Here is a 93,634-nt window from a genome sequence, read left to right as displayed (position 1 = left end):
CTTTTTGAGATTTGCGAAGGGTCGCCCCTTAGCATCCCATTGTCACCGCCATTGTAGCACGTGTGTAGCCCAGCCCGTAAGGGCCATGAGGACTTGACGTCATCCCCACCTTCCTCGCGGCTTATCACCGGCAGTCTCCTTAGAGTGCTCAACTAAATGGTAGCAACTAAGGACGGGGGTTGCGCTCGTTGCGGGACTTAACCCAACATCTCACGACACGAGCTGACGACAGCCATGCAGCACCTGTCTCCGGTCCAGCCGAACTGAAGAACTCCGTCTCTGGAGTCCGCGACCGGGATGTCAAGGGCTGGTAAGGTTCTGCGCGTTGCGTCGAATTAAACCACATGCTCCACCGCTTGTGCGGGCCCCCGTCAATTCCTTTGAGTTTTAATCTTGCGACCGTACTCCCCAGGCGGAATGCTTAAAGCGTTAGCTGCGCCACTAGTGAGTAAACCCACTAACGGCTGGCATTCATCGTTTACGGCGTGGACTACCAGGGTATCTAATCCTGTTTGCTCCCCACGCTTTCGTGCCTCAGCGTCAGTATCGGGCCAGTGAGCCGCCTTCGCCACTGGTGTTCTTGCGAATATCTACGAATTTCACCTCTACACTCGCAGTTCCACTCACCTCTCCCGAACTCAAGATCTTCAGTATCAAAGGCAGTTCTGGAGTTGAGCTCCAGGATTTCACCCCTGACTTAAAGACCCGCCTACGCACCCTTTACGCCCAGTGATTCCGAGCAACGCTAGCCCCCTTCGTATTACCGCGGCTGCTGGCACGAAGTTAGCCGGGGCTTATTCTTGCGGTACCGTCATTATCTTCCCGCACAAAAGAGCTTTACAACCCTAGGGCCTTCATCACTCACGCGGCATGGCTGGATCAGGCTTGCGCCCATTGTCCAATATTCCCCACTGCTGCCTCCCGTAGGAGTTTGGGCCGTGTCTCAGTCCCAATGTGGCTGATCATCCTCTCAGACCAGCTACTGATCGTCGCCTTGGTGAGCCATTACCTCACCAACTAGCTAATCAGACGCGGGCCGATCTTTCGGCGATAAATCTTTCCCCGTAAGGGCTTATCCGGTATTAGCTGAAGTTTCCCTCAGTTGTTCCGAACCAAAAGGTACGTTCCCACGCGTTACTCACCCGTCTGCCGCTGACATATTGCTATGCCCGCTCGACTTGCATGTGTTAAGCCTGCCGCCAGCGTTCGCTCTGAGCCAGGATCAAACTCTCAAGTTGGACTTGAAACCTTGAACCGGCTGATCACAACGTTTGACGAGGTCCCACCATTCTTCGTCGACCGAAGTCAACGAGCCGCCTGCGATTCACATCGTTGGCAGCGATGGTGTAACCTTTAAAACGTGTACCGCCGAAGTCTTTCGTCCACTCTCAGAAGTCAAAAGCCGAAGCTTTCAAGTATTCCGAGAGACGCAAGGACTCCGCCGTCCACGTTTCTCTTTCTTCATCTTCACTTGTCAAACAGCCCGGGATCCGATGACCCCACACCCTTAGAGGGTGGTTCTACCCTTCACCGGCCGACGGTGAACTTCAACCGATTTATGTCGGCTGTTGTGTCACTCATCGAAGTGAGGAGCATCAGTGGCGCGTTCGCTCGCCTTGGTCAGTGACCCGGCGGCGCCGCGCTCAGTGGTTGGTTTATAGTCCGCACCCCTCGGGATTGTCAACGGCCATTGTCAACAAATCGTCGCACGCCCAAATCGCTTGTGCAATGCGAAGAAATTCTCGTGCTTTCCGTGGCTTAGGTCGGAGGTAAAAATTCGCCACCCAACCCTCGCGGCAAAAAACTTTAAAAAAAGTTCGTCGCCGGGGAGCCCGTGATGCCCTCCAAAACGGGTTCCGACCGCCCCGGGGCCGGGCGGCGCGCATCGACCTGCTTTCAGGGAAGCTTTTCCACCTCAAATGCCGCACTTGAGCCACAATCCTGCGACGTTCTGGCTATAACGAATGCATTGAACCGCTCGTAACCTGTGGGGGCTGGGGCGGTTTTTCTGGGGGACCAGGCGATTTTCTCCAAGAATCCGTCGCCTCTTCCCTTCGCGGCCGAGCAACATCGAGAGATCTGCACACCATTGACGTTCGAGATCGCGGCTAGCTAATGGCCATCGGCTTCTCGAATTCGATGCGTGTGGCTCGCCACACTGCCGCGATTCCTCTTCGGGGGATCAAGGTGGGGACGAGGACGAGCTGAGGTCGATCGCAGTTGCTGGAATTTGGGGGGATATCGGGTTGAGCCAACGGGCGTCACGCGGAAGCGGAATTGGGCGCGAGACCGGGATGATCGATCTCGGTCACGAGCCGCCGCTTTCAGTCGACGGCACCGAGGCCGCGGTGATCGACCGCCGCCGTGTCTCCGTTCAATGGTTTAGCGGCACCATTCTGACTGGACTATGTGGCGCGGCCCTGATCGGCGGCGCCGTTTTTGCGTCGCTCGATGGCGAGATGACCTTCGCCAAGGTGCCGGAGCGCGTTGAAGGCGCGCTCCGCGGCGCGTTCACCGGCAACGATCGCGTCGTCAGCCTGCACAAGGGTGACCGCCTGCCGCCGCCCAGCGAATCCTCCGCCTCCCGCAGCCTGGTGCGCGTGTCGACCGTGACCCGCGTCGGCAATCGCGACGTGATGCGGGTGCGGCCCTTCATCCGAATTTCCGGCAATCTCTCGATGACCACGAGCGACCTGTCGGCAAAAATCCCCGCGTTCAACGCGCAGCGTCTCTTGACCGATGTCGGCTCCGACACGCCGGCGGCGGCCGAGGATCCGAATGCCGCGGCCGAGCCCGACGCCGAGGTCTCGTTCGTCACCAAGGATCTCGGCTCCGTGCTGCCGAAGGCCAAGCTCGCCGCCGTCGTCGCGCTCGACGACGTGCTGATGCGGGTCCGCGACGCAGCCAACTGGCGCGGCTCCGGCGGCTCGGTGCGCTACGCTTCACTCGCCAATGCCGCGGCTGACGCGAGCGGCGCCGGCCCCGACATGAGGATGGCCTACGCCACCGAGGGCAACACCTCCGATCCCTATGCCGGCTTCGAGACGCGCGTAGTGCCTGAGAACGTCACCCTGCTGCCGAAGACCAAAGAGCAGGTCACCGGCGGCAATCCGGTCGGCGAACGGGTTCATGTCGTCAGGAAGGGCGACAGCATCACCTCGATCCTGCGCGATCAGGGCGCGACACCCGACGAGGCGAAGGCGATCGCCGCAACGCTCGGCCCGCGCGGCCGCGAGGGCGGCCTGAAGGAGGGCCAGAAGGTACGAATCCTGATGGCGCCGGCGGCGCCCGGACCGAATGTCAGGCTGCAGCCCTTTCGCGTGATCGTCGCCAACGAATCCGTCATCGAAGCCGTCGCCGCGCTGTCCGATCTCGGCAAATACGTCGCCGTCGACGTGCAGAGCATGAACACTGTCACCGAGACCGCCGACAATTCCAGCGACGATGATGAGGATGATGGCAGCGGCGTGCGGCTCTACCAGAGCATTTACGAGACCGCGCTGCGCAACAAGGTGCCGCCGACCGTCATCGAAGACATGGTCAAGATCTACTCCTACGACGTCGATTTCCAGCGCAAGGTCCAGCCGGGCGACTCGTTCGACGTGTTCTTTGCCGGCGAGGACGAGGGCGTTACCAGCACCGAAAAGACCGAAGTGCTCTACGCCGCGCTGACCGTGGGCGGCGAAACCAAGAAATACTACCGATTCCAGAGCTCGGACGACGGCCTCGTCGACTACTATGACGAGACCGGCAAGAGCGCGAAGAAGTTCCTGGTGCGCAAGCCGGTCAACAACGCGATCATGCGATCGGGCTTCGGCGGCCGCCGCCACCCGATCCTCGGCTATGTGAAGATGCACACCGGCGTCGACTGGGCCACCGCCTACGGCACGCCGATCTTCGCGTCCGGCAACGGCGTGCTCGAGAAGGTCGGATACGAGGGCGGTTACGGCAAATATATCCGCATGAAGCATGCCAATGGCTACGAGACGGCCTACGGCCACATGTCGGCCTTCGCCAAGGGCATGGAGATCGGCAAGAAGGTGCGGCAGGGCCAGGTGATCGGCTTCGTCGGCTCGACCGGCCAGTCGACCGGCCCGCACGTCCACTACGAAATCTTGGTCAACGGCCGATTCGTCGACCCGATGCGCGTGAAGCTGCCGCGCGGCCGTTCGCTCGAAGGCCCGATGCTGGCGAACTTCGAGAAGGAGCGCGACCGGATCGAGGCCCAGATGTCCAGCCGCGGCAGCTCGCGAATCGTCTCGGACGCCACCAGTTCCACGTCGCAGACGCGCTCCACCACCAACCGCTGACGACGGAAACCTCGCTCAAGAAGCCGTTCCATCCGGAACCATCCGCGCCGGTCAGGCTTTGTCCGCTTGGGCAAACCTTGCAGAGGAGGCGCGCATGGCAAGCCTCACCCGCGACGATGTGCTGAAGGCCGTCGGCTCCGCCGACGACGTCACAATCGCGAGGATTATCGCGTCCGGGGCGACGATCACCGAGCTTGCCGAGGCGCAGGCTTGGCTCGCCAATGACGAGCCGCTGATCAATGCCGGCAAGCCGCTGGCCACCGGCCGCGCCCGCGAGCTGGTCGATATCCTGTCCGAACTCGAGCCCGGCGAGGACGACGAGCCGTCACCGCCCATCGCCCCGCCGGAATGACGGCTCCGGCAAGATTTACGGCGCGAGGCTGGCGCAGATCAGGAACACGATCCCGATCGCGGTCAGCCCGAACGCCACGGATGCGAGCGGGAGCAGCATGTCGATGGTGGCATGGGTGCTGTTGATCGTGCTGCCCCAGACCGCGAATTCGCCGGTCCGCCACTCCCGGAACGGAATCGACCGCTGATGCAGGTCGTGCCGATCGTCGTATTTCCGCCAGATCAGCGAAAGCACCCATGGCAACAGCACCGCGACGAACAGCAATACGCTGACGAACATCAGCGACAGCTCGACGTCGTCGTGGCGGTCGAACAATATCCATGCCGCCACCGCGAACCACGCGACGAGGCCGGCGGCTACGCCGTAGACGCGGGGATGAAGATCGTCATAGACGGGCCGGTTATGGGCAACGAGGTCTCTGCTCATGCAATTCGCCTTCTGCTGAGGGCGACCGGCGGTGTGGCTTTGCAGGATGATGCAAGGCGGCGCGCGAATCAGCGATGCAATTCGGGCCGAATACTTCCCTTTGCAGCTGCGCGGGACGTTTGCCACGCCAGCCGATCATTCAGGATGAAAACGAACGCCGTCCCGAGGCGGTTTCATTAATTCGGGCTCACAAAACCGGCCGCCGAACGGGAACTCCGTCGCATGCGGCCCGCCGATGTCATGGCGATGGATGCGGCCTGCAGGCCGCATCCGGTTTCGCTATCGAAACGCTCAGTTCAGCTTGCGCTTCGAGACCGGGGCCTCGAACTGCACGATCTCGGCGGTTTTGGGCACCTGACCGTTGAAGGTCAGCACGTTGCCCTTCTCCGAGATCACGACATGATCGCCGTCCTTGACCTCGCCGGCGAGGATCATCTCGGCCAGCGGATCCTGCACGCTGCGCTGGATCACCCGCTTCAGCGGACGGGCGCCGTAAGCCGGATCCCAGCCCTTCTCCGCGAGCCAGTCCCGCGCCTTGGCGTCCAGCGTGAGCTCGATCTTGCGATCCTCGAGCAGCTTGATCAGCCGCGCGAACTGGATCTCGACGATGCGGCCCATCTCGCTCTTCTGCAGGCGGTGGAACAGGATGATCTCGTCGATGCGGTTCAGGAATTCCGGCCTGAAATGCGCCCGCACGACGCCCATCACCTGATCGCGGACCGCCGCGGTGTCCTCGCCCTCCGGCTGATTCACCAGGAACTCCGAACCGAGATTCGAAGTCATGATGATCAGCGTGTTGCGGAAGTCGACGGTGCGGCCCTGACCATCGGTCAGGCGGCCGTCGTCGAGCACCTGCAACAGCACGTTGAAGACGTCGGGATGCGCCTTCTCGATCTCGTCGAACAGCACGACCTGGTAGGGCCGGCGCCGCACGGCTTCGGTCAGGGCACCGCCCTCATCGTAGCCGACATAGCCGGGAGGCGCGCCGATCAGCCGCGAGACCGAGTGCTTCTCCATGAACTCGGACATGTCGAGGCGGACCATCGCGGTCTCGTCGTTGAACAGGTCAGCGGCGAGCGCCTTGGTCAGCTCGGTCTTGCCGACGCCGGTGGGGCCTAAGAACATGAACGAGCCGGTCGGCCGGTTCGGATCCTGCAGGCCCGCGCGGGCACGGCGCACGGCGGTTGCCACCGCACGCACGGCTTCAGCCTGGCCGACGACGCGCCTGGCGAGACTGTCCTCCATTTTCAGGAGCTTGTCCTTTTCGCCCTCGAGCATCTTGTCGACCGGCACGCCGGTCCAGCGCGAGACGACCTGCGCGATGTGGTTGGCGGTGACCGCCTCCTCCATCATCTCGCCGCCGTTCGGCCTGCTGTTCGCTTGCGCCTCGATGTCGGCGAGCTTCTTTTCCAGCTCGGGAATCCGGCCATAGGCCAGTTCGCCCGCCTTCTGGAATTCGCCGCGACGCTGCGCATTGGCCAACTCGACGCGGAGCGCATCGAGCTCGCTCTTCAGCTTCTGGGCATTGGAGAGCTTGTTCTTCTCCGCGCTCCAGCGCGCTGTCAGCGCCGTCGACCGCTCCTCCAACCCGGCGAGCTCCTTCTCCAGGGTCTGCAAGCGGCTCTTGGAGCCGGCATCGTTCTCCTTCTTCAGCGCCTCTTGCTCGATCTTGAGCCGGATGATGTCGCGATCGAGCGAATCGAGCTCTTCCGGCTTGGAATCGACCTGCATCTTCAGCCGTGCTGCCGCCTCGTCCATCAGGTCGATGGCCTTGTCCGGCAGGAAGCGGTCGGTGATGTAGCGGTTCGACAGCGTGGTCGCGGCCACCAGCGCGGAATCGGTGATGCGCACGCCGTGATGCTGCTCGTACTTGTCCTTCAGGCCGCGCAGGATCGAGATGGTGTCCTCGACCGTCGGCTCGCTGACATAGATCGGCTGGAACCGGCGGGCCAGCGCCGCATCCTTCTCGACATGCTTGCGGTACTCGTCGAGCGTGGTCGCGCCGATACAGTGCAGCTCACCGCGCGCGAGCGCAGGCTTCAGGAGGTTGGACGCGTCCATTGCGCCGTCGGTCTTGCCGGCGCCGATCAGGGTGTGCATCTCGTCGATGAACAGGATGATGCCGCCCTCGGCCGACGAGACCTCCTGCAGCACGGATTTCAGCCGCTCCTCGAACTCGCCGCGATATTTCGCGCCGGCGATCAAGGCGCCCATGTCGAGCGACAGCAGCTTCTTGTCCTTCAGGCTCTCCGGCACGTCGCCATTGAGGATGCGCAGCGCCAGGCCCTCGACAATGGCGGTCTTGCCGACGCCGGGTTCACCGATCAGGACGGGATTGTTCTTGGTCCGCCGCGACAGAACTTGAATCGTGCGGCGGATCTCCTCGTCGCGGCCGATCACCGGGTCGAGCTTGCCGTCGCGCGCAGCCTGGGTCAGGTCGCGGGCATATTTCTTCAGCGCGTCGTAAGCGTTCTCGGCGGTCGCACTGTCAGCAGTGCGGCCCTTGCGCAGCGCTTCGATCGCCGCGTTCAGGTTCTGCGCCGTGACGCCGCCCTTGCTCAGAATGCTTGCCGCCTCGCTGCCCTTCTCGAGCGTGAGCCCGAGCAGCAGCCGCTCGACGGTGACAAAACTGTCGCCGGCCTTGTCGGCGGCCTTTTCCGCCGCATCGAAGGCACGCGCCAGCTCCGGCGACAGGTAGACCTGCCCGGCACCATTGCCCGAGACCTTCGGCAGCTTGTTCAGCGCCTCTTCGGTCGCTTTCAGGATTGCTCTGGAATTGCCGCCCGCACGGTCGATCAGACCGCCCGCGAGTCCCTCATTGTCGTCCAGCAGCACCTTCAACAGATGCAACGGCGAGAACTGCTGGTGACCGTCGCGCATTGCGAGCGACTGGGCAGACTGGATGAATCCGCGCGAGCGCTCGGTGTACTTCTCAATGTTCATTCGTTTTCCCTCGGCCTGCCATCGCCACCCATTCAGGCATGACAACGGCATCTTCATTGGGTTTTCCGCGGGCCGCGTTGACGTTCCTCAACCAGCCTCTGGTCGTCGCCATCATTTTTCAGGCTTGCCGCAGATGTGGGCACTTGGTTCCAAAACGGAAGAGCCACGGTCTGCGATTTCGCCCGATGAAGCTCAGCGCCGCACGATGGCGACAAGGTAGCGGCAGGGCTGAGCCGTTTCGTTACGGAAGACGATGTCCGACGGCGGACCGAGCTCGACGCGGTCGCCCGCAGCGAGCTCATGGCGCTCCGCCCCTTCCATCAAGGTGAGGCGGCCGCTGATCACCCAGACCACCTGGCGGACCAGGTGATAGGCGCTGGCGGGGAAGCCGGCTTCCTGCCTCGCAGGCAGCTCGATCTCCACCAGCTCCAGCGGATTGGCCGGATGCAGGAACACCTGCCGCCGCAGATAGGCCGCCTTCGGATCGCGCCACACCGGCTGATCCTTGGCCCGCTGCAGGCGGGAATTGTGTGAGGCAACCTCGAACAACGCGGCCATGGTCAGACCGTAGGCCGTGGCGATCCGCGACAGCGTCGCCGCCGTCGGGCTTGCCTCCGCCCGCTCGATCTTGCTCAGCATGGCCTTGGACACGCCGGCCCGCCCGGCGAGGTCCGCCAGCGACCAGCCGCGGCCCTCCCGTTCGGCGCGAACCCGCCGCCCGAGAGCCTCATCGGCCTTGTCCTCTATAATTGACATATTGTCTTATATAGTAGACGATGAGGTCCATTCAAGAGGCGCGTCAAGGAACCAGCGATGATTATCCGCCCCGCCACCGAGCAGGACATCCCTGCGATTACCGCGATCTTCAACGAGGCGGTCGCCAACTCGAACGCGATCTGGACGGAGAAGCAGGATTCCGAGGCCGAGAGGCTAGCCTGGATGACGGCGCGGCAGGCTCTGGGCTATCCCGTGCTAGTAGCCGTCGAGGGAGCGACGGTGCTCGGCTATGGCACATTCGGCGACTTCCGGGCCTTCCCGGGTTACCGCTACAGCGTCGAGCACAGCGTCTATATCCATGCCGATCATCGCGGCCGCGGCCTCGGCCGGATCATCGTCGACGAGCTGATCGCCGCGGCCACCGCGCTCGGCAAGCACGTCATGATCGCCGGCATCGACGGCGGCAATCCCGCCTCGCTCCGGCTGCACGCGCAGGCCGGCTTCATCGAGGTCGCCCGGATGCCGGAGGTCGGACGCAAGTTCGGCCGCTGGCTCGATCTCGTGTTCATGCAGCGCCTGCTGGACGCTCCTGGAGCGGCGCGCGCCGACTAGTACCTTCCCGCGGGTGACAGTTCTCCTCGCACGCCAAACAGGCTAGAGCGGGCGAATGGACAACACGCACGCTTCCTCTGCCCGGATCGCCGGCATCTATCGCTATCCCGTCAAGGGCCTCACGCCCGAGCCGCTGCCGCACGCAGAGCTCAAGGCCGGCGAGACGCTCCGCTCCGATCGCCGCTATGCGATCGAGAACGGCCCGAGCGGTTTCGATCCCTCGGTGCCGAAATGGCTGCCGAAGCCGCATTTCCTGATGCTGCAGCGGGACGAGTGGCTGGCGCCGCTGCGCGCCCATTTCGACGATGACAGCCACGTGCTGACGCTGCGTCGGGATGGCGCGATGGTGGCCCAGGGCGACCTCGAGACCGCGGAAGGCCGCGCGGCGATCGAACGCTATTTCGCTGACCGTCATACCGGCCAGATCAAGGGCCCGCCCAAGGTGCTGGTCAGCCCCGGGCACAGCTTCTCCGACGTGCCGCGCAAGGTGGTCTCGATCATCAATCTGGCCAGCCTGCGGGCGATCGAGCAGATGGTGCAGGCGCCGGTCCATCCGCTGCGCTTCCGCGCCAACCTCTATGTCGAAGGCTGGCCGGCCTGGCATGAAGCCAGCCTGCTCGACCAGACCATCGCGATCGGCAGCGCCCGGGCCAGGGTGGTGAAGCGCATCACCCGCTGCGCCGCGGTCAATGTCGATCCCGATACCGGCGCGCGCGACCTCTCGGTGCCGAACACGCTGATGCAGCGTTTCGGCAACAATGAGTGCGGCATCTATGCCGAGATCATCAGCGATGGCGGCGCCGCCGTCGGCGACACGATTGCCGCTGAGGGACCTGTAGCGTCGTAGGCCGGGCAAGGCGCGTGCGCGCCCTGCCCCGCTTTCGAGCGATCAGTTGGTCGGCATCACATAGGCGTAGATGCGGCCGCGCGAGACCCGCGTCTCGCGGACGCGGTGGCCGCTGTTGCCCGAGATCATGATCGGATTGCCCTTGGCATCGACGCCGGTGATGATGCCGACATGGCCGCCGCCGCGGCGGCTCATCACGGCGATGGCGCCGACCTGCGGTCCCGAAACGCGCGTGCCGTATTTGGCGAACGAGCTCGCCATGTCGGAGCCGGTGCCGCGATGGCCGGTGTGCTGCAGCACCATGTTCATGAAGCGGGCGCACCACAGGCTGGAGCGGCCGGTCGGATTGCCGCCGAGATAGCGGCGCGCCTCGGCCACGATGCCGGACGAGCCGAAGCCGCTTGCCGCAATCACGCCGCCCGTGTTGGGCACGGGGTCAGCGCTGCCGGGCAACGGCGCTGCGTTGGTTTCGATGATCCCGCCCGGCTGCGCGAGTGCGCGGCGCTCGGCGCGCGACAGCCGCGCTGCGGGCCGATAGTGATGACGGGCATAATGACGCGCGTGATGGCCGGCATGGGCCGAATGCGCGTGACGTGAATGATGCGGACGGGCGGATGCCGGTGCGGCGGAGATCACGGCGAGAGTGAGCGAACACAGAGCCAGCGCCAAAACACGAAGCGACCGGCGACACGCAAGCAACTGAACCATACTTCACTAGATCCTCTGTAACACCCCCCAATTCCCCGTCGCGTTCCCAAGGAAACACTCAAGGGAACACGGCGGTGGTTTTGAAAATCGGGATGGCGCGAGGAAGATTTCATGCGGCACTGCGGGAACAATTTCTGGGTCATTCCGCGATGATTCGATGACGAGAAAGGAACCGGAACTGCCGCATTGCGGCCTTGAAAATTAACTGCAAATCTGGGGGCGGCCAACGAGAGGAGAATTTCAATGCCCTACGCCACGACGAAAGATCATGTCCGCCTCCATTTCGAAGAGGCCGGCAGCGGAACCCCGATCATCTTCCTGCACGAGTTCGCCGCGGATCACACCAATTGGGAGCCGCAGATGCGCTATTTCGCGCGCGGCCACCGCTGCATCGCCTATTCGGCCCGCGGTTACACGCCGTCCGACGTGCCTGCGAGTGCCGACGTCTACACCTACCAGCACTTCTATACCGACGCGCTCGCCGTGCTCGACCATCTCGGCATCGCCAGGGCGCATTTCGTCGGACTCTCGATGGGCTCCTATTCGTCGCTGCAGGTCGCCCTCAACGCGCCGGAGCGCGCGCTGTCGATGACGCTGGCCGCGGTCGGCTCCGGCTCGAGCCTCGAGAATCTCGATGCCTTCCGCGCGCAGTGCCGCGCCAATGCCGCGCAATACGAGAGCATCGGCGCGGTTGAGGTCGCCAAGGTGACGCGCGAGGCGCCGAGCCGGATTCCGTTCCTGGTCAAGGATCCGCGCGGCCACGCCGACTTCTACGCCGCGCTCGCCCGCCACGACGCCAAGGGCTCCGCCAACACGATGCGCAGCTTCCAGGGCGGCAGGCCCTCGATCTACACCATGACCGATGCGATCAAGCGCGCCGCGACGCCGGCGCTGATCCTGTGCGGCGACGAGGACGACAATTGCATCGCGCCCAGCATGTTCCTGAAGCAGCATCTGCCGGCCGCCGGCCTATCGTTCTTCCCGAAGTCGGGCCACGTGCTCAACCTCGAGGAGCCGGCGCTGTTCAACGAGATGGTCGGGCGCTTCATCGCGCTGGTCGAGGCCGGCCGCTGGCCGGTGCGCGATCCGAGGTCGCTGGTGGCGGCGCCGGTGTAGTCCTGTCATTCCGGGGCGATGCGCAGCATCGAACCCGGAATCTCGAGATTCCGGGTTCACGCTTCGCGTGCCCCGGAATGACGCCATGACGTCACTTCCCCTGCCCACCCCTGCTGAGCAGGAACACACCCTGCTCGCCGAACATGTTCCACACCCACCACGGCAGGTTGAGCGGCACCGGACGGCCGTAGAGATCGAGCGCCACCGCGCGCTCCATCTTGACGTTGATCTCCTCGCAGAGCTGCACGAAATCCTTGATGGTGCAGAAGTGGATGTTCGAGGTGTCGTACCAGCTCGCCGGCAAATTCTCGGTGCGCGGCATGTGGCCCCCGATCAACAGCTGCAGCCGCATCTTCCAGAACCCGAAATTCGGGAACGAGACGATGGCGCGCTGGCCGATGCGCAGCAGATTTTCCAGCACCACCTTGGGCTGTCGCGTCGCCTGCAAGGTCTGCGACAGGATCACGTAGTCGAACGCATCATCCGGATAATTGACGAGGTCGGTGTCGGCATCGCCCTGCACCACCGCGAGCCCCTTGGCGACGCAGCCATTGACACCCTCGCGCGACAGCTCGATGCCGCGGCCGTCGATGCCGCGGCTCTCTAGGAGCTGCAGCAATTCGCCATCGCCGCAGCCGACATCGAGCACGCGCGAGCCCGGCCGCACCATGTCGGCGACCAGCAGATGATCGGTGCGATGGCCGCCGGTCCGCTCCGGCGCGATGCCCGGCAAGGGCAATGTCTGCTGCATGCTCATGGCTGGCCGCCGTCCTTCAGTCCGCGTGCCTTGCCTGCGGCCAGCAGGAATGCGCGGGAGATCTCGAGGAATTCGGGCACGTCGAGCAGGAAGGCATCGTGCCCCTTGTCGGTCTCGATCTCGGCGAACGACACCCGCGCGCTCGACGCATTCAGCGCATGCACCAGCGCGCGCGATTCCGAGGTCGGAAACAGCCAGTCGCTGGTGAACGACACCACGCAGAACCGCGTCTTGATGCCGGTGAACGCCTTCGCCAGCACGCCGTTGTGGTCGGCGGCGATGTCGAAATAGTCCATCGCGCGGGTCAGATAGAGATAGGAGTTGGCATCGAAGCGCTCGACAAAGGACGAGCCCTGGTAGCGCAGATAGCTCTCGACCTGGAAATCCGCATCGAACGAGAAGGTCGGCAGCTCGCGGTCCTGCATCCGCCGTCCGAACTTGCGATGCAGCGCGGCGTCCGAGAGATAGGTGATGTGCGCGGCCATCCGCGCCACCGCCAATCCGCGGTGCGGATGGGTGTCCTCGTCGACATAGCGGCCGCCGCGCCAGTCCGGATCGGCCATCACGGCCTGGCGGCCGAGCTCGTGGAACGCGATGTTCTGCGCCGAGTGGCGCGTCGAGCAGGCGATCGCGAGCGTCGAGAACACGCGCTCCGGATAGGCCGCGGTCCATTGCAGCACCTGCATGCCGCCCATCGAGCCGCCGACCACGCAGAACAGCGTCGTGATGCCGAGACGATCGATCAGCATCGCCTGCGCACGCACCATGTCGGGGATGGTGATGATCGGGAAATCGAGTCCCCACACCTTGCCGGTCGCGGGGTTCAACGACGCAGGGCCGGTCGAGCCCATGCAGCCGCCGATCACATTGGAGCAGATGATGAAGTACTTGTCGGGATCGATCGGCCGGCCGATGCCGACCATGGTCTCCCACCAGCCGGGCTTGCCGGTGACGGGATGGATGTTGTTGACATGCTGATCGCCGGTCAGCGCGTGGCAGACCAGGATCGCGTTGGAGCGGTCGGCATTGAGCTCGCCATAGGTCTGGTAGGCGATCTGGAATGGTGCGAGATCGACGCCGCAATCGAGCTTGAGCGGCTGGTCCATCCCGAACTTCGCCACCAGTGACGACGGATGGTCGGCCTCATGGGCGCGATCATCGCTCGGGGTTTGTGGGCTCGGTATCGGACGCACGTTGCTCATCTAGGCGACCCTGCCTCCGCGCGGGAGGGCTCGACGGACCTCAGGCCAATAAAAAACCCGGCCTGAACAAAGGTTCGGCCGGGAGCTGATAAGGTCCCCGGCCTGTTTAGCGAGTTGTTTAACGTGGCTGCAAGCCGGCCGGCTCAAATGACCACGGGACGCAGGGAACGTAGTCCCCATGCCCCCCGCCGTCAAGACAGCCCTGCCCACGGCCAATTGGTTAACCGAATGCGCAAGGCACGCCTGCGACGTTTCTCTTTGCTTTCGCTGCCCGTCTTTCCTAATCAGGGACCTGTCCGACGCGGCAACGGGCCGCCCCGACGACAAGGTTTGAGAGCATGTCCAACCCACCCCCGTCGCCGCCCTCGCTGCAGGATCTGCGCAAGGAGATCGATGCGATCGACGAGCAGGTACACCGCCTGTTGATGGCGCGCGGCGACATCATCGACCGCCTGATCCAGGTCAAGAAGACCCAGGAGGTCGGCTCGGCATTCCGCCCGGCACGCGAGGCCAGCATGATGCGCGAGCTGGTGCGGCGTCATCGCGGCATCCTGCCGCTCGACACCATCGAGAGCATCTGGCGCGTCATCATCTCGACCTTCACCTATGTGCAGGCGCCGTTCGCGGTGCATGCCGATGTTTCGGTCGGCGAGTCGGCCATGCGCGACTCGGCGCGGTTTCACTTCGGCTTCGTGGTGCCTTACGTGTCGCATTTCAGCGCACAGGCCGCGGTCGAGGCGGTGGCGAAGTCGAAGGGCGACCTCGCGCTGGTCTCCGCGATCGCAAGCCGTACGCCGTGGTGGAATGCGCTCGAGGCCAGTGGCGCGCCGAAGATCATCGCGCGGCTGCCGTTCCTCGAACGCGCCGACCATCCCGCCGCGCTGCCGGTGTTCGTGATCTCGCGGGTCGCCGACGACGCCATGGTCACCGAAGTGCAGACCTGGAGCGTGCGCGTCTCCGGCTGGAACGCCGATGTCGCCCGGGCGCTTGCGCCGCTCGCCGAGATCGTCGCGGTCCCCGACACCGCTTTCGACGGCGCGGCGCTCCTGGTCTCGGTCACCGGGCAAGACCTTAAGAACAAGGGTTTCGAGGCCATCAAGCTCGCCCTGATCAAGGCCGGCGCCTCGGTCCGCTCGTCGGCCCTCGTCGGCAGCCACGCAACGCGCTATACGGTGCCCTCTAACGGATCGGCCAGGACCTGAAGTAAGAGCCAGCCGCCCGTCCAGGCTTTTGTTTTGACGCGTTTTCTTCACGCGAACCGGTATCCACTTCGCTCGAAAACGCTCTGTTCGGAGTTGATGATGTCCCGCCCCGTGCCGAACCCCGGCATCCTCGATATTGCGCCCTACACGCCCGGCAAGAGCCCGGTGCCGGAACCGGGCCGCAAGGTGTTCAAGCTGTCCGCCAACGAGACGCCGTTCGGGCCGTCTCCGAAGGCGATCGCGGCCTACAAGGCGGCGGCTGACCATCTCGAGGACTATCCGGAGGGGACCTCGCGCGTGCTGCGCGAGGCGATCGGCCGCGCCTACGGGCTCGATCCCGACCGCATCATCTGCGGCGCCGGCTCCGACGAAATCCTCAACCTGCTGGCGCACACCTATCTCGCGCCCGGCGACGAGGCGATCTCGACCACCCACGGCTTCCTGGTTTACCCGATCGCCACCATGGCGAACGGCGCCAGGAACGTGATCGCGGCCGAGACCAATTTCACGGCCGACGTCGACGCCATACTCAAGGTGGTGACGCCGCGCACGAAACTGGTCTGGCTCGCCAACCCGAACAATCCGACCGGCACCTACATCCCGTTCGACGAGGTCAAGCGGCTGCGCGCCGCGCTGCCGTCGCATGTGCTGCTGGTGCTCGACGCCGCCTATGCCGACTACGTCTCGCGCAACGACTACGAGCTCGGCATCGAGCTGGTCGCGACCACGGACAACACGGTGGTGACGCACACCTTCTCGAAGATCCACGGCCTTGCGGCGCTGCGGATCGGCTGGATGTTCGGGCCGGCGCATATCGTCGATGCCTGCAACCGTATCCGCGGTCCGTTCAACGTCACGACGCCGGCGATGCTGGCGGCGGTGGCGGCGATCGAGGACACGGCGCATGTGCAGATGTCGCGAACCCACACCGAACAATGGCGCAACTGGCTGACCGAGGAGATCGGCAAGCTCGGGCTGAAGGTGACGCCGAGCGTCGCCAATTTCGTGCTGATCCATTTCCCGACCGACAAGGGCAAGACCGCGGCGGAAGCCGACGCCTATCTCACACGGCGCGGCCTCGTGCTGCGCGCACTCAACAATTACAAGCTGCCGCATGCGCTGCGCATGACCATTGGCACCGAGGAGGCCAACCGCCTCGTGGTCGAGGGGCTGCGCGACTTCCTGGCCGGAAAGTGACATCGTGACCACCGCCCCGCTCTTCCAACGCATCGCGCTGATCGGCTTCGGTCTGATCGGCGGCTCGATCGCGCGCGGCGCGCGCGCGCAGGGGCTGGTCGGCGAGATCGTGACCACCGCGCGCTCGGAGAAGACGCGTGCGCGCGTCGCCGAACTCGGCATCGTCGATCGCGTCGTCGAGACCAACATCGAGGCGGTGAAGGATGCCGACCTCGTCATCCTCTGCATCCCGGTCGGCGCCTGCGGCCCGGTCGCGGCCGAGATCGCCGAACATCTCAAGCCCGGCGCCATCATCTCCGACGTCGGCTCGGTGAAGGGCGCCGTCGTCAAGGACATGGCGCCGCATCTGCCTGACGGCGTCCACTTCGTCCCGGCGCATCCGGTGGCCGGCACCGAGCATTCGGGGCCGGATTCCGGCTTCGCCGAGCTGTTCATCAACCGCTGGTGCATCCTCACCCCGCCCGAAGGCACCGATCCCGCGGCGACCGACCGGCTGCGCGCGTTCTGGGCCGCGCTCGGCGCCAAAGTCGAGATCATGACGCCCGACCATCATGACCTCGTGCTCGCGATCACCAGCCATCTGCCGCATCTGATCGCCTACACCATCGTCGGCACCGCCGACGAGCTGGCGCAGGTGACGGAATCCGAGGTCATCAAATTCTCCGCCGGCGGCTTCCGCGACTTCACCCGCATCGCTGCCTCGGACCCGACGATGTGGCGCGACGTGTTCCTCGCCAACAAGGACGCCGTGCTCGAGATGCTCGGCACCTTCAACGAGGATCTGTCGAAGCTGACCCGCGCGATCCGGCGCGGCGACGGCGAAGCGCTGTTCGACCACTTCACCCGCACCCGGGCCATCCGCCGCGGCATCGTCGAGACCGGCCAGGACTCCGCCGCACCCGACTTCGGCCGGCCGCATGCGAATTTGAAGACGTAAGCGGGACGACTTCTCTCCATTCGTCGTCCCGGCGAAAGCCGGGACCCATACTCCGCGGCGGGTGTGGTTGACGGGACTCGTCGTCCCAGCATCGCGCAACAATGACCAGCTGTGGTTATGGGTCCCGGCTTTCGCCGGGACGACACCGAGTGTGTTGCGCTGCTTGTGGGTCACACGTCCGCATTCTCGCGACATGAATCGCTGATTGCCCGTCGGATTGTGTCGCCGCAGGGCCGACCCACCTACCGGCGGACGGAGCGAGCTGATAGCCTCCAGCAGGAAAGCCGGCGCGTCGCCGATGACAGGGAGCGATCAGATGATACTCAGTCCGGATCATGTGACGATCGCAGTGGCCGACGCCGGCCCGGCGATCGCGTTCTTCGCACTGCTCGGCTTCAAGAAGACTCACGTCGCGACCATCGACGGCGGCGTTCCCGCCCGGTACATGGGCATGCCGGCCATGAGAGCGCAGCACATCACCCTCGCACTCGAAGGAGCGGATTTCGAAATCCAGCTGCTTCAGTTCGACCCGCCCCCGGGGACCGATCCGGGGGTGCACCCGACCAATCTGCGAAAGCTGGGCTTCAATCACCTCGCCTTCCGCGTCGACGACATCGAGGCGGCCACCGCGCACCTGGTGGCCAACGGTGTCACCATGCTGAGCGAGGAGATGGACTACATCAGCCGGAAGCTCCGGCTGTTCGAGGGCCCGGAGGGCATCACCTTCGAGTTGGTGGAGCGGGACGCCTGAGACTACGCTGGCCAGGGCCGTTTGCATTGCCCCAAGCGGCGCGGAATGATGTCGGCTTTTGACCCGAGCGGACCCGATCTCCGGCTAGCCCGGGCCAATATCCCGCCCCATTATCACGAGACCTCGGGCGCGCTATCATCCGGCCATTCTTTGGACAAGACTGAAGGGAGTGCTGGAGGCTGATCGCCCCTGACGGATAGCCGAGTCGGCACTCTTGGGTGACATTGGACGGAAAGGGAAACGTCGATGAACTCCACACCCACTCCGAACCCAGTTGGATCGAACGATAGCCCGAGCGCGCGCGCCGACGAACGACTCGCGGAAGCCCAAAAGCAGATTGCGCGCGCCGATGAAGAACTCACGCGCTTGAGTGAACAGCTCGCGAGAATGGAGCGCGATGCCGCGTCCCACCCGTCGGCAAAGCCAAACCCGCCCTCGGTCGGACCTAACCCTGCTTCTTCCGGGCCGAGCCCTGCTTCTTCCGTACCTGGCTCGCAATCGCCGCCCGGAAGACCGGTATTCCGAGCGCTCACCGCCTTGTCGGTGGCAGCCTGTATCGTGGTCGCTGCCCTGGCTTTGCAGTCGTCATATGGCGGGGAAGCCAAGCTGCTTGTCGCCCGTTGGGCGCCGCAGCTCGTTTCAACTCCATCATTGCCGCCGGATGATCCGCAGCCTCCGGCCCAGCCCGCTCCACCTACCGTTCAGGTCGCCGCGGCAGACGCCGCTCCGCCCCAAGCGACGCCGTTGCCTCAGACCGCACCACCGCAGGACGCCGCGCCGACAGCCAACCCAGCCCTTCCCGATCAGGCGCAGCTGCTGCAAACGATCGCACGCGACCTCGCAAATGTTGAACGAAATATCGAACAACTAAAGGCGAACCAGCAACAGATGGCCCGCGAGAGCTCCAAGGCCATTGAGGAACTCAAGGCGAGCCAGGAAGAAATGAAACGGGCGCTCGCGAAGGTTTCCGAGCCGAAGGCGTCACCGCCTCCGGCACAGCCGGCTCCGGCCGCGCGCAAACCCGAGCGGACGTCTATCCCGCCATACGCAAGAGCGCGGCCTCGTATCCCGAGGGAGTGGTTCTACGACGAATGGTGACCGTCGATCTAGCCATCCTTCAGTTCCGGATCGCTTCAAGCCGGCGGCAGGCCGAGTGACCGCGCGGCCTCCATCCAGACCGGCAATTCGCGCTGATACAGCGCATTGCTGTCCTTGAAGCCGATCGCGGGCTCCAGCACGAAGGTCGCGAGCACCTCCTTCACCTTCGGATCGCTATTGGCGGCGACGCAAATCTCCGACAGCCGATCGACGATCGGCTGCGGCGTCGCCTTCGGCAGCGCCCAGCCCGAGAAGCCGCTCACGGTGAAGAACTTCGACGTCGCGCCCTGCTCGGGCAGCGTCGTGATCTCGGGAATCGCGTCGACCTTCTTCGAATGCACGGCGAACGCGACACCCCGGTTGCTCTGCAGGACGGTTTGCGCGGCGGTGTAGCTGCCCATCGCGACATCGAGCGTGCCTTCCGCGAGCCCGGTCCACATCGGTGCCTCGCCGCGATAGTGGATCGGCTCGATGGTGAGGCCATACTGCTTGTTGAGCTCGTTGATCGTCATGTGCGGCGCGGAGCCCGCGCTGTAGGTGCCGAAATTCACCTTGCCGCTACTGCGCGCATAGGCGACGAATTCCGCCAGTGTCTTGACGCCCAATTTCGGGCTCGCGACCAGCAGCAGCCCGGCGCCCGGGATCACGCTGACCAGCGTCAGATCCTTGTCCATGTCGTAGCCGGGGTTCTTCATCATCGCGCGGTTCATCACGTAAGTGGTCGAGATCGAGCACAGGATGGTGTGACCGTCAGGCGCGGCGCGCGCCACCTCGGCGGCGCCGATCGAGCCCGAGGCACCCGCCTTGTTCTCGATGACGACGGTTTGCCCGACTTGCCTTGCGATGAATTCGCCGAAGGCCCGCGCCAAAAGATCGGTCTGCCCGCCGGCGGGATAGCTGCAGATCATGCGGATTTGCCGCGAGGGCCAGGCGGCTTGCGCCGAGGCGCCGCGCGGCAGGAAGGGCATCGCGGCGGCCGCCGCTCCGGCAGCGATGACGTGACGGCGACTGAATTTCGCTGGCATTGAAGTCCCTCCCGATTTTTTGGTGAGGGTATCGCATCGGCCAGTCGCAGCTACGGGACAGATTGGCGCAGCGGGGCCGCAGGTCTGCGACGGCGCTCACCGCCGCAGCCGTTGATCCCGGATCGGCCCCGCCGATAGCGCGGCGGCCTTCTGCGCCGGCCGCTGACGGCCGACGAGGCCGGCGGTCGCCAGCATGACGCCGCCGCCGAACCACCACGAGCCGATCACGAACTCCCAGGCGCGCGGCGGAATCTCGTCGAACACGATGCCGTAGACCGACACCAGCGCAGCCAGCGCGGCGAGGAAGATGCCGCCCGCGCTCACGAGCTCGACGGCATCGATGCGACCCGTACCGCGCATCGCGGGCTTGGGAATATCGATTCCGAGATAGAAGCCGGCGGCGCCGATCACGATCGTCGTTGCGATGAAGACCAGCGTGCCGAAGACAGCGACATGGCCCTTGGCGAGCTGGGCGGCGACGAAGGTGCCGGCCATGGCACCGGCCATCGCGAGGCCAGTTCGCTGCAGCACATGCGCGGCGCGGCTGACCATCATCAATTCGCGCGCGATCACGGCCCTCTGCTTCGGTCTGGTCACGATCCTCATGTGCGGTGTTCCTTTGCCGGTGGTGCACTCCCTCTCCCCGTTCTTACGGGGTCGAGACAAGCGAAGCGTGCTCTTGGAGGGTTGGGGTGAGGGGCCGTCTCCGCATAGATGGTGATAGCAACGTTTGCGGAGGCTCCCCCTCACCCGGAGCGCATCTAACGATGCGCTCCGACCTCTCCCCGCGCGTGGGGCGAGGTAACCAGAGTTCGTAGCTCGGCTCGAAATGACATCGTCACGCCCTAGAACGGGTAGTAGCGGATCTGGGTCATGACGATGTGGTCGTCGGTCTTCGGCGCGCCGCCGACACCCTGGAAGGCGAAGCGCTGGGTGTAGGAATATTGCGCGCCGGCCTTGATGGTGCCGTAGGAGCCCTTGAAGATCGTGTCGTAGAAGCCCGCGGTGTACTGCCTCACCTCCGAAGTGTTGCCGTTACAGGTCGCGGCCAGCGAGTTTTCGATGTTGCAGCCGAGATTGTTGTAGAGCGGATTGCCGTAGCCGAACGGCACCGTGCCGACATTGGAGAAGGTCGCCTTGGTCTTTTCGAGCCCGGCATAGGCGTAGAGATCGAGCGACGGCGTCGTGTGCCAGACCGAACCGACCAGGAAAGCCGTGATCGGCAGCGGCTGGATCGAGCCGTCCTGGCGCACGGTTGCATCCGGGAATGGCGTTGCGGTGAAGCGGCCCAGCGCACCGTAGGAGGCGGAGGCCTGCACCTCGAGCAGCTTCGGCACGATCTCGGCCGAGAGGTGGCCGCCGAAGCTGACCGTGTTGACGTCGTGATTGGCGAAGTTGAAGCGATCATAGAAGTCGCGGTAGAGCGCCCACGCCTCGACATGCAGCTTGTAGGGCCCGAGCCGCGGATCCCACGCGCCCTTCACGGTGAAATCCGGAACGTGGTTGAGGCTGACATTGTTCAGGCTGTTGAAGAAGCTGCCGCCCGGACCGGTGAGATTGACCAGCAGATTCGGATTGAGCACGCCCTGCGGGCCAACCGCCGGCGTGCCGACCAGCGGGTTGTTGCCGCCGAAAAAGGATGTCTGCGGGTTCTCCGCCGAGACCGCGAGCTTGAACTCCGGCCCGATGTCCTGCCAGACCCGGACGCCCGGTTGACGCGCGCCGAGGAAGCCCGGCACCAGCTCGAAATCGATCACGCCCGGCGTATCGGCGCCTCGCGGATCGATGCCCGCCTTGCTTGGCGTGTTCAGCGACCATGATTGGCCGGCGAGGACATGCAGGCCGAGATCGCTGCGGTCGATCTCGATGCTGGCCTGCCGCAGCCGCGGATTGAACGAATTGGTCGCGACCGAATTGGCGGTCTGCGCCGCGCCCTCGAAATCGAGCTCGCCATAGCCGGCGACGTGGATGTTCTCCGTGGCGTTGGCTTCGGCGAGCACCGAGAAGCGGGTCTGGCGCGCGGTGAAGCGCGACTCGCCGGTGTTGTAGTTCTTGCTCTGCGGGAACGGGATGAAGTTGTAGACCGAGCCCGAATCGGAGGCGAGGTTGCGGCTGCGATAGATGCCGGTGAGATCGACCCAGCCGCCGAAGGTGAAGGTGACGCCCTTGTAGCAGAGCTTGCCCGATGCGCAGGGATCGAACGGCACCGGCGCCTTCGCCGTCATCTGCGCGTTCTGAATTGCGTTCTGTCTTGCGGCCAGCGCCTCCTCCTTGCGCGCCTGCGTCTCCATTTTCTGCTCGAGCTGCTTGAGCCGTGCCTTCAGCGCACGCAGCTCGGACGCATCGTCCTCCGCCAACGCCGAACCTGCCGACAGCAGCATGCTGCCGAGCAGAATTCCCCCGAGAATTCGCATCGCTTCTCCTCCACACGAGGTTGCTTCCTCAGGCGAGAGAGAGCGGTACTCGGGGAGTGATATTCGCACCGGGGCGCATTATTCCGGTCACGTTTTTCTCATCGCGGCGGCGGGAATAGATTGCCGAGACCGACGATAGCGCGCGCGAAACGTCTAGGGTGGAGGCGTAACAACACCGGCCGCGATTTCGAATTGTGTTCGGGCGATGGTTTTCAACCTGCCACGGACATTGGATCGACGGAGGACTGCAACATGATCGGTGAAGTCATTGTCGTTGGTGACTTGAAGTTACGGGAGAACGCCCCGCTCGACGAATACAACCGGCTCGGCGAACGCATGTACGACATTGTCAGCCGCCTTCCGGGCTTCCTGTCGGTCAAATCATTCAAGGCGGCGGATGGCGAGGAGCTCACCCTGTTTCGCTTTGCTTCGGAGGAGGCGCTCGAAGCTTGGCGCCATCATCCCGACCATGTCGAAACCATGAGGCGAGGACATGCCGAGTTCTACGCCAGCGGCTTCCTGCAGATCTGCAAGGTGATCCGCGAGATCGGCCCGTTTGAGCACGCCTGACAGTGCGTGGACGAGCTCGCGTCGGCGCAATCCGCCGCGGCTCAGAACAGCGGCGGAATCTGCGCGACTTTCAGCGGCCCCAAGAACACCGCGCCGTCGGCGAAGCGCAGCGGGAAGCTGCGCGCCTTCTTGCCTTCGAGGGTAGCCTCGGTGCCGAGCGAATTGACGCCGGCGGAAATGCCGGCATTGGCGTTCTGCTTGATCACCTTGCCGAGGCCGGGGATGGCGCGATCCAGCGCGCCAAAGAGATTGCTGAGGTCCTGGCTCTTCACGCCGGGCGCGACGCGATCAAGCGTTGCCTGCGGCACGCCCTCCTCCAGCATCTTGTCGATGCCGAGCGCGGGGATGACGCGCTCGAGGCCGGCGACCGTCATCTGCAATTCGCCCTCGATGCGCCCTTGCGCGTTGAGGCGCAGCGTGCCGGCCGCGACCGACAGCACATCGCCCTGCTCGATCCGCGACTGCTGGATCTCGACGCTGCCGCCGGCGGCCTGGATCTCGCGGAAGCGATCGGGCCAGGGTTTCGGCGAGAAATCCTTCAGGCCATTGAGCCGCGCATGGATGTCGGCGTTGAACGGCTGGGCGAGCAGCGGATGCACCTCCTGCAAGGTGCCGCCGGCAATCTGCAGCACGGCCTCGATCGCCGGACTGTCCGGCGCCGAGCCGTCGACCTGCCTGCCGTGCAGCTCGATGTGATTGACCCGCGCCAGCGGCGCCGGCGCCGCGCCGCCGGTGCGGTCGATGGCGAGATCGTCGAACACCAGCGAGGCGCGCTGCGGCGGCGCCGGCAGGCCGACCACGCTGCTGCGTGCCTTGCTCCAGCTCACCGACAGCGTCGGCTGCGCGCCGCGCTCGGCGATCGTGGCCGGGCCCTTGAATTCGGCGATCACGAGCTTGGGATCGTAGACCTGCGCCACGACCAGGATCTCGGCGAGCCGCGCCACGAACGCCATCTGCGGCGCGGCGGTCTGCGAGACCAGCATCACGCTCGGATCGGTGCAGCGGACCTCGAACCGGAACGGGTAGCCCGCCACCGAACGGTCCCCGCAATCATAGACCCGGCCGGCCTTCGCCTCCTGCGCGCGCCAGGCATCGGCCTGCACGCCGACCTGCGAGGCGGCGAAGAACCAGAAGGCGCTCCACGCGACCGCGGCGATCAGGACCGCGACGGGGATGGCATAAAGGCCGAAGCGCGAGCGGCGGCGGGAGGCGGAGGTCTGATCCGACATGCAGGTCCTTTGGCGGGCGAATTTGTCAAAATCTAAGCGGCCGCGAGCCTTGAACAAGCCCCGAGCAACCCCTGAGCGAGCCTTCAGCAAGCCTTGGAAACAACACGGAATCCGCTTCGCTTCGACTGCCCGTTCTGCTAGCCCATCAGCGCGATGTCAGCAAATCCTCCCCATTCCGAAACCGACGGCGACCTCTGGGTGTTCGGCTATGGCTCACTGATGTGGAAGCCGGGCTTCGAGTTCCTGGAACAGGTGCCGGCGCGGCTGATCGGCGAGCATCGCGCGCTCTGCGTTTATTCGTTCGACCACCGCGGCACGCCGGAGAAGCCGGGCCTGGTGCTCGGGCTCGACCGCGGCGGCGCCTGCCGCGGCATCGCGTTCCGCGTCGCCGCCCGCCTGCGCCACGACACCATCGCCTATTTGCGCGGACGCGAGCAGACCACCAACGTCTATCGCGAGGTGATGCGCTCGGTGTGGCTGGAGAATGCGGCGCGCGAGCGCGTCAGCGCGCTGGCCTATGTGGTCGATCGCGGCCATGTGCAATATGCCGGGCGGCTGTCGCTCGCCGAGCAGCAGCGGCTGGTGCTGCAGGGCCACGGCCGCTCCGGCAACAACCGCGACTATGTGCTCTCGACAGTGGCCTCGATCGAGAAGCAGGGCTTTCGCGACACGCAGCTGCACCAGCTCGCGACGATGCTGCATGATGCCCACGCGGCGCGTCACCCGCTGCAGGATGCCCGGGATGCGTAAGGCTGCGTCGCGAGGCTCTACTTAGTTCGCTTGGCCAGCCGTCGTTTAACGACCTCGCCGAGCGGACTATCCGGCGACTTGCGGAATGCCTTGAGCTTCTTCATTTGGCCTTTGCGCAGTGCTTGCGACTGCGCTTCGCCACCATCATCGATCAGCCTTTGTAAACGGGTTGTTGCCAGATCCGCGTTTTTCGGTGTGCGGCGCGGTGCATCCGGCAAATCGCGGCGGCGGTATGGCGGCGCCCTGTGACATTTAGGCTTTTGCATCGCGGCGCGGACGGATACAAGCTGATCCGCAAACAGCGCTCGCAAATTCGATGAACCTCTCCGCCCCCTTTGTCCGACGGCCGGTCGGCACCACGCTGCTGTCGCTTGGCCTCGTGGTGGCGGGCATCATTGCGTTCTTCAAGCTGCCGGTGTCGCCGCTGCCCGACGTCGACATCCCGACCATCATGGTGCAGGCGACGCTGCCCGGCGCCAGCCCGGCCGACGTCGCCTCCACGGTGGCAAGCCCGCTCGAGCGCCATCTCGGCCAGATCGCCAGCGTCACCGAAATGACGTCGGTGTCCTCGCTCGGCTCCGCGCGCATCACGCTGCAGTTCGACATCGACCGCGACATCAACGGCGCCGCGCGCGACGTGCAGGCGGCGATCAACGCGGCGCGCGCCGACCTGCCGACCAATCTGCGCGCCAATCCGACCTACCGCAAGTTCAACCCGGCCTCGGCGCCGATCCTGATCTACACCTTGACCTCGGACACGTTGACGCCGGCCGAGCTCTATGACGCCGCCTCCACCGTGCTGGCGCAGAAGCTGTCGCAGGTCGAGGGCGTCGGCGAAGTCTCGGTCGGCGGCGGCTCGCTGCCCGCGGTGCGCGTCGAGCTGATCCCGCCGGCGCTGTACAAATACGGCATCGGGCTCGAGGACGTCCGCGCCGCGCTCTCAAGCGCCAATGCGCACAGCCCGAAGGGCGGCATCGACGTCGGCAACCAGCGCTACCAGATCTACGCCAACGACCAGGCCCGCAAGGCGGCCGACTACAGGCCGCTGGTCGTCGCCTACCGCAACGGCGCGGCGGTGCGCCTGACCGATGTCGGCGACGTGATCGATTCCGTGGAGAATGTGCGCACGCTCGGCCTTTCCAACGGCAAGCCGGCAGTCGTGATGATCGTGTACCGGCAGCCGGGCGCCAACATCATCAAGATGGTCGACACCGTGAAGGGGCTGATGCCGCAGCTGAAGGCCTCGGTCTCGCCCGCGGTCGACATCACCCTCGCGATGGACCGCTCGAAGACGATCCGGGCCTCGCTGCACGACGTCGAGATCACGCTGTTGATCGCGGTGGCCCTGGTGATCCTGGTGGTGTTCGCCTTCCTGCGCAATGCGCGGGCCACGCTGGTGCCGGTGGTGGCGGTCGGCGTGTCGCTGATCGCGACCTTCGCCGTGATGTATCTACTCGGCTACACGCTCGACATCTTCTCGCTGATGGCGCTGACGGTGGCGACCGGCTTCGTGGTCGACGACGCCATCGTGGTGCTAGAGAACATCACCCGCCACATGGACGCCGGGCTGTCGCGGCTCGAGGCCACGCTGGTCGGCACCCGCGAGGTCGGCTTCACGGTGCTGTCGATGAGCGTGTCGCTGATCGCGGTGTTCGTGCCGATCCTGCTGATGGGCGGGCTGGTCGGCCGCCTGTTCCGCGAATTCGCCATGACCATCACGATCGCGATCGTGATCTCGCTGGTGGTCTCGCTGACCACGACGCCGATGATGTGCGCGGTGCTGCTGCGCAAGGAGGAGGGCCGTCCGCATGGCCGGGTCTACCGGATCAGCGAACGCATCTTCGAGCTGATGCTGAACGGCTACCGCGCAACGCTCGGCCTCGCGCTGCGCCATCCGCTCCTGGTGATGCTGATCCTCGGCTCGACGCTCTATTTGAACTTCCATCTCTACAAGGTGGTGCCCAAGGGCTTCGTGCCGCAGCAGGACACCGGATTGCTGGTCGGCTCGATCCAGGCCGACCAGAGCACCTCGTTCCAGCTGATGCAGCAGAAGCTGACCCAGTTCATCGACATCGTGAAGTCGGATCCGGCGGTCGACACCGCGGTCGGCTTCACCGGCGGCGGCGGCGTGGGTCCCGGCGGCACCAACACCGGCACCGTGTTCGCCTCGCTGAAGCCGATGGACGAGCGCCGGCTGCGCGCCGACAAGGTGATCGAGCGGCTGCGCGAGCCATTGGCAAGCGTCGCGGGCGCCACGCTGTTCCTGCAATCGATCGGCGACCTCGGCGCCGGCGGGCGCTCGGGCAACGCGGCTTACCAGTACACGCTGAAGGGCTCGACCTTCGAGGAGCTGAACGAGTGGACGCCAAAGCTCGTCGCGGCATTGCAGAAGGAGCCGACGCTCGCCGACGTCAACAGCGACCAGCAGAACAAGGCGCTGCAAGCCAATCTGATCATCGATCGCGACGCCGCCTCCCGGCTCGGCATCACGGTCAGCCAGCTCGACAACACGCTCTATGACGCGTTCGGGCAGCGCCAGGTCTCGACCATCTTCGTCGCGCGCAACCAGTATCATGTGATCATGGAGGTCGCGCCGCGCTTCTCGCAGGACCCGCAAACCCTGAAGGAGGTCTATATCTCGACCTCGGGCGGCTCGGCGAGCGGCACGCAGAGCACCAATGCGGTGGCTGGCACGGTGGCCTCGTCCTCGCAAAAAAGCTCGGTCAGCGCGGTCGCCGCCAATGTGGTGCGCAACCAGGCCACCAATTCGATCGGTGCCACCGGCAAGGGCGTCGCCTCGACCGGTACCGCGGTCTCCACCAGCGCGGAGACCATGATCCCGCTGTCGAGCGTCGCGCGCTTCGAGCACGGCGAGACGCCGCTCTCCGTCAATCATCAGGATCTCCTGGTCTCCAGCACCATCTCGTTCAACCTGCCGCCGGGCGTCTCGCTGAGCACGGCCACCACCACGATCGAGAACGCGATGCACGCGCTCGGCATGCCCGCGGGCATTTCCGGCGGGTTTGCGGGCTCCGCGAAAATCTTCCAGCAGGCGCTGGCGAACGAGCTGTTCCTGATCCTCGCCGCGCTGGCGACGATCTACATCTCGCTCGGCATGCTCTACGAGAGCTACATCCACCCGCTGACCATCCTCTCCACTTTGCCCTCGGCAGGCGTCGGCGCGGTGGCGGCCTTGATGCTGTCGCACACCGATTTCGACATCATCGGCATGATCGGGGTGATCCTCTTGGTCGGCATCGTGAAGAAGAACGCCATCATGATGATCGACTTCGCGCTCGATGCCGAGCGCCAGCGCGGGCTGTCGTCGCGCGATGCGATCTACGAAGCCTGCCTGATGCGGTTCCGCCCGATCATGATGACGACCCTCGCCGCCTTGTTCGGCGCGGTGCCGCTGATGATCGGTCTCGGCGAAGGCAGCGAGCTGCGTCAGCCGCTTGGCACCGCGATCTTCGGCGGGTTGATCCTGAGCCAGATCCTGACGCTCTACACGACGCCGGTGGTCTATCTCTATCTCGACCGCGCGAGGCTGTGGACCCAGCGCCGCCGCGCCGCGCGCCGCGCACGCCGGGCAGCGGCATCAAGCGCCGCCGGTCGTTGACAGACCGGTATCGATGTTGCCAACCTTGCGCGTGAGCGGACGCAAGGAACCGATCTGTGGCTCTCGCACCTGATATCGCCGCGTCGCGCTGGTTCAACACCAGCGAGTCGCTGACCCTGGCTGGGCTGCGCGGCCGGCCGGTCCTGCTGCACGCGTTCCAGATGCTGTGCCCCGGCTGCGTCGCGCACGGCACGCCGCAGACCCAGCGCGCGTTCGAGCTGTTCAAGCATTCCGACCTGCAGGTGATCGGGCTGCACACCGTATTCGAGCACCACGCGGCGATGACGGAGGTGTCGCTGGAAGCCTTCATCCACGAGTACCGGCTGACCTTCCCGATCGGCGTCGACGAGGCCGGCGAAGGCACGCCGATCCCGGTCACCATGCAGCGCTACGGCATGCAGGGAACGCCGACCAGCATCCTGATCGGCCGCGACGGCAACATCGTGCATCATGGCTTCGGACAGCAGAGCGACATGGCGCTCGGCGCGATCATCGCGGCCGAGCTTGCCGCGCCGCATGGCCGATAGCGGCTCGCCCCGGCTGCAACCCGGCTCACGCGACTGCGTTATGACGGCGTCGCGCAATGCGTGATAGCGTTCCGCCAACCAGAACCATCGCCTTGCGGGAGGATGTCATGAAAACCTATCAGCTTTACATCAACGGCCAGTATGTCGACCCCGCCAATGGCGAATGGTTCGACAGCATCGATCCCTATCGCGGCGAGGCCTGGGCAAAGATTCCGCGCGGCACCGCCGCCGACGCCGACAAGGCGGTGAAGGCCGCCAATGAGGCGATGTGGCGCGGCCCCTGGGCGAAGATGACGGCCTCCGCGCGCGGCAAGGTGATGCGCAAGCTCGGCGACCTCGTCGCGGCCAATGCCGAGCGCCTTGCCGAGATCGAGGTGCGCGACAACGGCAAGCTGATGGCCGAGATGCTCGGCCAGTTGCGCTACCATCCGGAGTGGTGGTGGTATTTCGGCGGGCTCGTCGACAAGCTCGAGGGCGGCCTGGTGCCGATCGACAAGGCGGAGACCTTTGCCTACACGACCCATGAGCCGGTCGGCGTGGTCGCGGCGCTGACCGCCTGGAATTCGCCGCTGCTGTTCGTCGCCTGGAAATGCGCCGCCGCGCTCGCCGCCGGTTGCGCCGTGGTCGTCAAGCCGTCGGAATTCACCTCGGCCAGCACGCTGGAATTCGCCGCGCTGACCAAGGAGGCCGGAATTCCCGACGGCATCTTCAACGTGGTGACCGGCTTCGGTCCCGAGGCCGGCTCCGCGCTGATCGCCCATCCGGGCGTCGCCAAGATCACCTTCACCGGATCGGACACGACCGGCGCAAAGGTCTACGAGACCGCGGCCAAGAGCCTGAAGCGCGTCTCGCTCGAGCTCGGCGGCAAGTCGCCCAACATCGTGTTCGAGGACGCCGACCTCACCGCCGCCGCGGCCGGCGCGATCTCCGGCATCTTCGCCGCCACGGGGCAGACCTGCATCGCCGGGTCGCGCCTTCTGGTGCAGAGCTCGATCAAGGAGAAGTTCGTCGCGCGGGTGCTGGAGCTGGCAAAGTCCGCCAAGATCGGCGATCCCATGCAGTCAGACACCAATGTCGGCCCGATCACGACGCCGGCGCAGTACAAGAAGGTGCTCGACTATATCGACATCGCGAAAGCCGAGGGCGCGCGCTGCCTGCTCGGCGGCAAGCCGGCCACCGGCGACGGCATCAAGGGCGGCCAGTTCGTCGAACCGACCATCTTCACCGACGTCGACAACACCATGCGGATCGCGCGCGAGGAGGTGTTCGGACCGGTGCTGTCGATCATCTCTTTCGACACCGAGGAGGACGCCATCCGGATCGCCAACGACACGATCTACGGCCTTGCCGCCGGTATCTGGACCAAGGATCTCGCGCGCGCCATCCGCGTGCCGAAGCAACTGCGCGCCGGCACCGTGTGGGTGAACACCTACCGGGCCATCAGCTACATGATGCCGTTTGGCGGCATGAAGCACTCCGGCGTCGGCCGCGAAAGCGGCATCGACGCGGTCCGCGAGTATCAGGAGACCAAGAGCGTCTGGATCTCGACCGCGACGGACGTGCCGGCGAACCCGTTCGTGATGCGGTGAGTTTTCCGCACTGACATCGCTTACTTCACCTCTCCCGACGGACAGAGGTACGACGGCACCCGCGCGCCAAGCGGCCGCACTTGACGTGCAGCGCGGAGCAGCGATCATGAGTGCCTGCGGCACACACCGAAGAGTGTGGCCGATATTTGGGGAGATTCGCCATGACGTTTCGTTACTCGCGCGCGGTGTTCTGCGCGCTCATGCTCGCCGCCGCCCAACCTGCCCTCGCCGACAAGAAATACGGCCCCGGCGTCACCGATACCGAGGTGAAGATCGGCCAGACCATGCCCTATAGCGGCCCGGCGTCCGCCTACGGCACCCAGGGGCGTCTCGAAGAGGCCTACTACGCGATGATCAACGCGAAGGGCGGCGTGAACGGCCGAAAGATCAAGCTGATTTCACTCGACGACGCCTATTCGCCGCCGAAGACCGTGGAGCAGACGCGACGCCTCGTCGAACAGGACGAGGTGCTGGCGATCATCGGCACCATCGGCACGCCGACCAATTCAGCGATCCAGAAGTATCTGAACCAGAAGAAGGTCCCGCAGATCTTCATTTCGACGGGCGCGGCAAAATGGGACGACCCGAAGAACTTCCCGTGGACCACCCAGCTTTATCCGCCCTACCAGATGGAGGGCATGATCTTCGCCAAATATCTGTTGAAGAACAAGCCCGACGCGAAGCTCGGCGTGTTCTCCCAGAACGATGATGCCGGAAAGGATTACGTCAAGGGGCTGAAGGATGGCCTCGGCGACAAGGCGAAGACGATGATCGTGAAGGAAGTGACCTACGAGGTTTCCGATCCGACGGTCGATTCGCAGATCGTCTCCCTGAAAGCCTCCGGCGCCGACACGCTGTTCACGATGGCGACGCCCAAGTTCGGCGCGCAGGCGATACGCAAGGTCTACGAGCTCGGATGGAAACCGCTGAACTACGTGGTCAGCGTCTCCTCATCGATCAAGGGCGTCATGGAGCCGGCCGGCATCGAAGCTTCAAAGGGATTGTTGACCGCGCTGGCGTTCAAGACCCCGACCGATCCCACCTGGGAGAACGCGGCCGACGTGAAGGAGTTCAAGGATTTCCTGGCGAAGTGGTATCCGCAAGGCGACATCGCCGACGGCAGCAACGTCACCGGCTACATCTCGGCCTATATGACGGTGAAGGTCATCGAGATGTGCGGCGATGATCTGACGCGCGAGAATTTGCTGAAGCAGGCAACCAACCTCAACAAGGTGGTCGCGCCGCTGCTGCTGCCCGGCATCGCTATCTCGACGCGGCCGGACCGCTATGCGCCGTTCACGCAGATGCAGATCGCAACGTTCGACGGCAAGAGTTGGGTGCCGCAAGGCGAGACCTTCAACACCGACGCGGCGGCCGGTCAGTGATGGCGACGCCTTTCGCGATACGGTAACTCTCCGCATCGTCATGAGCCGGGCAGCCGCCCGAAGGACGGCATCGCTTCGGCTTGCCTGTGCCCGGCCATCCACCGTCTTGCTTCAGGCCGAACCAAAAACGTGGATGCCCGGGACAAGCCGGGCATGACGATTTCTGAAGGGACCGACGAAACGCGGGCACGAAATTCCCGGCAGCAACCGCACCAGGGCTTGTGCTGCGCCTACCCTTTCGCCGCGTTCGGCACACCGCCGAACAATTTCGCCTGCTCGGCGCGGCCGGCCTCGACGATGCGGGTGGTGGCGGTTTCGATCTGGTCGCGCAGGCGGGCCATGAATTCGTCGCGCGGCAATCCCGGCGGCAGCGGATCGAGGATTTCGACCACCAGCGTCCCCGGATAGCGCATGAAGGTGCGGCGCGGCCAGAACAGCCCGGAATTGAGCGCGATCGGCAGGCACGGCACGCCGCTCTCGGCATAGATCTGCGCGACGCCGGCCTTGTAGTTCGGCGGCGCCCCTGGTGCGGTACGGGTGCCTTCCGGGAAGATCACAAGCTGCCGGCCGAGCTTCACCTCGGCCGCGGCGCGCTTCAGCGTCTTGATCAGCGAGCGCGGGCCGCCGCCGCGCTCGACCGAGATCATGCCGACCTTCTTGAGGTACCAGCCGAACACCGGGATCATCATCAACTCGCGCTTCAGGATGAACAGCGGATGCTCGAAGAAGCGCACCAGCGCAAACGTCTCCCAGAACGACTGGTGCTTCGAGGCGACGACCAGCGGCCCGCTCGGAATCTTCTCGATCCCGCGAAACTCGATCCTGATGTTGCAGATCACGCGCATCAGGAACAGGCTGGTGTTGGCCCACGCGACTTCGAGCGCCATCAACGCCCCCCGCGGCAACAGCAGCGCCGGCAGCGCGATGATGCAGAGCACCACCAGCACGAGATAGAACAGCACGTTGAAGATCAGCGAGCGCAGGAAGATCGAAGTCATGCTCAACGACTATCCTCTGTGAAATCATCAGTCATTCCGGGGCGCGAAGCGAACCCGGAATCTCGAGATTCCGGATATGGTGCTGGCGCACCATTCCGGAATGACGGTGCCTGATACATCAATTCGCCTGCGCCGTCGCCGGGCGGCGTGGCGCGGCAGCCGGCTCGGCGAGATCGGAGGTCAGGTCGAGGCCGAGATCGGCCAGCCGCACCCGCATCTCCGCGGCGACATATTTGGCGTATTCCGATAGCAAGAGACGGAACGTCGCGCCACTCGTCCACCACGGCTCGTCGCGCCATTTGTCGCCGACCACGGCGAACGGGATCAGCGTCACGTCGGGCATCGCATGTGACAGTTCCACGATCGCCCGCGGCATGTGGTAGTTCGAGGTCACCACGATCAGCGACTTGAAGCCGCGCTCGCGCGCCCAGCGCCGCGTCTCCGCCGCGTTGCTGCGGGTGTTGAGCGCCGAGCGGTCGAGATCGACGCAACAGCTCATCAGCCCCTTGCTGTCCGGCACCGAGCGGGAAATGTCGCTGGCGTCGTTGGTCGGATGTACGCCCGAGATCAGCAAACGCTTGCCGTAGCCGGCGGCCAACAGTTCCATGGCGTCGGACACCCGCGACGAGCCGCCGGTCAGCACCACGATGCCGTCGGCATTTTGCGGCGGATCGGTCTCGACGCCGCGCAATTGCGAGAGGAAGCCGACAAAGCCGACCGCAGCGGCGACGAAGGCAAGCGCCAGCGGCGCGACGATGACGGCGCGCAGCCAGCCGCGCGGGCGCGCGGCAAAGCCATTCGGCGACGTATCGTCGGACTGCAAACTCATGTGATGCGGTTATCCTTCCCCCCGGGTGATTTTAAAGCATGATCCGGAAAAGTGGAAACCGGTTTTCCCCGGGACCAGGGCCGCGTGCATGCGCGCGAATTCACACTTGGGCGACGAAATGCAATCACAAGGCGGCGCCATGATTTCGAGTTTCGCAGCGCCGTCAGTCGATGTCGTCGAGCGTGGCAAACAGGGTGCGCCGCGATGCCCACGCGGTGATCGCCGCGATCAGCACCGCCTGCATCGCCAGCACCAGATAGCCGGACGGGCGCAGCGAGAACGTGCCGAGCAGGGCCGCGAACTGGTCGCCCACCGGCGTGCCGGAGAACCAGTTGGCGATCGACTCGGAGAAGCCGAACGCCAGCATCGCCGCACCGCCACCGATCAGCCCGCCTTCGAGGCCGAGCCGAAGGAAATGGCGCAGGAAGCGGTTGGCGATGAAGCTGTCGCCGGCGCCGACGAAATGCAGCACCTCGACGATCGGGCGGTTGGCGGCCATCGCGCCGCGGGTCGCGAACGACACCGAGATGATGGTTGCGATGATCACGAGGATGAGGATGCCGACGCCGGCGAACGTCGTGGCGCCGGTCATCGAGCGCATGCGCTCGATCCAGGCGCGGTGATCGTCGACGCTTGCGGTCGGCGCCGCCTGGGTCACCCGCGCGCGTAAGCCGGCGAGATCGAGCGTGGTGCCAGGCTGCACCCGCGCCACGATGACGCGCGGCACCGGCAGTTCGTCGATCGAGAGCCCGCTGCCGAGCCACGGCTCCAGCAGCTTGGCGGATTCCTCCTTGCTGAACGGACGGACCTCGAGAATGCCGGGCTGCGCCCGCATCGCCTCCACCGCGGCCTGCGCGTCGCGATCGAGATCGCGGCCGGGCGAGGGGCGCACCTGGATGGTGATCTCGCTCGACACTTCCGACTGCCATTCGGCGGCCGAGGCGCTGACCAGCAACACGGTGCCCGTCGTCAGCGAGGCGAGGAAGGTCATGATCGCGACAACCGCGACCAGTGCACGACCCGAGATCGAGGCGCGCGGCACGATCGGCGACATGTTGCGCGCGGTGGCCGGGACCTGCGGGCGTTCGCGCCCGAGATCGACCAACGACACTTTCTCGTCGCCGCTCCTATTCATAGATGTGCAGCCGTCCCTGATGCAGCACCAGCCGCCGCGCCTCGTATTGATCCATCAGCGTGATGTCGTGGGTCGCGATGATGACCGCGGTGCCGGATTTGTTGAGCTCGATGAACAGCCGCAGCAGGCGGCGCCCGAGCGTCGGATCGACGCTGCCGGTCGGCTCGTCCGCCAACAGCAGTTGCGGCCGCGAGATCACCGCGCGCGCGATCGCGGCGCGCTGCTTCTCGCCGCCCGACAGGATCGGCGGCAGCGCATCCATGCGCTCGCCGAGGCCGACCCATTTCAAGAGATCGATCACCTCGCGACGATAGCTCGATTCCTCGCGGCCCATCACGCGGAACGGCAGCGCGACGTTCTCATAGGTGGTCATGTGATCGAGCAGGCGAAAATCCTGCAGCACGATGCCGATCCGCTTGCGCAGGTCGGCGACCTGATCCTTGCTCAGCAGCGAGACGTCCTTGCCGAACAGATTGACCAGCCCGCGGGTCGGCCGCAACGACAGGAACAACAGCCGCAGCAGCGAGGTCTTGCCCGCGCCCGACGGCCCGGTGAGGAACTGGAACGAGTGCGCCGGGATCATGAACGAGAGGTCGCGCAAAATCTCCGGGCCGAGCCCGTAGCGCAGACCGACATTTTCGAACCGAACCAATGCGCTAGCTCCGTTCGAGAGGGCCGATGGCCCAATACCCCACACCGACGGCGAAGACGGCCCGAACCCCGGCCGAGCGCCCGCGAACCGCACAGAAAGCTTGTGCTTCGGTTATGGTTTCCGATTCGTTAACGGTCGCTAAGTAGCATCCGGGCATCCACACGGTGGAGATTCGGCCTCCATGCATATTGTTTGCCCGCATTGTACAACATCCTACGCAATCAATCCGGCCACCCTTGGCGAGACCGGACGCACCGTCCGTTGTTCCCGCTGCCGGGAGGTCTGGCTGGCCCGGCCGGAGGACGCCATCGGGGCGACCGCGCCCACTCTGGCCTATCAGTCCGCCGGATCCGACCTCGCCGCCGAATGGGAGGCCATGGGCCGGGAGGAGGCTGACGCGACCCCGATGGTCGAGAGCCCCTCGATTTCGGCCGATTTGCCCGCCGAGGGCAGCGACGCCGCCACGGAATGGCCGGCGCTAGCCGAGGCGGATGCCGCGGCCCATGCCGACGCCGGGGACGCGGGAACCAGGGGCCGCTTCCGCCTGCCCCGGTTTCCCCGCCTGTTCCGCCTGCCCGCCCTGCCCCGAATTCCGTTCATGCCGGTGATCGGTGCCCTGCCGACCACCTGCGGCGCCATGGCCGCGCTGATCATCGCGCTGTTCGTCTGGCGCAACGACGTGGTGCGGCTGCTGCCGCAGACCGCGCTGTTCTACAAGATGGCCGGGCTCGACGTGAATTTGCGCGGGCTCGCCTTCAAGGATCTCAAGATCACCAACGAGACCGTGGACGGCAAGCCGGTGCTGGTGATCGAGGGCATGATCGTCGGCCAGACCAGGAAGCCGGTCGAATTGCCGCGGCTGCGCTTCTCGGTCCGCGACGCCCAGGGCGCCGAAATCTATGCCTGGAACGCCGTGCTGGAGCAGCCGGTGCTCAATCCCGGCGAGCGGGCCTTCTTCAAGTCGCGCCTCGCCTCGCCGCCGCCCGAAGGCCGCAATATCGACGTACGCTTCTTCAACAAGCGTGATCTCACCGGCGGCCGCGCGTGAGCCGCCGGCCAACTCCATCGGGAACCGACCAATCACCATGACGCGTGTTCTGATCGCCGACGACGAAGACTCGATGCGCTCGCTGGTGGCGCGCGCCATCGCCATGGACGGCCACGAAACCGTGACCGCGCAGGACGGCGCCGAGGCGCTGGAGGTGCTGACGCGCGACGAAGGCGCGTTCGACCTTCTGCTCACCGACATCCAGATGCCCGTGATGGATGGCATCGCGCTGGCGCTGACCGCGGCGCGCGACTTCCCTGCGCTGAAGATCCTGCTGATGACCGGCTTCGCCCATCAGCGCGAACGCGCCTCCGGCCTCGAGGCGATCGTGCATGACGTGGTGACGAAACCGTTCTCGGTGGCCGATATCCGCACCGCAGTCGCGGACGCGCTGGCGGCGCGGAAGGCCGGCTAGTGTGCTGAATGCGAAGTTCGTGCGATTTCGCGGCAGCCACTTTCACGAACTTCGCATTCATAAAGCACACTAGAATCATAAGTTTGCTAGTGTCCTTATCGAATCCGAAGTTCGCTCCGAAGGTGCGGCCAATGATGCGAACTTCGGATTCGGGACACTAGGGTTACGAGCTCAACTCGGAAAGCATGCCCGGGCGGTCAGCGTCACCGGGGATAGATTGAGAAATTGCGCAAATTGAAATGCATAACTCGCGCTGACCACGTTGCCGCAGGCTGACGTGGAATAGGTGAATGTCTGCGCCGGGAGCGTGAGGCCGAACGCCTGCTGCGCGGCGTAATTCGTGATGGCGCTCCCGCTTGGACAGAGCGTGCTGTTGACGGTCGCGCAACGCGCCGCCATTTCCGTGCCGTGCTGCAGCCCGAGCTGGGTCCAGAACAGCAGTCCGAATTCGATGATGCCAAATATGAACAGGAAGAACACGGGAGCGGTCAGGGCGAATTCCAGCGCGGAGGCCCCTCGATTGTCCCGCCATAGCGGTGTGAGTTTCACTGCAGCCTCGCAGTGGACTGGGCGCTATAGGTGTAGGTGGCCGCCACAATCTGATAATTGATCAGCGTGTAGTAGGTCCCTTGCGCCGAAACCATGGCATATGTTCCGGCCTGCGCGCCGCTGGGGCAGACCGCACCGCAACTGACGGTGCTGACCCCCGAACTGGTCGGGCACCCGCAAAACTGGTACGGCTTGGGCGAAGCATTGATGGCTGTGGAATTCGTGGCGGCTGTTACGGCGCTGGTGACGCCAGTCTCGTCAAAGCCGCGCACGATGGCGTATTGCGCTCCCGCCTGCGCGGCATTCTCGACCTGCATCTTGCGATAGAGCGCGAGTCCGATGTCGGTTACCGAGACGACCATCAGGGACAACAACGGGATCATGATGCCGAATTCGATGGCCGCGACGCCGCCCCTGTCGTGAACGGCGGTGCGCACAAGCCGCGTCAGAGAGAAAACCAATCGACCACGGCTGTTGGATGAGGATCTCTGGATTTGCATCGGGGCCAACCTCACTCGATGAGTTGCGCGGTTTGCGTGCCTATCGTCGCGGTGCCGAGCGCCGAACAATTGACCTGAAGGTTCGACGTGCCGCTGAACGTCAGCGTGTCCGCGATGATCTTGGTGCATGATGTGCTTGTGCCGTTACCACCGCCGAAGCTGAGGTCGGCCTTCGGCAGGTAGATGGCGCCGCCGAAGTTCTGGGTGGCACCACCCGTGAGATTAAAGGTAGTCCCGGCCGGCATGTTGCGGTCGCCATACATGACGATGCCCTTCGTGGAGCCGGAGGTCGGCGCCGTCAGATCGACGATCGCGTTGCTGCCGATCGAAGCCGTGCCCCACTTGCTTCCCGAGCCCGTAAAGACCAGGGTCACGCCGCTGCCCGTGATGGTGGCGTTGCCCGCGACGCTCAGGTTCGAGCCGTCCAGGTAATAGATGCCCGGATCGAGGTTCAGCGTTGCGCCGGCATTCACCGTAATGCTGCCCGAGTAGCAGCCGGGGCTGAGAGAATTCGTCTTTCCGTTGGAATTGACCGTAATCTTGGCGTTCGTACAGCTCGGCTTCGACGGCGGAGAGACGTTCGCATACGGGTCAGCCGTTGGCTTCATATGCGTCTTGACGCCGTTGGTGGCGGTGATGTTGCTGGTGCCGGAAACGTCGCCGACGACGCCGACCTGATTGGCGGCGACCGTCGCGCTGCCGGCCACGTTGAGCGATGGGCTTGCACCCGAGTTGCTGTAAAGGTTGCACTTGATCAGGTTGAGCTGGTTGCCGCCGCTCACGTTGACCGCGGGACTGGCGCTGGCGTTGAGCGCAAGCACGCAGCCCGTCCCGGAATTCGGCAGCGCGACCGCGCGCGCGGTGACCGGCACCGGGGCCGAGCCGAACAAGGCTGACAGCAACCGCTGTTGCGGTTGGCTCACGATGACTTCGACCGCCTGCAGGTTCGACGTCTGACTGCCGGTCTTCGGCGGTTGATTCACCGTGACCGTGACGTTGTTCGCCCCGTTCGCGTAACCGTAGTTTGCCGTGACCGCATTGGCTTCGGACAAAAGGTCGGCGCCTGCACTTGCCGCCGTTGCGGCGCTTACCGCGCCGGAGTCGGCGGCACTCTGCATGTTCTTATGTTTGTAGTACCACCATCCCACCTCGGTACCGAGCCCTGCCGTGCCGACCAGGACCGGCATGAGCAGCGCTGAAATGATCACATAGCTGCCCGACTGGTCTCGAACGAATTGTCGAACCAAGCTGGTCTGATGTTGGTGCCGGCGAGTAATACCCAATGGCCGGTATGACGATGCAATGAATAAACGGCTGTGCCTCATGTGCTCTCCTGAGACGCTTGCCAATTTTCCGAAGTAAGGTGACGCAAGCGACTTAAATGCGCACCAACGGGAACCCGACAATTTTAGGAAAATTGTGCGAAACGGGCGGACGACACCCGGTCCCGATCGCACCCGATTGGAACGCGGGGCGCGTAGCCCGCAGAAGCTGACGTCTGCAGGCTTACGACCGTCGTGCATATTCCGCGTCATTCCAGTGGAAGCGCGGCATACAGGTCGCCGTGGCCGTTCGATTCAAGCGCCGATGTCTCGTGAGTAGGCACGAGCTTTCACGGATGACGACAGTCGAAGGACGAGGCGCTCAATAATCCTTCAGCAGCCGCTCGATGTAGTCGAGCTCGATCTGCGGCCGCGACGGATCGGCGAGGCGGCGGCGCAGCTCTTCGAGGATGCGGCGGACGCGCTGCACGTCGATCTCGCCGGGGATCTTCACCGTGTAGTCGTCGCCGAATTCCCGACCGTGCAACGGGCGGCCGAGCGGATCGGTCTGGTTGCCGCCGCTCTGCTGGCGGCCGGCGCGGTTGCCGGGGCTGTCGCCCGGCTGGTCGCCATCGCCCTGCTGCATCGCGTCGGCGAGGCTCTGGGCGCCCTTGCGCAGCGCATCCAGCGCACGGCCCTGCGAATCCACCGCGCCGTCGGCATTGCCCTCGCCGAGCCGCCCGGAGGCATCGCCCATCGCGGAATCGGCCTGGTCGAGCCCGTCATCGCCGTCATCGCCCTGGTCGCCGCCTTGATCGCCCGGCTGCGCCTGGTCGCCCTTCTGACCCTGGCCTTTCTGGCCCTTCTGGCCGCGCTGGTCCGGTCCCATGCCGCGCTTGGCGAGCTCTTCCTGCAGCTTCTTCAGGCGATCGCGCAGCGCCTGCTGGTCCTGCTGCAGGTCGCCCATCGACTGCTCGCCCTGCTTGCCGCGCATGCGGTCGCGGCGGGAATCCTGGCCCTGCTTGAAGGTCTTGTCGCGCAATTGCTGCTGCTTGCGGATCATGTCGCCGAGCTCGTTGAGCGACTGCTGCATGTCGTCGTCGCCCTGATTGGGCTGCGCCATTTGCAGGTTTTCCAGCATCTGCTGCATCTGCTCGAGCAGCTGCCGCGCCGCATCCTTGTCGCCGGAGCGTGACAGCCGCTCCATGCGATCGAGCATGTTCTTGAGATCCTGCTGGCTCAGCACCTTGGCATTGGGATCGAGCGGCCGGGCGAGCTGCTGCGGATTGTTGCGGAACTGCTCGACCATCTGGCGGAGGAAATTGTCCAGCGCGGCGCGCAGATTGTCGGTGAGCTTCTTGATCTCCTCGTCGGTCGCGCCGCGCTCGAGCGCCTGCTTGAGCGCGTCCTGCGCCGCACGCAGCGCCTTGTCGACGTCCGAGATGTTGCCGTCCTCGATGGTGACGGCGAGCGACCACAGGCTGGCGACCACCTCGCGCAATTGGTCGTCGGTGCGCGCCGCCTCGAGCTGCCGGCTCACGGTGTGCAGGCCAAGGTAATAGCCGGTCTCCGGCATGAACATTTCGGGCGCGATCATCAGCGCCTCGAGCGCGGCGAACACCTGGCCGTTCTGATTGGCGTCGAGCGCCAGGATACGGCGCTGCTCGATCAGCGCGCGCGCCAGCGGCTTGGTGAACAGGCGCTCCGGCAGCCGCATGTTGAACGGCTCGCTCTTGCCCTCATTGCCGGCCTCGTCCTTGGCCGTCAGCGTCAAGGTCACGTCGGCGCCGGCATAGGGATCCTCACTGAGGTCCTTCACGGTCTGGCCGACGCCGTTGCGGGTGCGCGCATTCGGCAGCACCAGCGCGAATTGCGGCGGCTCGAACAGCGGTCGCGGCTGCGCCGCCTTGCCGTCGGCATCCTTCTTGCCGTCAGCCTCCTTCGGCGCATCGGTCGGCCGCACTGCGAATTGCGCGCGCGCTTCGCTGACGCCGTAGTCGTCCTCGAGCCGGTAGGACATCTGCAGCGCGCCGCGCGCCTGCCGCTCCGGATCCTTGGCGAGCGCAATCGACGGCGGGCGGTCCGGCGTCGCAGTGAACTTCCATTGCGGCTGGCCGGCCGGCGCGCGGACATGCGCGGTGCCGTCGCCAGTGATCTTGAAATGCCGCTCGTTGGTGCCCTTGGGCGCCTGCCCGTCCGGCGCGACCTCGGTAACACCGCCACCGACGACGACGTCGATGCTGCCGCCGCTGGAGCGCACCAGGAGCGTGCTGCCGGCCGGAACCGCGAGCGGGGTGGTGTCCGCCGCGTTGGCGTCCTTATTGGCGTTCGACAGAATGATCGGCGGCTTGCCGGTGTAGTTGGGCGGCGTCACCCAGGCATCGACCCGGACATTGGCCGGCGCCATGATGCCGTTCCAGTCGAATGCGGAGGCGACCCGCAGGCCGCGCTCGTCGCCGGCGGCGACATAGCTCGCGACCAGCATCACGATGACCAGCGCGCGCAGCGCCCAGGGGTCGTGCAGCGACACGCGCGGCCGCGGCAGCCCGGCGCGGATGCGCTTGATCGAGGCCAGCGTGCGCTCGCGCTGCGCCTGCCACAGCGCCAGCGCAAACGGGTCCTTGTTGGTGAGCGTGTCGGAGAGCGTGGTCGCCGGACGATGGCGAATGCCGGCGCCGCGGTCGAGCCGGCTCAGGCCCTCCTCGCGGCTCGGCCAGCGGAAGCGCACCAGCGGCGACAGCGCCGCGAGCGCGGCAATCGCGAACAGGCCGGCGCCGGCCACGCGTGCGACAAACGGCAGCACCAGCCACAGCCCGGCCCAGGACGCGACCAGGAACAATCCTGCGACCGTCAGGAACCGGGCCAGATGCGGCCAGGCCCGTTCCCACCCAATCGCGAACCTTGCCCGCTGCAGAGCCTCTGTCAGTTTCAGCCGCGCGATCGCATCGCTGTCGCGGACGGCGCGTGACGGGTCAGAGGGGTCGATGTTGGCTCCGCTCAATAAAATCTCCGGGGTAGCCGGCAGGTCAGCCTAGCACGGCGGCGGCTTTGAGGCACCCGTTCCAGGCAGTAACCCACACCGGGAAATACGCATAACACGAAGGCGTGACTGCGGCGGTTCGACCCCGTAACGTCCCGGCCGAACCATCGCATTAACGCATGAGGAACGCGATATGGACCAAAAAACGCACGACAAGGGGCTCGAAATCCGCAAGGCGGTGCTGGGCGAAGCCTATGTCAACAATGCGCTGAAGAATTCGGACAGCTTCAACAAGCCATTCCAGGAACTCGTCACCGAATATTGTTGGGGCGCGGTCTGGGGCCGCGAGGAACTGCCGCGCAAGACCCGCAGCATGCTCAACCTCGCCATGATCTCGATCCTGAACCGGCCGCACGAATTGAAGGCCCACATCAAGGGCGCGCTGACCAACGGCGTATCCCGCGACGAAATCCGCGAGATCTTCATGCAGGTCTCGATCTATGCCGGCATCCCCGCCGGCGTCGACAGCTTCCGCATCGCGCGCGAGGTGTTCGCCGAACTCGACAACAAGGCGTGAGCGAGCTCCACTCGTTGTCGTCCCGGCCAAGCGAAGCGCGAGCCGGGACCCATAACCACAGCTCGTCGTGGTTACGACGGCTGTGGCCCCGACTGCACCAAACAACTTAGTCCTGGGGTTATGGGTCCCTGCTTTCGCAGGGACGACATCGTGTGGGAGGCGCGCATATCGCACATAACGACATAGAGGAAACGACTCATGGAAATCGGATTCATCGGCCTCGGGAAGATGGGCTTCCCGATGGCGCGCCGGCTGATCGAGGCCGGCCACAAGCTCACCGTGTTCGACACCAGCAAGGACGCGCTCGACAGGCTGGTCGCACTCGGCGCGGTGGCCGCAACCTCGCCCAAGGACATCGCCGACCGCGTCGAGACCGTGATGGCGAGCCTGCCCTCGCTGCAGGCCTCACTCGAGGTCGCGACCGGCGCGGGCGGCGTGATCGAGGGCACGCGCGTCAAACGCTTCATCGACCTCTCCACCGTCGGCTCGCGGATGGCGGTGAAGATCCACGAGCTGTTGGCCAAGAAGAACATCGTGCAGATCGACAGCCCGGTCTCCGGCGGCGTCGCCGGCGCCGAGAAGGGCACGCTGGCAGTGATGGTGTCGGGCCCGCGCGCCGATTTCGAACTGGTGAAGGGCGCGCTCGACGTCATCGGCAAGGTGTTCTTCATCGGCACCAAGCCGGGCTCCGGCCAGACCATGAAGCTCGCCAACAACTTCCTGTCGGCGACCGCGATGGTGGCGACCTCGGAGGCTGTTGTGATGGGCGTCAAGTCCGGGCTCGATCCGGCCGTGATGATCGACGTCATCAATGCCGGCTCCGGGCTGAACACCGCGAGCCGCGACAAGTTTCCGCGCTCGGTGTTGCCGCGCAGCTTCGACTTCGGCTTCGCCACCGGCTTGATGGTGAAGGACGTGCGGCTCGCCGTCGAGGAGATGCGCGCGCTCGGGCTGTCGATGGAAGTCGCCGAAGCGGTCGGCCGGCTCTGGGAAGTCATCATCCGCGACGAGGGACCGGAGTCGGACTTCACCGCGGCGATCAAGCCGATCGAGAAGGCCGCGGGCGTGATCGTCGGCGGCGGCAAGGGCGGCGCGCACGCCGCGAAGTAACGACTGAGTAGGATGGGTAGAGCGAAGCGAAACCCATCGATTGCGTCCGCGCAGCGAGATGATGGGTTTCGCTGCGCTCTACCCATCCTACAAGATCACAGCCACGGCGCGGGCCTGTCCATCGCGATCAGGGCATCGACGTCGATGCGCGGGCGGACCACGGCGTACTGGTCGTCCTTGACCAGCACTTCGGGCACCAGAGGCCGCGTGTTGTAGGTGCCGGACTGCACCGCGCCGTAGGCGCCGGCGGTCATGATCGCCAGCAGATCGCCGGCCTTCGGCTGCGGCAGCGAGCGGTCGAGCGCGAGATAGTCGCCGGTCTCGCAGACCGGGCCGACCACATCCGCGACCATGGTCGGGGTGCCGGGCGCAGGCTGGCGCACCGGCAGAATGTCGTGATGCGCTTCATACAGGGTCGGCCGGATCAGGTCGTTCATCGCGGCGTCGATGATGACGAAGTTCTTGGCATCGCCCGGCTTCACATGGATCACGCGGGTGACGAGGATGCCGGCATTGCCGACGATCATGCGGCCCGGCTCGAACATCAGCGTGCAGCCGAGATTGTGCGTGACGCGCTTGACCATCGCCGCATAGGCATCCGGCGCCGGCGGCGCGGCGCGATCCATGTAATAGGGGATGCCGAGGCCGCCGCCGAAATCGATATGCGAGATGTCGTGGCCGTCGGCGCGCAGCGTCTGCACGAATTCGGCGAGCAGCCGGAAAGCGACCTCCAGCGGGCCGAGATCGGTGATCTGGCTGCCGATATGCACGTCGGTACCAGTGACCTTGACGCCCGGCAGCTTTGCCGCGCGGGCATAGACCTCGCGGGCGCGAGCGATCGGAATGCCGAACTTGTTCTCCGACTTGCCGGTCGAGATCTTGGCGTGGGTGCCGGCATCGACATCGGGATTGACCCGCACCGAGATGCGGGCCGTCTTCTTCATCTCGACCGCGAGACGCGACAGCATCTCGAGCTCCGGCTCGGACTCGATATTGATGCAGAGGATGTCGGTGGCAAGCGCGGCGCGCAGCTCGCCCTCGGTCTTGCCGACCCCGGAGAACACGATCTTCGAGGGCGGAATCCCGGCCGCCAGAGCCCGCTTCAACTCGCCGCCGGACACCACGTCGGCGCCTGCGCCGAGCTTGGCCAGCGTGCGCAGCACCGACTGGTTGGAGTTCGCCTTCATGGCGTAGCAGACCAGCGCCTTCTCGCCGGCGAAGGCTTCGGTGAAGACGCGGTAGTGGCGCTCCAGCGTCGCGGTCGAATAGCAATAGAACGGCGTGCCGACGGCCTCCGCCAGCTCAATGAGATTGACCGCCTCGGCATGCAGCACGCCGTTGCGATAGTCGAAATGGTTCATGACACGCTTTTAAATACTAATTGCCGAGCAGCGGATCGAGGAGGAAGGGCCGTTTATTGCCTCGCGGCGCGGCCGGCGCGGCCTCCGAGCCATAGGTCGGATTGAACACGCTGGGCTGCGCCGCCCGCTCGCTCTCAGTGTCGCTCGGTGCCGCGCCCGGCGCGACGTTCGCGGTCGGCGGCAGGTCGAGCGGTCCCTTACGGCCGCAGCCGCCGAGCGCCAGCGCGGATACGCCCAGCACAATGATGGCCCATCCCGAGGGGGTCAGGCGGTTCTTGCTAATCACGACGAATTCCCCAATTCGGGCGGCACCATACAAACATTGGCGTGCTCTGGCGAGAGGCGGAGCGTCATGAAATCACGGCCAAATTTTCCGGTTCAGCCCAATTTTCGCTCTTTTTCCAGCCGCTTGGCCCAGGCCTTGGCCTGCGCCATCACATTCTTCGGCGCCGTGCCGCCAAACGAGGTCCGGCTCTGCACAGAGGATTCGACGCTGAGCACCCTCAGCGCGTCGGCCGTGATCTTCGGCTCGACCTCCTGCATGGCCTTGAGCGGCAGCTCGTGCAGCGCCACACCCTGCTTCGATGCCAGGCCGACGATGCGCCCGGTAACGTGGTGGGCGTCACGGAACGGTATTTTCAGGGTGCGCACCAGCCAGTCGGCAAGATCGGTGGCGGTGGCGTAGCCCTCGCCGGCGGCGGCCTTCATCTTTGCTTCGTCCGGCACCAGGTCCTCGACCATGCCTGTCATGGCGCGAATTGCCAGTGACAGCGCCTCGAAAGCCTCCATCGCGCCCTGCTTGTCCTCCTGCATGTCCTTTTGATAGGCGAGCGGCAGGCCCTTCATCACGATCAGCAGCGCGGTGAGCGCGCCGATCACGCGGCCGGTCTTGGCACGGACCAGCTCGGCCGCGTCCGGATTGCGCTTCTGCGGCATGATCGACGAGCCGGTGGTGAACTTGTCGCTGAGCTTGACGAGGCCGACCAAGGGCGAGGTCCAGATCACGATCTCCTCGGCGAAGCGCGACATATGCACCGCGCAGATCGCCGCCGCCGACAGCGTCTCCAGCACGAAATCGCGGTCGGACACCGCGTCGAGCGAATTGGCCATCGGACGATCGAAGCCGAGCGCCTTCGCGGTCGTGGCGCGGTCGATCGGAAACGAGGTGCCGGCGAGCGCGGCCGCTCCCAGCGGCGATTCGTTCAGCCGCTTGCGCGCGTCGGCAAAGCGGCCGCGGTCGCGGCCGGCCATCTCGACATAGGCCAGGAGATGATGACCGAAGGTCACGGGCTGCGCGGTCTGCAGATGGGTGAAGCCCGGCATCACCGTGCCGGCATGCTCCAGCGCGCGGGCGACCAGCGCCTGCTGGAACGCGGCCAGCGCCGCATTGGTCTCATCGATGGTGTCGCGGACATAAAGCCGGAAATCGGTCGCGACCTGGTCGTTGCGGGAGCGCGCGGTGTGCAGCCGGCCCGCCGCGGGCCCGATCAATTCGGACAGCCGCGACTCGACATTCATATGAATGTCCTCGAGCGCGCGCTTGAAATCGAAATCGCCCTTGCCGATCTCTGACAAAATCGTGTCTAGACCTTTGCCGATATTTTTCGCATCAGCGGACGTGATGATGCCCTGCGCGGCGAGCATCGCGGCGTGGGCCTTGGACGCGGCAATGTCCTGGGCATAAAGGTGACGATCGACGTCGATGGAGACGTTGATTTCCTCCATGATCGCGTCGGGACGTTCCGAGAATCGGCCGCCCCACATCTTGTTGCTCATGACATCTCGCTCACGAATTCGTATTTCAGCCTTGCGGTTTCATGGCCGGAGGCGGCGAAACAGCACCGCAGTTCCGGTCGTATTCCCGGCACTGCTTAGCCACATCGACCCAGGATGACAAACGATATGCCCGAGACGACCCCATCCAATCCGACCGCCAGGCCGACCGCCAAGTGGCGTATCCCGCTGGTGATCGGCGCCGTGCTGGCCGGGGCCGTGATCGGCTATGTCGGGGTCTCCAGCCTCAAGCATCCCGCTGGCGGCGATATCGCCTGCAACAGCGCGGTGGCTCTTGCGAAGAAGATCGCCCCGCTTGCCCATGGCGAGGTCGCGGCGCTGACCATGGCGACCACCCCCTTGATGCTGCCCGACCTCACCTTCGAGGATGCTAACGGCCAGCCGAAGAAGCTCTCGGACTGGCGCGGCAAGACCGTGCTGGTCAATTTGTGGGCGACCTGGTGCGTGCCCTGCCGCAAGGAAATGCCGGCGCTCGACAGCCTGCAGACCAAGCTCGGCGGCAAGGATTTCGAGGTGGTCGCGATCAACATCGACACCCGCGACCCGGACAAGCCGAAAAACTTCCTGAAAGAGGCCAACCTGACCAATCTCGGCTATTTTTCGGATCAGAAAGCCAAGGTTTTTCAAGACCTTAAGAACATAGGCAAGGCGCTGGGCATGCCGACCTCGGTGCTGGTCGACGGCAAGGGCTGCGAAATCGCCAATATCGCCGGTCCCGCCGAATGGGCGAGCGACGACGCGATCAAGCTGGTGAAGGCCGCGCTGCAGCCAGCCGCAGCCGGGTTCTGATCAGGCGACGGCGTTGAGGTTGTCGCCGATGCCAGGCGACAAATTCGCGGTGGAGGGCGTGCCGAGCAGGGTCTGAACCGCGAACTTCTCGGCGTCGAGGTTCTGCTTGGTCACGCGGGTCGCGATCTCACCCTGCAGATTGCCCTGCTGCATCGACAGGATGCTGGTGACCATGCTCATCATGTCCATACGCGGCACTCCCAAAACTGGGGTTTGAGGTAACGCGCGAAAGTTAATGCTTGGGTAATCGATGGCCGCGTCAGGCTGACGCATCGGCCTCGAAATTCCCGCTAGCGCGATGATCCGCGTCTCAGGCCGTGTTCGCCGCGAAGGCCGCGCCGAGGGTGCGCAGCGCTTGCCGTGTCCGCGCATCGGACAGTTTTGAGTGAAGCATGACGTCGCGAGACGGCAGTGGCGGCAGGCCAAGCTTTGGCCCGAGGTCGACGGTATCCGCGGGCGCGACGCGGCGCGCCAGCGCTGCGACCGCAAGGCCTGCGGAGATCGCAGCTCCGATCGTCGACAGCCCGCCGCCGACGAACGCCTCGGTCCAGGCGATGCCGGCGGCGTCGAGCGCTTCAACCGCCATGGCACGCACGCTGCACGGCTCGGCTTGCGTCGCGAGGCGCAACGGCTCGCCCGGCCGATGGTGAAAATCAGGCGCGGCCATCCAGCCGAACGGCTCTTCGAACAGCACGTCGCCATCGCGGCGCTTGGCGTCGTGGCGGAGCACGATCGCAGCATCGAGCCTGCCGTCGTCGAATGCGCTAAGCACCGAACGCGACGTGTCGACGTGCAGCTGGATCACCAGCCCGGGATCGGTGCTGTTCATCCGCTTCAGCAGCGAGGCGAGTTCCGAGCCGACGATGTGGTGGCTGATGCCGACGACCAGCCGCCGATGCTCGACGGCAAACGAGCTGATCGCCGATTGATGCGCGGCCACTAGATTGCGCGCGGCGCCGAGGAAGGCGGCACCTTCAGCTGACAGCCGAACCAGCCGCGGCGTTCGCTCCAGCAACCGCCGGCCGAGGCCGTCTTCCAGACGCCTGATCTTCAGGCTGACCGCGGACTGTGTGGTCTCCATCGCCTGCGCCGCGCGCGTGAAGCTGCTGAGATCGGCCACCAGGACGAACGCCTGGACCGCCTCGAGGTCGAGCGCCTTCATGGTCATTCATTTAAATATGAAATCATTGAAATGCTTTATCATACCGTTTTTCAATGAACAAGGAGCCCCTAGGATCGGCGGCCCGTGACGCCACCAGGAGAGCCACCATCATGCCGCTGACCCGCGTTTCATTGCGACGGGGCAAGCCCGCCGCCTACCGCAAGGCCGTTCTCGAAAGCCTTTATCGCGCCATGCGCGAGACCTTCGACGTGCCGGAAGGCGATCGTTTCATGACGATCTCCGAGCACGACGACGGCGATTTCATCTATGGCGCCGGCTATCTCGGCATCAGGCGCAGCGCTGACCTGATCATCATTCAGATCACGGTCAGCAACACCCGCCCGGTGGCGCAGAAGCAGAAGCTCTATCGACGGATCGCCGAACGGCTGACCGAAAGCCCCGGCCTGCGCGCCGAGGACATCTTCATCAACCTGGTCGAGGTGCTCCCCGAGAACTGGTCGTTCGGCAACGGCGAGGCGCAGTACGTCCGATGACCGCTGCACCGACCCTCTCGCCGCGCATGAGCGGCATCACGGCATCGCCCGCATCGGTGCTGCGCCGCCGCGCCCGCGAACTGCGAGCTGCCGGGCGCGACATCATCGAGCTGTCGTCGGGCAATCTGGACTTCCCGACACCGGACCATGTGATCGCGGCGGCGCATGCAGCGGCATTGCGCGGCGAGACCCGTTACACCGATGTCGACGGCACGCCGGAACTGAAGCGGGCGGTGCGGGCCGCGCTGCTGCGCGACCATCATCTCGACTATGGTCTGGACGAGATCGTCATCACCAACGGCTCGACGCAGGCGCTGTTCAACGCGCTGCTGGCGACCCTGGCGCCCGACGACGAGGTGATCATCCCCGCGCCGTATTGGGCGCCCTATCTCGATCAGGTGCGGCTGGCCGGCGCGGCGCCGGTGGTGGTGCCGTGTGCGCAGAACAACGGCTTCAAGCTGCGCGCGGAGGATTTGCAGGCGGCGATCTCGGCGCGAACCCGCTGGATCATCGTCAACAATCCGGTCAACCCATCCGGCGCGCTGTATTCGCGTGATGATCTGTCCGAGATCGCCGCGGTCCTGCTGCGGCATCCGGACATCTGGGTGCTGGCCGACGGGCTCTACGAGCACATCGTGTTCAACGGATCTCCGGCGCCGACGCTTGCGGAAATCGAGCCGCGCCTGAAGCCGCGGACGCTGACCGTCAGCGGCCTCGCCAAGACCTATGCAATGATGGGTTGGCGCATCGGTTATGCCGCCGGACCCGCGGCGCTGATCCGCGAGATGATCACGATCCAGTCGCAGACCACGTCCGGCGCATCGTCGATCAGCCAGGCCGCGGCGGTTGCCGCGCTCGACGGCGCGCAGGATGTGCTGCTCGAGCGTGCCGCCATCCTTCGCGCCAAGCGTGACCGCTTTGCCGAACTCGTGAACGAATGCGCCGGGCTCTCCTGCACGCCGCCTGAGGGCACGTTCTATCTGCTGGTCAGTTGCGCCGGCGTGATCGGAAAGCGCGCGCCCGACGGCAGAGTGATCCGGACCGACCGCGATTTCTCGGCCTATCTGCTCGAGGCGGCCGATGTGGTGGTGTTTCCCGGCGAGGATCTCGGGCTGTCGCCCTATATCCGCCTCAGCTTCGCTAACCCGTCAGCCATCATCGAGGAGGCCGCAAGGCGGCTGAAGCGCGCCTGCGCGGCGCTGCAATGACGTCTCACGCGCAGAGCCAGCGCCTTGCGCTGACCGCGCATCTGCTCGGACTTGGCGCGGGTGTGACGATGATCGTCGGTCTCGTGCCGGCGACGCTTGCGCTGCTGCGGGCACTGATCTGAAGACGCGATGATTACCGCGTCGGGATCGGCTTGTCGCCGCGATAGTCGTAGAAGCCGCGCTGGCTCTTGCGTCCGAGCCAGCCGGCCTCGACATACTTCACCAGCAGCGGACACGGCCGGTACTTGGAGTCGGCCAGCCCCTCGTGCAGCACCTGCATGATCGACAGGCAGGTGTCGAGGCCGATGAAATCGGCGAGCTCGAGCGGGCCCATCGGATGGTGCGCGCCGAGCTTCATCGCGGCATCGATCGCCTCGACGTTACCGACGCCTTCATACAGCGTGTAGATCGCCTCGTTGATCATCGGCAACAGGATGCGGTTGACGATGAAGGCGGGGAAATCTTCCGACACCGCGACCTGTTTGCCGAGCTTGGCGACGAACGCCTTGGCGGTGTCGAAGGTCATGTCGTCGGTGGCGATGCCGCGGATCAACTCGACCAGTTCCATCGCCGGCACCGGATTCATGAAATGAATGCCGATGAACTTCTCCGGGCGGTCGGTCGAGGCGGCGAGCCTTGTGATCGAGATCGACGACGAGTTGGTCGCGACGATCGCCTCCGGCTTCAGTACCGCACAGACCTCGTGGAAGATCTTGCGCTTGGTCTCTTCCTTCTCGATCGCGGTCTCGATCACGAGATCGCAATCGGCGAGCGCGTCGAGCGACTCGGCGGAGGCGATGCGGTCGAGCGCCTGCTTGCGGTCGCTCTCGCTGATCGCCTTCTTCGCGACCTGCCGGGTCAGATTGCCGTTGATGGTCGCCAGCGCCGACTTCAGCCGGTCGCCGGACACGTCATTGAGCACCACGTCGAAGCCGGCCAGCGCCGCCACATGGGCAATGCCATTGCCCATCTGACCCGAACCGATCACGCCGACCTTTTTGATTGCCACCGTCATCTTGTCATCCACCGGAACGGCGCGCACATCGCGCCTGCCCAATTCCAACGATACCCGAAGTAAAGCCTTCCGGGTTGCCCAATCCGCCGGAAAACGTTTCCCGGGACCCGGATGTGATGACAGGTCATCACATCCGGGTCCCATTTCCCCTGTCGAGCATGATCCTTTCGGAAAAACGTTTCCGGATCATTGCCTCGAAAATAATAACACCGGCCTGAGCTTACCCATCCGGCCGGTGTCTTGTCGCTTACTTTCCGAGCTTGCCGAGCGCTTCGGTGAGCTCCGGAACCGCCTGGTAGAGGTCGGCGACCAGGCCGTAATCGGCGACCTGGAAGATCGGCGCGTCCTCATCCTTGTTGATGGCGACGATCACCTTGGAGTCCTTCATGCCGGCCAGATGCTGGATCGCGCCGGAGATGCCGACCGCGACATAAAGTTCCGGGGCCACCACCTTGCCGGTCTGGCCAACCTGCCAGTCGTTCGGCGCATAGCCGGCATCGACCGCGGCGCGCGAGGCGCCGACGCCGGCCCCTAACTTGTCAGCGAGCGGCTCGATATACTTGGCGAAGTTCTCGCGGCTCTGCATGGCACGGCCGCCCGAGACGATGATCTTGGCCGAGGTCAGCTCGGGGCGGTCGCTCTTGGCGACTTCCTCGCCGACGAACGTCGACAGGCCCGGATCGGCGGCCGATGCGGCGTTCTCGATCGCAGCGCTGCCGCCTTCGCCGGCGGCGGCGAAGGTCGAGGTGCGCACCGTGATCACCTTCTTGGCGTCCTTCGACTTCACGGTCTGGATCGCGTTGCCGGCATAGATCGGCCGCTCGAAGGTGTCGGGGGCGACGACCTTGATGATCTCGGAGACCTGCATGACGTCGAGCAGCGCTGCGACGCGCGGCATCACGTTCTTGAAGCGCGAGGTCGCGGGCGCGACGAACGCGTCATAGCCGGGAGCCAGCGCGACGATCAGCGCAGCCAGCGGCTCGGCAAGGTCGTGCTCATAGGCGGGGCCTTCGGCCACCAGCACCTTGGTGACGCCGGCAAGCTTGGCGGCTGCTTCCGCCGCCGCCTTGGTGCCCTGGCCACCACCGGCAACCAGCACATGGACATCGCCGCCGAGCTGGGTCGCCGCGGTCAGCGCCTTGTTGGTCGCGTCCTTCAGCGTCTCGTGGTCGTGTTCAGCAATCAACAGCGTCGTCATCAGAGAACCCCGGCTTCGGTCTTGAGCTTGTTCACGAGTTCGGCGACGTCCTTGACCTTGACGCCCGCCTTGCGGCCTGCCGGTTCCGCGGTCTTCAGCACTTCCAGACGCGGCGTCACATCGACGCCGTAGTCAGCGACGCTCTTGTCGTCGATCGGCTTCTTCTTCGCCTTCATGATGTTGGGCAGCGACGCATAGCGCGGCTCGTTCAGGCGCAGGTCGGTGGTGACGATCGCCGGGCCCTTGAGCTTGATGGTCTGCAGGCCGCCGTCGACTTCGCGGGTGACCTTGAAGTCGGATCCTTCGACCTCGAGCTTGGAGGCGAAGGTCGCCTGCGACCAGCCGAGCAGCGCGGCCAGCATCTGGCCGGTCTGGTTCGAGTCGTCGTCGATCGCCTGCTTGCCGAGAATGACGAGGCCGGGCTGCTCCGCTTCAACCACCGCCTTCAGGATCTTGGCAACAGCGAGCGGTTCAACATTGCCTTCGGCCTTGACCAGGATGCCGCGGTCGGCGCCCATCGCAAGTCCGGTGCGAATGGTCTCGGAGGCCTGCGCGGGTCCGATCGACACCACCACCACTTCGGTCGCCTTGCCGGCTTCCTTCAGCCGCAGCGCTTCCTCGACGGCGATTTCGTCGAACGGGTTCATCGACATCTTGACGTTGGCGAGCTCCACGCCCGTCCCGTCACTCTTGACGCGGACCTTGACGTTGTAGTCGACGACCCGCTTTACCGGCACAAGAACCTTCATCGATCCTCTTTCGCTTTGATTTTATGGGTTTCGGTTGGCTGGCGCGGAACCTAAAGGTCCCGTTTCTCCCGGTCAACGCGCCAAAGCCAAAAAACCGTCCCCCGGTTTTGAACCAGTTTAGCGGTTCTGGCCCGGCACCCACAACACGTCTCCCGCTCCCTTATTGTTCTGGAAGCGGCTGGCAACGAACAGGAAATCCGACAGGCGGTTCATATACTGGATGCCAGCCTGATTGACCGGCTCATCGGGTTGGGCGGCGAGTTCCACCATCATCCGTTCCGCGCGGCGACATATCGTCCGGGCGAGATGCAGATAGGCAGAGGCGGGCGTGCCACCGGGCAGCACGAACGAGGTTAGCGGCGCGAGCTGGTCGTTCAGGCTGTCGATATCGCGCTCGAGCCGCTCGACCTGGCTTGCCAGCATCCGCAGACGTTCGGCCTTGCCCTCGCGCTCGGGCACCGCGAGGTCGGCGCCGAGATCGAACAGATCGTTCTGGATCCGGCCCAGCATCGCATCGACCGCGGGGCTGCCGGCAAGATGCAGCCGCACCACGCCGATCGCGGCATTGGTCTCGTCGACCGTGCCATAGGCGGCAATGCGCAGATCGTATTTCGGCCGCCGCTCGCCGGAGCCGAGCGCGGTGGTGCCGTCATCGCCGGTGCGCGTGTAGATCCGATTGAGAACGACCATGGCAGGCTCCGGTGTTCGATGTTCGAGTCCACCACTCCGATCGGGAGAGGTGGAGAATAGCCCGACAAATCTACCTCACCTAGCGCCCCATCGCCCAGACCGCGAGCATCGCGATGACAATGGCGACGAACTGCAGCAGCACGCGCAGCCGCATCAGCTTTTGCGACGTGTTCGGCGAGCCGCCCTTCATCATGTTGATGAGGCCGAGCAGGAGGACCAGCGCGACGGCGCCGACGGCGATGGGAAGAATGATCGTGCTGAGGAGAGATGTCATTTGCGGTACATAACACCGCAGGACGCGGACTTCCACACAGCCCGGCCATGCAACCAACTGGCTTTTCAGCGCGTAATATCAGATGCTGGGTCCGTTCTCGGGCCGAGCGGTTTTCGACAATGCCGGGTGGAATGTGAAGCAGCTTCGTTACGTCACCCACGTCGTGATGGATGCCTTTTACACGTTCCTCGCCGACGACGGCTGGGCGATCGCGAGCCACATCGCGCTGTCGACGCTGATGGCGCTGTTTCCGTTCCTGATCGTGCTGACCTCGGTGGCCGGCTTCTTCGGCTCCAAGCAACTCGCCGACCAGGCGGTCGGGCTGATGCTGCAGGTCTGGCCGCAACAGGTCGCCGAGGCGCTGTCCGGCCAGATCCACGACGTGCTGACCAACACCCGCGGCGACATCCTGACCATCGGCGCGGTGCTCGCGGTCTACTTCGCCTCCAACGGCGTCGAGGCGCTGCGGGTGGCGCTGAACCGCGCCTACGCCGTGATCGAGCCGCGGCGCTGGTACTGGCTGCGGCTGGAGTCGATCGGCTACACGCTGGTCGCGGCGTTCACCTCGCTCGCGATGGCTTTCCTGATCGTGCTCGGACCGCTGATCATCGAGGCGGCGCGGCGCTATATCCCGTTCTTCGTCGAATCGAACGAGAGCCTGCTCAACACCGCCCGTTACGGCGTCACGATCCTGGCGCTGGTCGTCGCGCTTTTCATCCTGCACGCCTGGCTGCCGGCGGGCCGTCGCAGCTTCACGCAAATCCTGCCCGGCATCATCTTCACCATGGTGGCCTCGCTGCTCTCGGGCATCGGCTTCGGCATGTACCTCGCACGCTTCGCCAACAACTACGTCACGATGTATGCGGGGCTGGCCTCGGTGGTGATCGCACTGGTGTTCCTGTATTTCATCGCCGCGATCTTCGTGTTCGGCGGCGAGTTGAACGCGGCGATCATCAAGTCGCGGTTGCCGCACGGCGTGTCGCTTCATGCAGCGCAGTCGCGAGCGCCCGCGGGGACACAGGCTTGACCAGGAAGCCGTCGGCGCCGGCAGCGCGCGCTGCGGCCTCGTCCTCGGCCCGGCCGGAAATCCCGACAATCACGATGCGGCCGTGCGGCGGCGGCAGCGCGCGGATGCGCTTGATCGCCTCGATGCCGCCGATGCCGGGCAGCACCATGTCCATCAGCACGGCGTCGAAGGCGCCCTGCACGAGCCGGTCGGGCGCGGCCTCGCCCTGACCGACGAATTCGGCGTGGTGACCGAGTTCGGTCAGGATCGTGTTGAGCACGACGCGACCGAACGGATTGTCCTCGACACTGAGCAGCCGCAGCCCTTGCGACAGCAGCGCCGCCGCGCTCTCGCCGGAGGCGGTGCCGGCCGGCCCTTCGGCGGGCGCCAGTTCCACCTTGAGCGTGAAGGTGGTGCCCCCGCCGGCGCGCCGGTCCGCGACGATGTCGCCGCCCATGGCGCGCGCGAGCTGCCTGACGGACGACAGGCCGAGCCCGGCGCCGCCGAACCGCGCGGCGATCGAGACGTTGGCCTGCGAGAACGGCCGGAACAGGCGCTTGACCTCCGATAGCGTCAGGCCGATCCCGCTGTCGGAGATCGCGAACGCGACGCCGATCTTGTCGCCGGACCTTCCCTTCACCGCGCCCACCGGCACGATACGCAGCTCAATGCTGCCCTGCTCGGTGAACTTCACCGCGTTGTCGATCAGATTTTCCAGCGCCGCGCGCAGGCGGACGGGATCGCCGACCGCGAAGGCAGGCAACTGGTCGGAGACCTCGACGGAAGCCTGCAGCCCCTTGGCCGCCGCGCGGCCGGCGAGCGAATCCGCTGCGTGACGCGCCAGCGTGCGCAGGTCGAAGAAATCCTGCCGGATCTCGAGCCCCGGCCCCTCGCTCCGGGCGGCGTCGACGAACAGGGTCGCAAGGCTCGCCAGATGCTCGGCGCCGGCCTTGATGGTATCGACCCAGCGCCGCTCGCGCTCGCCGAGATCGGATGTCGCGAGCAGATTGCTGATCGCAAGGATTCCGGTGAGCGGCGTCCGCACCTCATGGGCAAAGGCGGCAAGTGCAGTATCGACCATGCCGGGACCGGCCTTCGGGGCCGGCTTCGGCACGGCCCGCTTGCGGCGCGGCCTGGCGGCCACCTTGGCGGCGCGGGCCTTGGCCGTTCGCGTCTTGGCGGCACCTGTCTTGGCAGTTCGTGTTTTGGCAGTTCGTGTCTTGGCAGCACGCGGTTTGGCGGCGCGCGCCTTCGGCGGCGTCCTTTTGGATGGCCGCTTGCTGCGCCGTGCGCGCGATTTTGACGCCATGGTCTCCGTGATCCCCGCCCCGGTCAACAACATGGCATGCCAGGCGGGCCGGAGTCACGGCGACGTTTACGGCGCGCCTGCGCAAAACGCCATGATGCGATCAAATGGCCAAAATCTACTGCAAACCGACCAGGCGGCGGATACCGGCCGGGCTCGCCCCAGCCGCCCGCAATTCGCGCAGTCCGGTCGCCTGGGTCGATTTCGACAGCTTTTGGCCGGCCGCGTCTCGGATCAGCCGGTGGTGCCGGTAGTTTGGCGCGGGCAGGCCGAGCAGTTCCTGCAACAGCCGATGCACGCTGGTCGACCAGAACAGGTCAACGCCCCTGACGACATCGGTAACGCCCTGCAGGGCGTCATCGATCACGACCGAGAGATGGTAGCTGGTTGGGGTCTCCTTGCGCGCCAGGATCACGTCGCCCCAGGCCTCAGGCCGGGCCACGACGTCTCCGCTCTCGCCAGCCGGCCCCTCGCCCGCTTCCCGCCAGCGCAGCTCGCCGGCGCGCGCGCGGGCTGCGCCCATATCGAGCCGCAACGCGAACGGCGCGCCCTGCCCGATCAGCCAGTCGCGCGCCTCGGCCGACAGCGATTTGGCTGGCCCTGGATAGAGCGGCGCGCCGTCCGGATCGCGCGGCCATGCGCCCCCGGCCTCGCGCTCCGCGACCAGCCGGGCGATCTCGGCCCGGCTTTCGAAGCTCGGATAGACCAGCCCATCGGCCGACAGGCGGTCGATCGCCGCGCGATAGGCGGCAAAATGCTCGGACTGCCGCCGCACCGGGGTCTTCCAGGCGATGCCGAGCCAGGCCAGATCCTCGTAGATCGCCTGCTCGAATTCCGGCCGGCAGCGCGTCGCGTCGATGTCCTCGATCCGCAGCAGCAAGCGTCCGCCCGACTGCCGCGCGAGGTCGTGGTTGAGGAGCGCCGAATAGGCGTGGCCGAGATGCAGGTAGCCGTTCGGACTCGGCGCGAAGCGGAAAACGGGTGGCATGGTCATCGGTCACGCGTCATTGCCGGACTTGCCCCGGCGACTCTGGTTCATGCGCCCGGACAAGACTCTGTTACGATAGGAGATCGATGCGCGGGTCAAGCCCGCGCCTGACAAGCCGATGCAGACCCCGCAAATGCTGATTCACCTCGAAACCCAGGCCGACCTCGACGACGCGATCCACAAACTGGTCGACCAGGACCGCCGCCTGCGCCCGATCCTGGAGCTGACCGGCATGCCGGCGATCCGGCAGCGCGAGCCCGGATTTGCCGGGCTTGCCGCGATCATCTGCGGCCAGCAGCTCTCGACCGCGAGTGCGGCGGCGATCTGGGGGCGCGTCAGCACGGCGTTCGACCCGTTCCACCATGACGCGATCCGCAACGCGCGGGCCGACCGGCTCGGCCGGCTCGGGCTGTCGGCGGCCAAGATCAAGACGCTGAAGCACATCGCGCGCGAGCTCGCCGAGGAGCGGCTGAACCTCGACGTCCTTGCCAATGAGGAGGCCGATGCGGCGCACAACACGCTGACCGCGCTACCCGGAATCGGCCCGTGGACCGCTGATGTCTATCTGCTGTTCTGCCTCGGCCATGGCGATGCCTGGCCCGCGGGCGACCTCGCCGTACAGGAAGCGGTCAAGGTCGGGCTCGGCTTGAAGGAGCGGCCGACGCCGAAGCAGATGGCGCCGCTTGCGGAGCCGTGGCGTCCGCTGCGCGGCGCCGCAGCGCATCTGTGGTGGGCATATTATCGCGTGCTCAGAAATCGCGAGGGCGTGATCGCCGGTGCAAAGTAGTCGTGGAGAAAAACACACCAACTGCGTGATCGCGTGATATAGAATCAGCAGACATATAGTTTTTCAATTTGCCGGCCTCGCCCATTTTGCACGCGCAGCACGTCCTTATTGCAAGGAGACGGACCTGATTTCTCTCCGTATCCCGCTGACGCTTCTCTCGTTATCCCTGGGCGCGATCGCCGCGGCGTGGTGGTGGCTCGGCATCCCGGTCAACCTGCCGCGCGCGCCGATCGATCCGAACGACAAGGTGCAATGCATCTCGTACGCGCCGTTCCGTAACAATCAGACATCGCTTTCGCCGGCGACACAGGTCTCGCCGGAACAGATCGCGGAAGACCTCGCGCAACTCGCGAAGATATCCGACTGCATCCGCACCTATGCGACCGATCTCGGTCTCGATCAGATTCCCGCACTCGCGGCCAAGGCGGGGCTGAAGGTCATCCAGGGCATCTTCCTCGATCGGGACCGCAAGAAGAATGCAACGCAGGTCGCCACCGCGATCCGCCTCGCCCAGGAATATCCGGAAACCATCATCGCGCTCGTGGTCGGCAACGAGGTCTTGCTGCGCAAGGAAATGTCGGCTTCCGACCTTGCCGCCACGATCCGCTCGATCAAGGCGCAGGTCTCCGTGCCCGTCACCTACGCCGACGTCTGGGAATTCTGGCTGAGCAATCGCGAGCTTTCTGACGCCGTCGACTTCGTCACGGTTCACATCCTGCCCTATTGGGAAAATGTTCCAATCCGGGCGGAAGATGCCGCCGCTCACGCCGACGAGATGCGCCGGCAGATCGCCGCGGCTTTTCCAGGCAAGGAAATCTTTATCGGAGAAATCGGCTGGCCCAGCGAGGGGCGCATGCGCGAGTCCGCGCTGCCGTCCCGCATCAATCAGGCGCGAGTGGTTTCGGAGGTCCTCGACCTTGCCCGGCGCCAGCATTTCCGCGTCAACCTGTTCGAGGCCTATGATGAAGGCTGGAAGCGGGAGATCGAGGGCACGGTCGGCGGCTCCTGGGGCCTGTTCGATTCCGAGCAGCGCATGCCGAAATATCCGCCGGGCCAACCGGTCAGCAATTTTCCGCTCTGGAAGCTGCAAATGGTCAGCGGAATGGGCATGGCGATCCTCGTCTTCGGCGCGGCATGGCTGACCTTACGCCGCAAGCCGAGAAAGCCCGCATTCGCGTCGTGGCCTGCAGTCGCGCTATCGGCGACCACGGCTGGCATCCTGTTTGGCGTCGCCGAGCAGAGATTGGTCTATGAAAGCTACGGAACGGGAGGCTGGCTTGTCTGGGGCTCGCTGCTGGTGGCGGCCACGGCTTCGCCCGTGTTGAGCGCCAACGCCCTGATGTCGGGCCGCGCACCGCCCAGCTTTTTCGAAGTGTTGGGTCCGAAGGGCCATCACACTGAATCGGTGCTGGCGACCCTGCACGGACTGGCCTTGATGATCACCGTCGTGATCGGCACGGCGACCGCAATCGGTCTCGTGTTCGACCCGCGCTTCATTGACTTTCCCTTCGCGCCTCTCACCATGGCGGCGGTGCCCTTTGCTGCCGTGACGCTGCTCAATCCTCCCACGAAGGGAATCCGACCACTGGCGGAGTCGATCTTTGCCGGCATTTTCATTGCAACGGCGATCTACACAGGATTCAACGAAGGGGCGGAGAACTGGCAGTCGCTGTGGACCTGCGCGGCCTTCCTTCTGCTCGCAGTGACGCTGTTGCGGGCGCGTGCCTGACAACGCGACCTAGAGCGTTTCCCGTTCCGATGGAATCGGAACGGCGCTCTAGATTCTTGTTTTGACGCGTTTTCTTCACGCGAACCGGTATCCACTTCGCTCGAAAACGCTCTAGCCGCGCAGCCTGACGCGATCCTCGCGCGCGCAGTCGGTGACGAAGCCGATGACGGCGCGCACCGCGGGAAGCTCGACCAGATCGGGATGGGCGAGCAGCCAGAGATCGGAAAGGCTCGAGAGCTTTTGCGGCGCGACCCGCACCAGATCGGGGTAGTCGGCCCCGACCAGGCAGGACAGCGCGCAAATCCCGAGCCCGGCCCGCGCCGCCGCGAGCATGTCGCCCTGCGATGAACAGCGCATCACCAGCGTGCCCTGTCGGGTGATGACGTCGCTCCAGCGCGCCAGATGCGCGTTCGAGGCCTGGTCGGCAAAGCCGATCACATGGTGGCCCCGCCACTCGTCCCGCCGCTCCGGCAGCTTGCGGCCTGCCGCATAGTCGCGGGAAGCGTAGAAGCCGGTGCCGAGCCGCCCGATCTTGCGCCCGATCAGGTTCTCCTCGCCCGCATCGACCGGCCTTAGCACCACGTCGGCCTCGCGGCGGCGCACGCTGGCCGGGAACGGGTGGGTGATGATCTCGAGCTGGATGTTGGCGTGATCGCGCAGGAACGGGCCGAGGCGCGGCATCAGCCAATGCGCGGCCAGCGTCGCGCCGATCGACAGCTTCACGACGCCGCGCGCCTGCCCGCCGGTAGCGGACGCGGCCGCCTCCGCGCGCAAAGCCGCCGCGGCCATCGCTTCGGCATGCTCGCGGAATTTGCGGCCCTGCGATGTCAGCGACAGACCGTCATTGGAACGCGCGAACAGGCGGGTGCCGAGTTGCTGCTCGAGCGCCGCGACGTTGCGACCGACGGTGGGGTGGCTGATGCGCAGCCGCCTTGCCGCCCCGGCGAGGCTGCGTGTCTCCGCCACCGCGACGAATGTCTTGCAAAGCTCCCAGTCCATGCCGCTCCCCTTTCTGCGACATCGTTCATTTCTGGTCGATCCGATGTTCAATATTGAACGCCACGACCGAGCCGTCCAGCCTTATATTGCCGCGCCAAGAGAGCCGCCGCTCCAGTCATCATAACAAATCGCGATCCGCCCCGACCGCCGGCCGGGCGACGCGCATGGAGGATCCGAAAATGTCGCTGCCCGCTTCGCTCGCCAACAAGCTTGAACTGCCGGTCGTCGGCTCCCCGCTGTTCATCGTCTCGGGGCCCGAGCTCGTGATCGCGCAGTGCAAGGCCGGCATCGTCGGCTCGTTCCCGGCGCTGAACGCCCGCCCGGCCGAAAAGCTCGACGAATGGCTGACCCAGATCGAGAACGAGCTCGGCGAGTACCAGGCGCTGCATCCGGAGACGAAGGTCGCGCCCTACGCCGTCAACCAAATCTGCCACGCCTCCAACGACCGCCTGATGCGCGACATGGAAACCTGCGTGAAGCACAAGGTGCCCGTGATCATCACCTCGCTGCGCCCGCCGTCCGAAATCGTCGAGGCCGCGCACTCCTATGGCGGCGTGGTGTTCCACGACGTCATCAATGTAAAGCACGCGCGCAAGGCCGCCGAGCAGGGCGTCGACGGCCTGATCCTGGTCTGCGCCGGCGCGGGCGGCCATGCCGGCACGCTGTCGCCGTTCGCGCTGGTGCGCGAGGTCAAGCAATGGTTCAAGGGCACGATCCTGCTGTCGGGCGCGATCTCCGACGGCTGGAGCATCGCATCCGCGCTCGCGCTCGGCGCCGACCTCGCCTATATCGGCACCCGCTTCATCGCGACCGCGGAAGCCAACGCGGATATCAGGTACAAGCAGGCGCTGACCGAATACGCCGCGCACGACATCATCTATTCGAACCTGTTCACCGGCGTGCACGGCAACTATCTCGGACCGTCGATCGCGGCGGCAGGCCTCGATCCGGGCAACCTGCCGGTCGCCGACAAATCCAGCATGAACTTCGGCTCCGGCGGCAACATGAAGGCCAAGGCTTGGCGCGACATCTGGGGCTCGGGCCAGGGCATCGGCCAGATCACCGACGCCCCGCCGGTCGCCGAACTGGTGGCGCGGCTCAAGTCCGAGTTCGCCGCGGCGCGCAGCGACTTTCTGCGCACCAGCGCCTGACGCTGTTTCACAAAGTCCGGGAGTGAACCATGAAACGAGCGCAACACGCGCTGGCAGCCGCGCTTGCGGTCTGCGCGATCGCCGGCACGGCCGCCGCCGACAACGGCAACGAAGCGATCCGAATCGGCCAGACGCTGCCCTATAGCGGACCGGTCTCCGGCTTCGGCACCATCGGCCGCGCCCAGGAAGCGTTTTTCGCGAAGGTCAACGCGGAGGGCGGCATCAACGGCCGGCAGGTGAAATTCATCACGTTGGACGACGCCTATTCGCCGCCGAAGACCGTCGAGCAGACCCGCAAGCTGGTGGAGCAGGAGGAGGTGCTGATGATGTTCGGCTCGCTCGGAACCGCCACCAACAACGCCGTGCACCGCTATCTCAACAGCAAGAAGATCCCGCAATTGTTCGTGCTGAGCGGCGCGACCAAATGGGCCGACCCGAAGACCTATCCGTGGACCATGCCAGGCATGGCGTCCTACGAATCTGAGGGCGTGGTCTATGCCAAATATGTGCTGCAGGCCAAGCCCGACGCAAAGATCGCGATCCTTGCGCAGAACGACGATTTCGGCCGCGACTATGTCGCCGGCTTCAAGCGTGCGCTCGGCGGCAAGGCCGCGAGCATGATCGTCGCGGAAGCGAGCTACGAGACCTCAGCGCCCACCATCAGCTCGCAGCTCGCGACCCTGAAGGCGTCCGGTGCCGATGTGCTGTTCGGTGTCGTGCTCGGCAAGTTCACGCCGCAGATGATCAAGGGCGTGGCCGAGATCGGCTGGAAGCCGGACCTGTTCTTCGTACCGACCTCCGCGTCGTCGATCTCGTTCCTGGAGCCCGCCGGGCTCGAGAACGCGGTCGGCCTGATCTCGTCCAGCAACCAGAAGGACACGATGGATGCGCAATGGGCCGATGATCCCGCCGTGAAGGACTATCTCGCCTTCATGAAGCAGTACCTGCCCAATGCGGACCTCAGCAACTCGAACTACTCGGCGGGCTATCACTATGCGACGCTGCTGGTGGCCGTGCTGAAGGCCTCCAAGAACGATTTCAGCCGCGAGAACATCATGCGCCAGGCGGCGTCATTGCGCGACGTTCCGCTGCCGCTATTGTTGCCGGGCATGACGGTGTCGACCGGGCCGGACGACTACCTGCCGTTCCAGCAGTTGCGGCTGCGCCGGTTCAACGGCAAGAGCTGGATCAGCTTCGGCGAGATCCTGGACGATCGCTAGGAGACGAGGCGCGACATGATCATCAGCGGCGACAGACAGATCAGCTACGGCGACATTCACGCTCGCATCGCGCGGGCGACCAGCGGCTTCCGGACGCTAGGCGTGCAGGGCGGCAAGCCGGTCGGCATGATGCTGCGCAACGATTTCGCGCTGTTCGAGGTGGTCGCGGCCTCGGCCGCGCTCGGCAGCCCGGTGGTACCGATCAACTGGCATCTGAAGGCCGACGAGGTCGCCTACATCCTGTCCGACAGCGGCGCCGACACGCTGGTCTGCCACGCCGATCTGCTGCCGCAGATCCGCGACGGGCTGCCGCCGGCAATCAAGCTGCTGGTGGTGACGACGCCACCGGAGATCGCCGCGGCCTACGGCGTGGCGCCGGCGCTCACCCGCGTGCCTGACGGCATGACCGACTGGGACGTCTGGCGGGAGACGCACCAACCGCTGACCGACGCGCCGATCGGCGCGGCGCCGATGTTCTACACGTCGGGCACCACCGGACTGCCGAAGGGCGTCAAGCGCAAGCCGATGCGGCCCGAGCAGCAGGCGGCAGCCGCGCGGGTCGGTGCCATCACCTACGGCGTCAAGCCGAACGAGGATCAGGTGATCCTGATGAACGGCCCGATGTATCATTCGGCGCCGCACTCCTACGGGATGCTCGCGTTCCGCAACGGCTGCGTGATCGTGCTCGAGCCGCGCTTCGATCCGGAGGATCTGCTGCAACTGATCGAGCGCCACCATGTCACCCACATGCATATGGTGCCGACCATGTTCGTGCGGCTGCTGCGCCTGCCCGAGGAGACGCGGCGCCGCTACGACCTGTCGTCGCTGCGCTTCATCGTCCATGGCGCGGCGCCCTGCCCTGTCGACGTCAAGCGCGCGATGATCGAGTGGTGGGGACCGGTCATCAACGAATATCTCGGCTCGACCGAGACCGGCATCCCGGTCTGGCATTCGTCAGCCGAAGCGCTGGCCAAGCCCGGCACCGTTGGCCGCGCGATCGAGGGCGGCATCGTCAAGATCTTCCGGCCCGACGGGACGCCATGCGACGTCGGCGAGCCCGGCGAGATCTTCATGCGTCAGACCGCGACCTCGGATTTCGACTATCACGGCAATGCCAAGGCGCGCGCCGAGGCCGATCACGACGGCCTGATCAGCGTCGGCGATGTCGGCTATCTCGACGCGGACGGCTATCTGTTCCTGTGCGACCGCAAGCGCGACATGGTGATCTCGGGCGGCGTCAACATCTATCCCGCCGAGATCGAGAATGCCCTGATCGGCATGGCAGGCGTCCGCGACTGCGCGGTGTTCGGCGTTCCCGACGACGAATATGGCGAGCGGCTGTTCGCCTGCGTCGAGCCGGAAGCCGGCAGCACGCTTTCGGTTGCGGCGATCCAGGATTTCCTCCGCGACAAGCTGGCCAATTTCAAGGTGCCGAAGGAGATCCGCTTCATGGACGCGCTGCCGCGGGAAGCCACCGGCAAGATCTTCAAGCGCAAGCTGCGCGACCTCTACCGCGAAGGACGGCTCGGCTGAACGATGTGACGGCGAAGCGAACGGCGTTTGAAACTTAGTTGCTGTTGCAAACGGCCGGCAATCGACGCAACGATGCCGGCACATCCTGAGCCCGGATCACCGCCATGAACTCGACCGACTTCATCGTCATCCGCAACGATCTGCAGCAGTGCAAGGTGATCGAGACGCAGTTGCCCGATGCCGCGGCGCTGCCGGCCGATGCGCTGCTGGTGAAGGTGACCCGCTTCGCCTTCACCGCCAACAACATCACCTACGCCGTGATCGGCGAGCAGCTGAAATACTGGCAGCTGTTCCCGGCGCCCGAAGGCTACGGCATCGTCCCGGTGTGGGGCTTTGGCGAGGTGCTGGTCTCGAAACATCCGATGATCGCGGCCGGCGAAACGCTGTTCGGCTATTTCCCGATGGCGACCCATCTGGTGATCAAGGCTACCGACGTCAGCAAGCGCGGCCTGCGCGACGGCGCCGCGCACCGGCAGGAGGTCTCGCCGGTCTACAACGCCTATGCCCGGGTCTCCGGCGATCCGACCTATGCCGGCCGGCAAGGTGACTACCGGGCGCTGATGCTGCCGCTGTTCATGCTATCCTTCCTGGTCGACGACTTCCTGGCCGAGAATGCGTTCTACGGCGCACGCCGCGTCATCCTGTCGTCGGCCTCGAGCAAGACCGCGTTCGGGCTCGCCCATCTCGTGCACAAGCGGGGTGTCCCGGTGATCGGGCTGACCTCCAGGGGCAATGTCGATTTCGTCAGCTCGCTCGGCTGCTACGACGAGGTCGTCACCTATGACCAGGTCACCGCGATCCCGTCGGCCGAGCCTGTCGCCTATGTCGACATGGCCGGCAACAGCGCGCTGCGCGGAAGTCTGCACCGGCACTTCGGCGCGCAGATGGTCTATTCCGGCCGGGTCGGGCTGACGCACCGTGCCAGCGAGCCGGAGGAGCCGACGCTGCCCGGCGCCAAGCCGGTCTGGTTCTTCGCCCCGGACCAGATCCGCAAGCGCGCCAAGGAATGGGGACCGGGCGGCATCGACCAGCGTTTTGGCGCCGCCTGGGCCGAGCTCGTGCCGCATCTGCCGAATTGGCTTGACGTGGTTGAGCGGCGCGGCCCGGCCGCGGTGCGCGAGGCCTATCTCGATACCCTGCAAGGCCGCGTTCCGCCGGATCAAGGCCTGATCCTGTCGCTGGCCGAATAGGCGCTATCCCGTCGCGCCCTTTCTGCGTGCCTTCGAATGGGTATAGGCTTTGCGGAAAGGGAACGCCGCCAAGAAAATATCAGCAAGGCGGCCGATGGCGAGAAACGCTCAATGCTCGACAAGACGGACGATATTTCGGTCGCCGCCGACAATTGGCTTGTGCAGTTCGAAGATGCGCTGGCGAGCCCGGACGATGTGCTGCTGAAGCCACTGTTCCATCCCGACAGCTACTGGCGCGACGTGCTGGCGCTGAGCTGGAACATCCAGACCGTCAACCGGGCCTTCGCAATCATCGAGGAGCTGCCGGCGCATGCGCGTCACAGCGCGCCGCATGACTTCCGCATCGATGCCGAGCGCGCGGCGCCGCGCCGGGTGACGCGCGCCGGCACCAACGCCATCGAGGCGATCTTCAAATTCGAGACGGCGGTTGGCCGCGGCCATGGCATCGTGCGGCTGATCCCTGATGCCGCCGACGACGATCGCCTGAAGGCCTGGACCTTGCTGACGGCGCTCGAGGAGCTGAAGGGTTTTGAGGAGCAGCAGGGCCACACCAGGCCGCGCGGGAAGTCCTATTCGCGCGACTTCCGCGGCCCCAACTGGCTCGACCTGCGCAAGGCATCCGCCGAATATGCCGACCGCAACCCTGATGTGCTGGTGGTCGGCGGCGGACAGGCCGGGCTTGCGATCGCCGCGCGGCTGCAGCAGCTCAAGATCGACGCGCTGATCGTCGACCGCGAGGCGCGCGTCGGCGACAATTGGCGCAAGCGCTATCACGCGCTGACCCTGCACAACCAGGTACAGGTCAATCACCTGCCCTACATGCCATTCCCGCCGAACTGGCCGACCTACATCCCGAAGGACAAGCTCGCCAACTGGTTCGAATCCTATGTTGATGCGATGGAGCTGAACTTCTGGACCGGCACGGAATTTGTCGGCGGCAGCTATGACGACGCAACGGGGCGTTGGACCGTCGAGTTGCGCCGCGCCGACGGCACGACCCGCAAGATGCAGCCGCGCCATGTGGTGATGGCAACCGGCGTCAGCGGCATCCCCAATCTGCCCGATATCCCCGGTTTGAAGAATTTTTCCGGCAAAGTCATGCATTCCAGCCGCTACGAGGACGGCGAGAACTGGACCGGCAAGCGCGCGCTCGTGATCGGCACCGGCAACAGCGGCCACGACATCGCGCAGGACCTGCATTCCTCGGGCGCCGAGGTCACGCTGGTACAGCGCTCCTCGACGCTGATCACCAATATCGAGCCGTCGGCGCAGCTTGCCTATGCCGCCTACAATGAAGGTACGCTCGAGGATAATGATCTGATCACGACCTCGATGCCGCTCGCGCTCGCCAAACGCAGTCATGTGCTGATGACCGAGCAGTCGAAGCAACTCGACAAGCCGCTGCTCGACGGCCTTGCGCGCAAGGGCTTCAAGCTTGATTTCGGCGATGGCGGCACCGGCTGGCAGTTCAAATACCTGACCCGCGGCGGCGGCTATTACTTCAACGTCGGCTGCTCCGATCTGGTCGCGAGCGGCGCGGTCGCCCTGCAGCAATTCGCCGACATCGAGACCTTCGTGAGCGAGGGCGCGCGGCTGAAGAACGGCGAGACGGTTGAGGCCGACCTGATCGTACTCGCGACCGGCTACCGGCCGCAGGAAGAGCTGGTGAAGAAGCTGTTCGGCGAGGCGATGGCCGCGCGCGTCGGCCCGATCTGGGGCTTTGGCGACGGCCAGGAGCTGCGCAACATGTACAGCCGCACGCCGCAGCCCGGCCTCTGGTTCATCGCCGGCAGCCTCGCGCAATGCCGCATCAACTCGCGCTATCTCGCATTGCAGATCAAGGCGATCGAGGAAAGCCTGATGCCGCGCAACGTCGGGCCACGGGCGGATTTTTCGTAGAAGCCTGCCGTCGTTCCGGGATGCGCGAAGCGCAGACCCGGAACCTCGAGATTCCGGGTTCGATGCTGCGCATCGCCCCGGAATGACGATCTTGGGGAGACATCTTATGCCAACCACCCTCGGCACCGGCGAACACCGCTATCGCGTGGTGGAGAATTTCGCAAAACTCCCCGACGGCTGGAGCCTGACCGATGTTGCCTCCGTCGCGGTCGACAGCAAGGACCGCGTCTACGTTTTCAACCGCGGCGACCATCCGATGGTGGTGCTCGACCGCGCGGGGAATTTCATCAAGAGCTGGGGCGAAGGCGTGTTATCGCGTGCCCACGGCCTGCATATCGACGCCGACGACAATCTCTATTGCACCGATGACGGCGACCACACCGTGCGCAAATGCTCGACCGACGGCAAGGTGCTGCTGACGATCGGCATCCCGAACAAGCCGGCGCCGTTCATGAGCGGCGAGCCGTTCCACCGCTGCACCCATACCGCGCTGTCGCCGAAGGGCGAGATCTATGTCTCCGATGGCTACGGCAATGCCTGCGTCCACAAATACACGCCGGATGGCAAGCTGATCAAAACCTGGGGCGAGCCCGGCACCGATCCCGGCCAGTTCAACATCGTGCACAACATCGCGACCGACGCCGATGGCTGGGTCTATGTCGCCGACCGCGAGAACCACCGCGTCCAGGTGTTCGACGGCAACGGCAAATACGAAACGCAGTGGAACAACCTGCACCGGCCCTGCGCGCTGTGCTGCTGCTGCTGCGGCGGCGGCAAGCAGCCGAACTTCGTGATCGGCGAGCTCGGCCCTGGCATGGCGGTGAATCGCAAGGTGCCCAATCTCGGCCCGCGGCTGTCGATCGTGGATCACACCGGAAAGCGCATCGCGCGCCTCGGCGGCGAGCAAGGCCCCGGCGTCGAGACCGGAAAATTCCTGGCGCCGCACGGCATCGCGCTGGATTCCCGCGGCGACATCTATGTCGGCGAAGTCGGCGTCACCGACTGGAAGACCAGCTTTCCGGACACCGAGATGCCGGCCGCGGTGCGCGTGACGCGATGCCTGCAGAAGCTGGAGAAGGTTTAGATTCAGTCTCCCACCGTCACTCCATCACCGTCACCCCGAGGAGCGCGCATCGCGCGCGTCTCGAAGGGTCGACGGCCCGGCCGGTGGCCGTGCATCCTTCGAGACGCGCGTTCCGCGCTCCTCAGGATGACGGATCAGGCAGCGAGCGCCGCGACTAAGATCAATCCCGTTTGCTGCCCGACGCCTTGGCTATCGCCCGCGAAATCAAATCTCGCCGATCACCTCGCGGCGGCGCTGCTCGGATTCTTCCGCGTAGCGCCGCATCGCGTGCGCTTCGGTGAGCAGGCCGATCGGCCGGCGGTCGCCGTCGCCTTCGACCACGGCGAGCGATTCCGCTTCGGCCGCGTCGAACACCGCGATCGCCTCCTGCACGTTCATGCCGGGATGCAGCACCACGTCGGCGTAGCGCAAGATGGCAGCAAGCCCCTTGTCGGCCTCGAGATCCGGCGCGTGCGCTTCCGCAACCAGCGCGAGCCCGGCGTAATGCCCCTCGCCGTCGACCGCGACGACCTGGGTCTTCGAGCCCGGCGGGAATTCCTCGCGGAACGCCTCGATCGGCATCGCGGCGTTCACCGTCGTCATGTCCTGCCGCATCATCTTGCCGACCGTGAGATCGCGGATCCAGCCGATATCGGCGGCGCTGCGGATGGTCTCGCCGCGCAGATGCAGCCGCCAGGTCGCGAACGAATAACCGAACAGCTCGCGCGTGATCGTGGTCGAGATAATGACCGCGACCAGCACCGCGGTCGTGAGCCAGAGGTTGCCGGTGGATTCCAGCGCGATGAAGGACATCGTGAGCGGACCGCCGATCACCGAGGCCGACAGCGCGCTCATGCCAATCACCGCATAGGCGTTGGGGTCGAGGTTCAGCCCCGGCCACACGATGTCGACGCCGGCGGCGAACAGCCGGCCGCCGAGCGCGCCCATGAACAGCGTGGCGAAGAACAATCCGCCGCGGAAGCCGGAGCCGAGCGAAACGATCGAGGCAACCGCCTTCAGCGCGAACACGCCGGCGATGAAGGCAAGCGGCATCGCTACGATGCCGGCGAAGCGCAGCGCGCCGTGGCCCGACGACATCACCTGCGGCGTCAAAAGGGCCATCGCGCCGACTGCAAGCCCGCCGAGCGCCGGCCGCAGCGGCGGCCAGAGCCGGCTCTTGGTCAGCAGCGCCTCGCACAGCGTCACCCCGCGCATGATCGCAATGCCGGTCAGGGCCGCGACCATACCGAGCAGCGCCGCGATCGCGAGATCCCGCCCGAGCACATCGCCGACGGTTCCGACGCCGACGCCGAGCGGCAGCGGCTCGAAGGCATGGGCGACGAAGTAGCCGGTCACCGCCGCCACGCCGACCGGAGTCAGGCTGGCCGGCGTATAGCCGCCGATCACAAGCTCGAAAGCGTAGAACGCGCCCGCAAGCGGCGCGCTGAAGGCGCCGGCGATCGCTGCCGCCGCGCCGCAGCCCACCATGATTCGCTGGTCGTTGCGGCGGAGGTGAAAGCCGCGCCCGAGCGAGGCGGCGAGGCCGCTGGAGAGCTGGGTGTAGCCGGCCTCGAGCCCGACCGAGCCGCCGACGCCGCTCGACCAGATCGTCTGCAGCGCCACGATCACGCTGCCGCGGAACGACATCCGCCCGCCATAAAGCGCGTTGGCCTCGATCGGGTCGATTTCGCGGGCCGGCCGGACCCGAAGCAACAGAAGGAACGCAAATCCCAGCAGCAGGCCGCCGATCGTGGGAACCACGAGCGCGCGCACGGGATCGATGCTGGGCTGGCTCGACAACCGGTCGCCGAGCGGCAGATTGAACAGCACCGAATGCAGCACCGTGACGAGGCCGCTCATGACCGCCACCACGAGGCCGCCGATGGCGCCGATCAGCACCGCCAGCACCACAAGGCTCGTCTCGTGCGCGCGCACGAACGCGCGCAACCGGCGCGGCGCCTCGAGATAGCTTGAGGTCGTGGTCATCGGCAGGGTCCGTCACTGGCCGACAGGGCCTTGCGGCTCCCTTTACGGGCCTCGCGGGCGGGAGGCAATCGGGGCAGGAACATGGCAGGGCGCGGCGGATAAGCCGCTCATTGCTCTTCACAATCCCGTCACGCTGCCTGTAGTATGTGAGTGCATGCTGCTTCGCAGCTAATGGGAGTCAGGAGCGTTATTTGAACGCACATGTCTCGCAAGGCGGTTGGCCGGTGCTGGTCTTGAATGCGGACTTCCGGCCGCTGAGTTATTACCCGCTGTCGCTCTGGTCCTGGCAGGACGCGATCAAGGCGGTGTTCCTCGATCGTGTCAACATCGTCGAATATTACGACCGGGCGGTACGAAGTCCTTCCTTCGAAATCCAGCTGCCGAGCGTCGTATCCCTCAAGTCCTTCGTCAAGCCGACCACCCACCCCGCCTTCACCCGGTTCAACGTTTTCCTGCGCGACCGATTCAGCTGTCAGTATTGCCTGTCGGGCGACGATCTCACCTTCGATCACATCATTCCGCGCAGCAAGGGTGGCCAGACCACCTGGGAGAACGTCGTCGCCGCCTGCTCGCCCTGCAATTTGCGCAAGGGCAATCTCACGCCGCAGCAGGCCAAGATGTTTCCGAAGCAGACGCCCTATGCCCCGACCGTGCATCAGCTGCATCGCAACGGCCGGCTGTTTCCGCCGAACTATCTGCACGAGAGCTGGCTCGATTATCTCTACTGGGATACTGAGCTCGATCCGTAGAGCGCGCTGGCGCGCATCGTCGTCACATCGAATGCAAGCCGTACCGCTGTGATTTGGATCAGGCGGGTCGCTTGGTGAGGGCCGCCTCGCCCTCCTCGCGTCCGGGAACGCTGACGTGGACCTCGTGCCCCATCCTGATCGCCACTGCCGCGGCGGCCGCCGCCGATTCGAATGCAGCCTCCTTGGTGGCGTATCCGCCGTTGAGATTGCCGTCGTGCAGGACGCCCCATTCCTTGCCGGCTGCAATCACCGCATATTGAGCCAATCCCATCGTCTCCTCCTTACGCTGGCGGCGCCGCGTCAGGTCTCGTTCCGCTTGTATCTTTCGCGGACGACATCCTCGCCGGCCTGCACCGCGCGCCTGCTGCGAAAATGGTGTTGAAGCACGCCGAAGATCAAAGCGGTCAGCAGCACGAGCGCTCCGATGCCGTAGATGATTTCAAGGCCCATATCCATTCGGTCTCTCCAAGCCTTGTTCTCAAAGCCTTGCTCTTAAAGCCTTGCTCTCTTGCCGCCCGCCGGGGCGGCATCGTTCATCCGCTCTTCGCGGCGCTGTCGATGCTTTCGCGGTGAATTTCGCGCGCGTCGCTGCCGATCACCGAGATGAAGTAGCCGCGTCCCAGATATTCCTGTCGCGTCTCGGCAAGGTCGATGGCGAGCCGCTTGGCGACGGCAATGGCTTCATCGCGGTCGGTAACCGGCTGACCGGTTGCATCGATCACACGCTCATCATTCACGATCGCGAAGTGAAAGGCGGACATTCACTATCTCCGCGCATCAATGCGTGTTCGATTCATGCCACTTTTCCAGGTCCGGCTTCTCGTCTCCTGAGCGCTTCGCATCCCCAGAGCGCTGCTCCTTCTCCGGGTTTCCCTTCCACGGCTTGTCGGTTTGCGCGTGGGAACCCCAGTCGCTCGAGCGCCCAGAATCCTGCGTTACCGGCTTTCTGTTCATCACAATCTCCTCAAGAACAGAAGCATCTGTATCCCGATGTGTTCCTAACCCGCCGCGCTCAAGGTCCGCCCGCAACCGAGCATAACCAGCGCATCGAGGTCGATCCCGCAGCAGTATTGACGCTTCCTCACGCAGGATCGCATTCGCGTGATCGTCCGCGATGTTCGCAGTATATCATTGCATCCTAATAGTTCGCATCCTATCTAATTTGCATGCCGCCTTCGCAGCCCCATATCCACGCCGAGATCGGCCGCCTGGTGACCAGGCTGGCCCGGATCTGGCGTCGCGAGTCGGATCAGGCCTTGTCCGACCACGGACTGTCCTACGCGACGGCGATTCCGCTGCTGGTGTTGTCACGCCAGGGAGAGAACGTCCGGCAAGGCGTGCTGGCCGATGAACTGGGGATCGAAGGGCCTTCACTGGTGCGGTTGATCGATCTGCTGCAGTCTGAAGGCCTCGTCGAGCGTCGCGAGGACCCGACCGACCGGCGCGCCAAGACGCTGCATCTCACCGCGGCCGGCGGAGCCAAGGTCGAGGAGATCAATCGGGTGCTGCGTCGCGTACGGGCCAGCCTGCTGAAGGATATCGGCAGCGCGGAACTTGCGGTAACCTTCGAGACGCTGCAGCTCATCGAGCAGCGGGCGAGCCGCCTGCAGGACGCCAGGACTGCGCCAGCCAGGACTGCTCCAGAGGCGAAATAGTCATGCGCGCGGAAGAGCCGTTCCTGGTCCGCCACGCGGATCTCATCTTCGCGTTGAAGACGTTCGCGGCGTCGATGCTGGCGCTTGTCATCGCCCTGGCGATCGATCTGCCGCGTCCCTATTGGGCGATGGCGACGGTCTACATCACCTCGCAGCCGCTGGCCGGCGCGACCAGCTCGAAGGCGTTCTTCCGCGTGATCGGTACGCTGGTCGGCGCGAGCGTCACGGTCGCCCTGGTGCCGAACCTGGTCAATGCACCGGAGCTACTGTGCCTCGCGATCGCGCTCTGGGTCGGGCTCTGTCTCTATTTATCGCTGCTCGACGGCACGCCGCGCAGCTATGTCTTCATGCTGGGCGGATATACCGTCGCGCTGATCGGCTTTCCGTCGGTGGCTGACCCCGGCAGCATCTTCGATGTAGCGCTGGCACGGGTCGAGGAGATCTCGCTCGGCATCATCTGTGCGAGCCTGGTGTCGACGGTGGTGTTTCCCCGCAGCGTCGCGCCGGCGGTCGGCGGCCGCATCAGGAGTTGGCTGTCGGATGCGCGCCGTCTGTCCCGCGACGTGCTGCTTGACCGCGGGACCGGCGAGACGCGCCGGGCCCAACGCCTCCGTCTTGCGACCGACATTGTCGAGATCGATACGCTGGCGACCCATGTCGCCTATGACCGGCTGGCCGACGCCGGCACCGTGCGTGGCCTCGGCGAGGTCCGGCTGCGCATGCTGATGCTGTTGCCGATCATCACGTCGATCGAAGACCGGCTTACCGCACTTGGCGAAGCGGCGCTGCAACGGCAACCGGAGCTGCAACGCCTGATCGGCGATCTCGCCGCATGGATCGTGGACGAGGACCGCCAGCGACAATCCGGCGAGCAGATCCGCACCGCAATCGCCGAGCGGCAATCTGCGCTCGACGGCATCGCGCCGCGGGAACGCATCATCACGATCAGCCTGCTGCTCCGGCTGCGCGAGCTTGTCGATATCTCGGCCGACTGCCGCGCGCTGGGCGATGCGATCGCCGCGGGCCGGGATATCTCCAGCGTCCCGCTGGCGTTCCACCCGGAGTCGGGGGCCGCACCGGTCCGTCATCGCGACCACGGCATGGCGCTGTGGTCGGCCGCGGGCGCAGCGGTCGCCATCCTGATCTGCTGCGGCCTGTGGATTGCGACCGGCTGGGCCGATGGCGCCTCGGCGCCGATGATGGCGGCGGTCGCCTGCTCGTTCTTCGCCGCGCAGGACGAGCCGGCGCGCAGCATCCGGGCCTTCGGCCTGTTTTCACTGGTCGCGATCGTCATCGTCGCGATCTATCAGTTCGCGCTGGTGCCGGGCATCTCCCATGTCGAGGTCCTGATCGCGGCGCTGGCGCCGACCTTCCTCCTGTACGGCTTTTTGATCGCACGACCCAAGACCGCGCCGATCGGCATGGCGCTCGCCGCCAACACCGCGACGCTGCTCGCGCTGCAATCGACCTACAGCGCGGATTTCGCCAGTTTCGCCAACACGTCGGTCGCCTTCTTCCTCGGTGTTGTGATCGCGGAGATCGTAACGCGGATCGCGCGCGGCGTCGGCGCCGAATGGATCGCCAAGCGGTTGATGACGTCGAGCTGGCAGACGCTCGCGGTCGCGGCCGAACGGCGCGGCCACGGCGATCGCGCGCAGTTTGCCGGCCTGATGCTGCATCGGCTCGGGCTATTGGTCCAGCGCATCGCCTTCATCTCCGAGAGCGACCGCCGCGATGCCGACAGCCTGGTCCAGCTCCGCATCGGGCTCAACATCATCGACCTCAGGCGGGCGCGTTACGGCCTCGCCGCAGTGACCGTGCGTGCCATCGACGATATGCTGGACGACCTCGCGGCGGCGTTTCGCGCCCGTGCGGACCGGGCAATGCCGGCCGAACTGTTGTCATGCATCGATACGGCGCTGACCGCGGTCGTCAAGGACCCCAATGAGCGCGCGCGGGACGATGCATTGCTCGGCCTCGTCGGCATCCGCCGCGGCCTGTTTCCGGATGCACCCGCGTATCGATCGCAGCCCGAAGCGAGTTTCGCCGCATGAGATATGAGCTCGACATTTACGGCGTGCTCGTTCCGGCGCTGCTGCTGTGGCTCATCGTCGCCTATGCGCTGAGCGCAGTGGTGAGCCGGATCATGCAGCGCTTCGGATTCTACCGGTTGGTCTGGCATCGCGCGCTGTTCAATTTCGCCCTGTACGTATGCCTACTCGGCGTCGTGGTTTATCTTTCGGAGTTTCTGCCATGAAAGCGAATTTCGCCTGGCTCGGCCGGGTTGCGCTGACCGCGGTCGCCGTCGTCGCCGCACTCGCTGTCGCTCGCGCGCTCTGGGTCTACTATATGGAATCGCCATGGACTCGCGACGGCAGGGTCCGCGCCGACGTGATCCAGGTGGCTCCCGACGTCTCCGGCTTCGTCACCGACGTGCTGGTCAAGGACAATCAGCCGGTGCATCGTGGCGACATCCTGTTCCGGATCGATCGCGCACGCTTTGCCCTGGCACTGAAGCAGGCCGATGCAGCGGTCGCCGGCCATCGCGCGACGCTGGATCAGGCCGACGCCGACCTCAAACGCTACAGCTCGCTGACCACCGATGCGGTGTCGCAGCAGAAGCAGGAGCAGGTTCTGGCGACGCAGCTGCAGGCCAAGGCGGCCTATGACCAGGCGGTCGCCGACCGCGCCGTCGCGCAGCTCAATCTGGATCGCAGCGAGGTGCACGCTTCGGTGAACGGCACCATCACCAATATGGACCTGCGGCCGGGCGCCTACGTCACCGCAGGCAAGGGCGTGATGGCGCTGGTCGACACCGACACGCTGCATGTGGAAGGCTATTTCGAGGAGACCAAGCTCGCGCGCATTCGCGTCGGCGACAAGGCGCAGATCCGGCTGATGGGCGAGCCGGTGCGGCTCACCGGACATGTCGAGAGCATTGCGGCCGGCATCGAGGATCGCGACCGCGCGGCAGGCGCGAGCCTGCTCGCAAATGTCAACCCGACCTTCAGCTGGGTTCGGCTCGCACAGCGCATCCCCGTGCGCATCGCGCTGGACCACCTGCCGGATCGCATCGCGCTGGTCGCCGGCCGTTCGGCGACGGTCGAGATCATGGACTAGCCGGCTGGCCGGGGCGCATCCGCGGCGACAGCATCGAGCCGGTGCACCTTACTGCGGCTCGTCGACCACTCGCCTATCGCACGCCGTAGCGTGTGAAATCGTCGCCGATGCTGCCCTGGATCGCCTTGGCCGCCGCCATGTCGGTATTGCCGCCGGCCTTGTCACCCTGCTTCAACTTCGCCAGGCCGCGGCCATAAAGTGCGCTTGCGAGTTTGGGATCGATGCGAAGTGCGGAGCTGTAGTCGGCGATCGCCGCGCCCAGCTCGCCGGTCTTCAGATAGATAAGGGCACGCGAGTCATACGTCGCGGCGTTGGTTGACGCCAATTGAAGGGCCTTGTTGCAATCTTCCAGCGCCGCCTGCAATTCGCCGAGGATGGCCCGGCTCCAGCAGCGTCCGTTCCACACCCCATCGAGCTTCGGCTCGAGGCGAATTGCCTCATCGTAGTCCTGCGCCGCGCGTGCATAATCGTTCTTCTTCAAATAGGCGCCGGCGCGGTTGGCGAAGGCCTCGCCGTAGTTCGGGTTGAGCTTGATCGCCTGATCGAAGGCGTCGGTCGCGCGATCATATTCGCGCTTCCTGAGATAGGCCACGCCGCGGTTGTTGAACGGCTTGGTGTAGGTCGGATTGAGCTCGATCGATCGATCGAAATCCCGGATGGCGCCGTCATAGTCTCCCTTGGCGGCGTAGGCGTTACCACGGTTGTTATAGGCGATCGCGAGGCCAGCCTGGGTCATGTCCTGCCCCGCATCGATCAGCGCCGTGCAGGCAGCAATGCGCGCGTCGGCCGGTGTGCGATCGAGGCCGCTGCACAATCCGATAGTGCGGAGATAGCTATCCTTCTTCGGGTTCTGCGCGACCGCCGGCAACACTGGGAGCGTCGCAACGAGGAGCGATATCAGGCTGACAATTGCGCCGGCGCTTGCACGAAGTTTCATATCGGGCCTTGCTTGCACGAAACGGGCTGCGCCTGGCCTAGCACCCTCGACAGATGTTGGGATTGAACTTGTGAAGGGTGTTTTGCTCAGGTTGCTGCGGCGTTCGAGTCCCGACCTTCCTGACCTTGCTCTTGCCCTCTTCAACGAGCGTGGCGAACCTCACCGTTCCATCGTCCGATATCTCGATGCGTGGCGTGGTGCCTCGAATGCCCATCGTTGCGACAGGGGTGTCGATCTTCATGTCTCCGGTCTTCGCAATGTTGCCGGCAACGAAGGTGAACGTCCCATTGGTCAGTTTGAGCAAGGTCGAGTTCGACTTGCCGTTCGGGTCGTACACGAACTCGGTCATCGCCATCTTGGCGTTGCTCGACAGATTAAACGAAGTGCCGTCGGAGAAATTGATCCCGACGCGTCCGTCAGCTCCAGTTTGCACCACGTCGCCCAGATACACGGGGTCGCCGACCTGCGCCTGAGGCAGTTTGCCGGGCAGCCCTGCCTGAACGACGACTGCATTCGGATGCTCGATCGTGACCGAACCCGTGGCGGCTACGACCCTTCCGATGAATTTCAATTGGATATTGTCCGGTTCGGTTTGCGCCTGGACCTGGCCGGACGTGAGCGTTGCGAGCGCCAGGACGAAGCTTGCAAGCAATTGAACAATCAAATGGATGCGCACGATCCCCTCCTCGAAAAGGTCTTGTCGTGCCGGGGCTCGATGGGTGACCGGGACCACCGGGCCGAGACCGCAGGACCTTGAGTGCCAAACGAGTTGTCGCAGACAGGCCTAAATGCCTGACGCAGTTCGACTAAAAATTAATAAGTGGACAATTTGCATGGTAATCATACTATTAATTTTGCGGGGCTGCACGCGCGATAAAGGACAGCTGTTCTGTCCTTTTCGTAAGGCTTCCCCGCAGTATTGGAATTCCATTTTTACTGCCGAATTTGGTTTCAATCAGGACGTTTCAGCGGACAAGCCTATGGCTGACGGCGCGGGGTTTTTCGCCGCGTGGCCGAACCAAGCCAAAATAAAAAGACTGCGGCGCCACTTTCCGCTCGAACTGCCTAACAGGCAAAAAGCCAATGTCAGTTGCGTCCGGCGTAGAGTTCGGGGACGCGTGCATGGCCGTTTTGGGCCAGCCGCCCCGCTTAGTTGGCACTGTTCGGACGGCGATCGGCTGCGGCACGATCGCGGGTGCCCGCGGCATACCGATTCAAATCGTAGCTGGCGATCCCGTTCGCCAGGGTGACGTCATCGAGGTCGGAGCCGGCGGGCGGATCGAAATCCGCCTGGTCGATGGCAGGGTGCTCAATTTGCCGGCCGGCACCCGGCTGGAGTTGGACATCGCGCAGGACCCCACCGGGGGCTTGCGGCCGGGCCTGTTCGCGAAAACCAGAAGCCTCTTCCGCCTCATCGGCAGCCGGCTCGCAGGGTCTGGCGTCCTGACGGCGGACACACCGGTTGGCACCATCCGCGCCAGCGGCCTCGGCATGCTGTCGCTGGCCGCCCTGACCTTCTCGCTGCTGGAGGACGCCCGAGCCGCGGAGCCGAACGTCACGCTCCTGGACGACGACAACATCAAATACAAGGACCTCCACCACGGCGTGTTCGAACTCGTCACCAAGGAGGCGATCCCCCGTCACATCATCGTCGAGGATCCCGAAGAGACGATCATCCTGAGCAGAAGAGGCTCCTCCGTCGGCGTGAACCATGCCACGAATTCCCCTTCGCACATGGAGGAATTACGGGAGGCCCAACAGGAGACCCTTGCCTATTTCGAGAAAGGACCGGCATCGAAAGGATCCGGCATGCCTGCTCTCGAAGGCGGACAACTGCTGCTGCCGATCAATTTTATTCAGCAGTCCCCGCTGTCGCCGGTGCAAGATACGCTCGGGCCGCTGCCGGTAGCGACCTTCGCGAAAAATGATCTCTTCAAGCTGCCGCCGGTTCCGCCGAAGCTGAACCTCGGAGCGGGGCCGACTGAAATCGATACGGTGATATTTGACGACTTCAATGCGGCGAGCGGGACCTTTTCCGCGAGCAGCATCAAGGGCGGCGCACTGAAATTCGGCATCAGCGGAGGCGCCACAGGCGATACGGTGCTGGGACAGGCGACATACGACGTGTCGAGCGTCGGTACTTTTGGCACGCTCTATCTCAACAGCGCGACCGGAAGCTACACCTTCGTTCCGAACAATACCGCAATCAACGCGCTGAAGGCCAACACGACCCAGAGCTTCGTGATCACGGTCTCGGACGGCGCGCTTTCGGCCAGCGAGAGCTTCGACATCAGCATCCTGGGCGCCGACGACGCCTCCATCATCTCCGGCACCATGGCCGGCTCGGTGGTGGGTGCGGTCGGCGTCAGTCATGCCTCGCCCGGCCTGCTCATCGCAAAGGGCACGCTCACCGACACCGATGTCGACGATCCCGCCAATACCTTCACCGCCGTGAACGCGCCGACGACAAGCGCAGGTGGCTACGGCTCATTCACGCTCACAACGGCCGGCGTGTGGACCTATACGCTCGACAACGCCAACAGCTCCGTGCAAGCCCTCCATGTCGGCAACACGCTGACCGACAGCTTCACGGTGACCACGATCGGCGGAACCCCGCAGACGGTGACACTCACCATCCACGGCCCGCTGATCGAGGTTGGGACCGCGCCATCGCTGACGTTGAGCGAGACCCATCTGACAGCGACGACGCTGGACGACAACATCGCCGGCTCGGCACCGGACGCCGCGCTGACGACGACATCAGGCGAGTTCTCGGCGGCATTCGTCACCGAACCGGGTCTGACGGTCAGCTACGCACTGTCGATCACCGACGGCAACGGTACGGCGTCAGGATTGATCGATTCGCATACCGGCCTCGCTGACCTGCTGGTTCTGAACGGCAACACCATCGAAGGCCATGTCGGCACGGCAAGCGGGGCGCTCGCGTTTACCATCACGGTTGACCCGGCGACGGGCCGCGTGACCTTCGTCGAGCACCGCGCGGTCGAACAATCGTCGGGCACCAGCCCTGACAGCGGCGAAGGGATCGCGCTGGGGACCGGCCTCGTCAACCTGATCGCGACGGTCACGGAGAGCGACGGCCAGTACCAGGATCTAAGCATCGATCTCGGCAAGCAGCTGACAATCACGGACGACGGCCCGCGCATCGAGGCGGCGGGCACAGCCCCATCGCTGACGCTGAGCGAGACGCATCTGACGGCAACGGCGCTGGACGACCACATCGCCGGCTCGGCGCCGGACGCGGCGCTGACGACGACTTCCGCCGATTTCTCGACGGCGTTCACTTCGGTGCAAGGGGCCGATGGCGCGACCATCCGCTACGCGCTGACCATCACCGGCGGCAACGGCACGGCATCGGGGCTGATCGACTCGCATACCGGCCTCGCTGACCTGCTGGTTCTGAACGGCAACACGATCGAAGGCCGCGTCGGCGCGACCAACGGCACGCTGGCATTCACCATCACGCTCGATCCGGCCACGGGACGCGTGACCTTCACCGACTACCGGCCGGTGGAGCAACCGCTCGGCACCAGCCCGGACAGCGGCGAAGCCGTATCGCTGGCCGCGGGCATCGTGAGCCTGAACGCCACGATCACGGACAGGGACGGCGACTTCCAGAGCGCCGGCCTCGACCTCGGCAGCAGGCTGACCATCAGCGACGATGGCCCCTGCATCCGGGCCAATTGCACCGCTCCGTCGCTGACGCTGAGCGAGACGCACCTGACGGCAACGGCACTGGACGACCATGTCGCGGGCTCGGCACCGGACGCCGCGCTGACGAAAATTTCTGCCGATTTCTCGACGGCGTTCACCTCGCTCCAGGGCGCCGACGGCGCGACGACTCACTATGCACTGTCGATCAACGGAGGTGACTGCACCCCATCCGGTCTGATCGATTCGCATACCGGCTGCTCCGACGTGCTGGTTCTGAACGGCAACACCATCGAAGGCCATGTTGGCACAGCAAGTGGCGCGCTGGCATTCACCATCGCGGTTGATCCGGCCACGGGATGCGTCACCTTCACCGAATATCGCGCGGTGACGCATCCGGCCTGCGCCGGCCCTGACAGCGGCGAAGCCGTGTCGCTGACCGCCGGCGTCGTAAGCCTGGTTGCCACCATCACGGACAAGGACGGCGACTTCCAGAGCGCGTGCATCGACCTCGGCAAGCAACTGACGATCACGGACGATCACCCGACCATTTGCGGCTTCCCGGAGACCTTCGTCGCCGCTCAGGATCATCAGACTGCGACAGGTACCTACGATATCAATTTCGGCGCGGATGGCGATGCCGCGATGTTCGTTGCCGTCCACAACGGTCCGGTCGGCTGCACGGGATATGATCTGGCCACATCATGCCTGGGCAACGGCATCACCGCGGTGCACGTCACCGGACATGGCGATGATTACAACTTCTACTATACGACCCATGAGGTGGGCGGCGGCGTCGAGCTCGACGCGTATCTTACCGATTGCGGCGGTAGGTTGGACGATCCTTATTTCAAGTTGCTGATCAATCCGGATGGAACATTCTGCTTTGATCTCGAGCACGCCGGGCCGTCGAAGGACGTCACCGTCCATGGCTCCGATTTTGATGCCCCGATCTGCGGCACGCCGTCATTGACGGCTCCGGACGGACAACTGGTTATTACCGGGTCGGACTGCGCCGGCCAGCCGCTCGATGTCAAGGCATCGGACTGCGGTATTGCGGTCGGCGACAGTGGACTGCAGATGGACCCGGCCGAGCAGTTGAATCTCGCGTTCACCGAGAAGCAGTCGCAGGTCGGCTTCAATCTCACGGAATGGCAGGGCTACGGCACCGCCGGTGTGATCCTCAAGGTTCTTGATGGCAGCGCCGACGTTCACGACTTCTGCATCGATGTTCCCAGGCCGCTCTGCGGCAGTGCCGGCTTCGTGGTGCAGGAGACATCGGATGCTTCGCTGATCGACACCTACACCTTTGATGCCACGACGACGACGTATACGCTTTACGTTGACAGGTCGTTCGATCAAGTCCAGGTCGACTACGATCGGGTGGAAGCCGGGTGTCCCACCTTCGCGATCAACAACATCAGCTATACCGAAAAGACGAGCATCAATGCGGATCTGCTGTTCGATGTGACGGCGGTCGATGCGGACGGCGATTCGGCCACGAGCAGCCTTCAGGTCGATATTCAGTGCCACACGGCGGGGATGGACACCTTCATATTCGCCGCCAGCCAGGACAGCCCCGCGCCGCCGGTCGGCGCCAGCGCTCCCGCACCCGATGTTAGTCCGATGTCAACGAGTAGCCACGAGGACGCGGCGTTGTCTCAGGCAATCTTGCCCTTTGTAGACGGCGGAACGTCGGGAACGACCGAGCAGTCCTTTCATTTCGCGGAGCCTTCGAGCCTTGAACAGCAGGGAGCTTCGTCCCCTCCACAGTTTGATCAAAGCCTCGCGTGGTTCAGCCGCCACGACGATTCCGCCGGATTTCAGCTGGCGCAAGGAGTTGCAACTGGTGGAACGCCGGCAATGGGGCCGGCTGTCCCGGAGCACCAAACAGATTTCTTCCCGGACCATACGCCGGACGCCGTCGTGACCCATCCGCTACACGATCTGATCATGTAGCGATCGCTTCTTGTAGCGATCCCTTCGTCTAGCGATCCCTTGGGCGCGTGGCCGGCACTCCGGCCCGCGTCGGACGTTGTCGCGGGCCGGCAGCGTTTCTCGTGTCAGTGCCAGCCCTCGCCGGCCTTCAGCGCCGCCGAGAGGCTGCGCACCGGGCGCGTCACCAGCGGATCGAGATCGAAGCGCTTTTCGAGCATCTTGAGGATCGACGTGGTGTCGAAGTCCTCATGCGCGACGCCCGACTTGTTGAAGCGCTTGGCGATCAAGAGCGCCGGAATGCGGGTGCCCGGGCCCCACTGGTCCGCGGCCTTGGCTTCGGCACCATGACGGTTGAACGGCGGCGGCGGAACGTGATCCCACTGCCCGCCGAACTCGTCATAGGTGATGACGATCAGCGTGTCCTTGCCATCCGGCCCCTCGACGATCGCCTTGACGAGATCGACGAGATGCTGGCTGCCTTCGGACTCGCTGGTGTAGCCCGGATGCTCGTTTTCCTCGCCGATCGGCTTGATGAAGCTGACCTGCTTCAGCCGGCCGGTCTTCGCCGCCTGGATGAACTCCGCCTCGTCCTTCAGACGATCCTTGCGGGCCTGCGTTCCGGGCGCGTAGTTGGCGAAGTAGTTGAACGCCTGATGGTGGTACTGGAAATCCACGTCCGGGCAGTTCGGGAACACCGCCGTGGAAACATGGTTCGGGTCGGTGCAGGTCGTACCGTTGCCGTTGGTCCAGCCCGAAGCGCCGACGTCGCCGTTGGCGTTCGACCAGCCGCCCGAATACCAGGCCCAATCGACGCGCTTTGCCGACAGCCGATCGCCGATGTTCGGCGTGTGCAGCGGCGGCAGGCGCTTGATGTCGGCGGTGCCCGGGGAATAGGGCTGATAGAACGGCTGCGTCGTGTTGACCGCGTAGTCGCCGCAGGCAAGGCCCGCCGGCAGGCCGGCCTGATTGCACTTCGCCGTCAGCTGCGCATCCTTCACGGTCGAGAGCGGCGTGTAGAGCGGCGTGCTGGTCGGCATGCCGTTGGCATCGACGATCGAGTGGAAGTCGTTGGCGCTGCCGTCATTCAGGGCACCGACGAACTGGGGCGCCGCGGCGGCGACCAGGAACTGGTGGTTGAGGAACGAACCGCCGAAGGCACCCTGGAAGAAGCTGTCGGCAATGATGTAGTTCGGCGCGCCGTTGCCGTGGAGATAGGTGTAGATGGGCAGCTTCTTGGTGTCGTAATAGCCCATCACCAGACCCGCCGCATCACTGCCGGTCATGTAGCGGTTCTGCCGGCCGCCGTTGAGCTGGTACTGCTCGCTGTAGAAGCGGTGCACGATGTCCGCGGTGCAGCCGCCGGGCGCGCCGGTGCCGTTGAGGAAACCGTGAGCCGCGAAAGCGCCGAGCGGCTTCGGGCAGGTCGTGGCCGAGGTCGGAATGAATTCATTGATCTCGAACGGCTTGTTCTTGAAGGCGCTCAGGATCGCGACCGTGCCCGTATTGTCGGTGCAGCTCGTCGGTTGCGGCGACGGAGAAGTCAGGTTGACGTCGTTCTGCAGCAGACAAGCATAGACGGTCTGGTTGTCCTGCCGAACCTGCAGGGTGTGCGCCTGATCGGCATAGGATGTGCCGTTGATCCGGTCGCGGCCGACGTCGCCCCAGTGACCGTAGAGGTTATCGAAGCTGTGGTTCTCCTGATAGATGACGACGATGTGCTTGTACTGGTGCACGCCTTCATGGCCACGATCCCGCAGGTCGCGCAGCTCGTCCTTGATCTCGTGCTTGAACTCATCAACGATCTTTTCGACCAAATTCTCTGCGTTTGCTACCGGCGAGATGGCAACGGCGCCAGCAACAACCGCGAGCGCCGGAATGGCTCCCCAAAGCCGCATAGTGCTCTCCTGATTTAGAAAGAAATAGAAATGGAGCTACACGCTATGCAAAACACATTTCGCTGGGATGACTGTTTTTCGACGCGCGCGCAAACGCGCGGAAAGATGCTCGCGCACCAACAGACTTTCATCGTGTCAAACGCAGACTGCGTTGCGCTTCGCTGATCGAGCGTCATCAAACCGCAATCAAAATTCGTCTATCCAGTCAGATGGTCATTGATCCTGCCGACAGGAAACTGTCACCTCCGTGACATCTTCCGACGCACGGCAGCGCATATGCATTTGTGACAGGGGCGTTTTCGCGCGATGGCTTGGGATATTCTGGTGTCCGGCTCCGGAAAACATCGTGCGACAGCTGCCGATCGCGGCGTCAGACCGGCACGGGTCGCGTGGCTGGCGCTCGTCGTTGCCCTGCTCCCGTTGCGCGCGACGGCGTTCCCGCTCGGCGGCGACCAGACCGTGCTGCCGGCCGGCACCGAATTTTCCGAGGAAGCGCTGGCGCGGCCACGCGAGCTCTTTCATTCCGAGGCCGTCGGCGGGCGAAAATCCTATTTGGTCAATCTCGGCGATCTCGCGTTCAACTCGCCTTCCATCCTGGGCGGCAAGGCGCGTCAGGCCGAGATGAGCTGCGGCACCTGTCACGTCAACGGCGCATCGAACCCGAAACTGTTCGTTCCGGGCGCATCCTCCCGCCCCGGCACCTTCGATACGACCAGCCTCGTCTTCAACGCGAAGACGTTCAACAGCATCCTCGATCCGGTCAGGATTCCGAGCCTGCGCGGCGCCCGCTTCCTCGCTCCCTACGGACATGACGGCCGCATCACCTCGCTGCGCGACTTCGTCTATAATGTCATCGTCAATGAATTTTCCGGCCCGAAGCCGCGCGACGAGGTTCTCGACGGCCTCGTCGCCTATATCAACGATATCGATTTTCTCCCCAATCCGAAGATTGCACCCGGCGGCAGGCTTGCCGCGCAGGCGAGCCTGGCCGAGCGCCGCGGCGAGGCGCTGTTCTTCAAGCCGTTCCCGAAGCAGGCCGAGCTGAGCTGCGCCGGTTGTCATGTTCCGGGTGGTACCTTCAACGACCAGATGCGCCACGACGTCGGATCCGGTGGAATGGTCAAGACCCCGACTTTGCTGAACGCCAACTTCAACGCCCCGTATTTCCACGATGGCCGCTACGACAGCTATGAACAGGTGGTCGATCATTTCGATCGTGTGTTCGACCTCGAACTGTCGACCCAGGACACCCAGGACCTCGTGGCCTATCTGAATGCGGTCGGCGACGGCGAACGCCCGTTCGACAAGGACGGCGTCATGCTCCGGATGAAAGAGGTGCTCGAGCTCTCGAGCGTCCTCGAGGTCGCGATCCCGGCTGCCGACACCGCGGTGGTGTCGCTGGCCGTGACCGGGGTCGGGGCCGAACTGCGCGAACTGACCGAGCGCATCCCGGACATCAGGAACACCGCGATCGGTGGCAAGGACGAGCGGCTGGCGGCGCGCGCGATCCTGAAGGACCTCGTTCTGACCCTGCGCCGCATCGATCTCGACGTCGCCGCCGGCCGTATCGACGATGCGATGGCCGAATATCGCAACTTTGCGCAGCTGGTGCACTTCGACGTACCCGTCGCCCTGAAAAAGGCCGAACCCTGGTCGCTGTTCAACAGCAGCGTGCATCAGTCGCACTACACTGCGCTCGGCCGGATCCTGCCGGTAACAAGCCTGCAGTCGCAGTAACGGACGGCGTGCTCACTCCGAAGCCGGCGGCTCAACCCATACGTCGCTCTGCTGGATCCGACGGATCAGCGCTTGCGGGTCGAACTTGCGCAAGCCTGCGGGAATTTCAAACATTTGCGCCGCCTGCGGCTCGTCGCGGATGTGATCGGCAGCGATCACCGTCCCATCCGCGGTCTTGATCCGTACCGGAAATCTGCGCGCGCGGTCGATCCAGCCGACAAAGCTCAAACCGGACGGCGCAGCGATTCGAAAGACGTCGGTATTCTGCCCAGCGATGGTTTCCTCTCCGTCGCGCTGGCAGTGCCACGCCGCGAGGTCGATCGGCGTGGACAGTTGCGCCATCGCCAGCCATTGCCGGCAGGGATCATCCGGATCAACCGGAATGAACATCCGGGTGAGCGGGCTCGATTGCCGCGCGTCCATGTAAACCCGTGCCGCCGGACGGACGAAATAGGCCGCGGGCTTGCCCGTATCGATCAGGAAGAACCCGTCGGGCAGCGCGCTTGTCTCGATCCGTGCTTTTCCGCCCGAGACCCGCAAGGCTCCCATGGCGGTTGCCGTGTCGTCCTTGTTCGCGACGAGGTCGGCGGAAAACTGCTGCGCCATGGCCGGGATCGCCGCGCCGGCCAGGATGGCGACGGCAAGCAGGCTAGCCGCGACGCTGCTGCTGATCGCGCACGTCTTCTTATTGCGTTTCATCGCATGTCTCCGGTCGATCAGGTGGCAGGGACAGAACATGACGGCGCCGACCGAACCATTGGTTCGATCGGCGCCGCCCTTGGATGCAGTCAAGACCTCGCCGTGGGCGAGAGCTTGATCACTCGGTGTAGGACAACGTGACCGGCTTGCTGAAGTCGAACGCGTCGAACATATCAGACAATGCCGGGCTGTTGGTCGGAACATACTCGTTGTTCTTCGAGTAGGTCGGGTTCGGCAGGTTGTCGCGGCTGCGGTTCGTGAGCGGCTGGAGAGCCCAGTTGCGCTCGATGAACTTCAGCAGCGAAACGTGGTCGGCGTAGTTGTGGTTGACCTTGCCGCCCGTCGAATAGGGCGAAAGGATCAGGGTCGGAATGCGCGGTCCGTCGCCGAAGAAGTCGATGGACTGCTGGTAGCCGGAGTCCCAATAGCCGCCGGCCTCGTCCCAGGTGATGAAGACAGCGGTTTCAGCCTTCAGCTCCGGGTTGTTGTCCAGCGAGTTGAGCACGTTCAGGACATAGGCCTCGAACAGGTCAACCTTCGAGCTCTGCGGATGACCGTCGAGCAGGCCGTCCGGCTTGCCGAAAGACACCGCAGGCAGCGTGTTGTTCTGGATCGCCGTGATCAGATCGGCAGTGTCCTTCATGTGAGCCTGACGCACGGCCGGGTTAGCCATGATCGAGGTCGCATACTGGAACGGATTGCAGATCTGGCAGTAGGCAATGCCGAGCGCGTGCGCCGGATCGGCGACCGCAGCGGCGCTGAGGTTGGGGTTCGACGGATTGGCGGCAACCGCGGCGTTGGAAAGCGCCACGGCGTCGTTGAACGCGCCACCGTAGAACGCCCAGGAGACATTCTTCTCCATGAGCGCATCGCCGATCGTGCGAACCGACGACGGCGGCACGTTGTTGCCACCCGACAGCGCGCCGTTCGGCAGATAACCCGGGTTGACGTTGTTGAGCATGTAGTAGTGGTTGGGCTTGCAGTTCGGCTCCGCCGCGTACGGCAGATTGTTGAGGTAGGTGACGATCGGCTTGACGCCGGGCTGGAAGACATCAGAGCAATTGCTCCAATTGCCATCGACGGTGTAGCGGTTGACCGAACCTGCGACCGGATTCGGATTGGCGATCAGGTTGGCCGGCGGCGTCACCGGATTGCCCTTGCCGTCGCTCCAGAAGGCCGCGTCGCCGGTACCGAGCATGAAGTGATTCGCGCCGGTGCCGCCGTGGAACGACTGGTGGAAGTTGTCGCTCAGGGTGAAGCGGTCGGCCAGCATCTTCAGGACCGGAGCCTGACCCTGCTGGGCGTTGTAGTAGCCCATCGAGTTGGCCATGCTCTTGTTGGATGCCGAATAGGTCGCCATCACGAACGGGAACAAATCGTTCAGGCAACCCGAATTGTTCTTCTTGGTGGCGTTGGCGGCGCTGCAGTCTTCCTGCTGCCAATCCTGGTAGAAGCGATGCGTCGAGTCGCCGGTGTAGTCGTCGTCGCTGATCTGCTCACCCTGCAACTGGAACGGTCCGTTCAGACCGCCGGCGCCGGGAATGCGGGTATCCAGCACACCGGTCGGCAGGCCGCTGAAGCCGGTGGTGAGGATATCGAGATCGGCCGGGTCCATGTCCTTCTCGACGCTGGCTTCGGCGATCGTCTTGAACGGGGGCGCGGTGTCGCTCTGCGCGGTCGGCGTGCCGGCCGTGTTCGGCTGCGGCATCGGGTTGGTCGCGTTGTAGGGCGACTTCGCGATGGTCGGTGCGCCGATATAGTACAAGGGCTGGCCCGCGACCGAGGACTGCTGCGCCTGCGCAAAGTTCGGTCCCGGCGTTCCATCCTCGTTGACGATGCCCTTCGACAACAGGTTGGAGATGGTCTGTCCCTTGCCCTTCGGCTTGTAGATACCGAAGGTGTGATCGAGACCGCGGTTCTCACCGATCAGGATGATGACGTGCTTGATCGGCGACGCGGTCTTCACGCCGTGATCGCCGTCACCATGATGGCCATGGTTCTCATGGTTCGCACGATCGCCCTCTTCGTGCGCCTGGTGATTGTGATGCGGACGCTTGTCCCAATCACTGCGGCCGCCCGGATAGTGAGCAGCATATGCGGCTGTTGCGACGAGCACCGTTGACGCGATGCAGAGCGCGGTGCTGGTTCGCCAGTGCTTTTTGTAATTCAAACTCATTGTCGACCTCAGGGTGTTTGCGGTTAGCAACACACACTGCTTAGTGCGACAATATGACGCATGGTTTTCGCTTACATGAAAGCGCGCAAGAAATTTCGAAACGTTCAAATATTTTCTGAGGAGACATCTGCCGCCGCGGCGGTGCATCTCCACGATTCAACCATGCAACCAATGATCGAAAATTGCTCACGCATCCGCGCCGCAGCGCAGATCGCAAAATCACTTCAATACAACGCAATCAATGCGAAAGGTGCTTGGAGCGCATCACCTGGCGAAGCGCAGCGTAATGTTGGTCATGCACGCCTTGATTGAATAGCGACCACGGCTCGGCGCTAGCCAACAGCGCAGGCACTGCAGCAGCCATCAGATTGCGATAATTCCTGAACTCGGTTGCGGCATCCGCGTTGCGCCCTGCCGCAACCGCCATCTCGATTCGCCGCAGCGTGAGCACGAGCTCCTTGAGGCCGTTGCGCGCAAGTACGCGCTGCTGCTCGCCGCCCGAGACGCTGGTGTTCTTGCGGTCGGGATATTGCTCGGTCAACTCGCGCAACTCGCGACCGATCGTATCGACCGCCAGCGCGACGATGTCCTTGTCACCGGACGGAATCGCGGTCGCGAGCACCGTCGAGAAATCGTTGATCTCCTTCAGCGTTGCCCCGGCGCCGTCGCGCTCATAGGGCTGAACGCCATCGCCGACTGCCGTGAGATAGGCGACGAGGTCGCCCTTGTCCTGCGCCGAGAGCTCGAGCTGAAAGGTCCGGTCGAAATAATCGACGACCTGGTCGTAATTGTCGAAGCGGCCGTCGTGAAAGTACGGCGCGTTGAAATCGGCATTGCGCAGCGTCGGCGTCTTGAACAGTCCGCCCGAACCGACATCGTGCTGCTGGTGATCGACAAAGCCGGACGACGGAACGTGGCATCCCGCGCAGCTCAGCGCGAGATCGTGCGGGAACGGCTTTGCGAACAGCACCTCGCCGCGGCGCTCCGCGTCGCTGATCTTGCCGGCCAGCCGCCCGGCGGGACCAAGGCTCGGATTGGGCAGGAAGTCGATGTCGTGAATATACGCCACGATCGCATCGAGCGTTGCCGGCGACGGCTCGGGACCTGCGAACTCGTTGGTGATGACGTTGTGGACGAAGTCGCGCAGCGAGGCGAATCGGCCGTCGGCGCCGTAGGGCGCTAGATAACGGGCGCCGCGCAGGCTCGGGATCCGCACTGGATCGAACGCCAGATTGTTGGCCTTCGGATTGAACAGCGGACCGGTGGTGTCGAACGTGCCGGGCCGGCTCGACATCTTCGGCATGAAGAATTTGGCGTTGTTCGCGCCATTGACGTGGCAGGTGCCGCAGCTCACGCCGGCCTGCCGCGCCACGTCACCGAGCAGCCCCGGCGAATTGAACGCGAGATCGCCGAGATTCACCAGATAGGACTTGGCCCCGGTCCGCTCGGACTGGAACACCTCGCGCGGCTTGTCGAGCGCATCCTCGTTCAGCTCGGTCGCGACAGGCAGCACGGTCTTGTCACCGTCGACCGGAAACGCCACCGCACGCCCGAACAGTGCCAGGGCGATCACACCGGAGAGCAGCGCAGCCAGACGCAGGTGAAGCGATGTCATCGCGCCTGGGCCTCCAGGGTCGGCCGCTGCAGCCCGAGCTTTGCCGAGGCGCTCTGCAACGCAACCACCAGTTCCTCGCTGGTCTGGCGCAGTTCGGCAATGTTGACATGCGGCAGGTCGGGCGTGGCGACAATCGCTTCGAGCTGCTCGATCCGGTTGGTCACCATCTCGTCGAGCTTGCCGTCGACCGTGTTGAGCGCGGCCGAGAAGATCGTGTGGTAGGCGAAATCGATGCCGGCGATGTTGTTGCGCATGTCGTCCAGCGAGGTGCCGCTGATGCGCGACTCGCCGCCATCGGCCTTGCTCTCTCCGACTTCGTAGGCGAGCCGCACCGTGCCATCCAGAAGGCCCTGCGGCGTCAGCTTGATATCCTTGAGCTTGCCGTGGAGATCGTTCAGATGCTCGACAAGGCCGGTCGCATCGGTGGCCACGTCGGTGCTGGCAGCTCCGAACAGTTTCGCCTCGATGGCGTGGAACCCGCTGTCCGCGTTGGGCCAGGCGTCGATCTGCGCGTCGAGCTCAGGCACGAACCCCGCGGTGAACACCTCCGAGCGCTCCCAGCCGGCGCGCGCCGACAGCCAGGCCTTCTTCGCTCCAGGCAAATCCGCCGCCGCGGCGCGCTCGCGAAGCGCACGCGCGCCTGTCAGCGCACTGGCGACGCCCTCGATCAAATATGGCCGGTAGCGCTCGGCGCCCTCCTCGAGAGCGCCGGCATTCGCGGCGCGCACGCCTGCGAACGCCGCCAGCAAAGCAAGGCACGCCGCCACTTGCATCTTGTGCATAGTCAACCCACTCGTCTGCCACGAAGGGCTCGCGGCATGTAGCGGGGCGAACTATTGTCGGTATCCTATGCGGATTTGTGACAGCGCAGACTTTTTGTCGCATCTTTTCTGCTTCGCGATCGTCGATGACGATCACAATTTTGCAAACTCGTTCGCGCTGCTGCAGACGGATTGAAATTGGACTGTTCAACGCGCGTGAGTTGTTGCAACACAACGTCCGCACCTGTCACACTTGTCCGTCGCCATGCAGATTGATCGCGAAGCCCTTTATTTTATCGGATCTTACGGTGCGCTTTGCATGCTTTGCTGCGCGGTCGCGCTGATCGATCTTCGCCACGGCATCATCCCGAATTGGCTGAACCTTGCGATCGCGGCGCTCGGTCTCGCCAACGTCGTCGTCACCGAAGGCACGATGGCCGCCTTCACCGCCATGGCGATTGCGGTCCTGGTCGGCATCGTGTTCCTTCTACTGCAGCGTCTTTACTTCGCCTTGCGGCATGTCGACGGATTGGGACTTGGCGACGTCAAGTTTCTTGCCGCCGCGGCGATCTGGGTCGGCGCGACAGGCGTTCCGACCTTGCTGCTGATCGCGGCACTCGCGGCGCTCGGTGTTGCCGGCGGCCTGCAACTCGCAGGTCACGAGATGAAGCGCCAGACCTCGATCCCGTTCGGCCCGTTTCTGGCGCTCGGGCTTCTCGTGACGCCGGCCCTTCAGAGCTGGCTCGCGTTG

General features: G+C 64.7%; 85 protein-coding genes, 1 rRNA gene and 1 riboswitch (2 of these 87 cut by a window edge). Of the genes, 41 read left to right on the top strand and 45 right to left on the bottom strand.

The features are described from left to right. A 16S ribosomal RNA gene (locus tag J2R78_RS21540) occupies positions 1–1,238 on the bottom strand (it extends 251 nt beyond the left edge of the window). Positions 1,239–2,246: 1,008 nt separating this feature from the next. Here J2R78_RS21540 and J2R78_RS21535 point away from each other — a divergent pair. Together J2R78_RS21535 and J2R78_RS21530 are read left to right on the top strand one after the other, a co-directional pair. Continuing rightward, a complete protein-coding gene (locus tag J2R78_RS21535; protein WP_253606698.1) occupies positions 2,247–4,310 on the top strand; it encodes a M23 family metallopeptidase in 2,064 nt (687 codons plus the stop codon). A gap of 94 nt (positions 4,311–4,404) precedes the next feature. Continuing rightward, positions 4,405–4,662, top strand: coding sequence for a hypothetical protein (locus tag J2R78_RS21530; protein WP_057017856.1), 258 nt, complete (start codon positions 4,405–4,407; stop codon positions 4,660–4,662). Between the two features lie 15 nt (positions 4,663–4,677). Here the strand turns inward: J2R78_RS21530 and J2R78_RS21525 are convergent, their stop codons facing one another. The 3 genes from J2R78_RS21525 to J2R78_RS21515 all read right to left on the bottom strand — a co-directional run bounded on the left by J2R78_RS21525 (position 4,678) and on the right by J2R78_RS21515 (position 8,787). Then, complete coding sequence (locus J2R78_RS21525) at positions 4,678–5,088, bottom strand: hypothetical protein (protein ID WP_253606695.1); 411 nt, start codon at positions 5,086–5,088, stop codon at positions 4,678–4,680. Positions 5,089–5,379: 291 nt separating this feature from the next. Then, on the bottom strand, positions 5,380–8,031 hold the full coding sequence (gene clpB, locus J2R78_RS21520) for an ATP-dependent chaperone ClpB (protein ID WP_253606694.1): 2,652 nt from the start codon (positions 8,029–8,031) through the stop codon (positions 5,380–5,382). 192 nt (positions 8,032–8,223) lie between these two features. Continuing rightward, on the bottom strand, positions 8,224–8,787 hold the full coding sequence (locus J2R78_RS21515; RefSeq protein WP_168858416.1) for an XRE family transcriptional regulator: 564 nt from the start codon (positions 8,785–8,787) through the stop codon (positions 8,224–8,226). 57 nt (positions 8,788–8,844) lie between these two features. On the opposite strand from J2R78_RS21515, the gene J2R78_RS21510 reads away from it, so the two are divergent. Both J2R78_RS21510 and J2R78_RS21505 read left to right on the top strand, forming a co-directional pair. Continuing rightward, positions 8,845–9,360 (top strand): GNAT family N-acetyltransferase, encoded by a 516-nt coding sequence (locus tag J2R78_RS21510; protein WP_253606692.1) that lies wholly within the window; start codon positions 8,845–8,847, stop codon positions 9,358–9,360. A 55-nt stretch (positions 9,361–9,415) separates the two neighbouring features. After that, positions 9,416–10,207, top strand: a complete 792-nt coding sequence (locus tag J2R78_RS21505) for an MOSC domain-containing protein (protein ID WP_253606691.1) — start codon at positions 9,416–9,418, stop codon at positions 10,205–10,207. A 42-nt stretch (positions 10,208–10,249) separates the two neighbouring features. On the opposite strand, the gene J2R78_RS21500 is transcribed toward J2R78_RS21505, so the two are convergent. Beyond that, positions 10,250–10,915 carry a TIGR02594 family protein gene (locus tag J2R78_RS21500; protein ID WP_076827461.1) on the bottom strand — a complete coding sequence of 222 codons (666 nt, stop codon included), beginning with the start codon at positions 10,913–10,915 and terminating at the stop codon, positions 10,250–10,252. 243 nt (positions 10,916–11,158) lie between these two features. Here J2R78_RS21500 and J2R78_RS21495 point away from each other — a divergent pair, with 243 nt between their 5' ends. Further along, positions 11,159–12,031: an alpha/beta fold hydrolase gene (locus J2R78_RS21495; RefSeq protein WP_253606689.1), complete on the top strand. Its 873-nt coding sequence runs from the start codon at positions 11,159–11,161 to the stop codon at positions 12,029–12,031. A gap of 91 nt (positions 12,032–12,122) precedes the next feature. Here J2R78_RS21495 and metW read toward each other — a convergent pair whose 3' ends face one another. Continuing rightward, positions 12,123–12,788, bottom strand: a complete 666-nt coding sequence (metW, locus tag J2R78_RS21490) for a methionine biosynthesis protein MetW (protein WP_028341893.1) — start codon at positions 12,786–12,788, stop codon at positions 12,123–12,125. Continuing rightward, positions 12,785–13,990 carry a homoserine O-acetyltransferase gene (locus tag J2R78_RS21485; RefSeq protein ID WP_253606688.1) on the bottom strand — a complete coding sequence of 402 codons (1,206 nt, stop codon included), beginning with the start codon at positions 13,988–13,990 and terminating at the stop codon, positions 12,785–12,787. The genes metW and J2R78_RS21485 overlap by 4 nt, the downstream gene beginning before the upstream one ends. An 85-nt stretch (positions 13,991–14,075) precedes the next feature. Further along, positions 14,076–14,155: riboswitch (SAM riboswitch) on the bottom strand. A gap of 173 nt (positions 14,156–14,328) precedes the next feature. On the opposite strand from J2R78_RS21485, the gene J2R78_RS21480 reads away from it, so the two are divergent. From J2R78_RS21480 to J2R78_RS21460, 5 genes are all read left to right on the top strand, one after another. Next, a complete protein-coding gene (locus J2R78_RS21480; protein ID WP_253606686.1) occupies positions 14,329–15,192 on the top strand; it encodes a chorismate mutase in 864 nt (287 codons plus the stop codon). Positions 15,193–15,291: 99 nt separating this feature from the next. Beyond that, the gene (hisC, locus tag J2R78_RS21475) at positions 15,292–16,389 is read left to right on the top strand and encodes a histidinol-phosphate transaminase (RefSeq protein ID WP_028341890.1); all 1,098 of its coding nucleotides are present in this window, start codon (positions 15,292–15,294) and stop codon (positions 16,387–16,389) included. Positions 16,390–16,393: 4 nt separating this feature from the next. Beyond that, positions 16,394–17,326 carry a prephenate/arogenate dehydrogenase family protein gene (locus J2R78_RS21470; protein WP_253606679.1) on the top strand — a complete coding sequence of 311 codons (933 nt, stop codon included), beginning with the start codon at positions 16,394–16,396 and terminating at the stop codon, positions 17,324–17,326. 298 nt (positions 17,327–17,624) lie between these two features. Then, positions 17,625–18,077, top strand: a complete 453-nt coding sequence (locus tag J2R78_RS21465; RefSeq protein WP_309145009.1) for a VOC family protein — start codon at positions 17,625–17,627, stop codon at positions 18,075–18,077. A gap of 246 nt (positions 18,078–18,323) precedes the next feature. Further along, positions 18,324–19,175 (top strand): hypothetical protein, encoded by an 852-nt coding sequence (locus J2R78_RS21460; RefSeq protein WP_253606672.1) that lies wholly within the window; start codon positions 18,324–18,326, stop codon positions 19,173–19,175. Between the two features lie 35 nt (positions 19,176–19,210). Here J2R78_RS21460 and J2R78_RS21455 read toward each other — a convergent pair whose 3' ends face one another. The 3 genes from J2R78_RS21455 to J2R78_RS21445 form a co-directional block, all read right to left on the bottom strand. Next, entirely contained in the window at positions 19,211–20,200 is a 990-nt protein-coding gene (locus J2R78_RS21455; RefSeq protein WP_253606671.1) for a tripartite tricarboxylate transporter substrate binding protein, read from the bottom strand. Positions 20,201–20,296: 96 nt separating this feature from the next. Next, positions 20,297–20,806 (bottom strand): hypothetical protein, encoded by a 510-nt coding sequence (locus tag J2R78_RS21450; RefSeq protein ID WP_253606669.1) that lies wholly within the window; start codon positions 20,804–20,806, stop codon positions 20,297–20,299. Positions 20,807–21,045: 239 nt separating this feature from the next. After that, positions 21,046–22,614: a hypothetical protein gene (locus J2R78_RS21445; protein ID WP_253606667.1), complete on the bottom strand. Its 1,569-nt coding sequence runs from the start codon at positions 22,612–22,614 to the stop codon at positions 21,046–21,048. A gap of 120 nt (positions 22,615–22,734) precedes the next feature. Between J2R78_RS21445 and J2R78_RS21440 the strand changes: the two genes are divergently transcribed. Next, entirely contained in the window at positions 22,735–23,184 is a 450-nt protein-coding gene (locus J2R78_RS21440; RefSeq protein ID WP_253606665.1) for an antibiotic biosynthesis monooxygenase, read from the top strand. A 41-nt stretch (positions 23,185–23,225) separates the two neighbouring features. Here the strand turns inward: J2R78_RS21440 and J2R78_RS21435 are convergent, their stop codons facing one another. Further along, the gene (locus J2R78_RS21435) at positions 23,226–24,413 is read right to left on the bottom strand and encodes a DUF2125 domain-containing protein (protein WP_253606664.1); all 1,188 of its coding nucleotides are present in this window, start codon (positions 24,411–24,413) and stop codon (positions 23,226–23,228) included. A gap of 153 nt (positions 24,414–24,566) precedes the next feature. On the opposite strand from J2R78_RS21435, the gene J2R78_RS21430 reads away from it, so the two are divergent. After that, complete coding sequence (locus J2R78_RS21430) at positions 24,567–25,163, top strand: gamma-glutamylcyclotransferase (RefSeq protein ID WP_057017872.1); 597 nt, start codon at positions 24,567–24,569, stop codon at positions 25,161–25,163. A 17-nt stretch (positions 25,164–25,180) separates the two neighbouring features. Here the strand turns inward: J2R78_RS21430 and J2R78_RS21425 are convergent, their stop codons facing one another. After that, positions 25,181–25,474 (bottom strand): hypothetical protein, encoded by a 294-nt coding sequence (locus J2R78_RS21425; RefSeq protein WP_253606662.1) that lies wholly within the window; start codon positions 25,472–25,474, stop codon positions 25,181–25,183. A gap of 5 nt (positions 25,475–25,479) precedes the next feature. Here J2R78_RS21425 and J2R78_RS21420 point away from each other — a divergent pair, with 5 nt between their 5' ends. The 4 genes from J2R78_RS21420 to J2R78_RS21405 all read left to right on the top strand — a co-directional run bounded on the left by J2R78_RS21420 (position 25,480) and on the right by J2R78_RS21405 (position 32,283). After that, on the top strand, positions 25,480–28,782 hold the full coding sequence (locus J2R78_RS21420; protein WP_253606660.1) for an efflux RND transporter permease subunit: 3,303 nt from the start codon (positions 25,480–25,482) through the stop codon (positions 28,780–28,782). 56 nt (positions 28,783–28,838) lie between these two features. Then, complete coding sequence (locus J2R78_RS21415) at positions 28,839–29,309, top strand: peroxiredoxin (protein ID WP_253606658.1); 471 nt, start codon at positions 28,839–28,841, stop codon at positions 29,307–29,309. Between the two features lie 107 nt (positions 29,310–29,416). Then, entirely contained in the window at positions 29,417–30,898 is a 1,482-nt protein-coding gene (locus J2R78_RS21410; RefSeq protein WP_253606657.1) for an aldehyde dehydrogenase, read from the top strand. 161 nt (positions 30,899–31,059) lie between these two features. After that, positions 31,060–32,283: an ABC transporter substrate-binding protein gene (locus J2R78_RS21405; protein ID WP_253606655.1), complete on the top strand. Its 1,224-nt coding sequence runs from the start codon at positions 31,060–31,062 to the stop codon at positions 32,281–32,283. 230 nt (positions 32,284–32,513) lie between these two features. On the opposite strand, the gene J2R78_RS21400 is transcribed toward J2R78_RS21405, so the two are convergent. The 4 genes from J2R78_RS21400 to ftsE form a co-directional block, all read right to left on the bottom strand. Beyond that, positions 32,514–33,281, bottom strand: a complete 768-nt coding sequence (locus J2R78_RS21400) for a 1-acyl-sn-glycerol-3-phosphate acyltransferase (protein ID WP_253606653.1) — start codon at positions 33,279–33,281, stop codon at positions 32,514–32,516. A gap of 118 nt (positions 33,282–33,399) precedes the next feature. Beyond that, positions 33,400–34,110, bottom strand: a complete 711-nt coding sequence (locus J2R78_RS21395) for a YdcF family protein (RefSeq protein ID WP_092080555.1) — start codon at positions 34,108–34,110, stop codon at positions 33,400–33,402. Between the two features lie 163 nt (positions 34,111–34,273). After that, positions 34,274–35,245, bottom strand: coding sequence for an ABC transporter permease (locus J2R78_RS21390; RefSeq protein ID WP_253606651.1), 972 nt, complete (start codon positions 35,243–35,245; stop codon positions 34,274–34,276). Further along, entirely contained in the window at positions 35,238–35,897 is a 660-nt protein-coding gene (gene ftsE, locus J2R78_RS21385; RefSeq protein ID WP_016845305.1) for a cell division ATP-binding protein FtsE, read from the bottom strand. The genes J2R78_RS21390 and ftsE overlap by 8 nt, the downstream gene beginning before the upstream one ends. A gap of 181 nt (positions 35,898–36,078) precedes the next feature. Here ftsE and J2R78_RS21380 point away from each other — a divergent pair, with 181 nt between their 5' ends. Beyond that, a complete protein-coding gene (locus J2R78_RS21380; RefSeq protein WP_253606650.1) occupies positions 36,079–36,945 on the top strand; it encodes an MJ0042-type zinc finger domain-containing protein in 867 nt (288 codons plus the stop codon). A gap of 37 nt (positions 36,946–36,982) precedes the next feature. Continuing rightward, entirely contained in the window at positions 36,983–37,360 is a 378-nt protein-coding gene (locus J2R78_RS21375; protein ID WP_016845302.1) for a response regulator, read from the top strand. A 171-nt stretch (positions 37,361–37,531) separates the two neighbouring features. On the opposite strand, the gene J2R78_RS21370 is transcribed toward J2R78_RS21375, so the two are convergent. From J2R78_RS21370 to J2R78_RS21355, 4 genes are all read right to left on the bottom strand, one after another. Next, on the bottom strand, positions 37,532–37,909 hold the full coding sequence (locus tag J2R78_RS21370; RefSeq protein WP_225164603.1) for a TadE/TadG family type IV pilus assembly protein: 378 nt from the start codon (positions 37,907–37,909) through the stop codon (positions 37,532–37,534). After that, positions 37,906–38,346 carry a TadE/TadG family type IV pilus assembly protein gene (locus J2R78_RS21365; protein WP_141340959.1) on the bottom strand — a complete coding sequence of 147 codons (441 nt, stop codon included), beginning with the start codon at positions 38,344–38,346 and terminating at the stop codon, positions 37,906–37,908. The genes J2R78_RS21370 and J2R78_RS21365 overlap by 4 nt, the downstream gene beginning before the upstream one ends. Positions 38,347–38,420: 74 nt before the next feature. Then, on the bottom strand, positions 38,421–39,656 hold the full coding sequence (locus J2R78_RS21360; RefSeq protein ID WP_253606648.1) for a pilus assembly protein TadG-related protein: 1,236 nt from the start codon (positions 39,654–39,656) through the stop codon (positions 38,421–38,423). 397 nt (positions 39,657–40,053) lie between these two features. Beyond that, on the bottom strand, positions 40,054–42,672 hold the full coding sequence (locus tag J2R78_RS21355) for a TIGR02302 family protein (RefSeq protein ID WP_168857835.1): 2,619 nt from the start codon (positions 42,670–42,672) through the stop codon (positions 40,054–40,056). Between the two features lie 172 nt (positions 42,673–42,844). Between J2R78_RS21355 and J2R78_RS21350 the strand changes: the two genes are divergently transcribed. Both J2R78_RS21350 and J2R78_RS21345 read left to right on the top strand, forming a co-directional pair. Next, on the top strand, positions 42,845–43,228 hold the full coding sequence (locus tag J2R78_RS21350; RefSeq protein WP_018268955.1) for a carboxymuconolactone decarboxylase family protein: 384 nt from the start codon (positions 42,845–42,847) through the stop codon (positions 43,226–43,228). A gap of 198 nt (positions 43,229–43,426) precedes the next feature. Continuing rightward, complete coding sequence (locus tag J2R78_RS21345; protein ID WP_253588807.1) at positions 43,427–44,338, top strand: NAD(P)-dependent oxidoreductase; 912 nt, start codon at positions 43,427–43,429, stop codon at positions 44,336–44,338. A gap of 95 nt (positions 44,339–44,433) precedes the next feature. Here the strand turns inward: J2R78_RS21345 and lysA are convergent, their stop codons facing one another. The 3 genes from lysA to argH all read right to left on the bottom strand — a co-directional run bounded on the left by lysA (position 44,434) and on the right by argH (position 47,475). After that, positions 44,434–45,699, bottom strand: a complete 1,266-nt coding sequence (gene lysA / locus J2R78_RS21340) for a diaminopimelate decarboxylase (RefSeq protein ID WP_253606645.1) — start codon at positions 45,697–45,699, stop codon at positions 44,434–44,436. A gap of 16 nt (positions 45,700–45,715) precedes the next feature. After that, positions 45,716–45,985: a lipoprotein gene (locus J2R78_RS21335; RefSeq protein ID WP_057017758.1), complete on the bottom strand. Its 270-nt coding sequence runs from the start codon at positions 45,983–45,985 to the stop codon at positions 45,716–45,718. A 92-nt stretch (positions 45,986–46,077) separates the two neighbouring features. Next, positions 46,078–47,475, bottom strand: coding sequence for an argininosuccinate lyase (gene argH, locus J2R78_RS21330; RefSeq protein WP_253606644.1), 1,398 nt, complete (start codon positions 47,473–47,475; stop codon positions 46,078–46,080). Positions 47,476–47,601: 126 nt separating this feature from the next. Between argH and J2R78_RS21325 the strand changes: the two genes are divergently transcribed. Beyond that, positions 47,602–48,282 carry a TlpA disulfide reductase family protein gene (locus tag J2R78_RS21325; RefSeq protein WP_225162776.1) on the top strand — a complete coding sequence of 227 codons (681 nt, stop codon included), beginning with the start codon at positions 47,602–47,604 and terminating at the stop codon, positions 48,280–48,282. Here the strand turns inward: J2R78_RS21325 and J2R78_RS21320 are convergent, their stop codons facing one another. Next, entirely contained in the window at positions 48,283–48,471 is a 189-nt protein-coding gene (locus J2R78_RS21320; protein ID WP_069280209.1) for a putative motility protein, read from the bottom strand. A 121-nt stretch (positions 48,472–48,592) separates the two neighbouring features. Then, positions 48,593–49,444, bottom strand: a complete 852-nt coding sequence (locus tag J2R78_RS21315) for a LysR substrate-binding domain-containing protein (protein WP_375167049.1) — start codon at positions 49,442–49,444, stop codon at positions 48,593–48,595. Between the two features lie 110 nt (positions 49,445–49,554). On the opposite strand from J2R78_RS21315, the gene J2R78_RS21310 reads away from it, so the two are divergent. Genes J2R78_RS21310 through J2R78_RS44780 form a run of 3 tightly spaced genes read left to right on the top strand, consistent with a single transcriptional unit; the run spans position 49,555 to position 51,268 of the window. Beyond that, positions 49,555–49,938, top strand: coding sequence for a tautomerase family protein (locus J2R78_RS21310; RefSeq protein ID WP_253606633.1), 384 nt, complete (start codon positions 49,555–49,557; stop codon positions 49,936–49,938). Further along, a complete protein-coding gene (locus J2R78_RS21305; protein ID WP_253606631.1) occupies positions 49,935–51,146 on the top strand; it encodes a pyridoxal phosphate-dependent aminotransferase in 1,212 nt (403 codons plus the stop codon). Before J2R78_RS21310 ends, J2R78_RS21305 begins: the two co-directional genes overlap by 4 nt. Next, positions 51,143–51,268 (top strand): hypothetical protein, encoded by a 126-nt coding sequence (locus tag J2R78_RS44780; protein WP_256558630.1) that lies wholly within the window; start codon positions 51,143–51,145, stop codon positions 51,266–51,268. The genes J2R78_RS21305 and J2R78_RS44780 overlap by 4 nt, the downstream gene beginning before the upstream one ends. An 11-nt stretch (positions 51,269–51,279) precedes the next feature. Here the strand turns inward: J2R78_RS44780 and J2R78_RS21300 are convergent, their stop codons facing one another. The 5 genes from J2R78_RS21300 to J2R78_RS21280 form a co-directional block, all read right to left on the bottom strand. Then, entirely contained in the window at positions 51,280–52,161 is an 882-nt protein-coding gene (locus tag J2R78_RS21300; protein ID WP_076827506.1) for a 3-hydroxybutyryl-CoA dehydrogenase, read from the bottom strand. 247 nt (positions 52,162–52,408) lie between these two features. Beyond that, positions 52,409–53,359 carry an electron transfer flavoprotein subunit alpha/FixB family protein gene (locus tag J2R78_RS21295; protein WP_253606629.1) on the bottom strand — a complete coding sequence of 317 codons (951 nt, stop codon included), beginning with the start codon at positions 53,357–53,359 and terminating at the stop codon, positions 52,409–52,411. After that, positions 53,359–54,108: an electron transfer flavoprotein subunit beta/FixA family protein gene (locus tag J2R78_RS21290; RefSeq protein WP_016845285.1), complete on the bottom strand. Its 750-nt coding sequence runs from the start codon at positions 54,106–54,108 to the stop codon at positions 53,359–53,361. The genes J2R78_RS21295 and J2R78_RS21290 overlap by 1 nt, the downstream gene beginning before the upstream one ends. Positions 54,109–54,225: 117 nt before the next feature. Then, the gene (locus J2R78_RS21285) at positions 54,226–54,798 is read right to left on the bottom strand and encodes a cob(I)yrinic acid a,c-diamide adenosyltransferase (RefSeq protein ID WP_092080510.1); all 573 of its coding nucleotides are present in this window, start codon (positions 54,796–54,798) and stop codon (positions 54,226–54,228) included. Positions 54,799–54,877: 79 nt separating this feature from the next. Then, a complete protein-coding gene (locus J2R78_RS21280) occupies positions 54,878–55,072 on the bottom strand; it encodes a twin transmembrane helix small protein (RefSeq protein ID WP_028340366.1) in 195 nt (64 codons plus the stop codon). 166 nt (positions 55,073–55,238) lie between these two features. Between J2R78_RS21280 and J2R78_RS21275 the strand changes: the two genes are divergently transcribed. Next, on the top strand, positions 55,239–56,099 hold the full coding sequence (locus J2R78_RS21275) for a YihY/virulence factor BrkB family protein (protein WP_370143883.1): 861 nt from the start codon (positions 55,239–55,241) through the stop codon (positions 56,097–56,099). Here J2R78_RS21275 and J2R78_RS21270 read toward each other — a convergent pair. Beyond that, on the bottom strand, positions 56,026–57,387 hold the full coding sequence (locus J2R78_RS21270) for an ATP-binding protein (protein WP_253606627.1): 1,362 nt from the start codon (positions 57,385–57,387) through the stop codon (positions 56,026–56,028). The genes J2R78_RS21275 and J2R78_RS21270 overlap by 74 nt on opposite strands. A gap of 115 nt (positions 57,388–57,502) precedes the next feature. Next, entirely contained in the window at positions 57,503–58,372 is an 870-nt protein-coding gene (gluQRS, locus tag J2R78_RS21265) for a tRNA glutamyl-Q(34) synthetase GluQRS (RefSeq protein WP_253609879.1), read from the bottom strand. Positions 58,373–58,505: 133 nt separating this feature from the next. On the opposite strand from gluQRS, the gene J2R78_RS21260 reads away from it, so the two are divergent. After that, on the top strand, positions 58,506–59,159 hold the full coding sequence (locus tag J2R78_RS21260) for a DNA-3-methyladenine glycosylase (RefSeq protein WP_253609878.1): 654 nt from the start codon (positions 58,506–58,508) through the stop codon (positions 59,157–59,159). Between the two features lie 166 nt (positions 59,160–59,325). After that, positions 59,326–60,888, top strand: a complete 1,563-nt coding sequence (locus J2R78_RS21255) for a glycosyl hydrolase family 17 protein (protein WP_253609877.1) — start codon at positions 59,326–59,328, stop codon at positions 60,886–60,888. 111 nt (positions 60,889–60,999) lie between these two features. On the opposite strand, the gene J2R78_RS21250 is transcribed toward J2R78_RS21255, so the two are convergent. Next, positions 61,000–61,887 (bottom strand): LysR family transcriptional regulator, encoded by an 888-nt coding sequence (locus J2R78_RS21250; protein WP_092080497.1) that lies wholly within the window; start codon positions 61,885–61,887, stop codon positions 61,000–61,002. Between the two features lie 179 nt (positions 61,888–62,066). Between J2R78_RS21250 and J2R78_RS21245 the strand changes: the two genes are divergently transcribed. From J2R78_RS21245 to J2R78_RS21220, 6 genes are all read left to right on the top strand, one after another. Next, positions 62,067–63,038: a nitronate monooxygenase family protein gene (locus tag J2R78_RS21245; protein ID WP_253606625.1), complete on the top strand. Its 972-nt coding sequence runs from the start codon at positions 62,067–62,069 to the stop codon at positions 63,036–63,038. 29 nt (positions 63,039–63,067) lie between these two features. Then, the gene (locus J2R78_RS21240) at positions 63,068–64,258 is read left to right on the top strand and encodes an ABC transporter substrate-binding protein (protein ID WP_253606623.1); all 1,191 of its coding nucleotides are present in this window, start codon (positions 63,068–63,070) and stop codon (positions 64,256–64,258) included. A 15-nt stretch (positions 64,259–64,273) separates the two neighbouring features. Continuing rightward, a complete protein-coding gene (locus J2R78_RS21235; RefSeq protein ID WP_253606621.1) occupies positions 64,274–65,791 on the top strand; it encodes an acyl-CoA synthetase in 1,518 nt (505 codons plus the stop codon). A 104-nt stretch (positions 65,792–65,895) separates the two neighbouring features. Next, entirely contained in the window at positions 65,896–66,981 is a 1,086-nt protein-coding gene (locus J2R78_RS21230; protein WP_253606620.1) for a DUF2855 family protein, read from the top strand. A 111-nt stretch (positions 66,982–67,092) separates the two neighbouring features. Beyond that, positions 67,093–68,880, top strand: coding sequence for an NAD(P)/FAD-dependent oxidoreductase (locus J2R78_RS21225; protein ID WP_253606618.1), 1,788 nt, complete (start codon positions 67,093–67,095; stop codon positions 68,878–68,880). A gap of 106 nt (positions 68,881–68,986) precedes the next feature. Then, entirely contained in the window at positions 68,987–69,964 is a 978-nt protein-coding gene (locus tag J2R78_RS21220) for a peptidyl-alpha-hydroxyglycine alpha-amidating lyase family protein (protein WP_253606616.1), read from the top strand. A 204-nt stretch (positions 69,965–70,168) separates the two neighbouring features. On the opposite strand, the gene J2R78_RS21215 is transcribed toward J2R78_RS21220, so the two are convergent. After that, a complete protein-coding gene (locus J2R78_RS21215) occupies positions 70,169–71,929 on the bottom strand; it encodes a chloride channel protein (RefSeq protein WP_253606614.1) in 1,761 nt (586 codons plus the stop codon). A gap of 191 nt (positions 71,930–72,120) precedes the next feature. Here J2R78_RS21215 and J2R78_RS21210 point away from each other — a divergent pair, with 191 nt between their 5' ends. Further along, on the top strand, positions 72,121–72,678 hold the full coding sequence (locus J2R78_RS21210) for an HNH endonuclease (protein ID WP_016845270.1): 558 nt from the start codon (positions 72,121–72,123) through the stop codon (positions 72,676–72,678). Positions 72,679–72,736: 58 nt separating this feature from the next. On the opposite strand, the gene J2R78_RS21205 is transcribed toward J2R78_RS21210, so the two are convergent. The 4 genes from J2R78_RS21205 to J2R78_RS21190 form a co-directional block, all read right to left on the bottom strand. Then, the gene (locus J2R78_RS21205; protein ID WP_253606608.1) at positions 72,737–72,949 is read right to left on the bottom strand and encodes a hypothetical protein; all 213 of its coding nucleotides are present in this window, start codon (positions 72,947–72,949) and stop codon (positions 72,737–72,739) included. Positions 72,950–72,978: 29 nt separating this feature from the next. After that, positions 72,979–73,134 carry a hypothetical protein gene (locus tag J2R78_RS21200; RefSeq protein ID WP_176936779.1) on the bottom strand — a complete coding sequence of 52 codons (156 nt, stop codon included), beginning with the start codon at positions 73,132–73,134 and terminating at the stop codon, positions 72,979–72,981. 77 nt (positions 73,135–73,211) lie between these two features. Further along, the gene (locus J2R78_RS21195; RefSeq protein WP_092080482.1) at positions 73,212–73,439 is read right to left on the bottom strand and encodes a DUF6894 family protein; all 228 of its coding nucleotides are present in this window, start codon (positions 73,437–73,439) and stop codon (positions 73,212–73,214) included. A 16-nt stretch (positions 73,440–73,455) separates the two neighbouring features. Then, entirely contained in the window at positions 73,456–73,632 is a 177-nt protein-coding gene (locus J2R78_RS21190; protein ID WP_253606607.1) for a hypothetical protein, read from the bottom strand. Positions 73,633–73,844: 212 nt separating this feature from the next. Between J2R78_RS21190 and J2R78_RS21185 the strand changes: the two genes are divergently transcribed. From J2R78_RS21185 to J2R78_RS21170, 4 genes are read left to right on the top strand one after another with little or no spacing between them, the layout of a single operon-like run. After that, positions 73,845–74,333 carry a MarR family winged helix-turn-helix transcriptional regulator gene (locus tag J2R78_RS21185; RefSeq protein WP_253606605.1) on the top strand — a complete coding sequence of 163 codons (489 nt, stop codon included), beginning with the start codon at positions 73,845–73,847 and terminating at the stop codon, positions 74,331–74,333. A 2-nt stretch (positions 74,334–74,335) separates the two neighbouring features. Continuing rightward, positions 74,336–76,387 carry an FUSC family protein gene (locus J2R78_RS21180; RefSeq protein ID WP_253606603.1) on the top strand — a complete coding sequence of 684 codons (2,052 nt, stop codon included), beginning with the start codon at positions 74,336–74,338 and terminating at the stop codon, positions 76,385–76,387. Beyond that, positions 76,384–76,590 (top strand): DUF1656 domain-containing protein, encoded by a 207-nt coding sequence (locus J2R78_RS21175; protein ID WP_028333641.1) that lies wholly within the window; start codon positions 76,384–76,386, stop codon positions 76,588–76,590. The genes J2R78_RS21180 and J2R78_RS21175 overlap by 4 nt, the downstream gene beginning before the upstream one ends. Then, positions 76,587–77,453 (top strand): HlyD family secretion protein, encoded by an 867-nt coding sequence (locus tag J2R78_RS21170; RefSeq protein WP_253606601.1) that lies wholly within the window; start codon positions 76,587–76,589, stop codon positions 77,451–77,453. Before J2R78_RS21175 ends, J2R78_RS21170 begins: the two co-directional genes overlap by 4 nt. Before the next feature lie 73 nt (positions 77,454–77,526). Here the strand turns inward: J2R78_RS21170 and J2R78_RS21165 are convergent, their stop codons facing one another. Next, a complete protein-coding gene (locus J2R78_RS21165; RefSeq protein WP_082653818.1) occupies positions 77,527–78,390 on the bottom strand; it encodes a tetratricopeptide repeat protein in 864 nt (287 codons plus the stop codon). Between the two features lie 37 nt (positions 78,391–78,427). Further along, complete coding sequence (locus J2R78_RS21160; RefSeq protein ID WP_253606599.1) at positions 78,428–79,066, bottom strand: FecR family protein; 639 nt, start codon at positions 79,064–79,066, stop codon at positions 78,428–78,430. A 446-nt stretch (positions 79,067–79,512) separates the two neighbouring features. Here J2R78_RS21160 and J2R78_RS21155 point away from each other — a divergent pair, with 446 nt between their 5' ends. Then, positions 79,513–84,021, top strand: coding sequence for a DUF5801 repeats-in-toxin domain-containing protein (locus J2R78_RS21155; protein ID WP_253606597.1), 4,509 nt, complete (start codon positions 79,513–79,515; stop codon positions 84,019–84,021). Between the two features lie 104 nt (positions 84,022–84,125). On the opposite strand, the gene J2R78_RS21150 is transcribed toward J2R78_RS21155, so the two are convergent. Further along, entirely contained in the window at positions 84,126–85,895 is a 1,770-nt protein-coding gene (locus tag J2R78_RS21150) for an alkaline phosphatase family protein (RefSeq protein ID WP_253606596.1), read from the bottom strand. Between the two features lie 324 nt (positions 85,896–86,219). Between J2R78_RS21150 and J2R78_RS21145 the strand changes: the two genes are divergently transcribed. After that, positions 86,220–87,632, top strand: coding sequence for a cytochrome c peroxidase (locus tag J2R78_RS21145; protein ID WP_253606594.1), 1,413 nt, complete (start codon positions 86,220–86,222; stop codon positions 87,630–87,632). 12 nt (positions 87,633–87,644) lie between these two features. Here J2R78_RS21145 and J2R78_RS21140 read toward each other — a convergent pair whose 3' ends face one another. The 4 genes from J2R78_RS21140 to J2R78_RS21125 form a co-directional block, all read right to left on the bottom strand. Further along, positions 87,645–88,331, bottom strand: a complete 687-nt coding sequence (locus tag J2R78_RS21140; RefSeq protein ID WP_253606592.1) for a hypothetical protein — start codon at positions 88,329–88,331, stop codon at positions 87,645–87,647. A gap of 118 nt (positions 88,332–88,449) precedes the next feature. Next, the gene (locus J2R78_RS21135) at positions 88,450–90,501 is read right to left on the bottom strand and encodes an alkaline phosphatase family protein (protein ID WP_375167130.1); all 2,052 of its coding nucleotides are present in this window, start codon (positions 90,499–90,501) and stop codon (positions 88,450–88,452) included. Between the two features lie 244 nt (positions 90,502–90,745). Beyond that, positions 90,746–92,122, bottom strand: a complete 1,377-nt coding sequence (locus J2R78_RS21130) for a cytochrome c peroxidase (protein WP_253606589.1) — start codon at positions 92,120–92,122, stop codon at positions 90,746–90,748. Then, the gene (locus J2R78_RS21125) at positions 92,119–92,904 is read right to left on the bottom strand and encodes an EfeM/EfeO family lipoprotein (RefSeq protein WP_092080432.1); all 786 of its coding nucleotides are present in this window, start codon (positions 92,902–92,904) and stop codon (positions 92,119–92,121) included. The genes J2R78_RS21130 and J2R78_RS21125 overlap by 4 nt, the downstream gene beginning before the upstream one ends. Positions 92,905–93,202: 298 nt before the next feature. Here J2R78_RS21125 and J2R78_RS21120 point away from each other — a divergent pair, with 298 nt between their 5' ends. Next, a protein-coding gene (locus tag J2R78_RS21120; RefSeq protein ID WP_063790104.1) for an A24 family peptidase crosses the window boundary here: on the top strand, positions 93,203–93,634 show its 5' portion. Its footprint extends 6 nt past the window's final position; only the first 432 of its 438 coding nucleotides appear in the window; the start codon lies at positions 93,203–93,205; its stop codon lies off the right edge, out of view.

It is taken from the genome of Bradyrhizobium sp. USDA 4538, assembly GCF_024171045.1.
In the GTDB taxonomy this organism is placed as follows: domain Bacteria; phylum Pseudomonadota; class Alphaproteobacteria; order Rhizobiales; family Xanthobacteraceae; genus Bradyrhizobium; species Bradyrhizobium australafricanum.
Note: the sequence above shows the minus strand (reverse complement) of the source record. Positions and strands in the feature narration are given on the sequence as shown.

Coding starts and splice junctions, on each gene's coding strand:
- J2R78_RS21530 (WP_057017856.1), top strand. CDS start 4,405: ATGGCAAGCCTCACCCGCGACGATGTGCTGAAGGCCGTCGGCTCCGCC.
- J2R78_RS21525 (WP_253606695.1), bottom strand. CDS start 5,088: ATGAGCAGAGACCTCGTTGCCCATAACCGGCCCGTCTATGACGATCTT.
- clpB (WP_253606694.1), bottom strand. CDS start 8,031: ATGAACATTGAGAAGTACACCGAGCGCTCGCGCGGATTCATCCAGTCT.
- J2R78_RS21515 (WP_168858416.1), bottom strand. CDS start 8,787: ATGTCAATTATAGAGGACAAGGCCGATGAGGCTCTCGGGCGGCGGGTT.
- J2R78_RS21510 (WP_253606692.1), top strand. CDS start 8,845: ATGATTATCCGCCCCGCCACCGAGCAGGACATCCCTGCGATTACCGCG.
- J2R78_RS21505 (WP_253606691.1), top strand. CDS start 9,416: ATGGACAACACGCACGCTTCCTCTGCCCGGATCGCCGGCATCTATCGC.
- J2R78_RS21500 (WP_076827461.1), bottom strand. CDS start 10,915: ATGGTTCAGTTGCTTGCGTGTCGCCGGTCGCTTCGTGTTTTGGCGCTG.
- J2R78_RS21495 (WP_253606689.1), top strand. CDS start 11,159: ATGCCCTACGCCACGACGAAAGATCATGTCCGCCTCCATTTCGAAGAG.
- metW (WP_028341893.1), bottom strand. CDS start 12,788: ATGAGCATGCAGCAGACATTGCCCTTGCCGGGCATCGCGCCGGAGCGG.
- J2R78_RS21485 (WP_253606688.1), bottom strand. CDS start 13,990: ATGAGCAACGTGCGTCCGATACCGAGCCCACAAACCCCGAGCGATGAT.
- J2R78_RS21480 (WP_253606686.1), top strand. CDS start 14,329: ATGTCCAACCCACCCCCGTCGCCGCCCTCGCTGCAGGATCTGCGCAAG.
- hisC (WP_028341890.1), top strand. CDS start 15,292: ATGTCCCGCCCCGTGCCGAACCCCGGCATCCTCGATATTGCGCCCTAC.
- J2R78_RS21465 (WP_309145009.1), top strand. CDS start 17,625: ATGACAGGGAGCGATCAGATGATACTCAGTCCGGATCATGTGACGATC.
- J2R78_RS21460 (WP_253606672.1), top strand. CDS start 18,324: ATGAACTCCACACCCACTCCGAACCCAGTTGGATCGAACGATAGCCCG.
- J2R78_RS21455 (WP_253606671.1), bottom strand. CDS start 20,200: ATGCCAGCGAAATTCAGTCGCCGTCACGTCATCGCTGCCGGAGCGGCG.
- J2R78_RS21450 (WP_253606669.1), bottom strand. CDS start 20,806: ATGAGGATCGTGACCAGACCGAAGCAGAGGGCCGTGATCGCGCGCGAA.
- J2R78_RS21445 (WP_253606667.1), bottom strand. CDS start 22,614: ATGCGAATTCTCGGGGGAATTCTGCTCGGCAGCATGCTGCTGTCGGCA.
- J2R78_RS21435 (WP_253606664.1), bottom strand. CDS start 24,413: ATGTCGGATCAGACCTCCGCCTCCCGCCGCCGCTCGCGCTTCGGCCTT.
- J2R78_RS21430 (WP_057017872.1), top strand. CDS start 24,567: ATGTCAGCAAATCCTCCCCATTCCGAAACCGACGGCGACCTCTGGGTG.
- J2R78_RS21420 (WP_253606660.1), top strand. CDS start 25,480: ATGAACCTCTCCGCCCCCTTTGTCCGACGGCCGGTCGGCACCACGCTG.
- J2R78_RS21410 (WP_253606657.1), top strand. CDS start 29,417: ATGAAAACCTATCAGCTTTACATCAACGGCCAGTATGTCGACCCCGCC.
- J2R78_RS21405 (WP_253606655.1), top strand. CDS start 31,060: ATGACGTTTCGTTACTCGCGCGCGGTGTTCTGCGCGCTCATGCTCGCC.
- J2R78_RS21400 (WP_253606653.1), bottom strand. CDS start 33,281: ATGACTTCGATCTTCCTGCGCTCGCTGATCTTCAACGTGCTGTTCTAT.
- J2R78_RS21395 (WP_092080555.1), bottom strand. CDS start 34,110: ATGAGTTTGCAGTCCGACGATACGTCGCCGAATGGCTTTGCCGCGCGC.
- J2R78_RS21390 (WP_253606651.1), bottom strand. CDS start 35,245: ATGAATAGGAGCGGCGACGAGAAAGTGTCGTTGGTCGATCTCGGGCGC.
- J2R78_RS21380 (WP_253606650.1), top strand. CDS start 36,079: ATGCATATTGTTTGCCCGCATTGTACAACATCCTACGCAATCAATCCG.
- J2R78_RS21375 (WP_016845302.1), top strand. CDS start 36,983: ATGACGCGTGTTCTGATCGCCGACGACGAAGACTCGATGCGCTCGCTG.
- J2R78_RS21350 (WP_018268955.1), top strand. CDS start 42,845: ATGGACCAAAAAACGCACGACAAGGGGCTCGAAATCCGCAAGGCGGTG.
- J2R78_RS21345 (WP_253588807.1), top strand. CDS start 43,427: ATGGAAATCGGATTCATCGGCCTCGGGAAGATGGGCTTCCCGATGGCG.
- lysA (WP_253606645.1), bottom strand. CDS start 45,699: ATGAACCATTTCGACTATCGCAACGGCGTGCTGCATGCCGAGGCGGTC.
- argH (WP_253606644.1), bottom strand. CDS start 47,475: ATGAGCAACAAGATGTGGGGCGGCCGATTCTCGGAACGTCCCGACGCG.
- J2R78_RS21325 (WP_225162776.1), top strand. CDS start 47,602: ATGCCCGAGACGACCCCATCCAATCCGACCGCCAGGCCGACCGCCAAG.
- J2R78_RS21320 (WP_069280209.1), bottom strand. CDS start 48,471: ATGGACATGATGAGCATGGTCACCAGCATCCTGTCGATGCAGCAGGGC.
- J2R78_RS21315 (WP_375167049.1), bottom strand. CDS start 49,444: ATGAAGGCGCTCGACCTCGAGGCGGTCCAGGCGTTCGTCCTGGTGGCC.
- J2R78_RS21310 (WP_253606633.1), top strand. CDS start 49,555: ATGCCGCTGACCCGCGTTTCATTGCGACGGGGCAAGCCCGCCGCCTAC.
- J2R78_RS21305 (WP_253606631.1), top strand. CDS start 49,935: ATGACCGCTGCACCGACCCTCTCGCCGCGCATGAGCGGCATCACGGCA.
- J2R78_RS44780 (WP_256558630.1), top strand. CDS start 51,143: ATGACGTCTCACGCGCAGAGCCAGCGCCTTGCGCTGACCGCGCATCTG.
- J2R78_RS21300 (WP_076827506.1), bottom strand. CDS start 52,161: ATGACGGTGGCAATCAAAAAGGTCGGCGTGATCGGTTCGGGTCAGATG.
- J2R78_RS21295 (WP_253606629.1), bottom strand. CDS start 53,359: ATGACGACGCTGTTGATTGCTGAACACGACCACGAGACGCTGAAGGAC.
- J2R78_RS21290 (WP_016845285.1), bottom strand. CDS start 54,108: ATGAAGGTTCTTGTGCCGGTAAAGCGGGTCGTCGACTACAACGTCAAG.
- J2R78_RS21285 (WP_092080510.1), bottom strand. CDS start 54,798: ATGGTCGTTCTCAATCGGATCTACACGCGCACCGGCGATGACGGCACC.
- J2R78_RS21280 (WP_028340366.1), bottom strand. CDS start 55,072: ATGACATCTCTCCTCAGCACGATCATTCTTCCCATCGCCGTCGGCGCC.
- J2R78_RS21275 (WP_370143883.1), top strand. CDS start 55,239: ATGGATGCCTTTTACACGTTCCTCGCCGACGACGGCTGGGCGATCGCG.
- J2R78_RS21270 (WP_253606627.1), bottom strand. CDS start 57,387: ATGGCGTCAAAATCGCGCGCACGGCGCAGCAAGCGGCCATCCAAAAGG.
- gluQRS (WP_253609879.1), bottom strand. CDS start 58,372: ATGCCACCCGTTTTCCGCTTCGCGCCGAGTCCGAACGGCTACCTGCAT.
- J2R78_RS21260 (WP_253609878.1), top strand. CDS start 58,506: ATGCTGATTCACCTCGAAACCCAGGCCGACCTCGACGACGCGATCCAC.
- J2R78_RS21250 (WP_092080497.1), bottom strand. CDS start 61,887: ATGGACTGGGAGCTTTGCAAGACATTCGTCGCGGTGGCGGAGACACGC.
- J2R78_RS21245 (WP_253606625.1), top strand. CDS start 62,067: ATGTCGCTGCCCGCTTCGCTCGCCAACAAGCTTGAACTGCCGGTCGTC.
- J2R78_RS21240 (WP_253606623.1), top strand. CDS start 63,068: ATGAAACGAGCGCAACACGCGCTGGCAGCCGCGCTTGCGGTCTGCGCG.
- J2R78_RS21235 (WP_253606621.1), top strand. CDS start 64,274: ATGATCATCAGCGGCGACAGACAGATCAGCTACGGCGACATTCACGCT.
- J2R78_RS21230 (WP_253606620.1), top strand. CDS start 65,896: ATGAACTCGACCGACTTCATCGTCATCCGCAACGATCTGCAGCAGTGC.
- J2R78_RS21225 (WP_253606618.1), top strand. CDS start 67,093: ATGCTCGACAAGACGGACGATATTTCGGTCGCCGCCGACAATTGGCTT.
- J2R78_RS21220 (WP_253606616.1), top strand. CDS start 68,987: ATGCCAACCACCCTCGGCACCGGCGAACACCGCTATCGCGTGGTGGAG.
- J2R78_RS21215 (WP_253606614.1), bottom strand. CDS start 71,929: ATGACCACGACCTCAAGCTATCTCGAGGCGCCGCGCCGGTTGCGCGCG.
- J2R78_RS21205 (WP_253606608.1), bottom strand. CDS start 72,949: ATGGGATTGGCTCAATATGCGGTGATTGCAGCCGGCAAGGAATGGGGC.
- J2R78_RS21200 (WP_176936779.1), bottom strand. CDS start 73,134: ATGGATATGGGCCTTGAAATCATCTACGGCATCGGAGCGCTCGTGCTG.
- J2R78_RS21195 (WP_092080482.1), bottom strand. CDS start 73,439: ATGTCCGCCTTTCACTTCGCGATCGTGAATGATGAGCGTGTGATCGAT.
- J2R78_RS21190 (WP_253606607.1), bottom strand. CDS start 73,632: ATGAACAGAAAGCCGGTAACGCAGGATTCTGGGCGCTCGAGCGACTGG.
- J2R78_RS21185 (WP_253606605.1), top strand. CDS start 73,845: ATGCCGCCTTCGCAGCCCCATATCCACGCCGAGATCGGCCGCCTGGTG.
- J2R78_RS21180 (WP_253606603.1), top strand. CDS start 74,336: ATGCGCGCGGAAGAGCCGTTCCTGGTCCGCCACGCGGATCTCATCTTC.
- J2R78_RS21175 (WP_028333641.1), top strand. CDS start 76,384: ATGAGATATGAGCTCGACATTTACGGCGTGCTCGTTCCGGCGCTGCTG.
- J2R78_RS21170 (WP_253606601.1), top strand. CDS start 76,587: ATGAAAGCGAATTTCGCCTGGCTCGGCCGGGTTGCGCTGACCGCGGTC.
- J2R78_RS21165 (WP_082653818.1), bottom strand. CDS start 78,390: ATGAAACTTCGTGCAAGCGCCGGCGCAATTGTCAGCCTGATATCGCTC.
- J2R78_RS21155 (WP_253606597.1), top strand. CDS start 79,513: ATGGCCGTTTTGGGCCAGCCGCCCCGCTTAGTTGGCACTGTTCGGACG.
- J2R78_RS21150 (WP_253606596.1), bottom strand. CDS start 85,895: ATGCGGCTTTGGGGAGCCATTCCGGCGCTCGCGGTTGTTGCTGGCGCC.
- J2R78_RS21140 (WP_253606592.1), bottom strand. CDS start 88,331: ATGAAACGCAATAAGAAGACGTGCGCGATCAGCAGCAGCGTCGCGGCT.
- J2R78_RS21130 (WP_253606589.1), bottom strand. CDS start 92,122: ATGACATCGCTTCACCTGCGTCTGGCTGCGCTGCTCTCCGGTGTGATC.
- J2R78_RS21125 (WP_092080432.1), bottom strand. CDS start 92,904: ATGCACAAGATGCAAGTGGCGGCGTGCCTTGCTTTGCTGGCGGCGTTC.